We start from the raw sequence: 115343 nt of genomic DNA on the forward strand, positions 1-115343 counted from the left end.
ACACCGTACGGCCGTCGCGACGGCCGACCATGGCCGGAACCGCCGTTCCGTGGGTCCGATGGTAGAGCCCCAAGTTGCCGGGATGTGAAATCTCGCCACAGTCGCAGCGCAGGCACAAGCCGGGACCCGCGACCCCTGGACGCCACCGCGAGCCCGGAGTTATGTGGCATAGGTGGGAAGTGCGAGCGCACGGCACGGGGGCCACGGAATCGGTCAGTGCGTATCTCTCGGCGGATTGGGGCGCTTACCTATGACACCTACGCTCGTGCGGCAGCACCGGTCCCACGCGGATTCCACCCCCCGCGTGAACCTGTGCGCACGCGCGCGTGACTGGTCCGAGATCCAGGAGCGGATGCTGGTCCCGCTCTACGAGACCGTCCACGGGCGACTCGAAGTGGGTCCCGCCACCCGGCTGCTCGGCCTGCACTGCGGCTCCGGATTAGCCCTGCTGATGGCGGCGGCCAGAGGAGCCGCGGTGACCGGCGTCGACTCCTCCCCCGAACGACTCGCCCTCGCCCGTGAGCGTCTGCTGCCCGACCCGGCCCTCGGGGCACGCGCGCGTGGCCGTGCCGCCCGGGTCGTGGAGGGCTCGCCCGGGGACGCGGCGGACGCGCAGGCACCGGCATACAACCTGATCACCGCCTTCGACCCGATCGGCTGCCTGGCCGGCGACTCCGAAGGGCTCGGTGACCTGCTCGCGGAGGCGACGCCGCTGGCGGAGCACGGGGCGGCCGTGGTGCTGGCCGGCTGGGGTCCGCCGGAGCGCTGCGCGACCTCGTCCGTGCTGCGGGTGGCCGCGAAATTGGCCGATCCTTTGCGCAGTACGGGCAGTTGGCGCCCGGCTTGTCGCGATGATCTGGAGGAGGTCGCGCAGCGGGCCGGTCTGCGGATCGACGGTTCCGGGCGGGTCTCCTGCCCGTTCGGGTACGCCGACACGGACAGCGCGGTACGCGGGCTGCTGTCGACCGGGCTGTTCGACGCGGCGATCGCGGCGACCGACCAGGAGCAGGTCGGCAAGGAGCTGACCGAGGCGCTCCACCCGCACCAGCGCGCGGACGGCACGGTGTGGATGCCCAACGTCTTCCGCTACCTGATCGCCCGCGTGCCCTGAGGGACTCCCCCCAGCTGTCGCTGGGGGTGCCCCGCACAGGTGGGCTCAGCCCATGAACTTCTTGAACTCGTCCGGCAGCTCGAAGTCCTCGGCGCCCTGCTGGGGCACTCCGAAGGCGTTGCCGCCCTGAGCGGCGGCCTCGCGGCGCTGGGCGGCCTCCAGCTCCTGCTGCTTGCGCTTCATCGGGTTGCCGGAGCGCTGCTTGCCCTTGGCCTGCTTCTGCTGCTTCTTCTGCCGGCCGGGGCCGCCGCCCATGCCCGGGATCCCCGGCATGCCCGGCATACCGCCGCCCTGGGCCATGCGGGACATCATCTTGCGGGCCTCGAAGAACCGCTCGACGAGTCCCTTGACCGCGCTGACCTCGACACCGGAACCCTTGGCGATACGGGCGCGGCGCGAGCCGTTGATGATCGTCGGGTCCTGGCGCTCGCCCGGCGTCATCGACTTGATGATCGCGGCGGTGCGGTCCACGTCCCGCTCGTCGAGGTTGTTGATCTGGTCCTTGATCTGGCCCATGCCGGGCAGCATCCCGAGGAGCTTCGAGATGGAGCCCATCTTCCTGACCTGCTCCATCTGGGACAGGAAGTCGTCCAGGGTGAAGTCCTGGCCCTTCTTGGACGCCAGCTTGGAGGCCATCTTCTGGGCCTCTTCCTGGCTGAACGTCTTCTCCGCCTGCTCGATCAGGGTGAGCAGGTCACCCATGTCGAGGATGCGGGAGGCCATCCGGTCCGGGTGGAAGGCGTCGAAGTCGTCGAGCTTCTCGCCGTTCGACGCGAACATGATCGGCTTGCCGGTGACCTGGCGGATCGACAGCGCGGCACCACCGCGGGCGTCACCGTCGAGCTTGGAGAGGACGACACCGTCGAAGCCGACGCCGTCCCGGAAGGCCTCGGCGGTGGTGACGGCGTCCTGGCCGATCATGGCGTCGACGACGAACAGGATCTCGTCGGGCGAGACGGCGTCGCGGATGTCCGCGGCCTGTTGCATCAGCTCCTGGTCGATACCGAGGCGGCCGGCGGTGTCCACGATCACGATGTCGTGGACCTTGGCCTTCGCGAACTCGATGGAGTCCTTGGCGACCTTGACCGGGTCGCCGACGCCGTTGCCCGGCTCGGGCGCGTAGACCGCGGCACCGGCGCGCTCGGCGACGACGCTGAGCTGGTTGACGGCGTTGGGGCGCTGGAGGTCGGCGGCGACCAGCAGCGGGGAGTGGCCCTGCTCCTTGAGCCAGTGGGCCAGCTTGCCCGCGAGGGTGGTCTTACCGGCACCCTGGAGACCGGCGAGCATGATCACGGTGGGCGGCTGCTTGGCGAACCGCAGCCGCCGCGTCTCGCCACCGAGGATGGTGACGAGCTCGTCGTTGACGATCTTCAGGACCTGCTGGGCCGGGTTCAGCGCCTTGGAGACCTCGGAGCCGAGCGCCCGTTCCTTGACGTTCTTGATGAACGTACGGACGACCGGAAGGGCCACGTCCGCCTCGAGGAGCGCGATGCGGATCTCCCGCGCCGTGGCGTCGATGTCCGCTTCGCTCAGACGTCCCTTGCCGCGCAGATTCTTGAAGGTCGCTGAAAGGCGATCGGAGAGAGTGTCGAACACGGCGGCGTCGGTCCTCGGAGTCGGGGGCGGTGAGCGTCTTCCAGGGTATCCAACCGCGCAAGGAAGTCGTCCCGCCTTGCACGACCAGGTGATCAGGCCCTCAGTGTCTCCTCCAGTTTGCGCGCCACGGAGGTCGCCTCCTCGGCGGGCAGCGGCGAGTGGTCGGTGGCGGTCACGTAGAAGGCGTCGACGGCGTTGGACCCGAGCGTGCTGACATGCGCGCTGCGCACCCGCACCTCGGCGTCCTCCAGGGCCCGTCCGATCCGGAACAGCAGCCCGGGTGCGTCCTGGGCCCGTACCTCGATCACCGTGGCGTGCCGGGAGGCCGCCGAGGCCACCGTCACGCGCGGCGGCGGGGCCACCCGGCCGCGCCGCCTCGGGTAGGCCGCGTCCCGTTCCGCCAGGCGTCCGGCGATGTCCAGGGAGCCGTCCAGGGCCCGGACCAGGTCCGCCCGCAGCCGGGCGGCCTGGGGCAGCGAGCCGTACTCGGCGGCCACCCGCCAGTCGAGAAGCAGGACCGTGCCGTCGTCGACGTCGTCGGGGAGCTCGACGGTGCGCAGTTCGGCGGTGCGGACGGTGAGGCGGTGCATGGCCAGGATTCCGGAGACGGCCGGGAGGACGCCCGGCTGGTCCGGTACGGCGATGAGCAGTTCCACGCCGAGCGGCTCGGGTTCGCCGGCCGGCTCGTCCTCGGTGGCCGTCGGCTCGGTCTGGGCGCGCAGGGCCAGGACCGGTCCGCCGGTACGGAAGGCCTCGATGGCCAGCCGCTCCTGTTCGGCCGTGGGGGCGGCGGGCTCGGGCTCGTCGGCGGTGTCTCCGGCGAGCACCGCGGATACCCGCTTGACCAGGTCGGCGACGAGGGAGCCGCGCCAGGAGGACCAGGCGGCCGGGCCGGTGGCCAGCGCATCGGCCTCGGTGAGGGCGTGCAGCAGCTCCAGGGTGCCCTGGGTGCCGACCGCCTCGGCGACCAGCCGGACCGTGGCGGGGTCCTCCAGGTCGCGCCGGGTGGCCGTCTCGATGAGGAGGAGGTGGTGCCGTACCAGGGCCGCCAGGACCGCCACGTCGGAGCGGTCGAAGCCGATCCTGGCCGCCACGTCCTTGGCGATGATCTCGCCGGCCACCGAGTGGTCGCCGGGCCAGCCCTTGCCGATATCGTGCAGCAGGGCGGCGACCAGGAGCAGGTCGGGGCGGTGCACACGGCGGGCGAACTCGGAGGCGCGGACGGCGGTCTCGATGAGGTGGCGGTCGACGGTCCAGATGTGCACGGCGTTGCGCTGCGGCCGGCAGCGCACCCGCTCCCAGTCGGGAAGCAGCCGGGTGATCAGGCCCTCCGCCTCCAGCGCCTCCCAGACGTCGACCGTGGGGCGGCCGGAGCCGAGCAGCGTGACCAGTTGTTCGCGGGCCTCTGCGGGCCAGGGCGTGGCCAGGGGACGGGCGGTGGCGGCCATCCGCCGTACGGCGTGCAGGGAGAGCGGGAGGCCGGCCTGGGCGGCGGCGGCCGCGGCGCGCAGCGGGAGCACGGGGTCGCGTTCGGGGCGTGCGGTGCGGGCGAGCACCACCTCGCCGTCCTGCTCCACCACCCCTTCGGCCAGCGGGGAGCGCTCGGCGACCGGCTTGCCGCCGCCCAGCATGGCGCGCAGCCGCGGGCGGACGGCGCGTGAGCGCAGTACGCGGCCCACTTCGCGCCAGGTGACATCACTGGCGTACGAAATGACCCGCGCGGACTCGTAGACCTGGCGCAAGAGGGTGTCGGCGTCGAGGAGGTCCAGCTCGGCGGCGACCTGGTCCTGCTCCTGGAGCGCGAGGCGGTCGGTGGCGCGCCCGGTGGCGAGGTGCAGGGCGTCACGGACGTCCAGCAGGCGCCTGCGGGCGTCGGCGAGGCCCTCACGCGGGGCGTCGGCCAGCCAGGAGGCGGCGACGGCGCGCAGGGCGGTGGCGTCGCGGAGGCCGCCGCGGGCCTCCTTCAGGTCGGGCTCCAGAAGGTACTGGAGCTCGCCCTGGCGCTCGGCGCGCTCGACGCACAGCTCCTGGAGCTCGGGGAGGCGTTTGGGCGCCTGGTTGCGCCAGTCGGCGAGGATCGCGGTGCGCAGTCCGGAGGTCAGGCCCAGATCGCCGGCGATATGACGGGCGTCGAGGAGGCCGAGCTGGACCTTGAGGTCCTCGCCGGCGGTCTTGCGGGCCTCGGCGGAGGTGCGCACGGAGTGGTCGAGGGCCAGCCCCAGGTCCCAGACCGGGTACCAGAGCCGGTCGGCGACGGCGGCCACCGCGCCGGAGTCGCCGCCGTCGTGCAGCAGCAGGAGGTCGAGGTCACTGCGCGGGGAGAGCTCGCCGCGGCCGTAGCCGCCGACGGCGACCAGGGAGACGCCGCCCTTGATGCCTTCGGTGGCGGCCGCGAACAGGCCGGTCAGCCATTCGTCCGTGAGTTCCGCGAGGGCGGTACGGCGCGGCGGCCCGGACCGCGCCTCCTCGGTGAGGAGGCGCAGCCGGGCCGCCGCATAGCCGCTGGGTCCCGTGTCCTCTGTGTCGTTCCGAACATCCGTACCCGTCACCCAGCGACTCCTGCCTGTATTCAGGTGGTTCTGTTCTACAGCGCGTCCGGCCCGCGTTCGCCGGTGCGGACCCGTACGGCGGTCTCGACCGGGAGCGACCAGACCTTGCCGTCACCGATCTTGCCGGTGCGGGCGGCCTTGACGATGACGTCGATCAGCTGCTCGGCGTCCTCGTCCTCGGCCAGTACCTCGATACGGATCTTGGGCACCAGGTCGACCGTGTACTCCGCACCACGGTAGACCTCGGTGTGGCCGCGCTGCCGACCGTAGCCGCTGGCCTCGGTGACCGTGAGGCCGTGGACGCCGAAGGCCTGCAGGGCCTCCTTGATCTCGTCGAGCCGGTGGGGCTTCACGACGGCGGTGATGAGCTTCATGCGTCCACCTTCTTGCTCGAACCGGCCAGGGCCCCGCCGGAGATGGCGCTGCCGACACCGCCGCCCGCGCCGCTGAAGTCGTATGCAGTCTCGGCGTGCTCGGCCTGGTCGATGCCGGAGATCTCGTCGTCCTCGGAGACCCGCATACCGAGGGTCTTGTCGAGGAGGAAGGCGAGGACCGCCGAGACGACCAGCGAGTAGGCGAGGACGGCACCGACACCGGCGCACTGCTTCCACAGCTGGGTGAAGGAGTGGTCACCGTAGAAGACGCCGGTCGCGGTGGACTGGCCCTTGCCGGTGGCGAAGAAGCCGATGAGCAGGGAACCGATGATGCCGCCGACCATGTGGACGCCGACCACGTCGAGGGAGTCGTCGTAGCCGAACTTGAACTTCAGGCCGACGGCCGCGGCGCAGGCGACACCGGCGATGGCACCGACGGCGATCGCGCCGAGCGGGGAGACCGCACCACCGGACGGGGTGATCGCGACCAGACCGGCGACCGCGCCGGAGGCGGCGCCCAGCGTGGTGAACGCGCCGTGCCGGATCTTCTCGTAGGCGAGCCAGGCGAGCATGGCGGCGGCGGTGGCGACCTGGGTGTTGACGAACATCAGCGCGCCGACGCCGTCGTCGTTGCCGAGCCACGAGCCGGCGTTGAAGCCGAACCAGCCGAACCACAGCAGACCGGCGCCGAGCATGACCAGCGGGAGGCTGTGCGGGCGCATCGGGTCCTTCTTGAAGCCGACGCGCTTGCCGATGACCAGGATGACGCCGAGGGCGCCGGCACCGGCGTTGATGTGGACCGCGGTACCACCGGCGAAGTCGATCACACCGAGCTTGTAGGCCCAGCCGTCGGCGCCCCAGACCCAGTGGGCGACCGGGACGTAGACGACCGTGAGCCACAGGGCGACGAAGAGCGCCCAGGCCGAGAACTTCACACGGTCCGCGATGGCGCCGCTTATCAGGGCCGGTGTGATGACCGCGAACATCATCTGGAAGACCATGAAGACGAACACCGGGATGGTGTAGCCGGGCCAGAGCTCCGTCAGCCCGACGTTGCTCATGCCCAGCCAGTGGGAGTCGAAGCCGATGAAGCCGTTCTTGGTGCCGAAGGCAAAGGAGAAGCCGTAGAGCACCCACAGGATGGTGACGATCCCGATGCTGATGAAGCTCATCATCAGCATGTTCAGGGTGCTCTTGACGCGGACCATGCCGCCGTAGAAGAAGGCGAGGCCCGGCGTCATGAGCAGCACCAGGGCGGAACAGATGAGCATGAAGCCCGTGTTAGCGGCAGACAGCTTGGGTGCCTCCGCTGCCAGCGTGATGGCGGCTGGTGCCATCGGCGTCTCCTCGTCGGTTGGTACGGCCCCGTGCGGGTCGGAGCGTGTGAGCGGTCCGGTCAAGCGGGGGGTGGGCCGGTTATGCGCCATGAGATTGACGCAGCGCGGTTTCGGTCGTTGCCCCTCGTTGTTTCGCCGGAGTGACGAAGGCGCCCTGTGTGTTACGCGTAGATGAATTGCGAGATGTCCGACTGTGGGATCGTTATCGTGACGCAACCTTCCCGCGGGTGACCCGCGGACGAAAAAAGGCCGGCCGCGGTGGCCTTCCGATGACCTGGCGTGGGGGAGCCGAGTCGGGCAGTTCGGAAGGGCCGGCCGCGGCCGGGGTCCTGGGCCTGCCGGGGTTCAGACCGCCTCGGCGGTCTCCGGCAGGTCGGCGGCGAGCTGTTCGGTGAGGTCGACGACCGCCGCGAGCTCGCCGTACTCGCGGACGGCCGAGTCGACCGTCTTTCGAATACGAGTGTTGACGCGCTCGGAGCGCACCTTCTTGGCGATGCCCATGGCCTCCGAGGCCAGAACCGTGCTCTGCTCGGGCTCGCCGCGCAGCAGGTGCACGGTGGCCATGCCGATGAGGTTGAGCGCATACGACCGCTGGTGCTCGGTGTCCTTGGCGAACAGCTCCACGGCCTTCTGCATCAGGGGCTCGGCCAGGGAGGCGTAGGTGGGGCTGCGGCCGGCGACATAGGCGAGGTCGCGGAAGGAGTGACTGTTCTCGCCGTAGAGCTCGGCCTCGGAGAAGAAGCGGATCCAGTCGGGGTCCGGGTCGTCCCACTCGTCGGCCTCGGCGAAGGTGTCCTCGGCCATCCGGACGGCCCGCTTGCACTTGCCGGGCTGGCCCATGTTGGCGTAGGCGCGGGCCTCCATCGCATACAGCATCGACTGGGTGCGCGGGCTGGCGCAGTCCCGGCTGCCGTACTGGGCGAGATGGATGAGCTCCAGGGCGTCGTCGGGCCGGCCGAGGTGGATCATCTGGCGGCTCATGCTGGACAGGACGTACGAGCCGAGCGGCTTGTCGCCGGCCTCCTTCGCCGCGTGCAGGGCCAGCACGAAGTACTTCTGGGCGGTGGGCTGGAGTCCGACGTCGTAGGACATCCAGCCGGCCAGCTCGGCCAGTTCGGCGGCGACCTTGAAGAGCTTGCGCTCGGTGGCCTCGGGCTGGGGTTCCTGGAGGAGGTCGGTGACCTCGTGCAGCTGGCCGACGACCGCCTTGCGGCGCAGACCGCCGCCGCACTGGGCGTCCCACTGGCGGAACATCACCGTCGTGGACTCCAGGAGGTCCAGCTCGGGCTTGGAGAGGCGGCCGGGGCGGCGGGACTCGGCCGCCGGTTCCGGGGCCGCCTGCGGGGCGGTGGGCGAGGGTACGAGCCAGCGCTGCATGGGCTCGATGAGGGACGGGCCCGCCGACAGCACCAGCGAGGTTCCGAGGAAGCCGCGCCGCGCCAGCATCAGGTCGCTGCGCGAGAACTCGCTGAGCAGGGCCACTGTCTGCGGGCCCGTCCAGGGCAGGTCGACGCCGGTCGCCGAGGGTGACTGGCGGGCGGCCCGCAGCCCCAGGTCCTCGACCGAGACGACACAGCCGAACCGCTCGGAGAACAGCTCGGAGAGGATCCTGGGGATCGGCTCGCGCGGGTTCTCCCCGTCCAGCCAGCGACGCACCCTGGACGTGTCCGTCGAGATGTGATTGGCGCCCAACTGGCGTGCCCTGCGGTTCACTTGCCGTGCCAGCTCGCCCTTCGACCAGCCGCTGCGCACGAACCACGAGTTGAGCAGCTCGTTGGGGCGCTTGTCAGCGTTCGTCCCGCTACCGCTGTTGCCGCCCACTGGAACGCCCCCATCCCTGAGACCACTTGATGCCGATGCGCCAAGCCCTATCAGAATGCCGGTAAATACGGCCGCCCGTCCGGTAGTTCTCACCCTTCGAACGGGATGCCGAGTTGCCTCCGGCATACCCACGAGTGCATGTGCCCCCAGGCCTCGTGCACTCAAAGTAATCCTACGATCACTGCTCCAGCCATTGCGATCCCGGAAACGCCACCATTCGCCACCCCTTCGAATGAACTCACGATGGCCTTGGCGCGATTCACTTGACATAGGACGGCCGGGAGTAGGCGGAACGATGCACTCGGGGGCGCATGTCCCCACACGCACCCCCCGAGGCGCTTCGAAGCGCCGCCTTGACCTTGCGGGCCGGAGGGAAGGCGGAGCCGTAGCGTCACGTTCCGTTTCCGTCCCGTTCCGCGTCGTAACCACCGGCGCGCCGGACCCGTTGGAGGGGGCATGGGCTTCACGATCGGCGGCATTCGCGAGATCCGCTCCGGCACACGCCGGCGCGGTCGTTCATCGGACTGCACCGCCGTCGCCGAGTTCACCGGCCTGTGGGGCTGGGACGTGGCGCCGGGTGCCCGGGCGGCGGCCGGTGCGTGTTCCTGCGGACACGCCGACTGTCCCGCACCGGGGGCGCATCCGCTGGACTTCGCCCCCCAGGTGTCCGCCGGGGCCACGCTCGACGAGGTCACCAAGGCCTGGGGCGAGTTCCCGGGTGCGGCGGTGATGCTGCCCGTCGGCCGCGCCTTCGACGTCATCGAGGTCGCCGAGCCCGCCGGGCGGCGTGCCCTGGCCCGCCTGGAGCGCATGGGCCTCCCGCTCGGTCCGGTCGCCGCCACCCCGGAGGGCCGCACCCACTTCTTCGTCGCCCCCGGCGCCGCCGCCGAACTGCCCGAGCTGCTCTACCGCATGGGCTGGGACGACCCGACCTCGCTGGACCTGCGCGGCCTCGGCTCCGGTACGCACATCACCGCGCCGCCGTCCGACCGGGGCGGCCTGGGCCCGGTGCGCTGGCTGCGGCCGCCGGCGCTGGACTCGGCGACGAGGCCGCCCGCGGCACGCCTGCTGCTCGGGACGCTGGCCTACGTGGCGCACCGGTCGCGGGTGTAGGAGCCGTACACACCGAAGCGCCCGTCCCCGACTGCACCTCGGGAACGGGCGCTTCTCACGCCTGTGCGGAGTAAATTTACCCCTCTGCTACTCCCCGATAAGGGCGTCAACGAACGCCTCCGGCTCGAACGGCGCCAGGTCGTCCGCGCCCTCGCCGAGGCCGATGAGCTTGACCGGGACGCCCAGTTCACGCTGGACCGCGATCACGATGCCGCCCTTGGCGGTGCCGTCCAGCTTGGTGAGCACGATGCCGGTGATGTCCACGACCTCGGCGAAGACCCGGGCCTGGACCAGGCCGTTCTGCCCGGTGGTGGCGTCGAGGACGAGCAGCACCTCGTCCAGCGGGGCGTGCTTCTCGACGACCCGCTTGACCTTGCCGAGCTCGTCCATGAGGCCGGTCTTGGTGTGCAGACGGCCCGCGGTGTCGATGAGGACGACGTCGACCCCCATCTCCTTGCCCTCCTTCACCGCGTCGAAGGCGACGGAGGCGGGGTCACCGGCCTCCGGCCCGCGCACGGTGTGGGCGCCGACCCGCTCGCCCCAGGTCTGGAGCTGGTCCGCGGCGGCGGCCCGGAAGGTGTCGGCGGCGCCGAGGACGACGGTACGGCCGTCGGCGACGAGCACCCGGGCGAGCTTGCCGGTGGTGGTGGTCTTGCCGGTGCCGTTGACGCCGACGACCATCACGATGCCCGGCTTGCGGTCTTCGGGCTCGGTCTTCACGGTGCGGTCGGCTTCGGTGCCGACCAACTTGAGCAGCTCCTCGCGCAGCAGGCCGCGCAGCTCCGCCGGGGTGCGGGTGCCGAGCACCTTGACGCGCTCGCGCAGCTGGTCGACCAGCTCGGTGGTGGGCTGCACACCGACGTCGGCGGTGAGCAGGGTGTCCTCGATCTCCTCCCAGGTCTCGTCGTCGAGGTGCTCGCGCGAGAGCAGCGTGAGCAGCCCCTTGCCGAGGGCGTTCTGGGAGCGGGAGAGCCGGGCGCGCAGCCGGACCAGGCGGCCGGCGGTGGGCTCGGGGATCTCGATCTCGGGGGCGGCGGGCTCTTCTACGACGACGGGAGCCGAGCCGCCGGGAAGGTCGACCTCCTCTATCGTCCGGCGCGGTTCGTCGCGCGGCGTCTCGGCCTCGTCGCCGACGTGCGGCTCGGCCGGGGGCGCGGTGATGTCGGGCGCGGCGGGCGGCGGCGGAGGCAGCGACTTCTTGCGCCGGCTGCCGACGACCAGCCCGCCGAGCGCGCCGAGCACGACCACGGCGATGACTACAGCAAGGATGACGGTTTCCATAACCCGTCCAGTATCCATCCCTCCCTCGCGGCCGACTTTGTTCCCTCGCGAAGGAGTTTCCGGATGTTCCCTCGAATCCCGGTGTCCCTTTTGAGGGGATTCATATGACTAACGTACGATGATTGACCATGAGCACCACCGCCCATCACGACGGCCCGCTCGAACATCTCGAAGAGTCACTGGAGCACCACGGCCTCGAAACCCGGGGCATCGAACCGGTCCCGGACTCCGAGCGCACCGCGACAACCCGCGGACTGCTCCCCACCTGGATCGCCGCCAACATCACCGTCCTGCTGGTGACCATGGGGGCGAGCCTGGCGGTGTCGTTCCGGCTGAACTTCTGGCAGGCCCTGGTGGTCGCCGGCACGGCGCCGATCGTGTCGTACGGCCCGGTCGGGCTGATCGGCATCGCGGGAAAGCGCGGTGGCGCACCCGGTATGACCCTGTCCCGCGCGGTCTTCGGACAGCGCGGCAACCTGCTTCCCGGCGGGCTGATCTGGGTCGCGCGCTGGGGCTGGGAGACGATCAACGCGGTGACCGGCGCCTATGCGCTGCTGACCGTCCTGTACATCCTCTTCGGCATCAGGCACAACACCGCGTTGACCATCGCGACCCTGCTGTTCTTCGTGATCGCCACGTTCGCGATCTCGGGCATGGGCATCAAGGCGGTACGGCGGTGCAGCCGCTTGGCGGCCTGGCTGTTCGGCGCGTTCTCCCTGCTGGTCCTCGGCCGGCTGATCGTGAAGACGGACTGGCACAGGGTGTTCGGGCAGGACCCCGGGCCCACGGCCGCGATGATCACCGGGGTCGGGCTGATCGCGGCGGGCGGGATGAGCTGGGCGCCGGCCGCGCCGGACTTCACGCGGTATCTGCCGGGTACGGCGTCCTCGACGGCAATCGTGCGCAACACGGTCGGCGGCGCGGGGGTCGTCGTACTTCCCCTGGTCCTGATGGGCGCGGTGACGGCGTCGGCCATGCCCGACCTCGCCAGGGCGGCCGACCCGGTCTCCTTCCTGGGAGCGGTCCTCCCCCTCTGGCTCGCGGTGCCCTATCTCCTCATCACCCTGGTCGGGATGCTGCTGATCAACGCGATGTCGATGTACTCGGCGGGCTTCACCGCGCAGACGCTCGGCTTCCGCATCCACCGCCACTGGGCGGTCTCGGTCAACGCGGTGATCTCGCTGGCCCTCGGTGGCGTCCTGATGCTGGCCGCGGCCTCTTTCATGGGCTCCTTCATCGCCTTCCTGTCCCTGCTCGCGGTGGCGTTCTCGGCCTGGGTGGGCGTCTTCGGCGTCGACATGCTCCGCCGTCGGGAGTACGACGCCCAGGCCCTCCTCGACACGACCCCGGCCGGCGCCTACTGGTACCGGGCGGGCTTCTCCCCCGCCGCCGTGGCGGCCTGGGCGCTCGGCCTGGCGACCGGTCTTCTCTTCACCAGGTCCGACTGGTTCACCGGCCCGCTGGCACAGCACACCCCCGTCGGCCGGTACGGCCTCGGCTGGCTCGCGACGATCGTCGTCTCCGGCGCGCTGTACGCGGCGCTGCCGAAGCCGCCGGTGGTGCCGGCGCCGGCCGAGCGGTCCTCGGCCCTGGCCGTCTGACGCACCGTCAGCTACTGTCCCCGCACACCCGCCCGGCGAAGGTGAAGGGGAACTCCCATGCCCGTCTCGGTCGTCCGCTTCAACCTCGTCGAGCCCGGGGCCGACCCCGCGTCTCTGAGTGCCCGCTACCGGGCGGCCGTGGAGATGGCCGCGTACGCCGACGAGCACGGGATCACCACGGTCCAGACCGAGGAACACCACGGGGTCGACAACAACTGGCTGCCGTCGCCGTTCGCCTTCGCGGGCGCGGTGTTCGGGGCGACCCGGAACATCGCGGTGACCGTGTCGGCCGTGATCGGTCCGCTGCACGACCCGTTGCGGCTGGCCGAGGACATCGCGGTCCTCGACCTGCTCAGCGGGGGGCGGCTGGTGACGGTCGCCGGGATCGGCTACCGGCCGGAGGAGTACGCGCTGTTCGACGTGGAGTGGAAGCGACGCGGGCGGCTGCAGGACGAGGTGCTGGAGACTCTGCTGAAGGCGTGGACCGGCGAGGAGTTCGAGTACCGGGGCCGTACGGTACGGGTCACACCGCGCCCCTTCACCAGTCCGCATCCCCTGCTCCTGGTGGGCGGCTCCTCCGAGGCCGCCGCCCGTCGCGCCGCCCGTCTCGGTCTCCCCTTCTTCCCGAGCGCTCATCTGCCGGAGCTGGAGGCGTTCTACAAGGAGAGGCTCACCGAGTACGGCACGGAGGGCTGGACGATGATGCCCACCGCGGAGACTCCGCTGCTGCACATCGCGGAGGACCCGGACCGGGCGTGGGCGCAGTACGGACGGCACTTCCTGCACGAGGCCCGGACGTACGCGTCCTGGCAGTCCGGGGACATCCGCTCGGCGGTGCGGTCGGCTGCCACGACAGTGGAGGAGCTCCGCGCGGAGGGCGTCTACCGGATCCTCACACCCCAGGAGTGCGTGTCGGCGGGGCTGGACAACCTGGTGCTGCATCCGCTGGCCGGCGGGATGCCGGTGGAGGAGGGGTGGCGGAGTCTGCGGCTGTTCGGGGAGGCGGTGCTTCCGGCGCTGCCGGCGTAGCGGGACCGGTGTGCCGGCGGATGGGTGCGGGAGGGTTCGGCACCGCCGGGCAGCGCCGTCGCGGCTGATCGCCGTTGCGGCGGAGAGAAGTGGTGCGGCGGAGTTCAGGACCGCGAGTTCCGCGGCCGGTCGAGAAGCGGCTTGTTCTACGGCGACATGGACGGACCGCGGCGCGGCGCACACGAACCGCCGCCCCCGCCCGGGCAGTGACCGGGCGGGGGCGGCGGCGGATACGAGGAGAGGGGCAGCGGGGATGTGGCCCTTCTCCCCGAGTTCGGGGGCGGGTCAGCCCATCTCCTCCAGGGCCTTGCCCTTCGTCTCCTTGACGAACTTGAGGACGAACGGGATGGAGAGGGCCGCGAAGACCGTGTAGATCACGTAGGTCGCGGAGAGGTTCCAGTCGGCCAGCGACGGGAAGCTCGCGGTGATGGCCCAGTTGGCGATCCACTGTGCGGCGGCGGCCACGCCCAGCGCGGCGGCGCGGATCTTGTTCGGGAACATCTCGCCGAGGAAGACCCAGACGACCACACCCCAGGACAGGGCGAAGAAGAGGACGAAGATGTGCGCGGCGATCAGGGCGGTCCAGCCCTGCGCGGCCGGGAGCTTGCCGTCGACCAGGTGGTGGGAGAAGGCCCAGGCCTCGAGGCCGAGGCCGATCACCATGCCGACGGAGCCGATCAGGGCCAGCGGCTTGCGGCCGATGCGGTCCACGAAGATCATCGCGATCACGGTGCCGATGATGTTGATGATCGACGTCGTGAAGGAGTAGAAGAACGAGTCCGTCGGGTCGACACCCACCGACTGCCACAGGGTCGAGGAGTAGTAGAACGCGACGTTGATGCCGACGAACTGCTGGAAGACCGAGAGGCCGATGCCGACCCAGACGATCGGCTTGAAGAAGAAGGAGCCGCCGAGCAGGTCCTTGAACGTGGACTTGTGCTCGCTCTTCATCGCGTGCTCGATCTCGGTGACACGGGCGTCGAGGTCGGCGCTCTTGCCCTCGACCTCTTCGAGGATCTCGCGGGCGCGGTCGTGCTTGCCGACGGAGATCAGGAAGCGCGGGGACTCGGGGATGGCGAAGGAGAGCAGACCGTAGAGGACGGCCGGGACGACCATGACGCCGAGCATGACCTGCCAGGCCTCCAGGCCCATCAGGTGACCGCGCTGGTTGCCGCCGGCGGCGTTGAGCAGGCCCCAGTTGACCAGCTGCGAGATGGCGATGCCGATGACGATCGCGGCCTGCTGGAAGGAGCCGAGACGGCCGCGGTAGGCCGGTGGGGCGACCTCGGCGATGTAGGCGGGGCCGATGACGGAGGCCATGCCGATGGCGAAGCCGCCGATGATCCGCCAGAAGGCGAAGTCCCAGAGGGAGAAGGGCAGCGCCGAGCCGACGGCGCTGACCGTGAACAGCAGGGCGGCGATCTGCATGACGCGGATGCGGCCGATCCGGTCGGCTATCCGGCCGGCGGTCGCGGCGCCGATGGCGCAGCCGATCAGGGCGATGGCGATGACCTGTGCGAGGGCCGCGGACCCGATGTCGTAACGGCTCCGGATCGCCTCGACGGCGCCGTTGATGACAGAGCTGTCGTAGCCGAAGAGGAACCCGCCCATCGCGGCCGCCGCCGCGATGAAGATGACATGCCCGAGATGATCGGGGTGAGCCGTCCCGGCTCCTGACTGGGGTGCCTGCGCAGTGCTGGTCACAAGAAACTCCTCGGGCCACCGGCAACGCTGCCGGGGGTGGGGGGTGAGCCCTCTCAGGTCAAGTGGCGCACACCTGCACGCCGCTCACACCTGAAGGTAAAAGCAACGTTGCAGAGACTATGCCTTCAAGTTTCGAAGTCAATACCGCGGGTGATGTGACATTGAAGGCGCGGTGAAGGCGTTTGTGTTCAACACTTGAATAGTTGAAAGGGAAACGCAGGTCAGGACACGGATCGGTCGTGAAGGACCGGTGTAGAGCGCACGCAAACCTAACGGAGCCGCTGGCTGATGACCTTCGACACACCGTCGCCCTGCATGGACACGCCGTACAGCGCATCGGCGACCTCCATCGTGCGCTTCTGGTGCGTGATCACGATGAGCTGCGAGGACTCCTGGAGCTCCTGCATGATGCGGATCAGCCGCTGCAGGTTGGTGTCGTCCAGGGCCGCCTCGACCTCGTCCATGACGTAGAAGGGGCTGGGGCGCGCCTTGAAGATCGACACCAGCATCGCGACGGCGGTCAGCGAGCGTTCGCCGCCGGACAGCAGGGAGAGTCGCTTGACCTTCTTGCCGGGCGGGCGGGCCTCGACGTCCACGCCCGTGGTGAGCATGTTGTCGGGGTCGGTCAGGAACAGCCGCCCCTCACCACCGGGGAAGAGGCGGCTGAAAACACCCTCGAACTCCCTGGCCGTGTCCCGGAACGCCTCCGTGAAGACCTGCTCGACCCGCTCGTCGACCTCCTTCACGACTTGAAGCAGGTCGGCGCGGGTCTTCTTCAGGTCCTCCAGCTGCTCGCTGAGGAACTTGTGCCGTTCCTCGAGGGCCGCGAACTCCTCAAGCGCCAGCGGGTTGACCTTGCCCAGCTGCTGATAGGCGCGCTCGGCCGCCTTGAGCCGGCGCTCCTGCTCGGCCCGGTGGAAGGGCTTCGGCTGGTTGCGCGGGTGCTCGGGGTCGTCCGGCAGCACCTCGCCCTCGGCGGGGGGCGAGGGCGGCACGAGCTGTTGGGGGCCGTACTCGTCGACGAGCCCCGCCGGTTCGACGCCGAGCTCCTCCAGCGCCTTCGTCTCCAGCTGCTCTATGCGCAGCCGCTTCTCGGCGCCGAGTACCTCGCCCCGGTGAACTGAATCCGTGAGTTTGTCGAGTTCGGCCTTGAGGTCGCGGCCGGTGGTGCGGGCCGCGGTCAGCTCCCGCTCGCGCAGCGCCTTCGCGGCCTCGGCGGCGGCCCGCTCCTGCTCGGCGCGGCCGACGGAGACCTCGACATGCGCGAGCAGCTGCCGCGCGCCGGAGGCGACCGCCTCGGCGACGGCGGCCTCGTGGCGCAGCCGGGCCCGCCGTTGCTCGGCACGCGCGCGTGCGTCGCGCTCCGCGCGGGCGGCCCGGTCGAGGGAGTCGGCGCGTCCGGCGAGGCCCTTGACCCGCTCCTCGTGGGTACGGACCTGGAGGCGGGCCTCCATCTCGGTCTGGCGGGCGTTGGCGCCGTCGGCGGCGAGCCGGTCCCGGGCGGAGGTGTCCGGTTCCTCCTCGACGGGCATCTCCTCGGCCACGGCCAGCCGCTCGGCGAGGATCTCGACCTCTTCCAGGGCCTTGTCGAGGGCGTCCTGCGCGCGGGCGGCGGCCGCCGTGGAACGCTCCGCCTCGCCTGCCGCGCCGCGGGCCTGCCCGGCGAGCCGGCCGAGCTGCTGCGCCACCGCCGACTTCTCCCGGTCGGCGGCCCGGCGCCGCTCCCCCAGTTCCTCGACGAGCGCGGCGCACTCCCTGCGCCGTGCCTGGGCGGTCTGCTGTGCCTCGGACAGTTCCTCGCAGCGGACGGCCAGCTCCTCCAGTTCGGCGGCGGCTTCGTCGACCGAGGCTTGGACTTCGAGGAGGCTGGGCGCGCCGGCGGAGCCGCCGTGGGCGAAGTGGGCGCCGAGGAGGTCGCCCTCGGCGGTCACCACGGTGAGGTCGGGGCGGCGGTAGACGAGGTCCTCGGCGTCTTCGAGGGTCTCGGCCACGACGATGTTCCTGAGCAGTCGTCGCACGGCGGGCATGAGATCGGCGGGACCGCGGACCAGATCGGCGGCGAAGGGGTGTCCGTCGGGTGCGGGTGGGTGGGGGCTGGTCGCGCCCCTGCGGGGCGCTGACCCGTCCCCGGTGCTGTCCAGAGCTGTCGTCGGTCGTCGGTCTGCCGCCGCGCCGTCGTGGCTGGTCGCGCCGTTCCCCGCGCCCCCAAGGGGCGCTTCAGGCTGGGGGGCTTCGCCTCGGAGCGTCGGGGTGTCCGGGGCTCCCGCCAGCAGCAGGGCCGCCCGGCCTCCGTCCTGTTTGCGTAGCAGGCGGATCGCGTCCGCCGCCGCGGACGGGGTCGTCACCGCGATCGCGTCCGCCGCCGCGCCGAAGGCCGCTGCCAGGGCCACTTCGTGGCCCTGGGCCACCGTGAGGAGTTCCGCCGCCGGGCCCAGGAGGCCGGTGAGGCGGTCGCGGGCGCCCAGCAGTATGCCCGTGCCGTCCTTGCGGCGCAGGCCCAGCGCCAGCGCCTCGTGGCGGGCCTGGGTCGCGGCGCGCCTGCGTTCCGCCGCCGTGACCGCCTCGCGGGCCGCGGTCAGGGCCGTCTCCGCCTCGGCCAGCTGATGTCTGGCCTGCTCGTGCTGTTCGGCGAGTTCCTCGTCACCGGCGTCGAGGCCGTCGACCTCGGCCTTGAGCGCCTCGTACTCCTCCTGTGCGGCGACCGCCCGCTCCTGGGCCTCGTCGCGGGCGGCGGCCAGCCGGTCGATCTCCGCCTGGGCGGACGCGGCGCGCGAACGGGCCGCGTTGACCTGGCCGTTCAGCCGGGCCAGGCTCTCCCGGCGGTCGGCGATGGAGCGGGCCACGTCCTTCAGGCGCCGTTCCTCGACGGCCAGCTCGCGCTCCAGCTCGGCGCGGTGCGCGACGGTGTCGTCGAGGGCGCGCTCGGCCGCTTCCAGGGCGGCCTCCAGTTCGGCCTCCTGCTCCCGGATGCGGGCGGCCTCGCGCTCCATGTCCTCGGGGTCGCGGCCGCGCCGCTCCTCCGGGGGCGCGGAGGTGGCGCTCTTCACCCGGGCGTCGGCCAGCGAGATCGTGCCGCGGACGCGTTCGGCGAGCTGGGAGAGCTCGTGCCAGGTCTGCTGGGCGCGCTGCAGGCGCGGGGTGAGCCGCCGTACCTCGTCCTCCAGGAGCGCCTCCCGCTGGAGGGCCTTCTTCAGCTCCTGCTCGGCGGCTTCCTTGCGTTCCTTGAGGGCGGCCTCGTCGGCGATCTCGGTCTGGAGTGCGTTGCGGAGTCGTACGAGATCGTCGGCGAGCAGGCGCAGGCGGGCGTCACGGAGGTCCGCCTGGATGACGGCGGCCCGGCGGGCGACCGCCGCCTGGCGGCCGAGGGGCTTGAGCTGACGGCGGAGTTCGTCGGTGAGGTCCTGGACGCGGGCGAGGTTGGCCTGCATCGCGTCCAGTTTGCGGAGGGCCTTCTCCTTGCGCTTGCGGTGCTTGAGGACGCCGGCGGCCTCTTCGATGAAGGCGCGGCGGCCCATCGGGTCCGCGTGCAGGACGGAGTCGAGCTGGCCCTGGCCGACGATGACGTGCATCTCTCGGCCGATGCCGGAGTCGGAGAGCAGGTCCTGGATGTCGAGGAGGCGGCAGGTGTCGCCGTTGATCTGGTACTCGCTGCCGCCGTTGCGGAACATGATCCGCGTGATGGTGACCTCGGCGTACTCGATGGGCAGGGCGCCGTCGGAGTTGTCGATGGTCAGGGACACCTCGGCGCGGCCCAGCGGGGGGCGGCCGGTGGTGCCGGCGAAGATGACGTCCTCCATCTTGCCGCCGCGCAGCGACTTGGCGCTGTGCTCGCCCATGACCCAGGTGAGCGCGTCGACGACATTGGACTTGCCCGAGCCGTTCGGACCGACGACACACGTGATCCCCGGCTCGAACCGGAGCGTGGTCGCCGAGGCGAACGACTTGAACCCGCGGAGGGTCAGGGCCTTGAGGTGCACGCCGTCGGACTCTACCTGGCGCCGCTACCCCACTCCACGAAGCCTCGCAACCCCGCGGTTTCGCGCATGAACATGCAGGGCACACCAGACGTTAAAGAGGGTGAAAGGATGCGCGGGGCTACAAGCGGATCGGGGCACGGGGACAGCGGGGCCCGGGGCAGGAAAGCGAGAAAAGCAAGAAAGAAGGGACGCCGGGGCGTCCCTTGCAAATCTTGACAACTTAAGCGGTTGAAAGGGCTGCCCAACCGCCGCATGTGCTGTTGTGGAGCGATGCAGCGATCAGGTGAGCGCAGGCTCCGCCTGGTTTGCGTCGATGCTCTCCATGATCCTGTCGGGAGAAGCGGCAGCCGTCAGCGCGTCGTTCTCGGCCTGAATCCGCACGAGCTCGGATTCGAGGTCCTGGACACGCTGCTGGAGCCGTCGCATCTCGGCGAGGAGTCGCGGGTCGGAGCCGCCGACGTAACCGAGAAGCGCCTTTGCCATGATGGATGGTCCTCCACACTGAGTGACCGACCGAAGCGGTGTGGGTCGTGAGGGATTCGCACCCGCGGTGCTTGACACATCCGAGTGTTGCTCCATGCCAAACAGCTAAGGTGCGCGGGGCTTTCAGCGTCTCACCAAAAAGTTTGACGGTCAACACGATCACACCCTGTATTGGCGGGCGAACCCTGGCGCGGGCGGCCCTGGACGGGCGGCGCTGCGACTCCTGCGGGGCCCTCAGGGCGTGGCGATCATCTCTACCTGCGGAGCCTGCCACGACGAGCGGTTCTTGGCAACCACCAGGTAATTTCTGCTCGGGGCACATGCCGGTGGCAGATCACTCCGCTTCCACCTGCGCGGCTTTACAGAGCGGAGTCAGCGGATGGCGAAGCCGTCGTAGCCGCCGCGGGGTGTGTCCCAGATCTCGGTGACACCCTCCACACGCCCGGGCGTGTCATCGCCCTGGAGCCAGCCGAGCAGCCCTTCGCAGCCCTCCCGGGAGCCCTCCGCCACCACCTGGACGCGACCGTCGCCCAGATTGAGAGCAAAACCACTCAGCCCGCCGATCTCCAGCGCCTTGGCCCGCGTGAACCAGCGAAAACCCACACCTTGCACATAGCCGCGGACCCAGGCGACCAGTCGCACATCCTCGCTCATGAGTGCAACCTAACCGCCCAATGTCACTCGGAGCATCTCCCCCCTCCGCGGTATGGGGTACCGTCCCCACCCAACGAATCTCATATGAAACTCACTCGATCGGGTGAGCCAGGTTGACCAGAAGGAGTCATTGGCCACATCGGCCCCTGGTCGACCGCGACCGCGAGGACGAGGGAAGAAGGCAAGGACATGGGACGCCACCGACGCTCCGCCGCCGGCCGCGCCGCCACGGGCCACGCCACGGGGGTCACGGAGAACAACGGCTCGTACCCGGACGGCCACGACCCGCAGGACTCTTACGCGGCGCTCCGGTTCGGCACGGGCACCGCACCCTACCTGCGCCGGCAGGAGTACGCCGACACCAATGAGCGCAGCTCGGCCTACCTGTTCGCGACCGAGGACGACTACGCCCGCTTCATGGACACCTCCGCCTTCCCGGCCGAGGAGTTCGCCCCGGCCGGCGGCTCCCCCTCGGGCGGCGGGCGGCGGCGCCGGAAGAAGGGCGGGCGGCCGATGGCCACGGGGCTGCTCGGGGTCTCGGCGGCTGTCGCCATCGGCACGGTCGCGGTGGCCACCGGTCTGGTGCCGGGCCTGGAGAACTACAAGCTCGGCGGCACCACCGGCACCACGGGCGGCGAGACGGTGCAGGCCGACGGCACGCCCAGCAACACGGCCGCCGAGCAGGGCGGCACCTCCGGCAGCGCCGAGAGCCGGGACACCTCCGGTACCTCGACCAGCCGGGACTCCCGGCGCGCCGGTTCGCCGACGGCGTCCGCGCCCTCCTCCACCTCCACCTCTTCGTCGCCCGCCCCGGCGAAGACGGCGACCGAGAAGCCGACGCCCAGCGCCACGCCGTCCACGAAGACGCCGACGGCCTCTCCCTCCAAGACGGCCACCAAGGCGCCGGTGAAGACCGCCGCCCCGGCCACCGTGTCCGAGGCGGCCGCGGCCGAGGCCGAGGTGCTGAAGCTGGTGAACGAGGAGCGGGCCAAGGTCGGCTGCAGCGCGCTGTCGGCGGACTCCTCACTGACCGACCTGGCCGAGGGGTTCAGTGCGGACATGGCCGCGCGGAACTTCTTCGACCACACCGACCCGGACGGCAAGACGCCGTGGGACCGGGCCGCGGCCGCCGGCATATCGAATCTCGGCGGCGAGAACATAGCCCGCGGCCAGGCCACCGCCGCGGCCGTCATGGACGCCTGGATGAACAGCGAGGGCCACCGCGCCAACATCCTGAACTGCGACTTCAAGACCCTCGGTGTCGGCGTGCACTTCGGTGCGGGCGGGCCGTGGTGGACGCAGGACTTCGGGTACTGACCAACAAGAATGCACTAACCGGGGGTTAGCGCACCCTGTCGGTTAGCGCTGTGCTCCCGTAGGCTTGACGCATGACCATCACCCAGGACCGCGCGGAGGAGCTGCCCCCTCCGTACGACGCCTTCGCCCGGGCCTGTCCCTCGCGCACCACCCTCGAACATGTCATGGGCCGCTGGGGCGGACTCACCCTGAGCGCGCTGCACGAGGGGTCGTTCCGATTCAACGAGCTGCGGCGGCGTGTGGACGGCGTCAGCGAGAAGATGCTCTCCCAGACCCTCCAGGCGCTGGAGCGCGACGGCCTGGTGCACCGCGAGGCACAGCCGACCAACCCGCCCCGCGTCGACTACGAGCTCACCCCGCTCGGCCGCGAGGTCGCCGACCGTCTGCTGTCCGTCGTGCACTTCGTGGAGAGCCGGATGGACGAGGTGCTGGCCGCCCGCGAGCGTTACGACGACACCCGCGGCGCCCGCTGACACTTCGGGCAGAAGTAGCTGGACCGATTCATCCAGGGCCGCCTGCGCATCGGCGTACCGCACCGCCGGCAGGGCAGCCCCTCCCTGCCGTACGCGTCCAGCGAGCGGTCGAAGTACCCCGACTCGCCGTTGACGTTGACGTACAGGCTGTCGAAGCTGGTGCCGCCGACGGCCAGGGCCGCGTTCATCACGTCCCGGACATGGCCGAGGAGTTCGGCGGTGCGCGGGCGGGTGAAACCGGAGGTCGGACGTTCGTAGTGGAGACGGGCGCGCCAAAGGGCCTCGTCCGCGTAGATGTTGCCGACTCCGCTGATCAACGACTGGTCAAGGAGCGCCCTCTTGATCGTGGACCGCTTCCGACGCAGCGCCTGGTGGAAGGCCTCGTCGTCGAACAGCGGGTCGAGGGGGTCACGGGCGATGTGTGCGATGACGTCGGGCAGCCCGTCCGGGGTGTTGTCGTGCAGCGACAGCCCGCCGAAGGTGCGCTGGTCGACGAAGCGGAGCTCGGTGTCCACGTCGTCGGCGAACCGGACGCGGATCCGCAGGTGCTTCTCGTCCGGTGCCGCGGGCGGCTGGACCAGCAGCTGACCGCTCATGCCGAGGTGGGCGAGGATCGACTGATCCGTGTCCTCCAGCGGCAGCCACAGGTACTTGCCGCGCCGGCTCGGGGTGCCGATGCGGTGACCCTTGAGCCGGTGCGTGAAGTCGTCGGCGCCGGCCATGTGCCGTCGTACCGCACGCGGGTGCAGGACCTCGGCCTCGGCCACGACGCGATGGGCGACCCACCGCTCCAGGCCGCGTCGTACGACCTCCACCTCGGGCAATTCAGGCATCAGGACTCCCGTGCAGGACCGTGGAAGGTCCGAGCGCCCGCCTCCGTGGAACGGTGGCGGGCGCTCGGGCTGCGCTGTTCGTCAGGCGGAGGCGGCGGACGACGGACCGTCGTCCTCCTCGGCAGCAGCCTTGGCGGCCTGCTCGGCCGCCGCGGCCTTGGCTCGTTCGTCCGCGTCGGCGCGAATCGCGCGCCATGCGGACTCGGCGGCCTGCTGCTCCGCCTCCTTCTTGCTGCGGCCGGTGCCGGTGCCGTACGAGACGCCTCCGACGCGGGCGGCAGCAGTGAAGGTCTTCTCGTGGTCGGGGCCGGTCTCCGTGACCAGGTACTCGGGCACGCCGAGGCCCTCCGTCGCGGTGAGCTCCTGGAGACTGGTCTTCCAGTCCAGGCCGGCTCCGAGGTTCGAGGACTTCTCGATCAGCGGGTCGAAGAGCCGGTGCACCAGCTCGGACGCCGAATCGAGGCCCTGGTCGAGATAGACCGCGCCGATCACCGCTTCCAGGGTGTCGGCGAGGATGGACGCCTTGTCCCGGCCGCCCGTGCCCTCTTCACCGCGGCCGAGCCGGATGAAGGAGCCCAGGTCGAGACCGCGACCCACTTCCGCGAGCGCACGCGAGTTCACCACCGCCGCACGGAGCTTGGCCAGCTGGCCCTCCGGCAGGTCGGGGTGGGTGGTGTACAGCGTGTCCGTGACGACGAGGCCGAGGACGGAGTCACCGAGGAACTCCAGCCGCTCGTTCGTCGGCAGACCGCCGTTCTCGTACGCGTAGGAACGGTGGGTCAGCGCACGCACCAGAAGGGCGGACTCGAGCCTGTAGCCGAGCCGCCCTTCCAGAAGCGTGTGGGACGAGGCCGTGCTGTCCGCCTTCTTCTTGGCGGACGGGTCCGTCTTGGGCTCTTCGCCCTTCTTTGGACTGGACACAGTGCCTCTCACCTGGCCGCTCAGACTTCGAGGACCTGGCGCTTGTTGTAGGTGCCGCAAGACGGGCACGCGATGTGCTGCAGCTTGGGCTCGTGGCAGCGCTCGCACGCAACCAGGGTGGGGACCGCAGCCTTCCACTGCGACCGGCGGTGGCGCGTGTTGCTGCGCGACATCTTCCGCTTCGGAACAGCCACGGCTACTTCTCCTGCTTCTCGTCGACGCCCGCTTCCGCGTCAGCGCCGCTCATCTCGTCCTTCTCGCCGTCCTTGGTGGAACCGGCGAGTCCCTGCAAAGCCGCCCAACGGATGTCGACGGCGTCGTGGTGGTGGTCCGGGTCGTCTGTGAGACGGACTCCGCACTCGGAGCACAGTCCCGCACAGTCGTCCTGGCACACCGGCTGCATCGGCAGTGCGAGCACCACCGCATCGCGCAGCACGGGTTCGAGGTCGAACAAGCCGTCCTCGATGAAGTACCTGTCCTCGTCGTCCTCGGCGTCGTCGCCCGGTTCCGCGATCACGCGGCCCCGGTCGTCGGCGTCAGGGTACGAGAACAGTTCCTGGAAGTCCGCTTCGAGCTCCTGCTCGACCGGCTCCAGACACCTTACGCACTCCCCCTCGGCCTGTGCACGGGCGGTGCCTGTGACAAGCACACCCTCCATGACCGACTCCAGGCGGAGCTCCAGCTCCACCGGGGCGCCCTGCGGCACTCCGATGACTCCCGCGATACCGAGGTCCGCGGGAGCGTCGACCGTGCGGGTCAGGCGCTGCAGCGCACCGGGACGCCGCCCCAGCTCGTGTGTGTCGAACACGAACGGGTTGCGGTGGTCGAGGCGCGCGTGAGGAGCCATTCCTGCTTTCGATCTTCGAGCTCAGAGGGACGCGGTCCGGAGAAGTCCCCGGGCAGCGTTGATCGCGAACGTAGACGCGACCGAAGAGCCAGGATACTGGACCTTTCGCTGTCGGCCCAATCCGGTCGTTCTCTACAGGCCCCGACCCTGCTCGTAGGCCCTCAGCTGCTCCGGGGTGATCATGCCGGTGTCGAAGAGGCTGGTCTCGTCGAGGTCGTACGACTGGTGCGCCTGGTGCTGGACCGCCGGCTGCTGCTGGGGGTCGTAGACGGGCTGCTGGCCGGTGTCGTAGCCCTGGTAGGCGTAGGGGTCGGCCTGCTGGTAGCCGTAGGGGTCCTGCTGCTGGTAGCCGTACGCGTCCTGCTGGGCGTAGGCGGGCTGCTGCTGCGGATAGCCGTACGGATCCTGCTGCACCGGCTGCTGGTCGTACTGCGGCTGCTGCGGGATCTGGACGGCGGGCTGCTCGGCCTGGGCCGCCTGCGCCGCCCGTTCGTCCTGGTCGGCGAGGGCCGCGAGGTCGGCGAGGTAGTCGGCGTCGCTGGAGTGCTGGAAGGTCGTGTTGTCGTCGGCCAGGGCGCCCAGGTCGTCGGTGGCGATCCGGCCGTGCAGCTTGGCGCGGCCCTTGCCGACCGCCTCCAGGGTCTTGGCGAGGACCGCCTCGAAGGCGCCCAGCTTGGTGTCCACGTAGGCGTCGGCGTCCCGGCGCAGGGTCTCGGGGTCGTGGCTGCGCTCGGGAGCGTCCTCGTCCTCGTAGCCCTGCTCGTCGAGGCCCGGGCCGGTGCCGAGCAGCTTCTCGCGGCCGCGGCCGACCGAGCCGAGCGTCTTGGTGAGGACGACCTCGAAGTTGGCGAGCTTGGAGTCGACGTAGTCGTCGGCCTCGGCGCGGACCTCCTCGGCCTCTCTGCGGGCCTCGCCGAGGATCCGGTCGGCCTCCGACTGGGAACGGCGGGCCACCTCCGTGTCCGAGATCAGCGACCCGCGCTCGGCGTGCGCGGTCTCGATGATCCGCTCGGCCTCCATCCGGGCCTGCTCGACCATCTGATCGCGGTCGCCGATCAGCTCCTGGGCCTGCGCGAGGGAGCCGGGCAGCGCCTGGCGCAGCTCTTCGAGCATCGCGAGCAGGTCGGCGCGGTTGACCACGCACGACGCCGACATGGGCATGGCCCGGGCGCCGGACACCGTGGCCACGATGTCGTCGAGCTTCTTCTGTACGTCCACCCTGCGCTCGCCACTCTCTACAGCCGTGTTGGAGACGGACGGGACGACTGTAGCCCCATCAGTCCCTGTGAAGACGCTTGTTGAGGGCCTCCAGGACAGGGGCCGGAACCAGGTGGGAAATGTCGCCGCCCCACTGCGCGACCTCCTTGACCAGGGAGGAGGAGAGGAAGCTGTAGGTGGGGTTGGTCGGCACGAACAGCGTCTCGACGCCCGTCAGGCCGATGTTCATCTGCGCCATCTGCAGCTCGTAGTCGAAGTCGCTGACGGCCCGCAGGCCCTTCACGATGGCCGGGATCTCGCGCTGCTTGCAGAAGTCGACGAGGAGGCCGTGGAACGCCTCGACGCGGACGTTGGCGTAGTCGGCGGTGACCGTGCGGATCAGGTCGATCCGCTCGTCGATCTCGAACAGGCCCTTCTTGGACTTGTTGATCATCACCGCGACGTAGACCTCGTCGTAGAGACGGGACGCACGGGCAATGATGTCGAGGTGTCCGTTGGTGATCGGGTCGAACGACCCGGGACAGACGGCGCGGCGCACTTGTGATCCCTCGCTCTCCGGTCCGGTCATCGTGCGTCTTCGCACGTAGAGGCGGCGCGACCGTACCAAAACGTTCCCTCGCCGTAACGACGGGACCGGAGGGCCTCGAAGCCGTCCGGCCAGCCGAAGGTGCCGCCTCTGGTGCTGCGCTCCACGGTGACGAGGGCGTCGGGCGCGAGCCAGCCCCCGGAGTGGAGTGTGAGGAGAATCTCCCGAAGATCGTCGTCCGAGACGGCGTACGGGGGGTCGAGGAAGACGATGTCGTACGGCTCCGCCGGCGCCGGCGACTGGATGATCTGTTCCGCTTTGCCCGCCCTGACTTCGGCGCCGGGCAGGCCCAGATTCTTTACGTTTTCACGTACGACGCGGGCGGCTCTCGCGTCGGCCTCGACGAGAAGGGTGTGTCCCGCGCCCCGGGAGAGGGCCTCCAGGCCCACGGCGCCGGAGCCGGCGTAGAGGTCGAGGACGCGTTCGCCGTCCAGGGGGCCGCCGAGGAGGGACTGCCAGGTGGAGAAGAGGCCTTCGCGTGCGCGGTCGGAAGTGGGCCGGGTGCCTGTGCCTGGTGGCACCGTGAGCCGACGTCCGCCGGCTGCGCCTGCGATCACGCGGGTCATTTTGAATCCTCGGTCCGGGGTGGTTGCGGATTCAGTTTGGCAGCACGTGCGTCGTGGTTGCTCGCGCAGTTCCCCGCGCCCCTGAAGGGGCGCTTCCACTCACCCCTTCTCCAAGTACTGCTCCCTCTCCTCGTCCAAGAGGGCGTCCAAGGCCGTCCGCAGGCCCGGGAGGTCGGTCAGTTCGGGGTCCCTCGTCACCAGCGTCGTCGCCTCCTCCCTCGCCTCCGCGATGATCTCCTCGTCCTCGATCACCGCCAGGACGCGGAGGCTGGAGCGGGCGCCCGACTGGGCCTGGCCGAGCACGTCGCCCTCTCTGCGCTGCTCCAGGTCGATCCTCGACAGCTCGAAGCCGTCCAGGGTCGAGGCGACAGCCGTCAGGCGCTGGCGGGCCGCGCTGGCCTCCGGCATCTCCGTGACCAGGAGACAGAGGCCGGGCGCCGAGCCTCGGCCCACCCGGCCGCGCAGCTGGTGGAGCTGGGAGACGCCGAAGCGGTCGGCGTCCATGATCACCATGGCGGTGGCGTTGGGGACGTTGACACCGACCTCGATGACCGTGGTGGCGACCAGGACGTCCGTGTCGCCCGCGGCGAAGCGGCGCATGACCGCGTCCTTGTCGTCGGGATGCATCCTGCCGTGCAGGACCTCCACCCGGAGGCCGCTGAGCGGGCCCTTGGCCAGGTGGTCGGCCACGTCCAGGACGGCCAGCGGCGGGCGCTTCTCCGCCTCGTCCTCGGCCGACTTCTTCGCCTTCTTGGGGTCGTCCTCCTCGTCACCGATGCGGGGGCAGACGACGTACGCCTGATGGCCGTTGCCCACCTCTTCCCTGACCCGCTCCCAGGCGCGGGCCAGGAAGTGGGGCTTGTCGGCGGCGGGGACCACGTGCGTGGCGATCGGGGAGCGGCCCGCCGGGAGCTGGTCCAGGACCGAGGTCTCCAGGTCGCCGAAGACCGTCATCGCGACCGTGCGCGGAATGGGGGTCGCCGTCATGACGAGGAGGTGCGGCGGCTGCTTGCCCTTGCCGCGCAACGCGTCACGCTGCTCGACTCCGAAGCGGTGCTGTTCGTCCACGACCACCAGGCCGAGGTCGTGGAACTGGACCTTGTCCTCGATCAGCGCGTGGGTGCCGATGACGATCCCGGCATCGCCCGTGACCAGGTCCAGCATCGCCTGGCGGCGGGCCGCCGTGCCCATCGAGCCGGTGAGGAGGACGACCTTGGTCGCGTGGTCCGCGCCGCCGAGCATGCCGCCTTCCGCCAGCTCGCCCATCATCTCGGTGATCGAGCGGTGGTGCTGCTGGGCCAGGACCTCGGTGGGGGCGAGCATGGCCGCCTGGCCGCCCGCGTCGACCACGGCGAGCATCGCGCGGAGGGCCACCATGGTCTTGCCGGAACCGACTTCCCCCTGCAGCAGCCGGTGCATCGGGTGTTCCGTCGCCAGGTCGTCGAAGATCTCCTTCGAGACCTTCTGCTGGCCGTCCGTGAGGGTGAAGGGGAGGCGGTCGTCGAAGGCCGTGAGGAGGCCGTCGGGGGATGGTTTGCGGGACACCGCCGGGAGTTGGGCGTCGGCGTGGCGGCGGCGGGCCAGGGCCACCTGGAGGACGAAGGCCTCGTCCCACTTGAGGCGGTCGCGGGCCGCCGCGATGTCCGCCTTGGTGTGCGGGCGGTGGATCTTGAGGAGGGCCTCGGGGAGCGGAAGGAGTCCGCGGCCGTCGCGGAGCGTCGGCGGGAGGGGGTCCAGGGCCTCCTGGGCGCTGGGCAGGACCGTCTGGACCGCCTTGCCGATCTTCCAGGACTCCAGCTTGGCGGTGGCCGGATAGAGGGGGATCAGGGCCCCGGCCCAGCTCTCGACGGATTCGTCGGGGTCGTCGCCACGGAGCAACTCGTATGCTGGGTGTGCCAGTTGGAGGCGGCGGTTGAAGACCGACACCTTGCCGGCGAACATCGCGCGGGTGCCCGGCAGGAGTTCCTTGTGGGGTTTGTGCACGCCGTTGCCGAAGAAGACCAGTTGGAGCCGGCCGCTGCCGTCGGTGATCGTGACCTCCAGGCGCTGGCCCTTGCCGCGGGGCGCTTTGGAGGAGGCGAACGTGTGCAGGCGGGCGTCGGCGACCATGGCGACCACCGTGACGTGCTCGTCCATGGGCAGGTCGGCGAGGTGGGTGAGCTGGCCGCGCTCCTCGTATCTGCGGGGGTAGTGGTGCAGGAGGTCGCCGACGGAGTGCAGGCCGAGGTGCTCGGCCATCACCTTCGCGGTGGCTGGGCCGAGCACTGACTTCAGCGGTTGTTTCAGTGGTTCTTCCAGTGCGGGCACGAGATCCATTGCACACCACGCCACTGACAATCCCGGATACGGTTCGGGAAACACCTGGTCAGACGGTCGTTTTGAGTCATAGGATGGCGCGCTCCGGCCATCCTTCCGCGGTCACCGCCCCACCAGGGACCGCCCGACCCCGCGCCGACCACGTCTTCCCCCCTCCGGCGCAGCGACGATGGACTCCCAGACCTCACAGTCATCACAGGCATCACAGCCACCGCATACGTTCCAGGTCGACCTGCGTGGTCTGGTGGACCTGCTCTCCCATCACCTGTACTCCAGTCCCAAGGTCTATCTGCGCGAGCTGCTGCAGAACGCCGTGGACGCGATCACCGCGAGACGGGCCGAGCAGCCCGACGCCCCGGCGCGGGTGCGGCTGTACGCGGACGGCAGTTCGCTCCGGGTGGAGGACAGCGGCGTCGGGCTCACCGAGTCGGACGTGCACACTCTGCTCGCGACCATCGGGCGGAGTTCCAAACGCGGGGACGGGCTGCAGGAGGCCCGCTCCGACTTCCTGGGCCAGTTCGGCATCGGGCTGCTGGCCTGTTTCGTGGTCGCCGAGCGGATCCGGGTGGTCAGCCGCAGCGCCCGGACACCGGACGCGCCGCCCGTGGAGTGGACGGCACGCGACGACGGGTCGTACACCGTGCGGACGTTGCCGCCCGACGCCCGTCCCGAGCCCGGTACCACCGTGTATCTGGTGGCGCGCGCGGGCGCGGCGGAGTGGCTGGACGAGCGGCGGGTGCTGGCGCTGGCCCGGGACTTCGGTTCGCTGCTGCCGTACGACGTCCGGGTGGGCGACGAGGCGGTCACCGACCTGCCGGCGCCCTGGGACCGGCCGTACCCCTCCCCCGCGACCCGGCGGGTGGCGCTGGCCCGGCACTGTCACGAGCTGTTCGGGTTCACGCCGTTGGACTCGATCGCGCTGGACGTGCCGCTGGCCGGGATCCGGGGGGTGGCGTATGTGCTGCCGTCGGCGGTGAGTCCTGCCCAGCGGGCCTCGCACCGCGTGCACCTCAAGGGCATGTTGCTGACCGAGCGGGCCGAACAGCTGCTGCCGGACTGGGCGTTCTTCGTGCGCTGTGTGCTGGACACGGACAGTCTGCGGCCGACGGCCTCGCGCGAGTCGCTGTACGAGGACGAGACGCTGGCCGGCGTACGGGAGGCGCTCGGCGAAAGGATTCGGTCCTGGCTGACCGGGCTGGCGGCCGGTGATCCGGAACGGCTCTCCGCCTTCCTGTCGGTGCACCACCTGGGCGTGAAGTCGCTGGCCCGGCACGACGCGGAGATGCTGCGGACGATGCTGCCGTGGCTGCCGTTCGAGACCACCGACGGGCAGCTCTCGCTGGAGGAGTTCGCGCAGCGGCACCCGGTGGTGCACTTCACCCGGTCGGTCGAGGAGTACCGGCAGGTCGCGCCGATCGCCTCCGCGCAGGGCGTCGGGGTGGTCAACGGCGGTTACACGTACGACAGTGAGCTGGTCGAGGCGCTGCCGTCGGTGCGGCCCGGGACGGTGGTCGCGGAGCTGGACGCGGACACCGTGACCGCGCATCTGGACTCGGTGGACCCGGCGGAGGAGCTGGCGCTGGCGGGGTTCCTGGCGGTGGCGCGGGCCAAGCTCGACCCACTGCAATGTGACATAGTACTGCGCGCCTTCCACCCCCTCTCGGTCCCCGCCCTCCACCTCGACGACCGCGCCGCCCGTCATGAACAGGCCCGTGCGGAGGCCGAGGAGCAGGCCGACGACCTGTGGGCGGGCATCCTGGGCTCGCTGCGCGGCAGTACGCCCCGCGCGCGGCTGGTGCTCAACCACCTCAATCCGCTGATCCGGCGGATCAGTTCGCTCAAGGACCCGGAGCTGATCGGCACCGCGACCGAATCGCTCTACGGGCAGGCGCTGCTGATGGCGCAGCGTCCGCTGCGGCCGGCCGACTCGGCGTTGATCAACCGCTCGTTCATCGGCCTCCTGGAATGGGCCACTCTTGGGGAGGGTGATCGCTGATGACCGGAATCGACGGGATCACCGACTTCGACTCGCTGCGCCGGGCGATGGCGGAGAACTCCGAGGAGCCGGAGGGCCCGGCCCGCAACGCGCGCGCGGAGCAGCTGCTGTTGGCGGCCGAGAAGCTGAACATCCCGCTCGCCGTGATCGAGGCGCTCGGGCACCAGCTGAAGGTCTACAACTACAGCTCCGAGAAGGACCGGATGTTCGTCCCGTTCGCGCGGCTGCTGCGCATGTGGGACGAGCGGCCCGAGGACTTCGACGAGTACGAGACGCATTCGCTGCACTGGGTCTTCAAGTGGATGTCGGCCGGCATGCTGGACCAGCCGCACATCCCGCTCGCCTCGATCGAGAAGTGGCTGGGCGAGATGGAGCACCGCTACCGGCTCGCGGGGCACTCGGAACGGGCGGTGCGCAGTGCCGAGTTCAGTGTCGCCGGGCACATCGGTGACTTCCCGCGCGCGGAGCAGGCGTATGCGGCCTGGCTGGCGGCGGACCGGGACCGGATGGCCGACTGCCACGCGTGCGAGCTGCACGGGCAGGGCGGCTGGCAGCTGAGGAACGGGCGGGACGCCGAGGCCCTGGAGCTGTGGCGGCCGGTCCTGGAGGGCGAGTACAGCTGTGCCCACGAGCCGCACACGGTCCTCGCCTCCTCGCTGGCCCCGCTGCTGCGGCTGGGCCGGGTCGACGAGGCACGCGCCCATCACCTGCGTGGTTTCCGGCTGGTCCGCCCCATGGAGAGCATGCGGGGCGCCTACGCCGACCACGTGGAGTTCTGCGCGCTGACCGGCAACGAGGCGCGTGGTCTGGAGCTGCTGGCGGAGCGTCCCGCCTACTTCACGGACACCGGGCAGCCGCGCAGCCGGCTGGACTTCATGGCGGTGGTGACACTGCTGATGGAGCGGCTGACCGAGCTGGGGCTCGGGGAGCAGCGGGTGCCGGGACCCGCCGGGCGGGTGTGGACGGCCGAGGAGCTCGCCGTCCACGCGCGCGTGGAGACCGAGGAGCTGGCGGCGCGGTTCGACGCCCGCAACGGCACCTCCTATGTCGGTGACCAGGTGCGTGAGCGGATGGCCCAGCGGCCGCTGGTGGACCGGCTGCCGCTGGGTGTGCGGGCGGCACGGACGGCGCCCGCGGCACCGGTGGCACAGGTGCCGGTGCCGGAGCAGTCCGCGCAGCCGGAGCTGCCCGCGCTGCTCGCCGAGGCGCGGCGGCTGTCGGACACGCTGCAGCCGCATGCCCTGGAAGCGTGGGCGGCGGTCGCACGGGCCGCCGAGGACGCCGAGGTGGACACGTACGTCCGCGCGGAGATCGCCGACCACACGGCGATGGGGCGCGGCCCCGAGGGCGTCGAGCTGTTCGAGCGGGCGGCGGAGCTGTACGCGGAGTCGGGCGACGAGGGCGAGGCGATCGCGGCACGCGCGCGTGCGGCGTACGTACGGGCGCTGTCCGGGGAGCTGGACGAGGCGCTGGCCTCGGTCGACGAGCCGTACGACCGGATTCTCGCCCTGTACGCCGAGGACGCCACCGGGGTGCGGCAGACGGCGGCCGTGCTGATGAGCCGGGCGCGGATCCTGATGCGGCGGGTGCACGAGCGGTCGGCGGGCGCCGCCGACGCCGAGCAGGCCGTACGGGAGCTGCTGGCGCTCGTCGGCGGGCGCGGTGGGTCCGATGTCCGGCTGGTGTCCCGGGCGGCCGAGGGGCGGGCGATGCTCGCCGAACTGGCCGAGCTGGCCGGGGACGGGGAGCGGGCGGGCGAGCTGTTCCGGCAGGCGACGGCGCAGTTCGTGGGCGCCGAGCTGCCGTGGTTCGCGGTGGAGTACGAGGTGCGGGTGGCCGCGCTCGCCCATGCGCAGGGTGACATGGCCGAGGCGGAGCGGGCGCTGCGCGCGGCTCTGGAGCACGGCGGGCCGTATGTGGAGGCGGTCGGGCGGGCCCAGCTGCATCTCCAGCTCGCCGAGGTCCTCGGCGGCCGGGGCGCTGCCGCGGAGGCCGCCGAGCATGCCCTGGAGGCGGCGCACTGGGCCGACGAGGCCGGGGAGAGCTCCACCCTGGGCGCCTGGGCGCGGCACCAGCTGGGCGGCTTCCTGCTGCGTCAGGGGCGGTTCGCGGAGGCCGCCGAGGTGCTGGAGTCGGCGCTGGCCGACCTGAGTGCCGAGACGCACGGGGACGGCGCGGTCGTCCAGACGCAGTGGTGGCTCGGGGACTGTCTGAGCGAGCTCGGCGAGCATCATGCGGCGGCCGAACGGCGGCTGCAGGCGGCCGAGATCGCCCGGCACTGGCCCGAGCAGCACGACCACGCCACTTTGGCCCACCTCGCGGCCGAGTCGCTGGGCAACGCGGGCCTGCCCGTCGAGGCGGACCGGGCGTACACGCGCGCGGGCGAGCTGTGGCGGGCGATGGGCAATGTGCACTTCCTGGTGCGTTCGCTGCGCGCCCGTGCCTGGCTGGCGCTGCGCACGGAGGAGGGGCTGGAGGGCGCGCGGAAGCTGATGGCGGACGCGGTCCGCGAGTGCGAGTCGGCGCTGGAGGTCGTCGACGACCCGGCCGGGGCGGAGCGGCTCGCCGGTGAGCTCGGGCACACGCGCCGGCAGTTCGGTGATCTGCTGGCCCGTTCGGTGCCCGAGGAGGCCGAGGACGCGGCGATCCAGGAGGCGTTCGAGGCGGCTCTCGCGGAGATGGCGGCGGCGATCTCGGTGTTCGCCACGCTGGGCGAGGAGGGACTGCACAGCCGTACCGGCGCCGAACTGGCCGCCGGCTGGCTGGAGGCCGACCTGAGCCGTCCGGCGGACGCGGCGGCACGCGCGCGTGCGGTGCTGGACGCCTACGAGGGCGCCGACCCGGCCGACGAGACGGTCCGGTCCCGGCGGACGGAGGCCCGGCAGCTGCTGGAACCTACGGAAGAATGAGCAGAGGGGGCTCGTCCCGCGCCTGACCGGGGTCTACTCGACGCCTATGAGGAGCGGAGCCCCCTGCCGTCCGCCCCGGTGGACCACGGTGTCGACGGCGAGGTACGCCTCGCGCACGCGTACCTCCAGGCGGTCGGCGACGCCGTCGGGCGCCTCGTCGCCGAGGACGAGGGTGACCAGCTCGCCGCCGGCCTGGAGCATCCGGTCCAGGACGGTCTCGGCGGTGGCGGTGACGTCCGAGCCGATCACCGCCACGTCGCCGTCGATCAGGCCCAGGACGTCGCCGGCCTGGCAGATGCCGGCCATGGTCCAGGACTGCCGTTCCGCGATCACGACCTCGGCGTAGCGGGTGGCGCCCGCCGCCGAGGTCATCTGGACGACGTCCTCGTCGAAGCGGCGGTCCGGCTGGTGCACCGCGAGCGCGGCGATGCCCTGGACCGCCGAGCGGGTCGGGATGAGGGCGACCCGGATGCCCTCCGCCCGGGCCTGCTCGGCCGCCGCGGCCGCCGTGTGCCGCAGGTCGGCGTCGTTGGGCAGCAGCACCACCTCGCGCGCGTGGGCGCGCCGTACGGCATCCACCAGCTCCCCGCTGGCGGGCGGCTCCCCGGGGCGGGCGAGCACCGTGGTCGCGCCGGCCTCGCCGTACAGTCCGGCCAGCCCCTCCCCCGGTACGACGGCCACCACGGCCCGCTGCACCCGCTCGCGCGGCGGGCGGTCCCCGCCGCTGTGCACGTCCCCGGCGCCGAAGTGCGTGATCCTGATCCGGTACGGCCGCCCGGCCTCGACGCCCGCCTCCACGGCGGCGCCGGCGTCGTCGACGTGCACATGGACGTTCCACAGTCCGTCGCCGCCGACCACGACCAGGGAGTCCCCGAGGGCGTCCAGCCGGGCCTGCAGCCGGTCCACGGCGCTGTCCTCGGCCTCCAGGAGGTAGATGACCTCGAAGGCGGGCCCGGCGGAGGCCGCGGTGCGGGTCTCGGCCCGGGCGTCGGAAACGGCGTCCACGCGCGCGTGCACGACCGGGCCCGTCCCGGACGCGTGCGCGTACGCGTCGAAAGGCGTCGGGGTCTCCCCGGTGAACGCCTCCACCAGCGCCCCGAGCACCGCGACCAGACCCCGCCCGCCGGCGTCGACCACTCCGGCCCGCTCCAGGGCGGCCAGCTGGCCCGGGGTCGCCGCCAGCGCCTTGCAGGCGCCCTCGTAGGCGGCCCCCGCGACCGTCCCGCAGTCGCTCCCGGCCGCGTCGGCGGCGTCGGCCGCCGCCGACGCGACGGACAGCACCGTGCCCTCGACGGGGTGGGCCACGGCGCGGCGGGCGGAATCCGCCGCGTACCGCAGCGCGAGCCGCAGCCCCTCGCCGTCCATGTGAGTCGCCTCACCCTCGGTGAGGACATGGGCCATGCCGCGCAGCAGCTGCGCCAGGATCGTGCCGGAGTTGCCGCGCGCGCCTATGAGGGCCCCGTGGGCCATCGCGCCGACGGCGTCGGCCAGCGTGGGTACCTCTTCGCCCAGCTCGTAGCCCGCGAAGACGGCCTCCACGGCTCCCGTGGCCGACTCCACCGTCAGATACAGGTTGGTGCCCGTGTCGCCGTCGGCCACCGGGTAGACGTTGATCGCGTCGATCTCCTCGCGCGCCCGTCCGAGCGCCCCGAGCGCGAGACCGCACCAGGTGCGTACCGCGAGAGCATCGAAGAATGTCTGCGGCACCTGCGCCACCTGCGCCTCCTTGAGCTGGCTGGACGTGGACGCAGCGTAGACCTCACAGGGGTGTCCACCGGAAGTGGGCCGGGGGCGGGCCCCTGAGCTGCCATGCTAGTTTCGTCTAACCGTCGCAGCCGTTGTATGCTGCTCCGGTTGCCCGATCTGATCGGGCTATTCCCCTGGCAACGCCAATCAAGATCATCAGATCCACACGATCTCGATCCCGGCATGCCGGGATTCAACCGTAAGTGCATCTGAAGTCTTTGGAGTGACCCGTGGCTGCCAACTGCGACGTCTGCGGCAAGGGGCCGGGCTTCGGCAACAACATCTCGCACTCGCACCGCCGTACGTCCCGTCGCTGGAACCCGAACATCCAGCGTGTGCGTACCGTGGTCGGCGGGACGCCGAAGCGCGTCAATGCCTGCACCTCGTGCATCAAGGCCGGCAAGGTCTCGCGCTGACGCACTGTCGCTGAGCGCGCGGCCACCGCTGGTTCGCTGCACAGAGCCGGTCCACCTCAGGGTGGGCCGGCTTTTTGCCGTGCCTGAAATTCCGGACCCCGCGCGGCCGGGCCCTGACAGGCTGTACGGATGCGCTTCGGCATCCTGGGCCCTCTGGACGTACGCACCGACGACGGCACCCCTGTCGACCCCGGCGGCCCCCGCCCCCGCGCGCTCCTGACCCTGCTGCTCCTCGACGCGGGCCGCGCGGTCCCCACGCGGCGCCTCGTCGACGGCCTGTACGGGGCCGAGCCGCCCGCCGGGGCCGCCAACGCACTCCAGTCCCAGATCTCCCGGCTGCGCAGGCGACTGGCCCCGCACGCGGAGATCGAGGCCACACCCACCGGCTATCGCCTCGCCGTCGCCCCTGACACCGTGGACGTATATCAGTTCGAAAAACTGTCCGCGGCCGGGCGCACCGCTCTCGCCGCCGGTGACCATACGCAGGCGGCCGCCCGGCTCCGGGAGGCGCTCGCCCTGTGGCGCGGTCCCGCGCTGGCCGACCTCCCGGACGCGGACGCCGAGGCCACGCGGCTGGAGGAACTGCGGCCGGCCGTCGTACAGGACCGCATCGAGGCGGATCTGGCACTCGGCGGCGGCTCCGAGCTCGTACCGGAGCTACGGGCCCTGCTGTCCGCCCACCCGCTGGGCGAGCGGCTGTACGGGCAGCTGATGCGGGCCCTGCACGCGGGCGGGCGGCCCGCCGAGGCGCTGACCGTGTACGAGGAGGCCCGCCGCGCCCTCGCGGACGAGCTGGGCGCCGATCCCTCGCCCGAGCTCTCCGCGCTGCACTTGGAGCTGCTGCGGGGCGCACAGCCCGTGCGGCCCCGGCTGCCGGTCCAGCTCACCCGGTTCGTCGGCCGCGAACCCGAACTCGCCCGGATCGCCGCCCTCCTCGCCGACTCCCGGCTGGTCACGCTCACCGGTCCCGGCGGGGCGGGTAAGACACGGCTGGCGATCGAGGCGGCCCAGCACCGTCCCGGTGCCGCCTTCGTCGAACTCGCGCCCCTCACCGACGGCTCCCGGATCCCGTACGCTGTCCTGGCCGCCGTCGGTGTCCGCGAGGGCTTCCGCAGCCCCGCCGCCGACACCACGGACCGGCTACTGGCCGCCCTGGAGGACCGTGAGCTGCTGCTCGTCCTCGACAACTGCGAGCACCTGGTCGAGGAGGCCGCCAGGGTCGCCGCCCTGCTCCTCTCCGCCTGCCCGGGTGTGCGGATCCTGTCCACCAGCCGGGAGTCCCTGGCCATCACGGGCGAGATCCTGGTCCCGGTGCCCCCGCTGCCGCCGGAACCCGCGGTGCGGCTCTTCCTGGACCGGGCCCGTGCCGTACGCCCCGGTTTCGACGGCCACGCGCGCGTGGCCGGCATCTGCACCGCCCTCGACGGGCTGCCCCTGGCCATCGAGCTGGCGGCGGCCCGGCTGCGCACCCTCACCCCGGACGAACTCGCCGACCGCCTGGACGACCGGTTCCGGCTGCTCTCCCGCGGCGACCGTTCCAAGGCGCCCCGGCACCGCACCCTGCGCGCGGTCGTGGAGTGGAGCTGGGGCCTGCTGGACGAGGAGGAGCGGGAGCTGGCGCGGCGGCTGACGGTCTTCTCCGGGGGTGCGACCTCAGCGGCGGTCGAGGCGGTGTGCGGGCTGCCGTATCCGGAGGACGTGCTGGCCTCGCTGGTGGAGAAGTCGTTCCTGGAGGTGTCCGAGGGGCGCTACCGGATGCTGGAGACGATCCGGGCCTTCGCCGCCGAGGAGCGGGAGGAGGATCTCGCGGACGCCCACGCCGACTACTTCCTGCGGCTGGCCGAGGAGGCCGAGCCTCGGCTGCGCGGCGGCGGCCAGCTCCCCTGGCTGGCCCGGCTCGCCGCCGAGCAGGGCAATCTGGACGCGGCACTGCGCCACCTGGTGCGCCACGACACGGACCGGGCCCTGCGCCTCATGGGACCCCTCTCCTGGTTCTGGCGGCTGCGCGGAGTGCACGGCGAACGGATGAGGACGGCACGGGAGCTGCTGGCCGCCGTCGGGGACACGCCCCCGCCCGGTCTGGAGGAGGAGTACGTACTGTGCGCGATCAACGCGCTCTCCGGTGCCGGCGAGGAACCGGAGCTCATCGCGCGCGTGGACGCCGTTCTGGAGGCGTACGGGGGACCGTTGCGGCTGCCGTACGTCCTCGTGCTGTGGGCGGTGGCGGCCGGTCCGCGACCCGCCGCCGACGAGAAGGCCCTCGCTCTGGCCGGCGCGTCCCCCTGGGCGCATGCCCTGCTGGATGTGGGGCTGGGCTTCCGGGCGCAGTTCTCCGGCCGCCCCGGGGAGTCCGAGGAGTACTTCTCCCGGGCGCTGGCGGGCTACCGGGCCACCGGTGACCGCTGGGGCATGGCCAACTGCCTCGACCCGCTCGGTCTGCTCGCCCACACCCGCGGTGACTCCGGGCGCGCCTTGGAGCTGCTGGACGAGGGGCTGACGCACGTGCGGGAGCTGGCCGCCCCCGAGGAGACCGCCGACCTGCTGCGCAGCCGGGGCACCGTGCTGCTGCACCGGGGCGACACGGCCGCCGCCGGTGCCCATTTCGAGCAGGCGCTGACGCTCGCCCGCGGCGCCGGGCTCCCCGACAAGGTGGCGGCCGCCCGGCGCGGTCTCGGTGACGCGGCCCGGCTGGCCGGGGACCGTGCACACGCGCGCGTGCACTACGAGAACGCCCTCCAGGAGTGCGCCGCCAACTGGTTCAGCGTCGGCGAGACGGTCCGCATCCTGATCGGGCTCGGGCGGACGGCCGCCGCCGAGGGGCACACCGAGGAGGCCCGCGACTGGTTCCGGCAGGCCGCCGAACTGGCCGTCGAGGGACCGGGCGACCTGGAACTCGCCGACGCGGCGGAGGCGCTGGCGTCCGTGGCCGACTCGGCCGAGCGGGCCGCGGTGCTGCTGGGCGCGGGGACGGGCCTGCGGGGCGTCCGCAGCGGAGGCGACCCGGATGTCGTACGCGTCGAGGAGGAAGTCCGGGCGAAGCTGTCGCCCGAGGCCTACGAAGAGGCCTTTCAGCAGGGCCTGCGGCAACGGTCAGCGGCGGTCAGCGAACGGTAGGGGGACGGTCAGCGCCCCCGCCGAAGCTCCTCGTATGACGAAGCAGACGCGGCAGACACCGCAGACACCGCAGCAGAAGAACCTGGCCCACCTCAGCGTCCTGATCTCCGGCGCCAGTGTCGCCGGACCCGCCCTCGCCCTCAACCTCGCCCGGCTCGGCGCCCGCGTCACCGTCGTCGAGAAGGCCCCGGACCTGCGCGGCGGCGGCTTCGCCGTCGACTTCCGCGGCCATGTCCACCGCACCGTGCTGACCTCCATGGGCATCTGGGACGAGATCCACGCCCGCCAGACGCACATGGGCCGCCAGACGGTCGTCGACGCCGGCGGCAGCCCGCGCGTGGACCTGCCCGCCGAACTGATGAGCGGCGATGTGGAGATCTTCCGGGGCGACCTCGCGCAGATCATGTACGAGCGCACCAAGGGCGAGGTCGAGTACGTCTTCGGCGACTCGATCGCCACGCTCGGCGAGGACGCCGACGGTGTCGACGTCACCTTCGAGAAGGGCGCGCCCCGCCGCTTCGACCTGGTCGTCGGCGCCGACGGGCTGCATTCCGACACCCGTCGGCTGGTCTTCGGCGACGAGTCCCGCTACCTGCGCTTCTTCGACCACTACGTGGCCGCCTTCGACGTCCCCAACCACCTGGGCCTGGACCGCACCGGCCGGGTCTACAGCGAGCCCGGCCGCGCGGCCGTCGTCGGCAACTACGACGGCGACCCGGACCGCGCGGGCGCGCTGCTGGTCTTCCGGTCCGAGGAGCTGCCGTACGACCGCAGGGACGTCACGGCGGTCAAGCGGATCCTGGCCGAACGCTTCGCCGGGATGGGCTGGGAGCTCCCCGCCGTCCTCGAGGCCCTCGAAGAGGCCGACGACGTCTACTTCGACGCGATCGCCCAGATCCATGTCGACCGGCTGGTCAAGGGGCGGGTGGTCCTGCTCGGGGACGCCGGGTACGGGGCGACCATGGGCGGCATGGGGACCGGGGTGGCGATCGTCGGGGCGTACGTCCTCGCCGGTGAACTCGCGCTCGCGGACGGTGACTTCCGTGTCGCGTTCGCGGAGTACGAGTCCCGGATCCGGGACTTCGCCAAGGGCTGCCAGAAGATCTCGGGGAACGCGGGCCCGTTCTTCGCCCCGCCGACCGAGCGGCGCATCCGCAGCCGGGACCGGATGTACCGGCTGCTCGCCTCCCGTCCGCTGGCCCGCTTCTTCAAGCGGATGACCGAGAAGGCGGCGACCGGCATCAAGCTGCGGGAGTATCCCTTCTGAGCCCCGTCCCGAGGGCCCAGCCGTGGTCCACGGGCCCGATCCCGGCGCCGAGCGCGAACCCGGCCGCGATCGCCCCGGTGACGTACTCCTTGGCCGCCGCCACCGCCTCCGGCACGGATTGCCCCTTCGCGAGCTGCGACGCGATCGCCGACGCGAGGGTGCAGCCCGTGCCGTGCGTGTGCCGGTTGTCGTGCCGGGGAGCGCGCAGCAGGTGCTCGTCGGTGCCGTCCGTGAGCAGGTCGGCGGCTTCGCCGGGAAGATGACCGCCCTTGACCAGCACCCACTTCGGCCCGTACGACAGCACGGCCGCCGCGGCCCGTCGTAGATCCGCCTCCGACTCGACGTGCACGCCGGTGAGTTGGGCCACCTCGTCGAGGTTCGGGGTGGCGACGGTGGCGAACGGGAGGAGCCTGGTGCGGACCGAGTCCAGGGCGGAGGCGGCGAGCAGCGGGTCGCCGTGCTTGGAGACCCCGACCGGGTCGACGACCACCGGCGCGTCGGTCCCGGCGATCAAGTCCGCGACCGTCTCGACCAGTTCGGCCGAGGCGAGCATCCCGGTCTTCACTGCGTCGACGCCGATGTCGTCGACGACACTGCGGTACTGGGCTCGGACGGCCTCGACCGGAAGTTCCCAAGCGCCCTGCACGCCCACGGAGTTCTGCGCGGTGACCGCGGTGAGCACGCTCATGCCGTGCACGCCGAGCGCGAGCATGGTCTTCAGATCGGCCTGGATCCCGGCCCCGCCGCCGGAGTCGGAGCCCGCGACCGTCAGCACGCGCGGGACGCTCATGACTCGATGTCCCCGAAGTGGTCCCAGCCGCCCTTGCTGGTCCAGGGCGCGCCGTCGACGGTCACCTGGGGCAGCGCGGACGGGTTGAGGACCTCGCCGATGACCTTCCAGCGGGCGGGCAGCTTCACGTCCTGGGGGAAGGTCGCCACGATCGCGTGGTCCTCTCCCCCGGTCAGCACCCACTGGATGGGGTCGACGCCGACGGCCTGGCCGATGTCGTTCATCTGGGTCGGGATGTCGATCGCGCCGGAGCGGATGTCGATACGGACCTTGCTGGCCTCGGCGATGTGCCCGAGGTCGGCGATCAGCCCGTCGCTCACGTCGCACATCGCGGTCGCGCCGAGGGCGGCGGCGGCCGGGCCCGCGTGGTACGGCGGCTCGGGACGGCGGTGGGCCTCCACGAAGGCGCGCGGCGAGCGGAAGCCCCGGGAGAGCACCGCGTAGCCGGCCGCGGACCAGCCCAGCCAGCCCGTGACGGCCACCAGGTCGCCGGGCTGGGCGCCGGCCCGGGTGACCGGCTCCTGGTTGCGCAGATCGCCGAGCGCGGTGATCGACACCATGATCGTGTCGCCGCGGACCACGTCGCCGCCGACCACCGAGGCGCCGGCCACCTGGCACTCGTCGCGGATGCCGTCCATCAGCTCGCTGGGCCAGGTCACGGGCAGTTCGGCGGGCACGACCAGGCCGAGCAGCAGGGCGGTCGGCACGGCACCCATGGCGGCGATGTCGGCGAGGTTCTGCGCGGCGGCCTTGCGGCCCACGTCGTAGGCCGTGGACCAGTCGCGGCGGAAGTGCCGGCCCTCCAGCAGGATGTCGGTGCTCGCCACGACCCGGCGGTCGGGCGCGGCGACCACCGCGGCGTCGTCGCCCGGGCCGACCCGGACCGCCGGAGTGGTGGTCAGACGGGAGGTGAGCTCCCTGATGAGCCCGAACTCACCTAGCTCACCAACAGTGCCCTTCATTGTGCTTGCGCCCCTTCTGTGCCTTGCCGTGCCCGCTCGCGCGTCATCGTCGTCCTGGATACGGTCGAGGTGACCGTCAACTTCTGTCCTGCCTGCACCCTGGCGCGCAAGCCCCTGTCCGCGCAGGTCTCCCCGCGGTGAGCGACGACGCGATACCGTGGCGTTCCTTTTCCCCACATGATCCTCGTGGCCGCCCTGGAGGTTCCGTGGTACAGGCGTACATCCTGATCCAGACGGAGGTCGGCAAAGCGTCGACCGTCGCCGAGATCATCAGCAAGATCCCTGGAGTGATCCAGGCCGAGGATGTGACAGGACCGTACGACGTCATCGTGCGCGCGCAAGCGGAGACCGTCGACGAACTCGGCCGGCTCGTGGTCGCGAGGGTCCAGCAAGTGGACGGCATCACGCGTACCCTGACCTGCCCGGTCGTCCATCTGTAGCCCCCGTCTACGCTTGGCCGGTGAACATCTTCCGTCACCGGCCATTCGGTCTGCCCGCGCTCGCCCTGCTGACGATCGCGGCGGCGGGCTGCTCATCAGCAGACGACGGCCCGTCGGCGGCGGTTCCCCACCCGGGGGTGGCGGTTACGAAGCTGTGCCGGCACCTCGACGAGGTGCTGCCGACGAAGGTCGACAAGCTGAGCCGGCGTGATCCGGAACCGGCCTCTCCGCTGACCGCCGGCTGGGGTGGCGACCCGGCGATCATACTGCGGTGTGGTGTGGATCGGCCTGCGAAGATGTCCGATCCCGAGGCCGACGGGGTCGAGGTGAACGGGGTCGGGTGGCTGCTGGAACAGCGGGCCGACAAATCGTTCCGGTTCACGACGACGTTGCGCAGGGCGTATGTCGAGGTGACGATTCCGGCGGGGCGGACCGGGGATGGCATGGCGCCGTTGGTGAGTCTGGCGCCTGCCATCAAGAAGGCGATTCCGGAAGGGATCGCCGACTGATCGCCGTGAGTGGACCGGTTGCGTGTCGAGTGCCGGTACGTTGTGGCTGGTCGCGCAGTTCCTCCCCCAGCCTTCGGCCGGGGGGACCCCCAGCGCCCCTGACGGGGCGCTTCCGCTTGAGGCGTTTTCTAGCGCAGGCCCGTCGGACGGTTCAGGGCTGCCTGTACCAGGCGGTCGATCAGGTCCGGGTAGCTGATACCCGACGCCTGCCACATCTGGGGGTACATCGAGATCGGCGTGAAGCCCGGCATCGTGTTGATCTCGTTGATCACGAAGTCGCCGTCCTCCGTGAGGAAGAAGTCCGCGCGGACCAGGCCCTCGCAGGACGCGGCCTCGAAGGCGTCCACCGCGAGCTTCTGGACCTCGGCGGTCTCCTCCGGGGTGAGGGGGGCCGGGACGATGCCGGGGGTGGAGTCGATGTACTTGGCCTCGAAGTCGTAGTACGCGTGCTCGGAGGGCGGCGGGATCTCGGCGGGGACCGAGGAGCGCGGGCCTTCCTCGAACTCCAGGACGCCGACCTCGATCTCGCGGCCGCGGACGGCCGCTTCGACGAGGATCTTCGGGTCGTGGGACTGGGCCTCGGCGATCGCCTCGTCCAGGCCGGACAGGTCGTCGACCTTGGTGATGCCGATCGACGAACCCGCGCGGGCGGGCTTCACGAACAGCGGCCAGCCGTGCTCGCCGGCGAAGTCGACGATCCTCTTGCGGGCCGCGGACTCGTCCCGCCGCCACTCACGCGGGCGGATCACCAGGTAGGGGCCGACCTTGAGGCCGAACGAGGTGAACACCCGCTTCATGTACTCCTTGTCCTGGCCGACGGCCGAGGCGAGCACGCCCGCGCCGACGTAGGGGACGCCGGAGAGCTCCAGGAGGCCCTGCAGGGTGCCGTCCTCGCCGAACGGGCCGTGCAGCATCGGGAAGACCACGTCGACCTCGCCGAGGGCCTTGGGCACCGAGCCGGGCTCGCTGTAGACGACCTCGCGGTTGGCCGGGTCGACCGGGAGGACCACGCCGCCCTCGGTGGACTCGGCGAGGTCGCCGACCTCGGGCGTCCGGCGCTCGGTGATGGCCATGCGCTCGGGTTCGTCGGCCGTGAGCACCCAGCGGCCTTCCCGGGTGATGCCGATCGGCAGGACGTCGTACTTCGTCCGGTCGATGGCGTTCAGGACGGCTCCGGCGGTGACCGTGGAGATCCCGTGCTCGGAGCTGCGACCGCCGAACACGACGGCCACACGCGGCTTGCGAGCGGGCTGCTCAGGGCTCTGGGGGAGGTTCTCGGTGCTCATATCGGGTTGAGAGTACCCGGTGGTAGTGCCCCGAGACAGCGTCCGCCGCGTGCCGTGGCTCAGCGTCGCTCGGGCTTCGCGCTGCGCGACATCAGCTCCTTGAGGGCGACCACCGGCGGCTTGCCCTCGTGCACGATGTCCACGACCGTCTCGGTGATCGGCATCTCCACACCGTGCCTGCGGGCCAGATCGGCCACGGACTCGCAGGACTTGACGCCCTCCGCGGTCTGCTTGGTGACCGCGATGGTCTCCTCCAGGGTCATCCCCTTGCCGAGGTTGGTGCCGAAGGTGTGGTTGCGGGAGAGCGGCGAGGAGCAGGTGGCCACCAGGTCGCCGAGACCGGCGAGTCCGGAGAAGGTCAGCGGGTCGGCGCCGAGGGCCATGCCCAGGCGGGTGGTCTCGGCGAGGCCGCGCGTGATGAGGGAGCCCTTGGCGTTGTCGCCGAGGCCCATGCCGTCGGCGATGCCGACCGCGAGCCCGATGACGTTCTTGACCGCGCCGCCGAGTTCGCAGCCGATGACGTCGGTGTTGGTGTACGGCCGGAAGTACGGCGTGTGGCAGGCGGTCTGGAGGCGCTGGGCGACGGTCTCGTCGGTGCAGGCGACCACCGCGGCGGCCGGCATCCGGGCGGCGACCTCACGGGCGAGGTTGGGGCCGGTGACGACGGCGATGCGGTTCGGGTCGATCTTGGCGACGTCCGCGATGACCTGGCTCATCCGCATGGTGGTGCCGAGTTCGATGCCCTTCATGAGGGACACCAGGGTCGTGCGCGGCGCCAGCAGCGGCGCCCAGTCGGCCAGGTTGGCCCGCATGGTCTGGGACGGCACCGTCAGGACCGTGAAGTCGGCGCCGGCCGCGGCCTCGGCGGGGTCGGTCGTGGCCCGCAGGTTCTCGGGGAGTTCCACTCCGGGCAGGTAGTCGGGGTTGGTACGGCCGGAGTTGATGGCCTCCACCACCTCCGCGCGCCGCCCCCACAGGGTGACGTCGCACCCGGCGTCGGCCAGCACCATCCCGAAGGCCGTACCCCACGAACCCGCGCTGAAGACCGCCGCCTTGGCAGGCATGCTCACTTGCCGCTCTCCTCTTCCACACCGCTCTGCGACTCTTCCGGACCGCTGTGCGACGCACGCGTCCGGCGCCGCTGCTCGATCCGTACCTGGCGTGGATCGTAGGGGGTCTCAGGGGCCTTCTCGCCGCGGATCTCCTCCAGCTGGCGGGTGATGGCGGCCATGATGACCTCGGTCGCCTCCTTGAGGACGTCCTGGGTCATCTCCTTGTCGTAGAAGCGCGTGAGGTCGACCGGCGGGCCCGCGAGGACGTGGTGGGTCTTGCGGGGCAGCACGTTGAGCTTCTTCGCGTACGGCGGGAGGAGTTCGTTGGCGCCCCACTGGGCGACCGGGATCACCGGGCACTTGGTCTGCAGGGCGACGCGGGCGGCACCGGTCTTGCCTGTCATGGGCCACTGGTCCGGGTCGCGGGTGATCGTTCCCTCGGGGTAGAAGGCGACGCACTCGCCGCGTTCCACGGCGTCGATCGCGGCCCGGAAGGCGCTGAGCGCGTCGGTGGACTCGCGGTAGACGGGGATCTGCCCGGTGCCCCGCATGGCGGCGCCGACGAATCCCTTCTTGAAAAGCCCGCTCTTCGCCAGGAATCGCGGAACGCGGCCGGTGTTGTACTGATAGTGGGCGTAGGCGAAGGGGTCGACATGTGAATTGTGGTTCACCGCAGTGATAAATCCACCCTCGGCCGGAATGTTCTCCATTCCGCGCCAGTCCCGCTTGATCAGAACCACCAGCGGAGGTTTGCAGAGCACCGCAGCGAAGCGGTACCAGAAGCCGATTCTCCGGCGGGGCACGCGGACACCTTCCTCTAGGACTTCTTCCCGGGCTCCGGGACTTCCTCTCCCGGACCGGGGGCCGGGAGAAGTGTGGCCCCGGTCCGCCGGTCTGTCGAGGAACACCGTACGCCTCGCTGCCGCTCCTGCCTCGGGGCCCGGGTGACAATGAGGCAACAAGGGAGGGACGGTACGTCGGTGCAGTGGACCTTGGTCATACCCCTCAAGCCCTTGGCTCGCGCCAAGAGCAGGCTCGCGGACACCGCGGCGGGCAGTTTGCGTCCGGGACTGGCCCTGGCCTTCGCCCAGGACACGGTGGCCGCGGCCCTGGCCTGCCAGGCCGTGAAAGATGTGGCGGTCGTCACGGACGACACGCTGGCCGGACGGGAACTGTCGGCGCTGGGTGCGCGCATCGTGCCGGACACGCCGGGAAGCGGCCTGAACGCCGCGCTGCGGCACGGAACGGCGGCCGTGCGCGCATCGCGTCCGGAAAGCCCCGTGGCGGCCCTGAACGCCGATCTGCCGGCGCTGCGCCCGCTGGAATTGTCCCGGGTGCTCGACGCGGCCGCGGAATTCCCGCGCGCTTTTGTCCCGGACGCCGCGGCAATCGGCACCACCCTGCTGGCGGCGACCCCCGGCAATGAATTGGCGCCCGCATTCGGTCCCGATTCCCGCGCCCGCCATGCCGCCTCGGGCGCCGAGGAACTGCGGCTGATCGGCGTGGATTCGGTACGCCAGGACGTGGACACCGGTGCGGATCTGCGCACGGCCCTGGCCCTGGGCGTGGGCCCGCGCACCGCGGCGGTGGCGGCCCGCCTGCTGATCCCGGACCAGTAGGCTGCGCTCATGCAGGCGACCGCATACACGTACGACCCGGAAACCCACGCCGGCCAGGTACTCCTGGACGACGGAACTCCGGTCCCCTTCGACGGCAAGGCCTTCGAGGCGGGCGGCCTGCGGCTGCTCCGACCGGGGCAGCGGGTGCGGATCGAGACGGAGGGGACCGGCGAGGATTTTCGCGTCACCCTGGTCACCTTGCAAACGTTCTGAGGCGCAGGCGTCCCGCAAGGGGGGCGGGGAACTGCGCGACCAGCCCCCACCCGGCCGCACTCCGAACTCAACCATCTTCAATTCACACCAGGACACACCGCGGGCCGGACTCCCTGAGGGAGTCCGGCCCGTCGCGTGAGTGTCCCGACCCCGCCGTGCAGCGGGCCCCGCCCTAGCGCGCCGTCGCGGTCTTCTTGGCGGTGGCCTTCCGCGCCGTCGACTTCTTGGCCGGCGCCTTCTTCGCGGTGACCTTCTTGGCCGGTGCCTTCTTCGCGGCCGTCTTCTTCGCCGTCGCCGTGGCCTTCTTGGCGGTCGCCTTCTTCGCCGTGGTCTTCGCGGCGGCGGCCGTGGTCTTCTTGGCCGTCGTCTTCTTCGCGGTGACCTTCTTGGCCGCGGCGGTCGCCTTCTTGGCGGTCGTCTTCTTCGCCGCCGCCTTCTTGACCGTCGCCGAAGCGCCGCCGGTCAGGCTGCCCTTGGGCGCCTTCTTGACCGCGACCTCACCGCCGCGCGGGAGCTTCTTCGTTCCGCTGACCAGGTCCTTGAAGCCCTGGCCGGCGCGGAAGCGCGGCACAGAGGTCTTCTTGACCCGAACCCGCTCGCCCGTCTGGGGGTTACGGGCGTAACGGGCCGGACGGTCCACCTTCTCGAAGGACCCGAAGCCCGTGACCGAGACCCGGTCACCCGCGACGGTCGCACGGACGATGGCGTCCAGGACCGCGTCGACCGCGTCGGCGGCCTGCTGGCGGCCGCCCACCTTGTCGGCAATCGCTTCTACGAGCTGCGCCTTGTTCACGTCTTCCCCTTCGGAGACATCGCCAGAACGAATGTGTTCAAGCTTTTTCGCACGTTAGGCAGATATATACCGCAAATCAAACACGAAACGGGCTTATCACCCTTGTGCCGCAACGGATTCGGTCGTCACGGGCGGTCCAGTCAGCGTTCCTCTTCAGGGATTCGACCCTCGTCGAGGTCCGCGTTGAACCGCTCGAGACGCCTTGCCGCGTCGGCGAGGTCGTGCTTGGCCGCGGCCGTAATGACCAGCAGCTTCCGGGTCAGCGCCATCCGTACGCCCTCCGGGACTTGCAGTGCGCGCACTTTTGTGTGCGCTTCCTTGAGTTGGTCCGCGACCGCCGCATAGAGCTGGAGTTGGCCGTCGTGTTCCATGCACAGATTGTGCCATCTGGGGCGAGTTGTCGCCTGCGCAGGGGGCAACTGCCGCCTCAAATGGCCTTCCGGGCACTTGCGGAAGCCACGGACACAGCACTCACGTACCCCCACAACATCCTTCCTAACGTGGGAAGTTGGCAAGACCTGCGACGACGCGAGCGCCCGTTCGGGTGCAGACATGGCTGTACCCCCAATCGGGGCGATCGGGGGTACAGGCGGGGTGTTGCGGTGGCTGAAACCAGCCGTATTCAGATGTGGCGGATCACGCCCGAAGCGGGCTCGGGATCAGACCTGGAGCGTCCGCGGCTTGTACGACGGCCGCTTGGCCTCGTACGCGGCGATGTCGGCCTCGTTCTGGAGGGTGATGGAGATGTCGTCCAGCCCGTTCAGCAGCCGCCAGCGGGAGTTCTCGTCCAGCTCGAAGGAGGCGGTGATGCCCTCGGCGCGCACCTCGCGGGCCTCCAGGTCGACCGTGATCTCGGCCTGCGGGTCCTTCTCCGTGAGCTCCTGCAGCGCCTCCACGACCTTCTGGTCCAGGACCACCGTGAGCAGCCCGTTCTTCAGCGAGTTACCCCGGAAGATGTCGGCGAAGCGGGAGGAGAGCACGGTCTTGAAGCCGTAGTTCTGCAGCGCCCAGACGGCGTGCTCACGGGAGGAGCCGGTGCCGAAGTCGGGACCGGCGACCAGGACGGTCGCACCCTGCCGCTCGGGGCGGTTGAGGATGAAGTTCTCGTCCTTGCGCCAGGCCTCGAACAGACCGTCCTCGAAACCGTCCCGGGTCACCTTCTTGAGCCAGTGAGCAGGGATGATCTGGTCGGTGTCGACGTTGGAGCGGCGCAGCGGGACGGCCCGGCCGGTGTGCGTGGTGAATGCTTCCATGGCTGATCAGACTCCAGCGGGCGTACGAGCGTCGGACAGGTCGGCCGGGGAGGCCAGGTGGCCCAGGACGGCCGTGGCGGCCGCGACCTGCGGGGACACCAGGTGGGTACGGCCACCCTTGCCCTGCCGGCCCTCGAAGTTGCGGTTCGAGGTGGACGCGGAGCGCTCACCCGGAGCCAGCTGGTCGGGGTTCATACCGAGGCACATCGAGCAGCCCGCGTGCCGCCATTCGGCGCCGGCCTCCTTGAAGACGACGTCCAGACCCTCGGAGACGGCCTGCAGACCGACCCGCGCGGAGCCGGGGACGACCAGCATCCGTACGCCGTCGGCGACTTTGCGGTCCTTGAGGATCTCGGCGGCGGCGCGCAGGTCCTCGATACGGCCGTTGGTGCAGGAGCCTACGAAGACGGTGTCCACGTCGATGGACCGCAGCGGCTGACCGGCCTCCAACCCCATGTACTCCAGGGCCTTTTCGGCGGCGAGGCGCTCCGAAGCGTCTTCGTACGAAGCCGGGTCGGGGACGTCGGCCGAAAGCGGCGCGCCCTGGCCGGGGTTGGTGCCCCAGGTGACGAACGGCGAGAGGGCGGCGGCGTCGATGTGGACCTCGGCGTCGAAGACCGCGTCCTCGTCCGTCTTCAGGGTCTTCCAGTACGCGACCGCGGCGTCCCAGTCCTCGCCCTCGGGGGCGTGGGCACGGCCCTTGATGTACGCGAAGGTGGTCTCGTCGGGGGCGATCATGCCCGCGCGGGCGCCGGCCTCGATCGACATGTTGCAGATGGTCATGCGGGCCTCCATCGAGAGCTTCTCGATGGCGGAGCCGCGGTACTCCAGGATGTAGCCCTGGCCGCCGCCGGTACCGATCTTGGCGATGATCGCCAGGATCAGGTCCTTGGCGGTGACGCCGTCGGGCAGCTCGCCGTCGACCGTGATGGCCATGGTCTTCGGGCGGGCCAGCGGCAGCGTCTGGGTGGCCAGCACATGCTCCACCTGGGAGGTGCCGATGCCGAACGCGAGGGCGCCGAAGGCGCCGTGCGTGGAGGTGTGGGAGTCGCCGCAGACGACGGTCGTACCGGGCTGCGTCAGACCCAGCTGGGGGCCGACGACGTGCACGACACCCTGCTCGACGTCGCCCAGCGGGTGCAGCCGGACGCCGAACTCGGCGCAGTTCTTGCGCAGCGTCTCCAGCTGGGCCCGGGAGACCGGGTCCGCGATGGGCTTGTCGATGTCGAGGGTGGGGGTGTTGTGGTCCTCGGTCGCGATGGTGAGGTCGAGGCGCCGCACCGGGCGGCCGTTCTGCCGCAGACCGTCGAAGGCCTGCGGGCTGGTCACCTCGTGCAGCAGGTGCAGATCGATGAAGAGGAGGTCGGGCTCGCCCTCGGCGCGCCGGACGACGTGGTCGTCCCAGACCTTCTCCGCGAGTGTCCTACCCATCGCTTTCCCTCCGGCCGGCAAACGTCCACCGGCCCAACTAGAGATCTTGAGGAAGCGGCGGCTGCCCTTCAACCAAGGGCCCCTGAAGTCGTGATTCCGGGCGTCCGCCGCCGGGCCCGTTGGTCCGCGGGCCACTGTGTCTCTCCAGGGTGGCGCGTTCCACGGAAAATTGAACTTGCGTTTCACAGAGTGAGACGTGAGTATCGTTGCATGGACAACAGTAGCGGCGTCGGCGTTCTGGACAAGGCGGCCCTTGTCCTCAGCGCTCTGGAGTCCGGTCCGGCCACCCTCGCGGGTCTGGTCGGGGCCACCGGACTGGCACGACCCACGGCCCATCGGCTGGCCGTGGCTCTGGAACACCACCGCATGGTGGCACGCGACATGCAGGGCCGTTTCATTCTCGGCCCGCGACTCGCGGAACTGGCCGCGGCCGCCGGCGAGGACCGCCTGCTCGCGACGGCGGGCCCGGTGCTCACGCATCTCCGTGACATCACCGGTGAGAGCGCGCAGCTCTATCGCCGTCAGGGCGACATGCGTATCTGCGTCGCCGCCGCGGAACGCCTGTCCGGCCTTCGGGACACGGTCCCGGTCGGCTCGACGCTCACGATGAAGGCCGGGTCCTCCGCGCAGATCCTGATGGCCTGGGAGGAGCCGGAGCGGCTGCACCGCGGCCTCCAGGGCGCCCGCTTCACGGCGACGGCCCTCTCGGGTGTCCGCCGCCGCGGCTGGGCCCAGTCCATCGGAGAGCGGGAGCCGGGCGTGGCGTCGGTGTCGGCGCCGGTGCGGGGGCCTTCCAACCGGGTGGTGGCGGCCGTCTCCGTCTCCGGCCCGATCGAGCGCCTCACGCGCCACCCCGGCCGTATGCACGCACAGGCCGTGATCGACGCGGCGGCCCGCCTGTCGGAGGCTCTGCGCCGCACGGGCTGACGCCCCAGGGATGTTCTTGCCGGAAAGGGCCGGCCTCAACGCCGCGGCAGGCCCTTTCCGAGGAGAGCTGAACCTTTTGGGCACGGGAACTGGTCCCACCCAGGGGCGCTGGGGGTACCCCCGGCCGGAGGCTGGGGGAGGAACTGCGCGACCAGCCCGATGCGGCCCGCACCCGCCCAGTGGCCGAAGCCCCCACGGCGCCGCGTCTGCCCCCCACCCGCCGTCGCCCGGCCGCCGCACCGTCGTGGCTTGTCGCGCAGTTCCCCGCGCCCCTGACGGGGCGCTCCACTCACGCGGATCGATAAGCGAACCGGTCCTTCCCGTACCGGCCGCGCTGTTCCACCGGCACCACCCCGTTCGCCGCGCCCAGGCCGAACTCCGGCATGTCGAAGTAGATCGACTCGTACGAGCCCTCGGGTGCCACATACGTCTCGTGCCACAGGCCCACGTGCCGGCGCAGCTTGCCCGCCCGCTCCTTGCGGTTCAGGACGGCCCACATCCCGTGGTGGAGCATGTCCGGCGAGCTCGCGTACTTGTACAGCTTCTCCTTCGACTCCCAGTACTGGACGACGTAGTACGTACGCGGCGAGGCGGTGAGCAGGACGTGCCCCCGCAGCCCCCGGCCGGGGTCCCGCCCGAGCTCCCGCAGCATGCGGATCATCGACCGCATGACCGGGAACCACTGGTGCGCCGCCCAGAAGTGGTTGATCCGCATGCCGATGAGCAGCACGACCACATCTCCCTCAGCAGCCGCGGTCGTACGGCCCGGCACCGGTTTCGCGAACATGACGGTCCCCCTCATCAGATAGCGCCACTATCCTTCCGACATGCTTGGATAGTGACACTTACCAAGGAAGGGTGCAAGAGATGCGGCTTGCCCAGTTGAGCGCGCGCAGCGGGGTGTCCGCCGCGACGATCAAGTACTACCTGCGCGAAGGGCTGTTGCCGCCGGGCCGCCAGGTGAACGCCACGACGGCCGAGTACGACGAGGAGCATCTGCGCCGGCTGCGGCTGGTGCGGGCGATGATCCAGGTCGGCCGGGTGCCGGTGGCGAAGGTGCGCGAGGTGCTCGGGCACGTGGACGACGAGTCCCTGGGCCGGACGATCCGCCTGGGCGCGGCGCTGTGGGCGCTGCCGCAGGTGCCGGAGCCGGACGAGGACGACGAGTACGTCCGGGCCGCGCACGACGAGGTCGGCACGCTGCTCGACCGGCTCGGCTGGGAGAACGCCAAGCAGCTCACGACCATCTCCCCCGCGTACCGCTCGCTGGTGGTGGCGGTGGCCGCGTTCCGCCGGCTCGGCTATGACTGGGGGGCCGAAGTGCTCGCGCCCTACGCCGAGTTGATGCACCGGACGGCGGTCCTCGACCTGGACCTCCTGGAGACGCAGCCGTCGGAGCCGGAGCGGATCGAGTTCGCGGTCCTGGGGGCGATTCTCAACGAGCCGGTGTTGCAGGCGCTGCACCGGCTGGCCCAGGAGGAGGAGTCGTCGCGGCGGTACGGCTTCCAGTAGCCGGCGCCGACGGGTACGACGAAGGCCCTCCGCCGAAGCGAAGGGCCTTCTCCTGTACCCCCGACCGGATTCGAACCGGCGCTACCGCCTTGAGAGGGCGGCGTGCTAGGCCGCTACACAACGGGGGCGTGGATCTTACAAGCGTTTGATGTACAACGCCGCAGATCCGAGCTGGTCTACCTGGACTCGAACCAAGACTAACTGAACCAGAATCAGTCGTGCTGCCAATTACACCATAGACCAATGTGGTTTAGACCAGTTCGTACCCCCGACCGGATTCGAACCGGCGCTACCGCCTTGAGAGGGCGGCGTGCTAGGCCGCTACACAACGGGGGCCCTAGCGATCATCCACAGATGATTACCGTACCCCCGACCGGATTCGAACCGGCGCTACTGCCTTGAGAGGGCAGCGTGCTAGGCCGCTACACAACGGGGGCTTGCGGATGTGATCCGCACGTGCAGATGAGCTCTGCGAGCTGGCCTACCTGGACTCGAACCAAGACTAACTGAACCAGAATCAGTCGTGCTGCCAATTACACCATAGGCCACTGGAACGCAAGCCCCTGAGGGGTTCTTGTTCTAGTTTTGCTCCTCCGGTTCCGGCCTTTCGGCCCGCTCCCCGGCGGCGCAGGAAGAACATTACCTGAAGGTGGACGGGGCTCCAAAACGGGTATCGGCGCGGAGGATCGCGGGCAGTTCGGCGAGGGACGCGATCCGGTGCGGCCCGACGGGTGCGTCGGCCCCGGCGGACGGCCCGCGACGGTCGATCCACACCGACAGCAGCCCGGCGTCGGCGGCTCCGCGTCCGTCGATCTCCGGGTGGTCGCCGACGTACGCGACCTCGTGCGGGGCGAGTTCCAGCGCCTTGCAGGCCGCCAGGAAGGCACCGGCCGCGGGCTTGGAGACGCCCAGTTCGGCGGCGCACAGGATGGCCTCGAAGCGGTCGTGCACACCGAGCGTGCGCAGCTTGTGGTCCTGGACGTGCAGGCTGGAGTTGGACAGCACGGCATGCCGGTGGCTGGCCGCGAGCGCGTCCAGGGCCGGCAGGACGTCCGGGAAGAGGGCCCAGGCGTCCTCGTAGTGGATCCGGTAGCGGCGGAACCAGTCGTCGGCCTCGGCGTCGCTCAGTGTCACGCCCAGGAACACCCGCACCCGGTCCCGCCGCTGCCCCTCGAAGCTCACCTCGCCCGCCGAGAACCGCGCCCACTGCTGATCGGTGATCTCCCGCCACCGCACCAGGGCGGCCTCCGCGCTCTCCCACCCCGCGAGCAGCTCCTCCGCCGCCAGATGCGCCCGCATGCCCTCGCGGTCGGCGGTCGTGTAGTCGAAGAGAGTGTCGTCCACGTCCCAGACCACGGCCCTGATCGTCATGACACCGACCGTACTCTCCGCGCGCCCTCAGCCCAGGGTGATCGTGCCGGTCAGGGTCAGGTTCCGGCCCTGGCCGTCGCGGGGGCGGGCGGTGAGCTTCCAGGTGTACCTGCCGGTCGCGGCGCCGCCGCCGCTGTCGGTCCTGCCGTCCCAGGCCGGGCGTACGGCCGCGCCCGTGGAGGTGCCGGTCAGGGTGCGCCGGACCGTGCCGGAGGGGGTGGCGAGCGTCAGGGTCCAGGAGGACGGCTTGCTGAGCTGCCACACCGGTGCCCAGGGGCCCGACCTGGTGATGACGGACGGCGAGTAGACCTGCGCCTCCAGCTGGGCCAGCGGCGAGGTGGGGACGCGGCTGGGGACGATCCACACCTTCCCGTCGTACCCGAGGTAGGCGATCGGGCCGCCGAACCGGTCCACGGCCCAACGGCCGTTGCTGCCGCCGGTGTTCTGGTCGGTCGTGGGCAGCACGGCCAGGACGCTCGTCTTCGCGGTACCGGTGTGGACGTCGGTGAGCAGCAGTTGGTGCGTGGTCCGGTTCTCCCGTACCAGGAAGCCGTCGCCGAGGCGGGCCGGAGCGGAACCGGCGGGTACGGGGATGTTCCGCTTGGCCGCCCGGTCGTAGACGCCGGCCGGGCCCGAGGCGCCGCAGCTCCAGTAGAGACGGCTGTCGACGGCCTGGATGTCGGTGGGCCTGCACCGGAAGCCGGTGACGACGGCCGTGGTCCTGCCGGTCTTCAGATCGCGGCCGGTGATCGATCCCTTGGTGCTGCCGGGCGTCCACAGGACCTGGCCCCACAGGGCGGCCGCGGTCCGGTTGCGGCTGAGAGCGACCTTGCCGGTCGTGGCGCCGCGCGGGAAGTCGACGATCTTCTGCACGCCGGGCGTACCGCCGTTGTAGAGCACGTAGCGGCCGGTGCCGCCGGCGATGCGGCCGCGGGAGTCGCCGACCGGCACACTCTGCAGGGAGGCGGTGTCGACGCCGAGGCCGGTCCGGACCACGTACTCCTGGCCGGAGGAGTCGGTGAAGAGGGAGGCGACGTGTCCGTCACCGAGGGCCTCCAGCTGCGGGCAGGCGGTGTCGCCGGGGAGGCAGGTGGCGTCCGCCAGGATGGGGCTGCGCCCGGTCTGGGGTCCGACCGGCGCGCCGGCGGCGTTGAGCGCGAAGCCGGAGATCCGGTGACCGATGCCCTGCCTGCCGTCCAGGAACAGCTCGCCCCCGGCCATCGCCAGCCCCTCGACCGGTACCCGGTCGGCCGGGACCCGGGCCACCTTCGTGGTGGCGGTGGAGCCGTCCGCGGTGGGGGTGATGCGGTGGACGTTCCAGTCGAAGCTGGAGGGCCCGGCGGTGGCGAGCGCGCCGCCGTCCGGGGTCGGGACCATTCCTCCGTAGGAGTTCGCAAGGACGGTGCCGGTCTCGCCGGTGGTGAGCGACAGGGCGGTCAGCGCGGGCTTGGTGCCGGGCAGGACGAAGGTCGGGTTGCCGATGAGGAGCTGGTCACCGACGACGGCCACCAGCTCGGCGGGCGAGCGGGGAAGTCGGCCGGGCTCGGTACCGGGGGCGGCGTCGACGCGGATGTGCCTCCAGTCGGCGACCAGCCAGCGGTCGTTGAAGCGGACCGCCGGATCGGCGGCCACCCCCGTGACGTAGGTGCGGAAGGTAGCGTCGCTCAGGTCCACGAGACCCACGGAGGTCGTGCCGTCCAAGGTGTAGACGAGCGCGGCGCGGCGGACCGAGCCCCCCGCGAGGTAGCCGGTGGGCCGGGCGCCCGCGGGGAGCCCGGTCACCGGGAGATCGGTGGTGGAGCCGTCGGCCGCGGCGCGCAGGACGTGCGGGGTGCCGGAGGCGTCCTGGGTGAGTACGCTCCAGCCGGACGTGGTCCGGTAGGTCTGGCCCGCCGGGATGGTGACGGTGGCGGTCACGCCGGTGGAGTGGTGCTGTTGGGTGACCTCGGCACCGTCCCAGGTGCTGACCACGTCGGTGCCGGTGGCCAGGTCGTCCGGGCCGGCGTGCGCGGGCGGGACGAAGCCCGGGTAGTCCACCCAGGTGCCGGGGCCGGCGGAGGACCGGGGTTCCCACTGGAACCCGGACGCCCCCGCCCACATGTAGTGGACAACGGTCGGCTGCTCCGACCTGAGCGTGACGAAGCCGACCGGCGGCGGCAGGAGCACGGGCCCGGCCTGCGCGGGCGAGGCCGCCGCTGCGCAGCTCAGAGCCACTGCTCCGGCGGCGACGGCCGTGGCCAGTCTTCGCGAACGGATCGCCTTGTTCCGTGAACGGGTCACGTCGTCCCCCACCCCTGTACCGGCCGCGCATGCACATCATGCACACAGGGAACATCCAACGTCCGCACAGGAAGCCGGGCTTGGCCGTAGAGGTTAACTCTCGGAGACGGATCGGGAACGCGCGAGGGGCGGCCCCCGGTGATCCGGTTGCCGCCCCTCCTGCGCGTATGCGTTACGCGGTCAGCTTCGCCATCGCCGCGTCGATGCGGGCCAGCGTCTTCTCCTTGCCCAGGACCTCCAGGGACTCGAAGAGCGGCAGGCCGACCGTGCGGCCGGTGACGGCCACCCGGACCGGGGCCTGGGCCTTGCCGAGCTTGAGGCCGTGGGCCTCGCCGGCGGCCAGGACAGCCTCCTTCAGGGACTCCGGGGAGGTCCAGTCGGCGGACTCCAGCTTCTCGCGGGCCGTGGCCAGGAGGGCGTCGCTGCCCTCCTTCATCGCCTTGGTCCAGGACGCCTCGTCGACGACCGGCTCCGCGAGGAAGAGGAAGTCGACGTTGTCGGTGATCTCCGAGAGGACCTTCAGGCGGGTCTGGGCGTGCGGGGCGATCGCCTGCCACTTCGACTCGTCGAAGTCCTCCGGGGCCCAGGGGGCGAAGGGCGCCTTGAGCCAGGGGGCGCAGCGCTCCGTGAAGTCCTTCACATCCAGCATCCGGATGTGGTCGGCGTTGATCGCCTCGCACTTCTTCAGGTCGAAGCGGGCCGGGTTGGGCTGGACGTCCGCGATGTCGAAGGCCGCGACCATCTCGTCGATCGAGAAGATGTCCTGGTCCGCGGAGAGCGACCAGCCCAGCAGGGAGAGGTAGTTGAGCAGGCCCTCGGGGAGGAACCCACGCTCGCGGTAGAGGTTGAGGGACGACTCCGGGTCACGCTTCGACAGCTTCTTGTTGCCCTCGCCCATGACGTAGGGGAGGTGGCCGAAGGCGGGGGTCTGCTTGGCGATGCCCAGCTCGGTCAGCGCCTTGTACAGGGCGATCTGGCGGGGGGTGGAGGAGAGCAGGTCCTCGCCGCGCAGGACGTGGGTGATCTCCATCAGGGCGTCGTCGACCGGGTTGACCAGCGTGTACAGCGGGGCACCGTTGGCGCGGACGATGCCGTAGTCCGGGACGTTCTCCGCGGTGAAGGTCAGCTCGCCGCGGACCAGGTCCGTGAAGGTGATCGTCTCGTCGGGCATCCGGAAGCGGACGATCGGGGTACGGCCCTGGGCCTTGTACTCCTCGACCTGCTCGGCGCTCAGGTCACGGCAGTGGCCGTCGTAGCCGGACGGCTTGCCGGCGGCGCGGGCGGCCTCTCGGCGGCTGTCCAGCTCCTCCTGGGAGCAGTAGCAGTGGTAGGCGTGACCGGCGTCCAGGAGCTTGGCGGCGACGTCCTGGTAGATGTCCATCCGCTGCGACTGGCGGTACGGCGCGTGCGGGCCGCCGACCTCGGGGCCCTCGTCCCAGTCGAAGCCCAGCCAGCGCATCGCGTCGAGCAGCTGGTTGTACGACTCCTCGGAGTCGCGGGCCGCGTCGGTGTCCTCGATGCGGAAGACCAGGGTGCCCTTGTGGTGCCGGGCGAACGCCCAGTTGAACAGGGCGGTGCGGACCAGGCCCACATGGGGGTTACCGGTGGGCGAGGGGCAGAAACGTACGCGTGGGGGTACCCCCAGCGCGAGCGAAGTCGAGGGCCTGGGGGAGGGTGCGCTAGCCACGCTTGACAACCTTGTTGGTGAGAGTGCCGATGCCTTCGATGGTGACGGCGACCTCGTCGCCGACGTTCAGGGGGCCGACCCCTGCCGGGGTGCCCGTGAGGATCACGTCGCCGGGGAGCAGCGTCATGGCCTCGGAGATGTTGACGATCAGGTCCTCGATGGAGTGGATCATCTCGCTCGTGCGGCCGAGCTGGCGCTGTTCGCCGTTGACCGTGAGCTGGACCGTCAGGTCGGACGCGGTGGCGAGGTCCAGGTCCGTCTCCACCCAGGGGCCGAGCGGGCAGGAGGTGTCGAAGCCCTTGGCCCGGGCCCACTGCTTCTCGCGCTTCTGGACGTCGCGGGCGGTGACGTCGTTGGCGCAGGTGTAGCCGAAGATGACGTCCGCCACGCGTTCGCGCGGGACCTCGCGGCACAGCCGCCCGATGACCACGGCCAGTTCGGCCTCGTGGTGGAGGTCCTGGGAGAACGGGGGGTACTGGATGGCGTCGCCGGGGCCGATCACCGAGGTGGACGGCTTGAAGAAGGCGAAGGGGACGTCCGGGACCTCGTTGCCCAGCTCCTTCGCGTGCTCCGCGTAGTTGCGGCCGTAGGCGACGACCTTGTTCGGGAGTACCGGCGGGAGCAGCCGGACCTTGCTCAGCGGGACCTTGGTCCCGGAGAGCTCGAAGTCCGTGAACGGAATGCCCTTGATGATGTCGAGGACGAGTTCGTCCTGCTTGTCGCCCTCGACGGCGCCGAAGGCGACGTTCCCGTCGATGGAGAACCTGGCGATGCGCACGGGATCCTTGCGCCCCTCACTGAGCCGGCTGGAGTCTGACGCTCCAGGCTAACGCGGTAAGGGGCGGCCGCCGTGGAATAACCCGGTGACCGGGTGAGTGAGTGAACGGCGACCCTGCCTCGTACTACTCGCCGACCGAGGTCCCGGCCGGGATCTCCATGAGAACGGTGCGCCGGGGGTTGGCGGTCTGGGCGGGGAGGTCGAGGGAGTGCTCGGGGAGCTCCGGGGTCTGCAGTTCCTCGGCGTCCTTGAGGTGGGCGAGGGTGGTGCGCCGGGGGTTGGCTATGTTGCGGAACATCATCGTCGTCTTCACGGTTGTCGTAGACCCCGTCGTGTCGTGTGGGTTGGCAGAGACTTCCCTCTTGTAAAGCGCCAGGCTAAACATCGAATTCCCGACGGAAGCCGCCAAGTGGCCTTGATCCGCGTGTGAGTTTGCTCACGAAGGCGAGGGCAAAGCGGTCATTTCGGACCGGCAACTCGACGCTACGAAACGGACATTGGCGAACTGAACCAGTCATTCCGCTCCTGATCATGGCGACTGGGACACACCCCGCGCGCTCGCGACTGGCAGGGATACGTCCGTTATGTACGCGATCGGCTTCGACATCTCGTAACGTGTCACTCACACGCTGTCACGGAGGTCACAGCTCGGTCCACGGCCCTTGTTGGAGATCCGGCACTGTGCTGGAATTCCACGGACCGCCGCGGGATCGAGCCGGCGCGCAGGGGGCGCAACGCAGCGCCGAGTGGCGGCGAGACAGGGGGAGCCAGCGCCGGTCACACTGACGACCAACTGGGGGCGTATTCAGGGCGCTCCCCCCTACAACGCCGACACCGTGTCCCTCCGTTCAGCGGAGGGGTGCCTGGTCCAGAGGTTGCGACGCTAGTGCAGGGACGATTCAAGAGGGATGGCAGCGCTTCGGCAGAGCCGGAGGCGCACGGCGGGACCGACCGCGGTTCCTCGCCCCAGCACGCCCAGAACCAGGGCCCGGCTCCGGCCGGTGGTGGTGACGGCGGTGAGCGCCCAGGGCGCCCCGCCGTGTCGGCGTCTTCGGGGTCCTCGGGCCCCCAGCCGACCGCCGCACCGACGCCGACGGTCAAGCCCGCCAAGGGCATCTCGAACCCGGGCTCGCGCATAGCCCTGCGCAACTGGCGTATCTCCACGCGCCTGGTGTCGCTGCTCGCGCTCCCCGTGGTGGCGGCGACGACGCTGGGCGCGGTCCGCATCAACCAGTCGCTCGACGACATCCAGCAGCTCGACAACATGAAGCTGCTGACGGACATGACCGCGCAGGCCACCGAGCTGGCCGCCGCGCTCCAGGAGGAGCGCGACCAGTCTGCGGGTCCGCTGGCACACGGTGCGTCCCCCAACGACGTGACGGTCAAGGGCCTTGAGCAGAGGACCGACCGGGCCCGCGAGAACTTCATCAATGCCTCCGAGGAAATCGACAACGCGAGCAAGAACGGTCAGCTCCAGGGCGTCCGCGACAGCCTCGTCGGTCTGGCCGGCCAGCTGGACGACCTGGCGAAGATCCGCAAGGACGCCTTCCAGCAGAAGGAGAACTCGACCCAGACGGTCGAGTCCTACCACCGGCTGATCACCCAGCTGATCGACCTCTCGCAGGACATGGCGCAGGCCTCCAGCAACTCGGAGATGATCCAGCGCACCCGCGCCCTGGCGGCGTTCTCCACCGCCAAGGAGTACGCGTCGGTGCAGCGAGCCGTCATCGCCGCGGCCCTGCCCGCCAACAACACCTCCTCCGGCGACCTCTCCGAGAACGACCGGCTGTACGCCGAGTCGGCCCAGGAGAGCGAGACCTCCGAGCTGACGATCTTCCGCAAGATCTACGTGGGCAACGCGTCCTCGCTGCTCAGCCCGATCGACGGCAACAACCCGACGATCGAGTCCGCGGACACCTACGCCAAGCGTGCGCTCGGCGCCACGAACGGTCTGAACGAGCTCGCCAAGCGGTCGTACCGCGACTGGGTGGACGACAGCTCGACCAAGATCGAGCAGATGAAGAAGATCGAGCACACACTGCTCGAGGACATGGAGCAGAAGGCCCGCGAGCTGCGCGCCTCCTCCGAGCAGGAAGCGATCATCTCCGGTGCGCTGATCCTGCTCGTCCTCGGTGTGTCGCTGGTCGGCGCCTTCGTCGTGGCCCGCTCCATGATCCGCTCGCTGCGCCGCCTCCAGGAGACCGCCACCAAGGTCGCCCAGGACCGCCTGCCCGAGCTGGTCAAGCAGCTCTCCGAGTCCGACCCGCAGGACGTCGACACGTCCGTGGAGTCGGTCGGTGTGCACTCCCGGGACGAGATCGGCCAGGTGGCCGCGGCCTTCGACGACGTGCACCGCGAGGCGGTCCGCCTCGCCGCCGAGCAGGCCCTCCTCCGGGGCAACGTCAACGCGATGTTCACCAACCTCTCGCGCCGCTCCCAGGGCCTCATCCAGCGTCAGCTCTCGCTCATCTCCGAACTGGAGTCCCGCGAGGCCGACCCGGACCAGCTGTCCTCCCTCTTCAAGCTCGACCACCTCGCGACGCGTATGCGCCGTAACGGTGAAAACCTCCTGGTCCTCGCCGGTGAAGAGCCCGGCCGCCGCTGGACCCGCCCGGTCCCGCTGGTCGACGTGCTCCGCGCCGCCGCGTCCGAGGTGGAGCAGTACGAGCGCATCGAGCTGGCCTCCGTGCCGACCACCGAAGTGGCCGGCCGCGTGGTCAACGACCTCGTGCACCTGCTCGCCGAGCTGCTCGAGAACGCCACCTCGTTCTCCTCGCCGCAGACCAAGGTCAAGGTCACCGGTCACGCCCTGCCCGACGGCCGGGTGCTGATCGAGATCCACGACACCGGTATCGGCCTCTCCCCCGAGGACCTCGCGGCGATCAACGAGCGGCTCGCCTCGCCGCCCACCGTGGACGTCTCGGTCTCCCGCCGCATGGGTCTGTTCGTGGTCGGTCGTCTGTCGCAGCGGCACGGCATCCGTATCCAGCTGCGTCCGTCCGACTCCGGTGGTACGACCGCGCTGGTCATGCTCCCGGTCGATGTCGCCCAGGGCGGCAAGAAGCCCGGTCCCGGCAAGTCCGGCGCCCCGGCTCCGACCGGCGGTCCGGCCGCCGCGCAGGCCGCGGCCGGTGCGTCCGCGGCCCGGCGGGGCAACGGCCAGGGCGGTTCGCTCGGTGCGGGTGCCCCGGCCCCGGCTCTCGGCGGTGGTGCCGCCGCGGGCGGCGGGCGCGGTGGTGCCCTCGGTTCCGGCGGGCCCTCCGGTGGCGGACTGCTCGGTGCCGGTGCCGGTCCGCGCGGCCAGGTCGGTGCGGGCCAGGGTCCCCGGGCCGCACTGCCCGGTGCCGGTCCGAACGGCGGTCGTCCCGGTGCGCCGGGCGGCGCGCGGGGTCCGCAGGGTCCGGCGGCTCCGCCGCAGGGCCGGCCGACCGCGGGCGCCGGTGCCTTCGGCGGCCAGGACGCGTTCGGCAACAGGCAGGACTCCTTCGGCGGTCAGGACGCGTTCGGCAACCGTGGTCCGGTCCCGCCGCAGCGCTCCGCGAGCTCCGCCGACCAGGGCCATCAGCCCCAGCTGCCGCCGCGCGGTGGCCCGCGGGCCGAGCTGCCCGGCGGCAACCCGCCGGCGGGCCGGCCCAGCTGGAGCGACGAGAACGCCCAGCCGCCGCTCTCCCGCGCCTCGCTGGACACCCCGCGCGGCCATGACGAGCAGGACCCGACCCACACCGCGCCGATGCCCCGCATCGACGACCGGCAGGACCTGGGCGCGACCTCGCAGATGCCGGCGATCCCGCAGAACCCGTCGTCCACCGGCGAGTTCCCGCGCCCGGACTTCAACACGGGCTCCCAGAACACCGGCTCGTACCCCCGCCCGGGCATGAACGGCCAGCAGGACACCGGCTCCTTCCCGCGCCCCGGCATGAACGGCCAGCAGGACACCGGCTCGTTCGTCCGCTCCGACGTCTTCGGTACGCCGGCCGCGCCGCAGAACGGCTCCCAGAACACCGGGCAGTTCGCCGCTCCGCAGGCCTACGACAACGGCTCCACCGGCCAGTTCGGCACGCCGTCCTTCGACGGCAGCTCCACCGGGCAGCACTCCCTGCCCGGCCGCCAGAACGGCTACGCGAACAACGGCCAGAACGGCAACGGCCAGCACAACACGGGTCAGTTCGAGCGTCCGCAGACCAACGGCCGCGGCATCGACTACGGCGCGGCCCAGCGTCCGCCGGCTCCGACCCTGCCGCCCGCCCGTCAGGAGCCCGAGGCACTGCCGCCGGCCAGCGGTCCCGGTGACGGTCGTACCCCGCTGTACGACACGCTGGAGACCAACTGGTTCCACGGCGGCCCGCAGGAGCAGCAGCAGCGCCCGCAGAGCAACGGCAACGTCAACGGCGCGCAGGGCAACGTCAACGGCAACGTCAACGGCAACAGCCCGGCGCCGCTCCCGCCCGTCCCCCAGCAGCCGTCGGCCCCCGTGGCCGCGGCCCCCCAGCGTCCCGCGACCAGCTCCTGGCGCCCTTCGCCCAACGACGAACTCGTCCGTCAGGCGGAGCGCGTACGGCAGCCGGCCGCGGGCGGTGTCACCACCTCCGGGCTGCCGCGGCGAGTGCCCCGGGCGAACCTCGTACCGGGTACCGCACAGCAGCAGCAACAGCACCAAGCAGGTCCGCAGGTCTCGCGTTCGCCTGATGACGTCCGTGGCCGGCTGACCAATCTCCGTCGGGGTATCGCGCAGGGCAGGCAGGCCGCACCCGGCCAGCAGACCGGCAGCTTCCCGAACCCCACTCACCAGCAGGAGCGTTAGTTGAGTCCGATGAGCCAGGCGGCACAGAACCTCAACTGGTTGATCACCAACTTCGTGGACAACACCCCGGGTGTGTCCCACACCGTCGTCGTGTCCGCCGACGGTCTCCTTCTGGCGATGTCCGAAGGCTTCCCGCGTGACCGTGCCGACCAGCTGGCGGCCGTCGCGTCCGGGCTCACCTCACTGACCGCCGGGGCCTCCCGGATCTTCGAGGGCGGCAACGTGGCGCAGACGGTCGTCGAGATGGAACGCGGCTTCCTCTTCCTGATGTCCGTCTCCGACGGCTCGTCCCTCGCCGTGCTGGCCCACCCGGAGTGCGACATCGGCCTCGTCGGCTACGAGATGGCACTGCTGGTCGACCGCGCGGGCGCGGTGCTCACGCCCGACCTGCGCGCCGAACTGCAAGGCAGTCTGCTCCACTGACAGCCTGGATCCAACCCACCTCACCAAATCACCGTCCGGCCGCCACAATCCCCCCACCGGCCACGTCCGACGGCACGACTGACCGACTTGCTGTCCCGCCCGGAGGAACGATGACCCCGCCCACCGCCTCTCATGATCCGTACGCGGAGCCGTACGGGGACGAGGGCGACCAGCCGCTGGTACGTCCTTACGCGATGACCGGCGGCCGGACCCGGCCGCGCTACCAGCTCGCCATCGAGGCGCTGATCAGCACCACGGCCGACCCGGCAGCGCTCATGGGGCTGCTCCCGGAGCATCAGCGCATCTGCCACCTGTGCCGTGAGGTGAAGTCGGTGGCCGAGGTGTCGGCGCTGCTCGCCATGCCGCTGGGTGTGGCCCGGATCCTGGTGGCCGACCTCGCCGAGGCCGGCCTGGTCGCCATCCACCAGCCGGGTGGCGACGAGAACAACGGTGGCGCTCCTGACGTGACGCTGCTCGAAAGGGTGCTCAGTGGACTTCGCAAGCTCTGACGGAGGCCGGGCCACCACCTCCGCGAAGATCGTGGTGGCGGGCGGCTTCGGCGTCGGCAAGACCACGTTCGTGGGAGCGGTCTCCGAGATCAACCCGCTGCGCACGGAGGCCGTCATGACGTCCGCCTCGGCGGGCATCGACGACCTGACCCACACCGGGGACAAGACCACCACCACGGTGGCCATGGACTTCGGCCGTATCACGCTCGACCAGGACCTGATCCTGTACCTGTTCGGTACGCCGGGCCAGGACCGCTTCTGGTTCATGTGGGACGACCTGGTGCGCGGTGCGATCGGCGCGGTCGTCCTGGTGGACACCCGCCGGCTCGCGGACTGCTTCCCCGCGGTCGACTACTTCGAGAACAGCGGTCTGCCGTTCGTCATCGCGCTCAACGGCTTCGACGGGCACCAGCCCTACACGCCCGAAGAGGTACGCGAGGCGCTGCAGATCGGACCGGACGCACCGATCATCACGACGGACGCCCGGCACCGTGCCGATGCGAAGTCGGCGCTGATCACTCTCGTGGAGCACGCTCTCATGGCCCGCCTGCGGTAGCAGCCGGACCGCGGACAAGTTCGTCGTCGTGTACGGCAGTTGTCGTAAGGAAACCGGAGCCGACTGTGGCCTTTGACACGGTCGGCTCCGGTGTTCATAACGTTTCGGCAGAGGAATCCGGTGGTATCGCCACGCGTCGCGGTCGCGCGGTACCGCTGCGCTCACAACAGCCCCGCCTTTTGGCGGGGCTCGCTCTTTATGACCGTTTTATCTGGGCCTTACATCCGTGCGCTCTGCCCTAATGGACTGTTTGGTAGTGCGCAGGGCCCCATGCTGGAATGCCTGAACTGCCCAATAGTCAAAGACGTACTCCCTAGTGGTCTGTGACACACCGGGCTCTGAGAGACTGCGGCACGACGATAGGTGCCCGCCGCCGAGAGGTTGTTGGTCGAGTGAGGCGAAGCAAGAACGGTCCCGAGCCGTCGGCACGGGGCAACTTCACCCCGCCGCCGCGCGCTGCGGCGCCCACCCCTGTGCCAGCCGCGGAACCACCGGCCGCGCCCGCGAAGAGCGGCGGCCGTTTCTCCCCGCGGAACTGGCGAGTACCGACCAGGCTGAACGCGATCCTGCTCATACCCGTGGTCGTCGGCCTGGTCATGGGCGGCTTCCAGGTGAAGAGCTCCATCGACACCTGGCAGGAAGCCCAGGACGCGGAGAACACCGCGCGTCTGGTGCGCGCCGCCCTGAGCTACGGGGACGCTCTCTACAACGAGCGTGACATCACCGCGGCACCGCTGCTCCTGAACAAGAACAAGCAGACGGTCACCGACGCACGCGCGCTGACCGACAAGGCCGCCGACGCCTTCGACGCCGCCGCACAGAACATGCCCAAGAAAGCCGGCCTCGAACGCCGGCTGAAGCTGTTCCGCGAGGCCGAGCCCCAGCTCACGAACCTCCGCGCCGCGGCGTACACCACCAAGCTCACCGGTGTGCAGACCGAGGAGGGCTACACCCAGATAGCCCACCCGCTCATGGAGTTCGCCAACGAACTCGGTCTGGGCACCGGAAACATCACCTCCTACGGCCGTACCGTCTACGCCATCTCGCTCACCAAGGCGGCCCTGTCGCTGGAGCGGTCGATCGGCATGCACCTGCTGATCAAGCCCGGCCCCGACGCCGGCAACCTGGCCTCGCAGCGTGTCGCCCTCTCCTCGTACGCCTACCTCGAAGGCATCGCCGTCGAGGAGTACATCGGCGGTGGCACCGAGGCCGACGCGCAGAAGCTCACCGATCTCGAGAAGAAGATCAAGACCGACGGCGCGGCGATGGTCCAGCAGGCCAAGGCCAAGGACCCGAACTACGTGGCTCCGCCGTCCAGCACCACCACGATGGTCTCGGCGCTGGCGACGCTCCAGAACACCGACACCACCACCCGGCAGCTGCTGGCCGCCAAGGGCATCACCGCCGAGAACTGGTGGGCGGTCAACACACTCAAGTACAACGCCTACCGCACGATCGAGTCGGACATGGCCGACAAGGCGGTGAGCGAGGCGTCCAGCATCGCCGACGACGCCAAGACCTCGGCGTTCATCACCGGTGCCGCGGTCGTGGTCGCGCTGCTCGCCGCGTTCATCCTGGCCGGCATGGTGGCCCGCCAGATGTCCCGCTCGATGCGCCAGCTGCGCAACGCCGCCTTCGGCATCGCCGAGCAGCGCCTGCCGATGCTGGTCGACCAGCTCTCCCGCACCGACCCCGGCCGGGTCGACACCCGGGTGGCGCCGATCCCGATCACCTCGACCGACGAGATCGGCGAAGTCGCCCGCGCGTTCGACCAGGTCCACCGCGAGGCCGTGCGGCTCGCCGCCGAGCAGGCCCTGCTGCGGGGCAACATCAACGCGATCTTCACCAACCTGTCGCGCCGCAACCAGTCGCTGATCGAGGGCCAGCTGACCCTGATCACCGACCTCGAGAACAACGAGGCCGACCCGGACCAGCTGGAGAACCTCTTCCGGCTGGACCACCTCGCGACCCGTATGCGCCGCAACGGCGAGAACCTCCTGGTCCTCGCCGGCGAGGAGCCCGGCCGCCGCTGGGACCAGCCGGTCCCGCTGGTCGACGTGCTGCGCGCCGCCTCCTCCGAGGTGGAGCAGTACGAGCGCGTCGAGCTCTCCGGCGTCCCGGAGGCCGAGATCCACGGCCGTGCCGTGACCGACCTCGTGCACCTGCTGGCCGAGCTCCTGGAGAACGCGACGACGTTCTCCTCCCCGCAGACCAAGGTCCGGGTCACCGCGACCCGTCTCCCCGACGGCCGCGTCATGATCGAGATCCACGACAAGGGCATCGGTCTCACCGCCGAGGACTTCGCGGACATCAACCACAAGCTGGCCAACCCGCCGACCGTGGACGCCGCGATCTCCCAGCGCATGGGCCTCTTCGTGGTCGGCCGGCTGTCCGACCGGCACGGCATCCGGGTCCAGCTGCGCCCCTCCGGCGAGCAGGCCGGCACCACCTCGCTGGTCATGCTGCCGGACGCGATCACGCACGGCGGTGGCGGCGAGCAGCCCATGGACCGCGACGAGTTCACCGTCTCGCAGATCATCCCGGAGCAGCAGTTCCAGGGTGAGAGCTTCCAGCAGCCGCAGCTCCAGCCGATGCGCACCGCCGCCGAACTCGGTTTCGACGACAGCCGCTACATCGAGGTCCCCGACGACATCCGCGACCTCGACCCCGTGGGCCGCTCCCTGATGCGCGAGGAGCGCCGGGCGGCCCTGGAGGCCCAGACACACGGCCCGGAGGCCGTACAGGGCCTGCAGACGCCTCAGGCGCCGCAGGAGACCGCCGAGATCCCGGCGTACGTCGACGAGTTCGACAGCGGCCGGCAGGGCTACGACACCGGCGGTACGGGCTTCCAGGAGCAGCCGGCGGCCTTCGACGCGCAGCCGTCGTACCAGGAGCAGTCGCAGAGCACGTACGACGAGCAGTTCTACGCGCCCAACGGCGGCCTGCCGCAGAACGACCCGTTCTCCACCGGTGGCGGCTACCCCGAGCCCGCTTATCCGGAGCCGCTCCAGGAGGAGCCCGCGGCCGCGCAGGCCGCCGCCCCGGACTCGTTCCCGGCCTTCGGGGAGCAGGCCTACCAGGACGACTGGCCGCAGCAGGACAGTTACCGGAACGGTTACCCGGCCCAGTACGCTCCGGAAGCGGAGTCGGCGCAGGCCGGTGACGTGGACGAGCGGAACCACGTAGGCTTCGACCGTCCGGGAGCGGCCCCCTCCGCCGGTCACCAGCTGACCAACGCCGGGCTGCCCCGCCGGGGCTCCACCGGTGGCACGGGCGGCTCGAACGGCACGGGTCCCGCGCGGCACGCACCGGCACCGGCGGCTCCGGCCGCGGAACCGAGTGGCGACGACAGCTGGCGTTCCCAGAACGACGAGCGCTGGCAGCAGGCCGCGCAGCTGCGCAAGCCCAAGGCGGGCGGGGTCACCTCCTCCGGTCTGCCGAGGCGGGTACCCAAGGCCAACCTGGTCGAGGGAGCCGCCGAGAGCACCCCTCAGGGAGGCCCACAGGTCTCCCGCGCCCCGGAGGACATCCGGGGCAGGCTGAGCAACCTGCGTCGTGGCGTCGAACGCGGACGCAGCGCAGGCAGTGAAACGAACGGCCAGGGCTTCGGCCCTGACAGCACCTACAACCAGGAGCGTTAGTGTGAGCCCGATGAGCCAGGCGGCACAGAACCTGAACTGGTTGATCACCAACTTCGTGGACAACACCCCGGGGGTGTCCCACACGGTGGTGGTCTCCGCCGACGGACTCCTTCTGGCGATGTCCGAAGGCTTCCCCCGCGACCGCGCCGACCAGCTCGCGGCCGTCGCCTCCGGTCTGACGTCTCTGACGGCAGGCGCCTCCCGGATCTTCGAGGGCGGCCACGTGAATCAGACGGTTGTGGAGATGGAGCGGGGATTCCTCTTCATCATGTCCGTTTCTGATGGTTCCTCGCTGGCGGTCCTCGCCCACCCGGAGGCCGACATCGGCCTCATTGGGTACGAGATGGCCCTTTTGGTGGACCGCGCAGGCACGGTTCTTACCCCGGATCTGCGCCAGGAACTCCAAGGAAGCCTTCTCAACTAATAGTCAGACGGTGCGTTTTGGCGTCCCGGGGCCGTAAGGTTTCGGGACGCGGCTCCACAAGGATGGGTGCCCGGCACGGTCGGAGGAGGAGAGAAAGTGGCAACACCCCCAGGCGGTTCGAATAACGGCAACTGGTCGTACGGTCCTGCGCAGGGCCCGGGCGACGGTTCCGCGAACCGGTACAACTTCCCCTCCACGCCCAGCCACCGGCAGCCGTACGCGCCGCAGGGCCCCGGTCCGTCGCCGTACGACCAGCCTCCGGCGCCGCGCATCCAGCCGGTGCAGCCGCACCGCCGCCCCGAGCCGGCGCCCGCCGGGGCGTCGAACAACCCGCTGGTGCGTCCGTACGCCATGACCGGCGGCCGGACCCGCCCGCGGTACCAGCTCGCCATCGAGGCGCTGGTGCACACCACCGCACAGCCGCACCAGATGCAGGGCCAGCTGCCCGAGCATCAGCGGATCTGCAATCTCTGCCGGGAGATCAAGTCGGTGGCCGAAGTCTCGGCCCTCCTGTCGATCCCCCTCGGCGTGGCCAGGATCCTCGTCGCCGACTTGGCGGAGGCGGGCCTGGTCGCCATCCATCAGCCCGGCGGCGACGAGAACGCCGGCGGCCAGCCAGACGTGACACTGCTCGAAAGGGTGCTCAGTGGACTTCGCAAGCTCTAGCGGCGGTCCTTCCCGCTCCACCACCTCAGCGAAGATTGTGGTGGCGGGCGGCTTCGGCGTGGGCAAGACCACGTTCGTCGGCGCTGTCTCGGAGATCAACCCGCTGCGCACAGAGGCCGTGATGACGTCCGCGTCGGCCGGTATCGACGACCTCACCCACACCGGGGACAAGACGACCACCACGGTCGCCATGGACTTCGGTCGTATCACCCTGGACCAGGACCTGATCCTGTACCTGTTCGGCACGCCCGGCCAGGACCGCTTCTGGTTCATGTGGGACGACCTGGTGCGCGGCGCGATCGGCGCGATCGTCCTGGTCGACACCCGCCGGCTCGCCGACTGCTTCCCCGCGGTCGACTACTTCGAGAACAGCGGTCTGCCGTTCGTCGTCGCCCTCAACGGCTTCGACGGCAGCCAGCCGTACAACCCCGAAGAGGTCCGCGAGGCGCTCCAGATCGGCCCCGACACCCCGATCATCACGACGGACGCCCGGCACCGTGCCGATGCGAAGTCGGCGCTGATCACTCTCGTGGAGCACGCGCTGATGGCCCGCCTGCGCTAGCGGCTGTTTCTCCGAGGGGCCCTTTCCGTCCGGAACGGGCCCCTTTGTCATACGGACCGCCCTCGGCTTCCCCGGTGTCACCGTCGGCATCACCTGAAGACGCACCACGGCCCCGCCCTCCCGAAGGAGTGGCGGGGCCGTGGTGCACGTCGCCCGGAGGGGTCAGTGCCAGCTGTGGGGGGCGCGGAAGCCGTTTTCGCGGTCCAGGCGGCGCCAGCCGGCCTTGGCGCGGCCTCGGTGGGTCTGCTCGGTGTCGGCGGTCGGCCGGGCGGCCGCGCGGGCCAGGAGGACCGCCGTTATGGCGGCGACTTCCTCCGGGTCGGCGTTGCCCTTCTCGACGCGGATGTCAGGCACGTTCATGGGTGTCAGTCTCCGTGAGAGAGGTTTCCGCAGGATTACTGCGGGGGGTTGCCGTGCTTACGGGACGGCAGGTCGGCGTGCTTGGTCTGCAGCATCGCCAGCGACTTGGCGAGCACCTCGCGGGTCTCGGCCGGGTCGATGACGTCGTCGACCAGGCCGCGCTCGGCCGCGTAGTAGGGGTGCATGAGCTCGGACTTGTACTCCTTGACCATGCGGGCCCGCATGGCCTCGGGGTCCTCGGCGGAGGCGATCTGCCGACGGAAGATCACGTTGGCCGCACCCTCGGCGCCCATGACCGCGATCTCGTTGGTCGGCCAGGCGTACGTGAGGTCGGCGCCGATCGACTGGGAGTCCATCACGATGTAGGCACCTCCGTACGCCTTGCGCAGGATCAGCGAGATCCTCGGCACGGTCGCGTTGCAGTAGGCGTAGAGGAGCTTCGCGCCGTGACGGATGATCCCGCCGTGTTCCTGGTCGACACCGGGGAGGAAGCCCGGTACGTCCAGGAAGGTGACGATCGGAACATTGAAAGCGTCACACATCTGGACAAAGCGCGCAGCTTTTTCACTCGCCTCGATGTCCAGTACGCCCGCGAGGACCTGCGGTTGGTTGGCGATGATGCCGACCACCTGGCCGTCGATCCGGGCCAGCGCGCAGATGATGTTCCGCGCCCAGCGCTCGTGGACCTCCAGGTACTCGCCGTCGTCGACGATCTCCTCGATGACCTTGGTCATGTCGTACGGCCGGTTGCCGTCCGCCGGGACCAGGTCCAGGAGGACGTCGGAGCGGCGGTCGACGGGGTCGGTGGACTCGGCGCGGGGCGGGTTCTCGCGGTTGTTCTGCGGGAGGAGGGAGAGGAGGTAGCGGACCTCCGCGATGCAGGTCTCCTCGTCGTCGTACGCGAAGTGGCAGACGCCGGAGGTCTCCGCGTGGACGTCGGCGCCGCCGAGGCCGTTCTGGGTGATCTCCTCGCCGGTGACCGCCTTGACGACGTCCGGTCCGGTGATGAACATCTGCGAGGTCTCGCGGACCATGAAGACGAAGTCGGTGAGGGCGGGCGAGTAGGCCGCGCCGCCGGCGCACGGGCCGAGCATCACGGAGATCTGCGGGATGACACCGCTCGCCTTGGTGTTGCGCTGGAAGATGCCGCCGTAGCCGGCGAGGGCGGAGACGCCCTCCTGGATACGGGCGCCCGCGCCGTCGTTGAGGGAGACCAGGGGCGCGCCGGCCGCGATGGCCATGTCCATGATCTTGTGGATCTTGGTGGCATGGGCCTCGCCCAGCGCACCGCCGAAGATCCGGAAGTCATGGGCGTAGACGAAGACGGTACGGCCGTCGACCGTGCCCCAGCCGGTGATGACACCGTCGCTGTACGGCTTCTTGGCCTCCAGGCCGAAGCCGACGGCACGGTGCCGGCGCAGCTGCTCGACCTCCTGGAAGGAACCCGGGTCCAGGAGCAGCTCGATGCGCTCCCGGGCCGTCAGCTTGCCCTTGGCGTGCTGCGCCTCGGTCGCCTTCTCGCTGGGTCCCGCCACGGCGGCCGCACGGATCTCGTGCAGCTCGGCGACCCGCCCGCGCGCGTCCGTCGGTTCGCCGGTGGGCTCGCCCGTCGTCTCTTCCAAAACGGTCATGTAGTGACCTTACGAAGGACACCAAGGAATGCGAGACGTCGACTCCGTACAGTCTCCGACGCGTTTTCCTGGAAGCACTGAACAGAACCAGAACAGCATGCAGTCGTTCCAACTGTTCAGAGGGCTTCGGTGTTGTAGGGGTGCCACAAAGACACCACCTGAGACGCGGCTCACATCAACCGGCGGGCCGTACCGCCCCCGGAGTGACAGGGGCCCCCGGACGGCCCCCAGGCCCCCCGCGCCCCATACCCGCAGAGCCTAGTCGCACCCCTCCACCGCACAGCGAGACAGGTAACCTGAAGTGACGCTGAGTAATGACCGCGACACACCGACGGATGATGTTGAATATTGAACGGAATAGGTCTACGGTGGCTTTCGTTAAGTTCGTTGAACGTTAAACATCAACGGCGCGTCTTCGGTGTCCACCGCTTCGAAGCCGCGACCCGTCCCCCAAGGAGCAGACGTCATGGGCATCTTCGGCCGCAAGAACGACGAGACGACCGCCGCCGGCGCCACCGCCGACACGGCCGCGCTGACCGGCGACTACACGATCGACCCCGCGCACACGACGCTGGGCTTCGTGGCCCGCCACGCGATGGTCACCAACGTCAAGGGCAGCTTCCAGGAGTTCGAGGGCACCCTGCACCTGGACGGCAAGGACCCCTCGCAGTCCACCGCCTCGCTCGACATCACGATGGCGAGCATCACCACGGGCAGCCCCGACCGTGACGGTCACCTCAAGTCGGCGGACTTCTTCAAGACCGACGAGTTCCCGACGATGACCTTCCGCTCCACCAAGGCGGAGGCCCTCGGCGGCGAGGACTACCGCATCACCGGCGACCTCACGATCCTCGGTGTCTCCAAGCCGGTCACCATCGACCTGGAGTTCAACGGTGCCGCCAAGGACCCGTTCGGCAACGAGCGCGTCGGCTTCGAGGGCAAGGCCGAGATCAAGCGCTCCGACTGGGGCGTCACCTGGAACGCGGCGCTGGAGACCGGTGGCGTCCTCGTCTCCGACAAGATCAAGCTGAACTTCGACATCTCGGCGATCAAGAACGCGTGACCCGACGGCGGGAACCGCCGGAAGCGGCGCGGCTTCCGGACACCCCCGTCCCCTGCTTGTCACTGCCCGTAGCGCCCGCCACTCTGTTTTCCTGCACGGAGGCCGGGCGCTCGGTCATGTCCGCGTGCGGGAGGACAGCCCGGCCAGGGCGGCCGCCAGCCGGTTCGCCCGGCCCCGCGGGGTGCGGGCCGTGAGCAGCCCGAAGATCACCTGGTATCTGTCCGTCCGCCCGAGGGCGTCGAAGGCCGTCCCGGCTTCGGGGTTCCGCTCCAGCGCCGCCGCCAGGTCCTCGGGGACACCGGCTTCGCTCTGCGGCTCGTACGCCGCGTCCCACCGCCCGTCCGCCCGGGCGGCGGCCACCTCCGCGAGCCCCGCGGGACGCATCCGGCCGGCGGCGGTCAGCTCCGCCACCCGGCGCACATTGACCATGGACCAGAGGCTGCCCGGCCTGCGCGGGGTGATCTTCTGCAGGAAGTACGTCGCGTCCAGCGCCTTGCGCTGCCCGGTGATCCAGCCGTGGCAGAGGGCTACGTCGTTGACCTCGGCCCAGGTGACGGAGGCCAGGCCCGAGCCCTTCTTGGCGACCTTCACCCAGAGGCCGGGATGCGGGGCGGGGTGGGCGGCGAGCCAGGCATCCAGGCCGGAGGTGGCGGCGAAGGCCAGGGCGGGGGGTGTCTCGACGGTGTCGTCGCTCGCGGTCATGACGACACCGTAGGGAGGGAGTAGGTCGGTATCCGTCCTAATAGTCAGTGGTCGGGTACCAGTCCCCGCGTCCCCGCGGGGTCAGGTCGAGCAGGTGCCAGACGGGCGCCAGCAGGTCGATGCCGCGTTCTTTGATGTCGTCGGCCATGCGCGGATGGGCGGAGTAGGTGTGCCGGACCGTGCCGTCGCCCTCCCGGGTGAAGACGGAGACCGTGGAGTCCTGCTCGCCGTCCTCGTCCTCGCTGCCCAGGTCGTACTTGAACGTACTGTCACCGCAGCTGAGCAGCCGCAGCCGGTGCCAGCCGCGATCGCGGGCGTACTTCCGGAGGGTGGGCGGGTCGGCGGCCGCGGCGATGACGAAGTCCGCGTTGCGGGCCACGTGGTGGGCGATGCCGTTGTAGCCGTCGATCCACAGGGTGCACATCGGGCAGGCGCTGGTCTGGAGCTTGCCGTACATGAAGTGGTAGACGATCAGCGGGCGTTCGGGCCCGGAGAACAGCTCGCTCAACGCGACCTCGCGGACCGGGGTGTCACCGGCGTCGAGGTCGCCGGGCCCTTCGAGAAAGACATAGTCGTCCACCACCGGCCCCGCCGGCAGCGCCCGCCGCAGCGCCGCGACCTCCTCGCGATGCCGCATGAGCGCGATCTCGGCCAGCCGCAGCTCCTCACGGGCGGCGAGATAATCCTCGGACTCCCCGGCCAGCCTGGTGTGCCGCACCATCACGTCCTCCTGGGGTGGGGTCCCCTCCCAGACCCTCAAGTCTAGGACGGCATCCGGGGCCGTGCCCTGATGCCTCGTGTCGGTCGGCCGGGTGTGGTTCGCTGCTGGGATGGCTCAGGACTTGGAGATCGTCGCATTCGCATCCGCCGAGGCGTTCGAGGCATGGCTCGGTGAGAACCACGCCGTCTCGCCCGGTATCTGGCTCAAGCTTCGCAAGAAGGGCCCCGGAATCGTCGCGCTGGACTACGCCCAGGCGCTCGACGTGGCACTCTGCTACGGCTGGATCGACGGCCAGAAGGCCACGTTCGACGACCAGTGGTGGACCCAGCGGTTCACCCCGCGGGGGCCGCGCAGCAAGTGGTCCAAGATCAACCGGGACAAGGTGGCCGCTCTGGTCGAGCAGGGCCGGATGCGTCCGCCGGGGCAGGCCGAGGTCGACCGCGCCAAGGCGGACGGCCGCTGGGAGGCGGCCTACGCCGGTGCGAAGGCCGCCACGGTGCCGGACGACCTCGCGGCGGCCCTGACCGCCGACCCGGCCGCGGCGCAGTTCTTCGAGACACTGGACCGGCAGAACCGCTACGCGATCCTGTACCGGATCCAGGACGCCAAGAAGGCCGAGACCCGGGCGCGCCGGATCGAGAAGTACGTGGCGATGCTGGCGAAGGGCGAGAAGCTGCACCCGTAGTCACGGAGAGGGGCCGTGGCCGTGTGGTGCGGAACGCCCGGATGGAGCGGCAGTTGACCCCCGACAGACCCGTCCTCACCGTCTCCCCCTCCCCCTCCACCTGGAGTGAGTTTCCTGACCGCGTCACGCGCGACTGAGCAGATCGACTGGGTCTACGTCCTGTCGTTCGAGAACGTGCCGGGGCGTCCGCACGGCGTCACCGTCCTCTGCGCCTGACTGCGAGAACGCGGTATCGACTGGCTGCCGTTCGCGGGAGAAGAGCTCCGCTGGGACCTCGCGTGTCGGCGGGAGGACGACGGGCACCGGCGCGGGTGGATCAGTCTGTCGGTCGACGCCCGCGCGCTGTGGCGGCTCGGTCTGCACCCGGATCAACCCACCTCCGTCGTCAACGGACCTTCGCCGCCCGGCTGGTGGCATGCCGCCGGACTGCGTTATGCCACCGCGCGTCCCGGTTCGGTCTGATGCTGTCGCGCTGCGCCCCGGCGTTTCACCACCGGCAGCAGCCACCACGCCGACGCCACCGACAGGACCGCGCCCACCGCGATGCCCTCCAGGCGGGTCGGCAGGACGGTTGCCGCGTCCTGGCCGAAGTAGCCGAGCAGGAGGGAGAGGGCGCAGGTCATGCCGGCGGCCCAGTAGGCGTAGTTGAGGGGGCGCAGCCAGAGGGCGATCGCGAGGACCGTGAACATCAGGGCCACTGCGGTGTGGCCCGTGATGCCGGCTACCGCCAGGCCCGTCGCCAGGAGCGTGCCCACGCAGGCGCCGGCCAGGCGCTCGATTCCCTTGCGCAGTACGTCCGTTCGGCCGCGGTTGCCGCTCGCGGCGACGTACGCCGTCAGGACGACCCAGGGCCAGTGGTCGTCGAAGAGCAGGCGGCCGAGGGTGAAGGCGGCGGCGATTCCGGCCGCCATCTGCAGGGCCATGCGGGTGCTGGGGCGGGGGTGGAGGCGAGAGGGGCGTGCGGGGGGCGTGGGGGCCGGGGCGGGGCGCCAGGGGCCGAAGCGGTCCGCCAGCCCCTGCACCAGCCACACCACGGCGCACGCCAGCGCCCCGATCAGCGCCGACCAGCTCCAGGTCACCAGCCCGCTCTGCGCCTCGGGCGGCAGCGCCGGGCCGGGGACGATGAGCAGGGCGACCAGGGGAAGGGCGATCAGGGTGCCGGCCTTGGTGGCGGCGGGGCCGTAGCGGCGGATCCAGATGGCGAGGGCCATGCCGGCCGTGTAGACGGCGGCGCCGATCGCGTAGTGGGACGCGATCAGGCGGCCGAGGAAGATCGACGCGCCCACCGTCACCGGGAGCAGCACCAGCGCGGTCAGGCGGCGCCGGGTGTCGGCGGTGCGCTGGCTTGCGGCGAGGGTCAGGGGCAGAGCGACCGCGAGGACCAGCACGTCGGTGTGCAGCCCGGCGGCTCCCTCCAGCACCAGCGCGGATCCCCAGCAGACCAGCACAGCCGCCATCGTCAGCCCGGCTTCGTACGCGTTGCGTATGAGTTTGACGGTCATGGCACAGAGAATACGGCGCTTATTCGCTGATGGTAGTAAGTAATCGCGTAGGATATCCTCCATGGAGCACCTTGCCGAAGCCGCCCGTGTACGCCGTGCCGTCCTCCTGTTCAACCGTCGACTGCGGCAGGAGCGCGGGGACGGGAGCCTCAGCCCCAATCAGCTGTCGGTGCTCGGGCATCTGTACCGGCACGGGTCGGCCACGCCCGGCGAGGTCGCGGCCGCCGAGCGGCAGCGGCCGCAGTCGCTGACCCGGGTCTTCGCGGAGCTGGAGGCGGAGGGGCTGGTCGAGCGGGCGGCGGACCCGGCCGACCGGCGGCAGGCGGTGCTGAGTCTCACCGCGGCGGGGCGGCGCGCGCTGGAGGCCGACATGGCCCAGCGGGACGCCTGGCTCGCCGAGGCGTTCGGGGCGTTGAGCGAGACCGAACGCGGGGTGCTGTCGCTCGCCGCCTCCGTGCTGGAGCGGCTGGGGAATGCCCCGTAGGTCAGAAACCTCCGCCGAAGTCCCCGCCGCCCCCTCCCCCGTCTCCCCCGCCACCGAAGTCCCCGCCCCCGCCGAAGTCCCCGAAGTCCCCCGGGTCGAAGTCCGCGCCCGACACATCGCCGCCCTGGTAGCCGCCGGTGTCGAAGTCGCCGTAACCGGTGCCGTAGTCGGCCGCGTAGGCCGGGGCCGACATCCAGCCGCCCAGGGCCGTGCCGAGGAGGAGGCCGGGGAGGATGCCGCCGCCGAAGTAGCCGCCCGCCCAGGGGCCGTAGGCCGGGCCCGCGTCCCAGTAGGGGCGGCGGCCGTAGTCGGTGTCGACCTCGCGGACGACCGGGTCGCGGCCGTCGGCGAGCCGGGTCGCGTCGGCCGCGCAGACCGGGACCTCGCGGGATGAACCACCGGGCGGGGTCCAGGTGGCGTCCGTGACGGAGGGGCCGTGCCGGGGGTCGAAGAAGCACGGGGGCCGGCGTTCGGGGAGCGGGCGGCCCTCGCGGCGGGCGGCGAGCTGGGCGAGCGAGAAGCGGCCGTCCTCCAGCGCCTGGGTGACCGTGCGGACGTCCTCCGGTCTGCGGGCGTCCGCCATGGCGGCCTTCGCCTGGTCGTAGGCGTTGAGCGCGCGCTCGTAGTCGGCGCGCATCGCGTCGTCGGCGCCCGGTTCGGCCGGGTGGAAGTCGAGGCGGTCCAGTTCCTCGCCGAAGGCGGTGATGTCCTCGTCCACGACCACCCGGAGCCGGTCGAGGGCGGCCCGCTGTTCCGCCTCGTGGCGCCTGCGATTACGGCGGACCAGCGCGTACGCGCCCGCCCCGCCCGCCACCACCACGGCTCCGATCGCGATCAGCGCCGTACTGGAGGCCCCGGTCCCCGTGCTGCCGCCACCCCATGCCGCGGGGGCCCTGCCGCCCATGTTGGCGAGGGCGCGGTCGGTGAAGTCGGTCAGCTGGGCCTTGATGCTCTCGCCCTGGACGCTGGTGACCAGGTTCTGCACGGCCGTGCGGGGCAGCACCGCGGAGTCGGCGCGGGCGTCGAAACGATCGCCGAGCCGGACGGCGTACAGGCCGGTGATCCCGGTGGCCGTGCGCAGGTTCGTGAAGAGGTTCTTGGTGGGGTAGCCGGCCGGCAGGACGGCGATGAACAGGGGTTTGTCCGCGTCCTTGATCTGCCGGGCCAGGACGGAGGCGTCGGCCGTGGACAGCTGGGCCGCGGCCGCCGGGTCGACGTACACCGGGCTCTTGCGCAGGGCCTCGGCGATCGTCGAGACGCCGGTGTCCGCCGTGGCCGCCGTGGCCGCCGTGGTCCGCGGGGCGAACGCGGTCAGGGCGACCAGCGCCAGCGCCAGAAGCAGCAGCCCCGGGAGGCTTCGGGTCCGTCGCACGGCCTTCATGCTTCGAAATTACCCGAAGCCTCCCAAAAGCAGTCATTCCTTACGCTGCCTCGTAGGCCTCCGTCAGCTGCTGCACCGCCGCTCCGTACCTGCCGGTCAGCAGTAGATGGTCCGCGTCGGCGAAGGGCTTCGAGACGGCCGCCGTGATCGACTGGCCGACCTTCGCCTGGACCAGCAGCCGGGCCTCGCCGACCAGTTTCCGGCCCGTCAAGGAGGCACCCGCCCGCTCCGCGGCCCGTGCGGCGGCGCCGAGCGCCCGCAGCGTCGCCTCGCCGCCCTTCGGGGCCTTGGTCAGGGTCGTCAGACCCCAGCCGTAGGGGTACTGCGGGTCGTACGAGGCGTCGCCCACGTTGATCGGCAGCTGCGCCTCGGACTTCGGCCAGGTGACCGGGAGCTGTCCGGTGAAGGCCCGCTTGCCGTAGAGCACGTCGGCCACGCCGTCGCCCTCGGTGCCGGGCAGCCAGGACGCCACCAGGGCGTCGATCTCGCCGAGCCGGTCGCCGATCAGCTGCGGGCGGCCGGAGACGATCAGCACCGCGCACTTCATGGCCGCGCACACCTTGTCCACGGCCGCCTGGTCGGCGGCGGTCAGCACCAGGTCGTTGCCGTTGCCGACGTCCCCGACGCCCTCGGCGTACGGGGTCTCGCCGACGACGACCACGCCCACGTCGTACCCGCTCGTCGGCGCCGAGGCGTCCTTGGAGTAGGTGACGTCTCCCCCGGCGTTCTTCATGCCCTGGAGGATGGTGGTGCCGGTGGTGTGGGTGCCGGACTGGCCCTGCCAGGTGAGGGTCCAGCCGCCGGTCTGGTTGCCGAGGTCGTCGGCGTTGGACCCGGCGACGTACACCTTCTCCGACTTCATCAGCGGCAGCACGTTCCCCGAGTTCTTCAGCAGCACCTGCGACTCGGCGGCCGCCTGCCGGGCGACGGCCCGGTGCGCCGTGGAGCCGATCTTCGAGGCGCCCGACGTGTCGGCGTACGGGTGCTCGAAGAGGCCCAGCCTGAACTTCTGGGTGAGGATCCGGGAGACCGCGTCGTCTACGCGCTGCTCACTGACGCGGCCCGCCTTGACCTCGGCGATCAGGGTCGAGGTGAAGTCCTTGTAGCCGTACGGGACCATCATCATGTCGACGCCCGCGTTGACGGCCGTGCGGACATGGGCCGGGTAGTCGCCGGGGAGCTGGTCCATGGCGTTCCAGTCGCTGATCACGAAGCCCTTGAAGCCCATCCGGCCCTTCAGCACCCCGTCGATCATGTCGGCGCGGGCGTGCATCTTCACCGGACCCAGGCCGTCGCCGACGATGTCGAGCGAGGAGTACGACGGCATGACCGTGCCGATGCCCCGGTCCACGGCGGTCTGGAACGGCGCCAGATGGATCGCCTCCAGCTGCTGCCGGGTGACCGTGGTGACACCCTGGTCGATGGTGTACGACCCGGTGGTGGACGAGCCGTAGGCGGTACCGCCGTCGCCGACGAAGTGCTTGGCGGTGGCCAGGACCTTGTCGTCGCGGCTCAGGTCGCTTCCGTCCGCGCGTCCTTGCAGACCCTGGATGATCGTCTCCATGGACTTCACCAGGGCGGGGTCCTCGCCGAAGGACTCGTAGGAGCGGCCCCAGCGTTCGTCACGGCTGACGCAGAGGCAGGGGGCGAAGTCCCAGGGGATGCCGGTGGCACGCACCTCGGACGCCGTCACCGCGCCCGCCTTCTCGGCCAGTCGGGGATCGCGGGTCGCGCCGATGCCGATGTTGTGCGGCATGATCGTGGCGCCGGCCAGGTTGTTGTGGCCGTGCACCGCGTCGACGCCGTAGATCAGCGGGATCTGGAACCGGGTCGCCTGCGCCCGGAGCTGGAAGGAGTCGATCATCTGCGCCCAGGCCGCGGCCGTGTTGGGCGTGGGGGTCGAGCCGCCGCCGGAGAGCAGTGAGCCGAGGTCGTAGGCCGCGATGTCACCGCCGGTCCCCACGGCGCCGCGCTCGGCCTGGGTCATCTGCCCGGCCTTCTCCTCCAGGGACATCCGGGAGAGCAGGTCGGCGACCCGCTTCTTCACGGGCAGCCTGCTGTCCAGGTACGGCAGTCCGTGCGCGTCGACGACGACCTGCGGGGTCTCCGCGGGGGCCTTGGCGCCGGTGACCGTGAGCTTCAGCGGGATGGTCTCGGCCGATTCGGCCGACCGGTCCTTCAGCGTCGGCACCTGGATGGTCTGCGTGGCCCCGGAGGCGGTGCCCGCCGGGAAGGTGAGGGTGCCGGAGACCGCCTTGTAGTCCTTGCCGGCCTCGGCGGTGCCGCCCGTCGTCTCGTATGCGACGGTCACCGGGTCGTCGATCGGCGCGGAACCGGTGGTGGCGACGGTGACCTTCACCGACGCCGTACCGCCCTCCTTCACCGGGTAGACGGCCGCGTCCGTGGTAACGGAGGCCCGCAGCGCCTGGTCCGCCCTGCCGTACAACTCCACGTCGTCCATGGCGAACTGGCCCTTGAGGCCGACGGGGAGCGTGACCGCGTACCCCCACATCCGGGTCAGACCGAGGACGTGGTCGATACCGCCGACCGGCTGGTAGTCGGTGCGGTAGACGAAGTCGGTGAAGGGGATCTCGATCTGCTTCCAGCCGGTGAAGTCGTCGGTGAAGGACGTCGTCCAGAGCTCCGAGGCCTCGCCGTTGGTGCCGCCGTCCTTGATCTCGAAGGCGATCTTCCTGCCGTTGTCCTGGCCGTCCCACCAGAAGCGGATGCCCTTGTGGGTGGACCAGTCGTGGGCGGGTTCGGCCGCCGCGAAGTCGTGGGTGAAGCCGCCGTAGCCGCTGATGTCGTACGTCCCCGAGAGGACCTTGGCGCCCTCGGGGGCGTCGGCGCGGTCGGCGAGCTGAAGGGTGGGCGGGTCGTCGCTGTCGCTTCCCCAGGTGAAGATGCCGTCGGCCGGCTGGGAGGCGAAGGGCACCTCGCCCTCGAAGCGGTCCACGGGGGTCGGCGCCGGGTCATCGGCGGCGCGGGCCACCGACAGGGGTACCAGCGCGGCGATCAGGGCGGTGGAGACGAGCAGGGCGGTTCTTGGCATAGACCTTCCCTCGACTCTCTGGTTCACTCAACACTCTCGGAGTTCACTCATGGCTTAGATCACGACGTGAGTTAACTAACGGCTCGCACCCCCGTCAAGACGTCCCGTCAGGAAGGGCGATGTGTCGATGAGAAGCACCCCCCACGTGCCGACGAGCCACGTGCCGACGAGCAGAACCCCCCGCACGGTCCGCCTGCTGCTGGCCGGGCTGCTCACCGCGGCCGGTGTCGGCGCGGTCGTACCGCCGGCGCACGCGGCCGGCGAGCAGGTCACCGCGTACCTCACCACCACCGACGACTCCGCCGGACGCCATGTCACACGCGGGCTCCAGGCGCAGACGCCGTTCGCCTTCTCCGCCGGGACCGGTGGCAGCGGCGAGAACATCACCGTCGACGAGAACACCCGCTACCAGACCTTCACCGGCGGCGGCGCGTCCTTCACGGACACCGCGGCCTGGCTGATGAACAGCAGCGGGGCGCTGTCCGCGTCGACCCGGGACGCGACCATGAAGAAGCTGTTCTCGCCGACGGACGGCATCGGACTGTCGTTCCTGCGCAATCCGATGGGCGCCTCGGACCTGGCCCGGTACGGGTACACGTACGACGACGTGGCCTCCGGGCAGACCGACCCGAACCTGAACAGCTTCTCCATCGCGCACGACCTGGCGGACGTCGTCCCGCTCACCAAGCAGGCGCTCCAGCTGAACCCCTCTCTGACTGTCATGGCCTCGCCATGGACGGCACCGGCGTGGATGAAGGACAGCGGTTCGCTCAACGGCGGCTGGCTCAAGTCCGAGGACTACGCGGCGTACGCCGCCTACTTCGTGAAGTACCTCCAGGCATACCAGAACCAGGGCGTCAACGTCTCGTACGTGACCCCGCAGAACGAGCCCACCTGCTGCTCCGGCTACCCGTCGATGAGCTGGAACGCCTCGGGCCTGCAGTACTTCCTCAAGAACGACCTGCTGCCGCAGCTCCAGTCGGCGGGCCTGTCCACCAAGGTCCTCGCCCACGACTGGAACTGGGACGTCTACGACTCCTACGCGTCCGCGCTCGTGAACGACGCCACGATCCGCAACCACCCGAACTTCGGCGGGATCGCCTGGCACGGCTACGGCGGTGACGTCTCCGAACAGACCACCGTGCACAACCAGTACCCGACGCTGGACGCCTTCGGCACCGAGCACTCCGGCGGCACCTGGATCTCGAACCAGCAGAACGAGGACATGGCCGACATCATCGACTACACCCGCAACTGGGCGAAGTCGGTGACCAAGTGGTCGCTGGCCGTGGACCAGAACATGGGCCCGCACAACGGCGGTTGCGGCACCTGCACCGGCCTGGTCACCGTGCACAACGGGGACGGTGCGAGCGGGACCGTGGACTACACGGTGGAGTACTACGACACGGGCCACCTGACCAAGTTCGTACGACCCGGCGCCCAGCGGATCGCCTCCACGGCGTCCACCGCCGTGCCGAACGTGGCCTGGCGCAACCCGGACGGCTCCAAGGCCCTGATCGCCTACAACAGCTCGTCCTCCACCAAGACGGTCACCATCGACTGGGGCTCCCAGCACGCCACTTACTCGCTCCCCGGCAAGACCTCGGCGACCTTCACCTGGTCCGGCACCCAGTCGGGCGGCGGCAGCCGGACGGGCGCGTTCGTGGGCCTGGCGAGCAAGTGCCTGGACGTGGCGGGCGGTTCGAGCACCAACGGCACCGCCGTCCAGCTGTACGACTGCAACGGCTCCACCGCCCAACAGTGGACCGTGGGGTCCGACGGGACGGTCCAGGCGCTCGGCAAGTGCCTGGACGTGACGTCCGCGTCGACGGCGGACGGGGCGAAGGTGCAGTTGTACGACTGCAACGGCACCGGGGCGCAGCAGTGGTCGTACAACTCCTCGACGGGTGACGTGGTGAACACGGCGGCCAACAAGTGCCTGGACGTCACGGACAACTCGTCGGCGAACGGTGCCCGGGCGCAGATCTGGTCCTGCACGGGGGCCGCCAACCAGAAGTGGCATGTGCAGTAAGGCCCTCGCCCACCCACCACCCGACTCGGTAGGGAGAGAGGTGAGGCCTGCCCGGCGCCGGTCGAGCCGGCGCCGGGAGCAGGAGGCCGGCTATTCCGCCGGCTCGACCCCGGCGCGCAGCAGGCCGTACGTGTACGCGTCCTCCAGGGCCTGCCAGGACGCGGCGATGACGTTCTCGGCGACGCCGACCGTGGACCACTCGGCGCTGCCGTCGGCCGTGGAGATCAGTACCCGGGTGGTGGACTCGGTGCCGTGCTTGCCCTCCAGGATGCGGACCTTGTAGTCGACCAGGTCGAACTTGGCGAGCTGGGGGTAGATCTTCTCCAGGGCGACGCGCAGGGCGCGGTCGAGCGCGTTGACCGGGCCGTTGCCCTCGGCCGTGGCGACGATCCGCTCGCTCTTGGCCCAGAGCTTGACCGTGGCCTCGTTGGCGTGGGTGCCATCGGGGCGGTCCTCGACGATGGCCCGCCAGGACTCGACGCGGAAGTAGGAGCGGGGCTTGCCCTCGACCTCGGCGCGCAGGAGGAGTTCGAAGGAGGCGTCGGCCGCTTCGTAGGTGTATCCCCGGAGCTCGCGTTCCTTGACGCGTTCCACCACCCGGCCGACCACCTCGCGGTCGTCGCCGAGGTCGACGCCGAGTTCCTTGCCCTTGAGCTCCACCGAGGCCCGGCCGGCCATGTCGGAGACCAGCATGCGCATGGTGTTGCCGACGAGGGCGGGGTCGGTGTGCTGGTAGAGGTCGGGGTCGACCTTGATCGCGGAGGCGTGCAGGCCGGCCTTGTGGGCGAAGGCCGAGACACCCACGTAGGGCTGGTGCGTCGACGGCGTCAGGTTGACGACCTCGGCGATGGCGTGGGAGATGCGGGTCATCTCGCGGAGGCGGCCGTCCGGCAGCACCTTCTTGCCGTACTTCAGCTCCAGGGCCGCGACCACCGGGAACAGGTTGGCGTTGCCGACGCGCTCGCCGTAGCCGTTGGCCGTGCACTGGACGTGGGTCGCGCCCGCGTCGACGGCGGCGAGGGTGTTGGCGACCGCGCAGCCCGTGTCGTCCTGGGCGTGGATGCCGAGCCTGGCGCCCGTGTCCGCGAGGACGGTCGAGACCACGGCCTGGACCTGGGCCGGCAGCATGCCGCCGTTGGTGTCGCAGAGGATGACGACGTCGGCGCCGGCCTCGGAGGCGGCGCGGACGACCGCCTTCGCGTACTCGGGGTTGGCCCGGTAGCCGTCGAAGAAGTGCTCGCAGTCGACGAAGACCCGGCGGCCCTGGTCCTTCAGGAAGGACACCGTGTCGCGGACCATCTCCAGGTTCTCGTCGAGGGTGGTGCGCAGCGCCAGCTCGACATGCCGGTCGTGGGACTTGGCGACCAGGGTGATCACCGGGGCGCCGGAGTCCAGCAGCGCCTTGACCTGCGGGTCGTCCGCCGCCTTGGCGTTCGCCCGGCGGGTGGCGCCGAAGGCGACCAGCTGGGCGTGCTTGAAGTCGATCTCCTGCTGGGCGCGGGCGAAGAACTCGGTGTCCCGGGGGTTGGCGCCCGGCCAGCCGCCCTCGATGAAGCCCACGCCGAAGTCGTCCAGGTGCCGGGCGATGGCCAGCTTGTCCGCGACGGTGAGGTTGATGCCCTCGCGCTGCGCGCCGTCGCGCAGCGTGGTGTCGAAGACGTGGAACGAGTCGTCCAGCTCGTTGGTTTCCGTCTCGGTCATGGTCTCAAGGCTCCTGATGTCGAATCTCGGTCGTACCGGAATGACCGGCTCCACCGTCCCTCCATGGTCCCTCGCGCCTCGCTGTCCGACTGAAGGTGGGCCGGAAAACGAAAAAACCCCTCGCGGGTGCGAGAGGTCTGCGCGCGGGTCGAGGACGACGATGGCCACCCGTACCTGGTCGTACGTGGTGGTCACTGCGGACCGGCGCGCCTGCTGCCAATAATCATGGCGAACGAGAGCACGGAGGCAGTCTGGCACAGACCGCCCCCGTGATCACCGTCTGTCTCAGGATGCGAACAGTGTGCAGTTCAGCCCAGGTGCCGTACGAAGATGTCGTCGACGCCGTTCGTGTCGCCGGGGACCAGGTTGCCGGCGGCCGAGGCGAAGGCCACGTGGCGGCCGTCGGCCCTGGGGGCGGGAGCGGCGGCGGCCGGGACCGCGGTCCCCGTGAGCGCGAGCGGCAAGGCGCCGCCGAGCGCGGCGCCGCCCGAGTGCACGCGTACCGCACTGGACATGATGACCCCCGTGGTCGCGTGGCCCCCCGGCCCTGCGCCGAGGGCTGGACAGGATGCAACCGCACCACGAAAACCGGGCCAATCGGACTTACTCCACATAACTCGGTTGGATGGTCACGCGTCCGCGAGGAGATCCGCTTCCAGGAACTCCCGTACATGGCCGAGAACCCGGGTCCGGTCCGTGCCGCGCAGCCCGATCGCCACATGGATGGAGAAGCCGTCGAGCAGGGCACGGAGACGGGCGGCGAAGCGGTCGGGGTCGACGGACCGGAACTCGCCCCGCGAGATGCCCTCGGCGACGAGGGCCACGAGGTCGCGGTGCCAGGCGCCCTCGATCGCGGCCTGCCGGTCCCGGGCCGTCTCGTCCGCGTTCTGCGAGCGGTTCCAGACCTCCAGCCAGAGGGTCCAGTGGGGGTCGCTGTGCCCCTCGGGGACGTACAGGTCGACATACGCGTCGAGGCGCTCGCGGGCGCTGCCGCGGCGGGTGAGCAGCCGGCCGCGCTCGCCGCCCAGCCGGCCCTCGCTCCACTCCAGGGTCTGGAGCAGCAGCTCGTCCTTGGAGTGGAAGTAGTAGAGGAGATGGCCGCTGCTCATACCGACCTCGCGGCCGAGGGCAGCCATGGTGAGCTTCTCCAGACCGCGGTCGGCGATCATGGCCATGGCGGCGGCGAGCACGTCCTCGCGGGGCGGGGCGTTCCTGCGCGCACCGGCCATCTTCGGCTCCTAGCTCCTCTAGCCCCTCGGCTGCTGTTGCGTGATGCAGTGGATACCGCCACCGCCCGCGAAGATCGTACGGGCGTCCACCAGTGTCACCGTCCGCTCGGGGAACAGGCGGCGGAAGATCCCGGCGGCGCTCTCGTCGCGCGGGTCGTCGAAGCCGCAGAGCACGACCCCGCCGTTGCAGAGGTAGTGGTTGATGTAGGAGTAGTCGGCCCAGTGGCCGTCGGCCTCCAGGACGGTGGGGGCGGGGACCTCGACGACCTCCAGGGCGCGGCCGTGTGCGTCGGTCTGGGACCGCAGCAGGCCGATGACCTCCCGGGTCACCTCGTGGTCGGGGTGCGCCGGGTCCGGCTGGTGGTGGGCGACGACCACGCCCGGGCGGGCGAAGGCGGCGACGATGTCGACATGGCCGAGGGTGCCGAAGCCGTCGGGGGTCCCCCCACGCCTTTCGGGCAGTGGGGGAGGGTAGTCGCCGGTGAGGCCGCGGGGCAGCCAGATCGCCTTGCGGGTGCCGAGCATGCCGTGGATCTCCGCCTCGACCTCCTCGCGGGTCCAGCCGGGGTTGCGCTCGGGGCCGAGCTGCACGGTCTCCGTGAGCAGGACGGTCCCCTCGCCGTCGACATGAATGGCCCCGCCCTCGTTCACCAGCTTCGAGGCGTACGTCCTCGCGCCCGCGAGGTCCGAGACCTCCGCGGCGATCCTGGCGTCGTGCTCCCAGCGGGCCCAGTGCTGGGCGCCCCAGCCGTTGAACGTCCAGTCCACGGCGGCGAGTCCGCCCTTGCCGTCGGTCAGGAACGTGGGGCCGATGTCCCGCATCCAGGCGTCGTCGAGCTCCCGCTCGACGGTGTCGACACCCGGGCCGAGCAGCGCCTGCGCGGCCGCCGACTGACCGGGGCCGCACACGACGGTCACCGGTTCGAAGCGGAGGACCGCGCGGGCGACCTGGGCCCAGGCCACCCGGGAGCGGGCCAGGTCGTCCGGGTCGTCGAAGGTGGGGTTGGGGCCCGGCCACGCCATCCAGGTGCGCTCGTGCGGGGTCCACTCGGCGGGCATCCGGAAGCCGTCGGAGGCGGGAGTGCTCATGTGGGGGTCCTTCACAGGCTGTGTCGTTCAGAGGAAGTACAGGCGGTTGAGGGGGACGGAGTCGGCGGGCTCCGAGCGGATCGGCTCCCCGTCGAGGGTGACCAGTCCCGTGCGCTGGTCGACGTCGACCGCTCCGGTACGGGAGTTGAGCCGCAGGTCGGCGGGGCCGATGCCACGGGTGCCGCGGACGGCGACCCGGCGGCGCCGGGTGGGCATCGTGTCGTTGCCCTGGTCGAGGGCGGCCTGCGCGACGAACGCCACCGAGATGTCGGCGGGGGTCGCCCCGTGCGCCCCGAACTGCGGTCCCAGGACGAGGGGTTCGCAGGTGTCGGTGGCCGCGTTCGGGTCGCCGGTCACGCCGTACGCCGGGAAGCCGGACTTCAGGACGAGCTGCGGCTTGGCCCCGAAGTACTCGGGCGACCACAGCACGATGTCCGCGAGCTTGCCGACCTCGATCGAGCCGACCTCGTGCGAAAGCCCGTGGGCGATCGCGGGGTTGATGGTCAGTTTGGCGATGTAGCGCAGCACGCGCTCGTTGTCGTGGCCGGCGTCCGGGGCGCCCAGCTCGGCCTTCATCTTCCCGGCCATGGCGAAGGTACGGCGGACGGTCTCCCCCGCCCGGCCCATGCCCTGCGCGTCGGACGAGGTGATGCCGATGGCGCCCAGGTCGTGCAGCACGTCCTCGGCGCCCATGGTCCCGGCGCGGATGCGGTCGCGGGCCATGGCGGCGTCGCCGGGCAGGTCGGTCTTCAGGTCGTGGACGGAGACGATCATCCCGTAGTGCTCGGCGACCGCGTCCCGGCCGAAGGGCAGGGTGGGGTTGGTGGAGGAGCCGATGACGTTGGGGACGCCGGCCATCTTCAGGACGTTCGGGACATGTCCGCCGCCGCAGCCCTCGATGTGGAAGGCGTGGATGGTGCGGCCTTCGAGCACGCGGAGGGTGTCCTCCACCGACAGGCACTCGTTCAGCCCGTCGCTGTGCAGGGCGACCTGGACGTCGTGTTCCTCGGCGACCCGCAGCGCCGTGTCCAGGGCCCTGCTGTGGGCGCCCATGTCCTCGTGCACCTTGAAGCCGCTGGCCCCGCCCTCGGCGAGGGCCTCGATCAGCGGGGCCCGGTGCGAGGACGAACCCCGGCCCAGGAAGCCGATGTTGACCGGCCAGGCGTCGAAGGCGCCGAAGGCGTGCTTCAGCGCCCACGGCGAGTTGACGCCCACGCCCCACACCGGCCCGAACTCCTGCCCGATGATCGTGGTCACGCCGGAGGCCAGCGAGGCCTCCATGATGCGCGGCGACAGCAGGTGCACATGCGTGTCGACGGCCCCGGCGGTGGCGATGAGCCCCTCGCCGGACACGATCGAGGTGCCGGTGCCGACGACGACGTCCACCCCGTCGAGGGTGTCGGGGTTCCCGGCCCGCCCGATGCCGCAGATCCGCCCCTCGCGGATGCCGATGGACACCTTGCGGATCCCCAGCACGGCGTCGATCACGACCACGTTGCTGACGACGACGTCACATGTCTCCCGGACGGCGGCGGCCTTCAGGTGCAGTCCGTCGCGGGCGGTCTTGCCGAAGCCGGCGAGGAACTCGTCGCCGTAGCGCTGGGAGTCGGACTCGACGCGGATCACGAGCCCCGAGTCGCCGAGGCGGACGCGGTCGCCGGCGCGGGGGCCGTGGGTGGCCGCGTACTCGTGCGGGGTGAGGCGGCGGGCCTCGGCCGGGTGGCCTCCGGGACGGCTCATCGCCCGGCCTCCTCGTCGTCGCGGATTCCCAGGTAGCCGCAGGCGGCCGCCCTGCGCAGCGCCTCCTCGCGGGCGCCGGGCGCGTCCAGCGGCCCGTCGACGAGTCCGGCGAAGCCGATCGCGACCCGGGCGCCGCCGATCGGCACCAGACCGACCTCAAGCGACTCCCCCGGCCCGAAGCGCACGGAGGAACCGGCGGGTACGGCCAGCCGCATGCCGTAGGCCTCGGCGCGGTGGAAGTCGAGGCGCGGGTTGGCCTCGAAGAAGTGGAAGTGCGAGGTGACGGAGACGGGGACGGTCGCGGTGTTGGTGACGGTCAGCCGTACGACCGCCTCCGGGTCGGTGTGCTCGGGCCCCGGGAGCAGGGCGCCCGGCGCCGGTCCGTCCAACCCCCCGCCGCCGATCGGGTCGGTGACGACCGCGAGCCGTGAGCCGTCGTCGAAGACGGCCTCGACATGCACCTCGGTGACGATGTCGGCGACGCCCGGCAGCACGTCGGCCGGGCCGAGGACGGAGCGGGCCGCCTCGACGGCCTCGGCGAGCCGTCTGCCGTCGCGGGCCGCCTCGCAGACCGTGTCCGCGATCAGCGCGGTGGCCTCCGGCACGTTGAGCCTGAGGCCCCGTGCACGGCGGGCGCGGGCCAGCTCGGCGGCTCCGAAGAGCAGCAGCCGGTCACGTTCCGTGGGGGTCAGTCGCACGTTCCGGCACCTCCTTCGCTTCCTCTTGGCTTCCTCGACTTAGAACATCACTCTAAACGGCGGATTGCGGGAAGGGAACCATTGACACAGCCCAGCCGGTCACCCACATTGAACGTCGCTCTAACTCTCTCAACCGCATGTCCCTGATGGCCGTCAAGGAGACCAGCCATGCCGATAGAACAGCGCGGAGTCGACACCATCCCGGACGGGATGGGGGTACCTCCCGCGCTCGAACGCAGTTGAGAGCGTGGGGGAGCACCAGCGGGCCGAAGGACCTGGTGTCGATCCTGCTCGGGTCCAACCTCTGCCTCGGCGTGATCATCTTCGGCTGGCTGCCGCCGTCCTTCGGACTCGGCTGGTGGTCGTCGGTGAGCGCGATCGTGGCGGGCACGGTGATCGGCACGGTCTTCACGGCACCGCTCGCGCTGGTCTCCCTGCGCACCGCCACGAACCTGTCCACGTCCTCCGGCGCGCAGTTCGGGGTGCGCGGCCGGCTGGTCGGCTCGGTGGTGGGCCTGCTGCTGGCCCTCGGCTACACCGCGCTGACCGTGTGGATCGGCGGCGATGTGATGGTGGGCGTGCTGGGGCGGCTGTTCGGGCTGCCGGCGGGCGGGGCGGCGTACGCCGTGGTCTACACGGTGCTCGCGGCGGCGACGGTGGCGGGCGCGGTCTACGGCTACCGGGTGCTGCTGGCCATGTCCAAGGTGCTCGCCGTCGGTATGACGGCGCTCCTGATCCTCGGGATCTTCGCCTACGCCCCGCACTTCAGCACCTCCGCGCTGCCGGAGGCGGGCGGCTATCTGCTGGGCGGCTACTGGCCGACGTGGTGCCTGGCGGCGGTCGCGGCGGGCCTGTCAGGGCCGGTCGCCTTCATCACGCTCCTCGGCGACTACACCCGCTACATCTCCCCCGTCCGCCACTCCTCCCGCCGGGTCCTGCACGGCACCTGGCTGGGCCTGATCCTGGGCCTCCTGGTCCCGCAGCTGTTCGGCACGTTCACGGCGTACGGGGCACGGGCGGCGACGGACTACGCGGGCCCGCTGGTGTCGGCCTCGCCCGTCTGGTACCTGGTCCCGCTCCTGCTCTCCGCCTCGGCCGGCTCGGTCGGCAACGCGGGTCTGATGCTGTACTCGATGGGCCTCGACCTGGACGCGATCCTGCCCCGGGCGTCCCGGGCCCGCGCCACCTACACCGTCGCGATCGTCGCCACGGCCTGCGTCTTCGCCGGCCTCCCCCAAACGCTCGGCTTCGCTCGCGCCCGGGGGGACCCCCATCGCCTGGAACGCCCAGTCCGCGATGACGTCCTTCGTCCTCCTGCTCACCGCCATCGGCACCCCGTGGGCGGTCATCACCCTCATCGGCTTCGTCCGCTGCCGGGGCGTGTACGACGCGGACGCGCTCCAGGTCTTCAACCGGCGCTCGCGGGGCGGGATCTACTGGTACCGGGCAGGCTGGAACATCCGGGCGACGGCGTCCTGGGCGCTGGGCGCCGGGGTCGGCCTGCTGGCGGTCTCCCTGCCGTCGTACCAGGGCCCGCTGCTGTCGCTGACGGGCGGGGTGGACTGCAGCTTCCTGCTGTCGGGGGCGGTGGGCGGTGTCGCGTATCTGGCGCTCTCCGCCAAGCAGCCGTCCCGCCCGGTCCTGGACGGGACCGGGGCCGGGACCGGAGCCGGGCAGGAACCGGCTCGCGCCGAGGGGAGCCTGTAGGGCCGGGGGAAGGCTGTGGCGCCGGGGGGACGGCTGCAGGGCGCCGGCCGCACGCCTAGTTGACGAGCAGTACGACCAGCATCGCCAGCCAGCACAGGGAGACGAAGACCGGAAGCAGCACCATCACGAGTCCGGTCGGAGACGCGTGCAGCCACGCCGACCCCGGATCAATCACCTCCCGCCCCACGATCCGGTGTCCGCCGTGCCAGGCCAGGCGCTCCTCTGCCGCGCCGCATCACGGGCCACGCACACCTGCTTGATCACCAGAAAGCTGCCGAGGGTGATCTTGATGCGGCGGTTGAGCCATTCGTCCGGTTCGATCCGCTCGTCGCTGTACGCCAGCAGGAACGCCAGGACGTCGCCGCCTTTCACCGCCACATAGAAATGCCCGGCACGCACCGCCTGCGCCCGGTACACCTCCTCGGTGTACTCCGAGACCAGGAACCCGTCCCGGCTCGCGATATCCGGATCGACTGCCTCCAGGCTCCTGGACCGCGCCAGTTCGAGGATCTTCGGAACATGTTCCTGGGGCGCCCGCACGATCTCGATCCGCTCCGCGGCAGGCACACTCACACGCTCCCCCAAGACGACTGCAGACGCTGAATCACCGTCAGTAGCGCGCCTTTGACGGTCCGTCGGATGCAAGCGCCATGCATCGCCGAAGCCCCGGGCCCCGCACTCCGGCTGAGGAGGCGGGGGCCCGGGGCTCGGGACGGCTGGGTGCCGGTGGTTCAGGGCCGACGGGGGCGAGGGCCGGCCTCAGCCGAGCTGGTGCATCCAGCCGTGCTTGTCCTCCGCCGTGCCGCGCTGGATGTCGAGGAGGGCCTCGCGGAGCTTGAGGGTGACCTCGCCGGGCTCGCCGTTCGACTGCCGCCACTCGGCGTTCGCGCGCTTGACCGTGCCGACCGGGGTGATCACGGCCGCGGTGCCGCAGGCGAAGACCTCGGTGAGGGTGCCGTTCTCCGAGTCACGCTGCCACTGCTCGATGGAGACCCGGGCCTCCTCGGACTCGTAGCCGAGGTCGCGGGCGACGGTGAGGAGGGAGTCACGGGTGACGCCCTCCAGGATGGAACCGGTGAGGGTGGGGGTGACGATCTTGTCGCCGTACACGAAGTACAGGTTCATGCCGCCGAGCTCCTCGACCCACTTGTGCTCGACCGCGTCGAGGTAGCAGACCTGGTCGCAGCCCTGCGCGGCGGCCTCGGCCTGGGCGAGCAGGGAGGCCGCGTAGTTGCCGCCGGTCTTGGCGTCGCCCATGCCGCCGGGGACGGCGCGGACGCGGTCCTCGGAGGCCCAGATGGAGACCGGCCGGACCCCGCCGGGGAAGTAGGCGCCGGCCGGGGAGGCGATGACCAGGAAGAGGTACTCGTTGGCCGGCTTGACGCCCAGGCCGACCTCGGTGGCGATCATGAAGGGGCGCAGGTAGAGGGACTCCTCGCCGCCGTGCGCCGGGACCCAGTCCTTGTCCTGCTGGACCAGGGCGTCACAGGCCTCGATGAAGGTCTCCACCGGCAGCTCGGGCATGGCGAGCCGGCGGGCGGAACGCTGGAAGCGCTTGGCGTTCTGGTCGGGGCGGAAGGTGGCCACCGAGCCGTCGGGGCGGCGGTAGGCCTTCAGGCCCTCGAAGATCTCCTGGGCGTAGTGCAGCACGTTGGTGGCCGGGTCCAGCGGGATCGGCGCGTACGGAACGAGCTGGCCGTCGTGCCAGCCGCGGCCCTCGGTCCACTTGATCGTCACCATGTGGTCGGTGAAGTGGCGGCCGAATCCGGGGCTGGCCAGGATCGCCTCGCGCTCGGCGGCGGCGGTCGGGTGCGCGGACGGCTTGAGCTCGATCGTGGGCGTCGTCATGAGTGGTAGTCCTTCACCGGTTGTAGTGATGGGCCGCGCTCACACCCGTACGGTCGGCGTCCGGTCGTAGGACGTCCGAGCATTCCCTCATGCCGCGGCTCTGCGTTCGATTATCGCGCGGGGGCCTGGGTGGAAGGAATCGGGGTGAAAACGGACCCGGGGTCGATGGTGGCACCCGGTGGCAGACATGGGGAAGCCGCCGGGTGCGTGTGCGACCCGGCGGCTTCGAAAGTCTTCGTGAGGCTTTTGAGAAGCGTGGGGGTCCCCCCAGGCGCTTCGAGCTCTGGGGGAGGGTCAGCCGGCTACTCGTACGGCGAGCGCGTCGCCGATCTCCGAGGTGGAGCGGGCGGGCTTGCCCTGGCGCTCGGTGAGGTCGGCGGTGACGGCCTCCTCGACGCGGGCGGCCTCGGCCTCGTAGCCGAGGTGGCGCAGCAGCAGGGCGACGGACAGGACCGTGGCCGTGGGGTCGGCCTTGCCCTGGCCGGCGATGTCGGGCGCGGAACCGTGGACCGGCTCGAACATCGAGGGGAACTCGCGGGAGGGGTTGATGTTGCCGCTCGCCGCGACACCGATGCCGCCGGAGACGGCCGCGGCGAGGTCGGTGATGATGTCGCCGAAGAGGTTGTCGGTGACGATCACGTCGAAGCGACCGGGGTCGGTGACCAGGTAGATGGTCGCCGCGTCGACATGGATGTAGTCCGTGGTGACCTCGGGGAACTCCACGGCCACCTTGTTGAAGATGTTCGTCCACAGGTGACCGGCGAAGGCCAGCACGTTGTTCTTGTGGACCAGCGTGAGCTTCTTGCGCGGGCGGGCCTGGGCGCGGGCGAAGGCGTCCCGGACGACACGCTCGACACCGAAGGCCGTGTTGACGGAGACCTCGGTGGCGACCTCGTGCTCGGTGCCCTTGCGGATGGTGCCGCCGTTGCCGGTGTACGGACCCTCGGTGCCCTCGCGGACCACGATGAAGTCGATCTCCGGCTCGCCGGCCAGCGGGGTCGCGACACCGGGGAGGAGCTTCGACGGACGCAGGTTGACGTGGTGGTCGAAGGCGAAGCGGAGCTTCAGCAGGAAGCCGCGCTCCAGGACACCGGAGGGGACGCTCGGGTCGCCGATCGCGCCCAGCAGGATGACGTCGTGCTGCTTCAGCGCGTCGAGGTCGGCGTCGGTGAGGGTCTCACCGGTGGCGTGGTAACGCCTGGCGCCGAAGTCGTACTCCTTCGTCTCCAGCTTCACATCCTGCGGGAGGACGGCGGAGAGGACCTTGAGGCCTTCGGCCACGACTTCCTGCCCGATGCCGTCACCGGGGATCACTGCGAGATCGATGCTGCGAGACATGCCCGGCACCCTACTCCTCGTCCCATGGAATGACATGCACTGTCCGCCATATGGACGCGTCGGGGTGTCCCGTCGACCGGCGTTCACCCGTACGTATGGCTGGTGTTGGCCTGCGCTGGGCACCGTCCTGGACATGGACATCCCCGACTTCGGTATCCCGCCGCAGCTCGCCGCCCGGATGAGCATGGCCGAGCAGTACGAGTATCTGCGCACCCGGCTGGTGAACCGCCGCACGCTGGTGACGGCGGGCGCGGTGGCGGGCGGCGCGCTGGTGACCGGTTGCGCGGGGAAGCCGGCGCGTCCGTCGGCGGCGAGTCCGACGCCGGCCACGTCGACGGTCCACGGCGCGGCCGTCACACCGTTCGGACGTCATCTCGCCTTCGGCGCCGACCCGAGGACGCGGATGCGGATCTCCTGGCAGGTGCCGGCCGCGGTGCGGAAGCCGTTCGTGCGGATCGGATCACGGCCGGACGCCCTGGGCCCGCGGGTCGCCGCGGAGATCCGGCATCTGCACACGCCGGGGGTGCAGGGTGTGCGCCCGGTGGTCGAGCAGTACTACGTCCACGCGGCCCTGGACGACCTCACCCCCGGTACGACGTACTACTACGGCGTCGGCCACGACGGCTGGGACCCGGCCGCCGCCGGCCACCGTGCCTCCATCGCCTCGTTCCGCACCGCGCCCGCGAGTCCGGAGAGGTTCGTGTTCACGGCCTTCGGCGACCAGGGGGTCGGTCAGGCCGGGAAGGCGAGCGACAACGCGCTGCTGAAGCAGCAGCCGGCCTTCCATCTGCACGCGGGCGACATCTGCTAAGCGGACGGCAACGGCACCGGGAAGACCTCGGACGGCTACGACGCCCGGGAGTGGGACCGCTTCCTGCAGCAGAACGAGCCGGTGGCCCGCTCCGTCCCGTGGATGGTCACGACCGGCAACCACGACATGGAGGCCTGGTACTCCCCCGACGGCTACGGCGGCCAGTACGCCCGCTTCGCCCTCCCCGACAACGGCTTCGACCCGCACGGGGCGCCGGGCGTGTACGCGTTCACCTACGGCAACGTGGCCTTCGTGGCGCTGGACGCGAACGACGTGTCGTACGAGATCCCCGCCAACTTCGGCTACAGCGGCGGCCGGCAGACGGCATGGCTGGAGAAGAAGCTGAAGGAGCTGCGGGCGGCGAAGGGGGTGGACTTCGTGGTCGTCTTCTTCCACCACTGCGCGTACTCGACGTCCTCGCACGCCTCCGACGGCGGGATCCGGGCGGCCTGGCTGCCGCTGTTCGCCAAGTACCAGGTGGACCTGGTGATCAACGGGCACAACCACGTCTACGAGCGCACGGACGCGGTGAAGGACGGCCGGGTCGGCCGCGCGGTCCCGGTCGGCGGTTCGACCGACCCGACGCGGGACGGGATCGTCCATGTGACGGCGGGCGGCGGCGGACGGAACCTGTATTCGTTCCCGTCCGGGGTCAAGGACAGCTACGAGGGGCACATCACCCGGCACGACGCGGTGGACAGCTTCCACTGGGTCAAGGGGCAGCACAACGTGGCGGAGACGGTGGAGTGGTCACGGGTGCGGTACACCGGCTACTCCTTCCTCAGGGTCGAGGCGGAGGCGGGTACGAGCCCGAGGCTGAAGGTGTCGGCGCTGACGCAGAGCGGGGCGCGGATCGACCACTTCGAGATACGGCGCAACGGCTGACCCCGGAGTACGGCGCGGCTGTCCCGGCCGCGCCGCACCCCGTGCGGGTGCGGCTCCCGATCAGAGGACCGGCGCTGCTCAGTGGCCGGTCTCGCCGCCGTTGTCGCGGCGGTCGAGGGCGCGCTGAAGGGCGGCGGCGGCGTTCTTGCGCTCGGACTCGCTCGTGCGGGACACGTGGCGGACTCGGCGGCGGACGGTCGTCTCGGCCATGGGAATCGACTCCTTCGGGCATAAGTGGAGTACGGCAGGGGGGTTGCGAGACGCCGGAAGGGGCGGGGAGCGGTGCCGCAGGGGTTGCCTGCACGGGGCCCGGCTCACGACCGCCGTTCGCTTGATCGAGCGAGACGTTCGGCTCCTACAAAAGTAAGGGAGCGGCCCGCTTCTGTCTGCACAATTACTCGGACTTCCTACTATCTGAGACGGTGGAGTGGGTCACACGGCTGTGAGCTGGGGCTTTGACAGGTGGGGCGGATGATTCCGAACAGGCGAACGGGTTACATGACGTCTCCGTCGCGCCAGTCGAAGACGAGTTCGTGGGCGGGGTCGAGGACGTCCCCGGCGAGGCCGGGCCACAGGTACACATCCCCCTCCTCGTCCGCCAGGCGCACGATCCCGTCCTCGGGCGACAGCGCGCAGACCCGGCCGGCCCAACGCCGCCAGCCCCGGGCGGTGTAGAGCCGGGCCCCGTCCTCGCTCGCGGACAGCGCGCCGAGGTCGTACGCCCGCTCGGCGATCCCCTCCAGCGCCGCCATCACCTGCCCGCCGAGGCCCCGGCGGCGGGCGCCGGGCCGCACGCCGACGGCCTCGACATAGCCGACGCGCAGCCAGCGGTCCCGGTGCCGGGCCCTGCGCTGCACGACCGAGCCGTGCGCGGCGAGCCCGGCCCCGTCATGGACGAGCGCGTGCATGCCGCCGAGGCCGTGCTCCCAGTCGCTGTCGGCGAAGTCCCCGCCGAACGCCTCGTGGAGGAGGGCGCGGGCGGCGCGGAGATCGGCCGGGGCGAGGTCGGCGGTGTGCGCGATGCGGAGCGGCATGACCCCAGTGTCGTACGGGACTACCAGGCGACGGGGCCGTCCCGGTCGATGAAGCGGCCCGTTCCGGCGCCGGACGGCTCGGTGGCCAGCCGGACGATCGCGTCGGTGCCCTCGGTGACGGTCTGCGGGCCGCTGTTGGCGTTCAGGTCGGTCGCCGTGTAGCCGGGGTCGGCGGCGTTGACACGGATGTCCTTGAAGGCCTTGGCGTACTGGGTGGTGAGCATGACGAGGGCCGCCTTGGAGGAGTTGTAGAGCGGCGCCACGACGGTGGACTCGACGCGGGCCGGGTCGTGGGTGAGGGCGACCGACCCCAGTCCGCTGCTGACGTTGACGACGACGGGATCCGCCGACCGGCGCAGCAGGGGCAGGAACGCGGTGGTGGTGCGGATGACGCCGAACAGGTTGACGTCGAAGACGGCGAGGGCGTCGGCCGCGGTGAGCTCGTCCGGGTCGACGTGCGGGCCGGAGACGCCGGCGTTGTTGATCAGTACGTCGATCCTGCCCTCGTGGGCGGCGACGTCGGCGGCCGCGGCGGCGACCGAGGCGTCGTCGGTGACGTCGATCCGGACGAACCGCGCGCCGAGCGCGTCGGCCGCCGCCGCGCCCTGCTCCGGGTCGCGGGCGCCGACGAGGACGGTGTGGCCGAGTCCGACGAGGCGGCGGGCGGTCTCGCGGCCGAGGCCCTTGTTGGCCCCGGTGATGAAGGTGATGGTCATGCGTCGATCGTCCGCCCGGCGCGGATCCCCTGCCAGGGACGCCCCGACCGTAGGAACGGCAGTACCAGGACCACCGGATTGGGGCACGATGGAGGGCATGGCGAGGAAAGAGGCTGCCGGTCTGGGCCCGACGATCCGTGCCTGGCGGGAGCGGCTGTCGCCGACGGCCGTGGGGGTGCCCGCGACCGGCCGCGCCCGCCGGGCGACCGGGCTGCGCCGTGAGGAACTGGCCGAGCTGGCCGGGGTGTCGGTCGACTACGTCGTACGGCTGGAGCAGGGCCGGGCCACGGCGCCGTCCGGGCAGGTGGTCGCCGCCCTGTGCCGTGCCCTGCGGCTGACGGCCGCCGAGCGCGAGCACCTCTACCGGATGGCCGGGCTGGTCCCGCCGGACGGCGGCCCGGTCCCCGATCACCTCCCGCCGGGTGTGCTCCGCGTGCTGGACCGGCTCGGCGGGGTGGCGGTCGGCGTGTTCACCGCGCACTGGCAGCTGCTGTGGTGGAACCCCGGCTGGGCCGCGCTGCTCGGCGCCCCGGCGGCCGTCCCGCCCGGGCTGCGCAACCTCGCCCGCGAGCGGTTCCCGGTCGGCACCGAGGAGGCCCGGCTCTCCGCCTGGCCGGTACGCGAGGCGAACGCCGACGACTCCGACCTCGCGATCGTGGCCGACCTGCGCCGAGCCACCGGCCGCTTCCCGGACGACGCCCGGCTGGCCGGGCTGGTGCGCGAACTGACCGAGGGCAACGAGCGGTTCGCCCGGCTCTGGGCGGGCGGCACGGTCGCCGCCCACCGCACGGACCGCAAGACGGTCGAGCATCCGGGGGTGGGGCCGGTGGAGGTGGACTGCGACGTCCTGACGGACGGCGACTCCGAGCTGAAGATCGTGATCCTGTCGGCGGCGCCGGACACCGAGGGGGCGGCCCGGCTGCGCACACTGCTGTAGCCGGATCCGCGCATGGGAACGGGCCGGGAAGCCTGCTCGTGGGTCAGGCTTCCCGGCCCGTGCTCGGGGGGCTGAGGATCAGCCCATGTGCGGGTACGTGTAGTCGGTCGGCGCGACCAGGGTCTCCTTGATGGCCCGGGTCAGCGTCCAGCGCAGCAGGTTCTGCGGGGCGCCGGCCTTGTCGTTGGTGCCGGAGGCACGGCCGCCGCCGAAGGGCTGCTGGCCGACGACGGCACCGGTCGACTTGTCGTTGATGTAGAAGTTGCCGGCCGCGTAGCGCAGCTTCTCCATCGTGTAGGCCGCGGCGGCGCGGTCGTTGGAGATGACCGAACCCGTCAGCGCGTAGTCCGACACCGACTCCATCTGGGTCAGCATCGCGTCGTACTCGTCGTCCTCGTAGACGTGCACGGCGAGGAACGGGCCGAAGTACTCGGTGCGGAAGACCTCGTTCTCCGGGTCGCTGCACACGACGACCGTCGGGCGGACGAAGTAGCCGACCGAGTCGTCGTAGGAGCCGCCCGCGACGATCTCGCAGGACGGGTCGGTCTTCGCGCGGTCGATCGCGGCCTTGTTCTTGGCGAACGCGCGGTCGTCGATGACGGCGCCGATGAAGTTGGCGAGGTCGGTGACGTCACCCATGGTCAGGTAGTCGACCTCGGCGGCGAACTCCTCACGGAAGCCGTCGTTCCAGATCGACGCCGGGATGTAGGCGCGGGAGGTGGCGGAGCACTTCTGGCCCTGGTACTCGAAGGCACCGCGGGTGAGGGCCGTCTTGAGGACGGCACGGTCGGCGCTCGGGTGGGCGACCAGGAAGTCCTTGCCGCCGGTCTCACCGACCAGACGCGGGTAGGAGCGGTACTTCTCGATGTTGTTGCCGACCGTCTTCCACAGGTACTGGAAGGTCTTGGTCGAGCCGGTGAAGTGGATGCCCGCCAGGTCCCGGTGCTCCAGGGCGACCTGGGAGACCTCGATGCCGTCGCCGGTGACGAGGTTGATGACGCCCTTGGGCAGACCGGCCTCCTCCAGCAGCTGCATGAGCAGCACGGCGGCGTGGGTCTGGGTCGGGGACGGCTTCCAGACGACGACGTTGCCCATGAGGGCGGGGGCGGTCGGCAGGTTGCCCGCGATCGCGCTGAAGTTGAACGGCGTGATCGCGTAGACGAAGCCCTCCAGCGGGCGGTGGTCCATGCGGTTCCAGACGCCCGGGGAGTTGGCCGGGGGCTGCTCGGCCAGGATCTGGCGGGCGTAGTGGACGTTGAACCGCCAGAAGTCGATCAGCTCGCAGGGCGAGTCGATCTCGGCCTGCTGGGCGGTCTTGGACTGGCCGAGCATGGTGGAGGCGGCGATGGTCTCGCGCCAGGGGCCGGAGAGCAGTTCGGCGGCGCGCAGGATGATCGCCGCGCGGTCGTCGAAGGCCATCGCGCGCCAGGCGGGCGCGGCGGCGAGGGCCGCGTCGATCGCGTCCTGGGCGTCCTGCCGGGTGGCGTGGTGCCCGGTGCCGATGACGGCCTTGTGGTTGTGCGGCTGCACGACCTGGAAGGGCTCGCCACCGCCGAGCCGCTTTGCGCCGCCGATGGTCATCGGCAGCTCGATCGGGTTCTCGGCCAGCTCCTTGAGCTTGGCCTCCAGCCGGGCGCGCTCGGGAGAGCCGGGGGCGTAGCCGTGCACCGGCTCGTTGACGGGCGTGGGGACCTGGGTCACAGCGTCCATGGGTTCCGTAACTCCTTGTACGTGAGCGGGTGTTGAGGCTTGTCTCGGCTTGCCGGGGCTTGCTGGGGCTCAGCCCTTGCCGACCATCGAGCGGAGGAAGAAGCGCAGGTTCGCCGGCTTCTCCGCGAGCCTCCGCATGAAGTAGCCGTACCAGTCGGTGCCGTAGGCGGTGTAGACGCGCATCCGGTGGCCCTCGGCGGCGAGCCGCAGGTGCTCGTCGCTCCGGATGCCGTACAGCATCTGGAACTCGTACTCGTCGGGCTTGCGCCCGGCGCGCCGGGCGAGTTCCTGGGCGATGGAGATGAGGCGCGGGTCGTGGGACCCGACCATCGGGTACCCCTCGCCGTCCATCAGAGTCCGCAGGATCCGCACATACGCCTTGTCGATCTCGCTCTTCTGCTGGTAGGCGACCTCGGCGGGCTCCTTGTAGGCGCCCTTGACCAGGCGGACCCGGCTGCCGGCGGCGGCGAGGCGGCGGGCGTCGGCCTCGGTGCGGAAGAGGTAGGCCTGGATGACGCAGCCGGTCTGCGGGAAGTCCGTCCGCAGCTCCTCGTGGATGGCGAACATCGAGTCGAGGGTGGTGTGGTCCTCGGCGTCGAGGGTGACGGTCGTACCGATGGCGGCGGCGGCCTCGACGACCGGGCGCACGTTGGCGAGGGCCAGTTCGTGGCCGCCTTCCAGCGCCTGCCCGAACATCGACAGCTTGACGGACATCTCGACGCGCTCGCCGAGGCCCAGCTCGCGCAGCCGGTCGATCAGCGCCAGGTAGGCGTCCCGGGCGGCGGCGGCCTGCCCGGGGGTGGTGATGTCCTCGCCGACGACGTCCATCGTCAGCTCCAGACCGCGGCCCGTGAGCTGTTCGATGATCGGGACGATGTCGCCGACGGTCTCACCGGGGATGAAGCGGTCCACGACCTGCTTCGTCACCGGGGCCGCCGAGATCAGACGTCGCATCCGGTCGCTGCGCGACGCGGCGAGAATCACGGGACCCAGCACGGGGCACCTCCACAACACATGCCGTAACGGCCGCGATCCGACGATTTGGATACGGCACGGGGAACCACCGTGAAAGTTAAGGATCCCTCCGATCGTGGGCCATCGACAGCTGTCACGCATCCGTGCCACGGATCTCAGACAGATGTATGAAGGCATCCGTGAATTGCGGGAGAATGCCCGGGTGACGTCGGAATTCAAGGGTGACTACCAGGAGCTGGTCGACGAGATCTCGGAGCTCCTGGGCGTCCCGGCGACCCTGGAGAACCGCGACTTCGAGCTGATCGCCTTCGGGGCGTACGACAGTGAGGGCGACCTCGATCCGTCGGCGCTGGACCCGGTCCGCACCCGTTCGATCCTGACCCGACGCTCCACGACGGCGGTCCGCACCTGGTTCGAGGGTTTCGGCATCACCCGGGCGACCGGCCCGGTCCGGATCCCGCCGACCCCGGAGGCGGGGGTGTACCGGGGGCGGATCTGTCTGCCGGTACGCCATCGGGGTGTCGTTCTCGGCTACGTCTGGCTCCTCGACAGCGACCCCGGCCCGACGGACGCCCAGCTGACCGCGGCCATGGGCGTGGCCGGGCGGATCGGCGCGCTGCTCGCGGACGAGGCGCAGGCGGGGGCGGGGCTGGGCCGGGAGCTGCGGGCGGTGCTGGTCGCGGAGAGCGGCTGGCAGCGGGACATGGCGGTGGCCGAGCTGCGGACCGCCCTGGGTGTGCGCGCGGACGCCCCGCACACCCTGGTCTGCGTCGCCCCCTGGCCGTCCGCCGACCCGGACGACGCCCCGTCGCCGCGTACGGTCCCGCACGCCACCGCGCTGTGCACGCTGCCGTGGGGGCCGACCGGCCACAGCCTGGCCGTGCTGGTGCGGCTGCGCAGCACGGACGTGGCCACCCCCGCCCTGACGGCCGCCGCGCGGCTGCTCAAGGAGGCCGAGGAGGCCCGGGCGGCTGCGGCACGCGGTGCCGGGGCACGGACGGCGGCGGCCGTGGCGGCGGGGTTCGCCGGAGCGGCCGCGGCGGCACAGGGCTGCGCGGCGGGGGTGGGCGAGGCCCGCACCGGGCTGGCGGAGCTGGGCACGGTCTGGCAGGAGGCCACCGCGGCGGCCCGGGCCGCGCTGGCGGAGCCCCGGTTCGGGCCGGTGGCGGAGTGGGCGCGCATCGGTCCGTACCGGCTGCTGACCACGCTGCCGCCGGAGGCGTCCCACGACCCGGCCGTGGCCCCGCTGCTCACCCCGGCCCACCGCGAACTGGCCCGGACCGCCGAGGTCTACCTGGACTGCGCTGGGCAGGCGGGCCGCACGGCCGCGGCCCTCGGCATCCACCGGCAGACCCTGTACTACCGCCTGTCCCGCGTCGAACAGCTCACCGGCCTCGACCTGGACGACGGCGAGGACCGGCTGCTGCTGCACATGGCGCTGAAGGGGGCACGGCTGTAGCAGCCCGTACGGCCCCGGTCTCCGCCGCCCGTCACACACCCGGCGGACGGAGGAGGTCCGCCACGGCCGCGATGCCCTCCGTGATCCGGTGTTCCGTCACGGTGCCGAATCCCAGGACCAGTTGGGGCGGGTGCGCGGCGCCGGAAGCGCGGAACGCGCTCATGCCGTACAGCCCCACCCCGCGGGTGCGAGCCTGCGCCACCACGCTCGCCTCGTCGGCGCCGGCCGGCAGATGGGCCACGGCGTGGAAGCCCGCCGCCAGCCCCGACAGCCGTACGGCGGGGGCGTGCCGGGCCAGCGCTTGGACGAGGGCGGAGCGGCGGGCGGCATAGGTCGCGCGCATACGGCGCAACTGGCGGTCGTAGCGGCCGGATTCGATCAGCCGGGCCAGGGCCAGCTGGTCGAGGGTGGGCGAGCCGCGGTCCGCGATCCGTTTGAGGTCGGTGAGCGGTCCGGTGAGCGCGGGCGGGCAGAGCAGCCAGCCCAGACGCAGGGCGGGGGCGAGGGACTTGCTGACGGTCCCGATGGAGATCACCCGATCGCAGGCCAGCCCCTGCAGGGCGCCCACCGGTTCGCCGTCGTAGCGGAACTCGGCGTCGTAGTCGTCCTCGATGACATACGCGTCCCGGCGCGCCGCCCAGTCGATCAGGGCGTGCCGGCGCTCGGGCGTCAGCACGACACCCGTCGGCCACTGGTGTGCCGGGGTGACGATCACCGCGCGGGCCCCGGTGGCGTCCAGCGCCCGTACGTCGACCCCGGCCTCGTCGACCGGAACGGGTACCGCCCGCAGGCCCGCCGCGTCCGCGGCCGCCCGCGCGATGCCGGGGCCGCCCGGGTCCTCGTACGCCACGGTCTCGGCTCCGCGCCGCGCGAGTACGCCCAGGGCGAGACTCAGCCCCTGGGCGTAGCCGGAGCAGACGACGGTGCGGGCGGGGTCGGCGGCAGCGCCGCGGACCCGGCGCAGGTACCCGGCGACGATCTCGCGCAGGGCCGGACTCCCGCGCGGGTCACCGTAGTCGAGGTCCGCGGTGGGCATGCACCGGGCGGCCTCCCTGGTCGCCCAGAGCCAGTCGGCGACCGGGAAGGAGGTGAGGTCCGGGACGCCGTGCCGGAAGTCGGCGACTGGGCGGGGGCCGGTGTCGGGCGGGGCCGGCGCGGGGGCCTCGGGCACCTGAGCACAGGGCGCGACGCGGGTGGCCGAGCCGACCCGGGTGACGAGATAGCCCTCGGCCTGGAGCTGGGCGTAGCAGTCCTGGACGAGCCCGCGGGACACCCCCAGCAGCCGGGCGAGCTCACGCGAGGACGGCAGCCGCTCGCCGGCCTGGAGCCGGCCCGAGCGGATCGCGTCCCGCAGCTGGCCCTCCAACTGCGCGCACAGCCGCACCCCGCTCTCCCGCTCGACGGTCAGGAGGAGTCCGGGCGACAGACCGGCCCACTGCACAGGCATGGAATTGGAGCTTAGCCGGGAGCCGGTCGACTCATAGCGTCGAGGACATGACGACTTCGGCGAACCGCCCGGTCCTGGCCCCTTCCCCGCGCCCGCGCCCGCGCCTGCTCAGCCGGGCGCTGCTGCTCCGCTTCGTGAGCATGATCGGCGCGATGGTCAGCTTCTTCCTGCTGCTGTCGGTCGTGCCCGCGTTCGCGGCCGAGGCGGGCGGGGGTGGTGCGGCGGGCATCGCCACCGGCTCCCTGATGCTCGCCACGGTCCTCGGTGAACTCGCCACTCCCCGGCTCGTCGACCGGTACGGCTACCGGGTGACGCTGATGGCGGGCCTGTTCCTGATGGGCGCCCCGGCCCTGGTGCTGACGGTCTCGTCGCACGTGGCGTGGATTGCGGCCGTCTGTCTGCTGCGCGGCCTCGGCTTCGCCCTCACGATCGTCGCGGGCGGCGCCCTGACCGCGACGCTGATCCCGCCGGAGCGCCGCGGCGAGGGCCTGGCGGTGGTGGGCCTGGTCTCCGGCGTTCCGTCGCTGATCGCCCTGCCCCTGGGCCTGTGGCTGGCCGGACACGCGGGGTACGGGGTGACGGCCGTGACCGGGGGCGTGGCGGCACTCGTGACGACGGTGTCGGTCCTCGGGCTGCCGGACCACGAGAGGCCGACGACACCGGCCGGCGGTGCCGGTCGGGACGCGCCGTCGGGGAGCGGTACCGGTGCCGGGCGGCCGGTCCGGGACGAGCGTCCCCTCGGTGTCGTGCGCGGGCTGGGGACCGGTGCTCTGCTGCGTCCCGTGCTGGTGTTCGGGGCCACCGCGACCGCCGCCGGGATCCTGGTCACCTTCCTGCCGCTGGCGGTCGGGCGGGCGTCCTCCGGGGTGGTCCCGGTGGCGCTGTTCGTGCAGCCGGCCGCCGCGACCGTCACCCGCTGGCTGGCGGGGCGCCTCGGCGACCGGCACGGCAGTGCCCGGCTCGTGCTGCCCGGCCTGCTGCTGTCGGCCGCGGGCGTCCTGGTCACCGCGGCGACGGGCGTCCCGGCCGCCGTGATCGGGGGAACCGCCCTGTTCGGCGCCGGTTTCGGCGTCGCGCAGAATGCCACCCTGGCCCTGATGTACGCCCGGGTCCCCGCCTCCTCGTACGGCACGGTCAGCGCGCTGTGGAACCTCGCGTACGACGGCGGGATGGGCGTCGGCGCCGCGGGCTTCGGCGTCCTCGCGGGGCTGACCGGCTACCCGTGGGCGTTCGCGGCGACGGCGGGGCTGATGCTGGGCGCGCTGGTCCCGGCCCTGCGCGACCGCCGCCGCTGAGCTCCCGGGCGGGTCAGGCCCGGGTGGCGGCCTCCACGATCTGCCGCAGGCCCTCGGTGAGGGCGTCGCCGTCGGGCGCGGTCTTCGGGTCGAAGGTCCACTGCGAGATCAGGCCGGACATCAGGGTCATGTAGAAACCGCCGAGGGTGTCGGCGGTCTCGTCGGAGACCTCCTCCTCCGGTACGCCCATCATCAGCGAGACCAGCCCGCGGCCGCCCTCGCGCTGGGCGCGGGACAAGCGATCCCGCACCTCAGGCATCTGGTCGCCCATCGCCGTGATCTCCACACCGAGCCGCCACATCGTGCCGGGCCCGCGCACGCTGTCGACGATGTTCGACCACACCTCACGGAACCGTTCAAGGGAGCCGGGCGCGCCGGCGAGCCCCCCGTCGCCGCCCTCGAAGGACATCTCCTCCACCAGCGCGATGTAGGCCTGCGCGAGCAGCGCGTCCTTGGAGCCGTAGTGGTAGCCGATCGAGGCGAGGTTGGTCCCCGACTCCTTGACGATGTCGCGCGCCGTCGTCCGCGCGAACCCCTTCTCCAGCAGGCAGCGCTTGGCGCCTTCCAGCAGATCCTCACGGTGTCCCATGCGGGCCAGCCTACCCCAGGATCCATACAACCGTCCTAGACGCATGACTTATACATGCGTTCTAGACAAGCGTTTAATACGCCCGTACATTCCTTGGCATGACGAACCCGACGAGCACGAACACCACCCCACGTGAGACCAACTCCCTTGCGGGCCGCCGCGAATGGACCGCGCTCGGCGTGCTGATGCTTCCGCTGCTCCTGGTCTCGATGGACGTCTCGGTCCTCTACTTCACCCTCCCGGCGATCGGCGCGGACCTGCGGCCGAGCGGCACCCAGCAGCTGTGGATCCTGGACGTCTACGGCTTCGTACTGGCCGGCCTGCTGATGACGATGGGCGCCCTCGGCGACCGCATCGGCCGCCGGCGCCTGCTGCTCTTCGGCGCCGCGGCCTTCGGCGGCGCCTCGCTGCTCGCCGCCTACGCGGACAGCGCCGGGACCCTGATCGCGGCGCGCGCGGTCCTCGGCATCGGCGGCGCGACCCTGATGCCGTCGACGATGGCCCTGCTGCGCACGATGTTCACCGACCCCGGCCAGCGCGCGAAGGCGATCGGTCTGTGGTCCGGGGTGATGACGGGCGGGATCGCGCTCGGCTCGGTGATGAGCGGGATCCTCGTCGAGCACTTCTGGTGGGGCTCGGTCTTCCTGGTCAACCTGCCCGCGATGGCGCTGCTGCTGGTGCTCGGCCCGGTCCTGCTCCCGGAGTCCAGGAACCCCTCCCCCGGCCGCTTCGACTGGCTGAGCGTCCCGCTCTCGATGGCCGCCGTGCTCCCCGTGGTCTACGGCCTGAAGGAGATCCCCTCCGAGGGCTGGCACCCGCTGTACGTCGTCTCGGTCACCGTCGGCCTGCTCTTCGCGGCCCTCTTCGTCCACCGCCAGCGCACCACCGGCTCCCCGCTGATCCCCCCGGCCCTGCTGAAGGGCCGCGGCTTCACCCCGGCGCTGGTCCTGAACCTCGTCGCCTCGCTCGCCATGATGGGCTCGGCCATCTTCACCACGCAGTACCTGCAGTCGGTGCTCGGGATGAGCCCGCTCGCGGCGGCGCTGTGGAGCCTGCTGCCCTCGGTGTTCATCGGGGTCGCCGGACCGGTCACGGCACAGCTGGTGCAGCGGGGCGCGGACCGGGGTTACGTCGTCGCGGGCGGCTTCACGGCCATGGCGGCCGGGTTCGTGCTGCTCGCCCTCGTCGGCACCGACTCCCTGTGGCTGGTGCTGACCGGGGCCGGCGTCCTCGCCTGCGGAATGGTCGCGATCATGTCCCAGCTGACCGACCTCGCGATGGGCGGCGCGCCCGTGGAACGGGCGGGCACGGCCTCCTCACTGCTGGAGACCAGCGCGGAGTTCGGCGGTGCGCTCGGGATGGCGGTGCTGGGGTCGATCGGTACGGCGGTCTACCGTCACGAGATGCCGGCCACTGCTCCGGCACAGGCCCGGGAGACGCTGGGCGGTGCGCTGGCCACGGCTGGCCGGCTGCCGGGGCACACGGGAGAGGCCCTGGTACGGACTGCTCGGGAGGCGTTCACCAGCGGGATGCAGGGGGCGGCGATCGCGGGGGCGGTGCTGCTGGTGCTGGCGGCGGTGGGGGCGGGGGTGACGCTGCGGAGGAGGTGACCACACAGCCGCGCAGGAGGTGACCAGTCAAACGCCGGACGGGCTGATCTACTCAGCCCGTCCGGCGTTTGAGGACATGACGCGAGCCTTCCAGCCCACCGAGTCGGGTGGGCGGGCAAAGAACTCAGACCAGGTTCACCGATCGAGCCGACGTGGCTCCGATCTCCGCCTCGACCTCGGCCAGCACGCCGGGGGCCACCGTGTCGTCGACGGTGAGGACGGCCAGCGCCTCGCCGCCGACCGCCGCACGGGCGACCTGCATACCGGCGATGTTGATGCCCGCCTCGCCGAGGATGCGGCCGACGGTGCCGACGACACCCGGCCGGTCCTCGTAGCTCAGCACCAGCAGGTGGTCGGCGATCGCGAGGTCGACGTCGTAGTCGCCGACCGCGACGATCTTCTGGAGGTGCTTCGGGCCGGCCAGCGTGCCGGAGACCGACACCTCCTCGCCGTCCGCGAGCGTGCCGCGCACGGTCACCACGTTGCGGTGGTCGGTGGCCTCGGAGCTGGTGGTGAGGCGGACCTCGACACCGCGCTCCTGGGCGAACAGCGGGGCGTTGACGTAGGAGACGGTCTCGTCGACGACGTCCTCGAAGACACCCTTGAGCGCGGACAGCTCCAGCACCTTCACATCGTGCTGGGTGATCTCGCCGTAGACCTCGACGTCGAGACGGACCGCGACCTCGCCCGCGAGCGCGGTGAAGATACGGCCGAGGCGCTCCGCGAGGGGCAGGCCCGGCTTCACGTCCTCGGCGATGACACCGCCCTGGACGTTGACCGCGTCCGGGACCAGCTCACCGGCGAGGGCGAGCCGCACGGACTTGGCGACCGCGATGCCGGCCTTCTCCTGGGCCTCGTCGGTGGAGGCGCCGAGGTGCGGGGTGCAGACGACCTCGTCCAGCTCGAAGAGCGGGGAGTCGGTGCAGGGCTCCTTGGCGTACACGTCGAGGCCGGCGCCGGCGACCCGGCCCTCCTTGAGCGCCGCGTACAGCGCCTCCTCGTCGACGATGCCACCGCGCGCGGCGTTGACGATGCGTACGGACGGCTTGACCTTGCGCAGCGCCTCCTCGCCGATCAGGCCCACCGTCTCGGGGGTCTTCGGAAGGTGGACCGTGATGAAGTCGGCGACCTCGAGGAGCTCGTCCAGCGACAGCACCTTCACGCCCATCTGGGCGGCGCGGGCGGGCTGGATGTAGGGGTCGTAGGCGACGACCTTCATCCCGAAGGCGGACATGCGCTGCGCGACCAGGGCGCCGATGCGGCCGAGGCCGACGACACCGAGGGTCTTCTCGGCGAGCTCGACACCCGTGTACTTGCTGCGCTTCCACTCGCCGTTCTTCAGCGCGGCGTTGGCCTGCGGGATGTGGCGGGCGGTGGCGACGAGAAGACCGCAGGCGAGCTCGGCGGCGGTCACGATGTTGGAGGTCGGGGCGTTCACGACCATCACGCCGGCCTTGGTGGCGGCGGAGACATCGACGTTGTCCAGGCCGACGCCGGCTCGTGCGACGACCTTCAGCTTCTTGGCCGCGGCGATGGCCTCGGCGTCCACCTTGGTGGCGGAGCGGATCAGGATCGCGTCCACGTCGGCGATCGCGGGGAGCAGCTCGGCTCGGTCTGCTCCGTTGGTGTGCCGGATCTCGAAGTCCGGGCCCAGCGCGTCGACGGTGGCGGGCGACAGCTCTTCAGCGATGAGTACGACAGGTTTCGAGCTCACGTGAGTCCTCACAGGTCCAATGCGGACGGCCGTCCCGACGGCCGCAGGCGGTGGAGGTTGGCTAGCCGCGTGGAGACGCACGACGCTGTGGGCCTGACGCGTATGTAGTACGGCAGTGTAGTGGCGTGGCGGAGGTCGTCCTGCGCCTCTGCGGAAGGATCACCCGTCCGAGATTCGACGGGGTGGACAACGGGGCCGGAGCACAGCGCTCCGGCCCCGTCGGCTGAGGCTTACGCCTCCTCGTTCACCCAGCTCATCAGCTTGCGCAGCTTCTTGCCGGTGGTCTCCAGCAGGTGCTCGGAGTCCGCGGTCTTGTACTCGTTGTACTTCTTCAGACCGCCGTGGTACTCGGCCATCCAGTTGTTGGCGAAGGTGCCGTCCTGGATCTCGGCGAGGACCTGCTTCATCTCGGCCTTGGTGGCGTCGGTGATGATCCGCGGGCCGGTGACGTAGTCGCCCCACTCGGCGGTCTCGGAGACCGACCAGCGCATCTTCTCCAGGCCGCCCTCGTACATGAGGTCGACGATCAGCTTCAGCTCGTGGAGGCACTCGAAGTAGGCGATCTCCGGCTGGTAGCCCGCCTCGACCAGGGTCTCGAAGCCGGCCTTCACCAGGGCGGCGGTGCCACCGCAGAGGACGGCCTGCTCACCGAACAGGTCGGTCTCGGTCTCCTCGGTGAAGGTGGTCTTGATGACGCCGGCGCGGGTGCCGCCGATGCCCTTGGCGTACGACAGGGCCAGCGCGAAGCCGTTGCCGGTGGCGTCCTGCTCGACGGCCACGATGCAGGGAACGCCGCGGCCCTCCTCGTACTGACGGCGCACCAGGTGGCCCGGGCCCTTCGGGGCGACCATGCAGACGTCCACGCCGGCCGGGGGCTTGATGAAGCCGAAGCGGATGTTCAGGCCGTGGCCGAAGAACAGGGCGTCGCCGTCGTTCAGGTTCGGGGCGATGGACTCCTCGTAGACCTGGGCCTGGATCGGGTCCGGGACGAGGATCATGATGACGTCGGCCTCGGCGGCGGCCTCGGCGGGGGTCACCACGCGCAGGCCCTGCTCCTCGGCCTTCGCCTTGGACTTGGAGCCCTCGTGCAGACCGACACGCACGTCGACACCGGAGTCACGCAGCGACAGCGCGTGGGCGTGGCCCTGGCTGCCGTAGCCGATGACCGCGACCTTGCGGCCCTGGATGATGGACAGGTCGGCGTCAGCGTCGTAGAACAGCTCGGCCACTTTGGGTTCTCTCCTTGGTGTGCAGATGTTGCGTCCCACCGTATGACGGCGGGTGGAAGGGAAGTCTCGGGGTCTCGGCATACGGGCGGCCGACGGTCGTCGGGCCGCCCGTTTCCAGCCTTACGCAGATCGGTCGAGTGCGCGCAGCGACCGGTCGGTGATCGAACGGGCGCCGCGGCCGATCGCGATCGTCCCGGACTGGACCAGCTCCTTGATGCCGAACGGCTCCAGCATCTTCAGCATGGCGGTCAGCTTCTCGCTGCTCCCGGTGGCCTCGACGGTGACGGCCTCCGGGGAGACGTCGACGGTCTTGGCGCGGAACAGCTGGACGATCTCGACGATCTGGGAGCGCGTCTCGTTGTCGGCGCGCACCTTCACCAGAACGAGTTCGCGCTGAACGGCCGAACCCGGCTCCAGCTCGACGATCTTCAGCACCTCGACGAGCTTGTTGAGCTGCTTGGTGACCTGCTCAAGGGGCAGGGCTTCGACGCTCACCACGATCGTGATGCGGGAGATGTCGGGGTGCTCGGTGACACCGACGGCCAGCGAGTCGATGTTGAAGCCGCGGCGGGAGAACAGCGCGGCGATCCGGGCCAGGATGCCCGGCTTGTTCTCCACCAGGACGGAGAGCGTGTGCTTGGACATTTTCTTCTACGTCTCTCTCGCTCAGTCGTCTTCGTTGTCGCCGAAGTCGGGGCGGACGTCCCGGGCGGCCAGGATCTCGTCGTTGGAGGTGCCGGCGGCGACCATCGGCCACACCATGGCGTCCTCGTGGACGATGAAGTCGATGACGACCGGGCGGTCGTTGACGGAGTTCGCCTCTTCGATGACCTTGTCGAGGTCGTCCGGGGACTCGCACCGGATGGAGTGGCAGCCCATCGCCTCCGACAGCTTGACGAAGTCGGGGACCCGGGTGCCGCGGGCGTCCGGGTTGACGTCGTCGGGGCCGGAGTGCAGCACCGTGTTGGAGTACCGCTGGTTGTAGAAGAGGGTCTGCCACTGGCGGACCATCCCGAGGGCGCCGTTGTTGATGATGGCGACCTTGATCGGGATGTTGTTCAGGGCGCAGGTGGTGAGTTCCTGGTTGGTCATCTGGAAGCAGCCGTCGCCGTCGATCGCCCAGACGGTCCGGCCAGGCTGCCCCGCCTTGGCACCCATGGCGGCCGGGACCGCGTAGCCCATGGTTCCGGCGCCGCCGGAGTTCAGCCAGGTGGCGGGCTTCTCGTACTGCACGTAGTGCGCGGCCCACATCTGGTGCTGGCCGACGCCCGCCGCGAAGATCGTGTCCTCGGGGGCGAGCTGCCCGATGCGCTCGATGACCTGCTGCGGCGAGAGCGAGCCGTTGTCGGGCAGGTCGTAGCCCAGCGGGTAGGTCTCGCGCCAGCGGCTCAGGTCCTTCCACCAGGCGGTGTAGTCGCCCTGGTGGCCCTCGCTGTGCTCCTTCTGCACCGCCTGGATCAGGTCGGCGATGACCTCGCGGGCGTCACCGACGATCGGCACGTCGGCGGCGCGGTTCTTGCCGATCTCCGCGGGGTCGATATCGGCGTGGACGATCTTCGCGTACGGGGCGAAGCTGTCCAGCTTGCCGGTGACGCGGTCGTCGAAACGGGCTCCGAGGGCGACGATCAGGTCGGCCTTCTGCAGCGCGGTGACGGCGGTGACCGCACCGTGCATGCCCGGCATTCCCACGTGCAGCGGGTGGCTGTCGGGGAACGCGCCGAGCGCCATCAGGGTGGTGGTGACGGGCGCTCCGGTGAGCTCGGCGAGAACCTTGAGCTCGGCGGTGGCGTGCGACTTGATGACGCCGCCGCCGACGTAGAGGACCGGCCGCTTCGCGGAAGTGATCAGCTTGGCGGCCTCGCGGATCTGCTTGGCGTGCGGCTTGGTCACCGGGCGGTAGCCGGGCAGGTCCAGGACCGGCGGCCAGGAGAAGGTGGTCTTCGCCTGGAGGGCGTCCTTGGCGATGTCGACCAGGACCGGGCCGGGGCGGCCGGTGGAGGCGATGTGGAACGCCTGCGCGATCACCCGGGGGATGTCCTCGGCCTTCGTGACCAGGAAGTTGTGCTTGGTGATCGGCATGGTGATGCCGACGATGTCCGCCTCCTGGAAGGCGTCCGTACCGATCGAGGAGGACGCGACCTGCCCGGTGATCGCCACGAGCGGCACCGAGTCCATGTGCGCGTCGGCGATCGGCGTCACCAGGTTGGTGGCGCCCGGCCCCGAGGTCGCCATACAGACGCCGACCTTGCCGGTGGCCTGCGCGTAGCCGGTGGCCGCGTGCCCGGCGCCCTGCTCGTGCCGACACAGGACGTGGCGCACCCGGGTGGAG

At 70.9% G+C, this 115343-nt stretch carries 94 protein-coding genes, 5 tRNA genes and 2 pseudogenes (1 of these 101 only partly in view); 35 read left to right on the forward strand and 66 right to left on the reverse strand.

Going from position 1 to position 115343, the window contains the following annotated elements; all coding sequences use genetic code 11:
* Positions 1-250: 250 nt before the first annotated feature.
* On the forward strand, positions 251-1111 hold the full coding sequence (locus tag ACIRR9_RS22560) for an SAM-dependent methyltransferase (RefSeq protein WP_403754570.1): 861 nt from the start codon (positions 251-253) through the stop codon (positions 1109-1111).
* 45 nt (positions 1112-1156) lie between these two features.
* Here the strand turns inward: ACIRR9_RS22560 and ffh are convergent, their stop codons facing one another.
* The 5 genes from ffh to ACIRR9_RS22585 all read right to left on the reverse strand — a co-directional run bounded on the left by ffh (position 1157) and on the right by ACIRR9_RS22585 (position 8788).
* Complete coding sequence (gene ffh / locus ACIRR9_RS22565; protein WP_403754573.1) at positions 1157-2707, reverse strand: signal recognition particle protein; 1551 nt, start codon at positions 2705-2707, stop codon at positions 1157-1159.
* A gap of 92 nt (positions 2708-2799) precedes the next feature.
* A complete protein-coding gene (locus tag ACIRR9_RS22570) occupies positions 2800-5256 on the reverse strand; it encodes a [protein-PII] uridylyltransferase (RefSeq protein ID WP_403754576.1) in 2457 nt (818 codons plus the stop codon).
* Between the two features lie 35 nt (positions 5257-5291).
* The gene (locus ACIRR9_RS22575; protein ID WP_093498850.1) at positions 5292-5630 is read right to left on the reverse strand and encodes a P-II family nitrogen regulator; all 339 of its coding nucleotides are present in this window, start codon (positions 5628-5630) and stop codon (positions 5292-5294) included.
* Entirely contained in the window at positions 5627-6967 is a 1341-nt protein-coding gene (locus tag ACIRR9_RS22580; RefSeq protein WP_403754580.1) for an ammonium transporter, read from the reverse strand. The genes ACIRR9_RS22575 and ACIRR9_RS22580 overlap by 4 nt, the downstream gene beginning before the upstream one ends.
* A gap of 345 nt (positions 6968-7312) precedes the next feature.
* Entirely contained in the window at positions 7313-8788 is a 1476-nt protein-coding gene (locus tag ACIRR9_RS22585) for a hypothetical protein (protein ID WP_403754583.1), read from the reverse strand.
* Between the two features lie 456 nt (positions 8789-9244).
* Between ACIRR9_RS22585 and ACIRR9_RS22590 the strand changes: the two genes are divergently transcribed.
* The gene (locus ACIRR9_RS22590) at positions 9245-9901 is read left to right on the forward strand and encodes a bifunctional DNA primase/polymerase (RefSeq protein ID WP_403754586.1); all 657 of its coding nucleotides are present in this window, start codon (positions 9245-9247) and stop codon (positions 9899-9901) included.
* A gap of 87 nt (positions 9902-9988) precedes the next feature.
* On the opposite strand, the gene ftsY is transcribed toward ACIRR9_RS22590, so the two are convergent.
* Positions 9989-11182, reverse strand: a complete 1194-nt coding sequence (gene ftsY / locus ACIRR9_RS22595; RefSeq protein WP_403754589.1) for a signal recognition particle-docking protein FtsY — start codon at positions 11180-11182, stop codon at positions 9989-9991.
* Positions 11183-11310: 128 nt separating this feature from the next.
* Between ftsY and ACIRR9_RS22600 the strand changes: the two genes are divergently transcribed.
* Both ACIRR9_RS22600 and ACIRR9_RS22605 read left to right on the forward strand, forming a co-directional pair.
* Positions 11311-12783 (forward strand): cytosine permease, encoded by a 1473-nt coding sequence (locus tag ACIRR9_RS22600; protein WP_403754592.1) that lies wholly within the window; start codon positions 11311-11313, stop codon positions 12781-12783.
* Between the two features lie 57 nt (positions 12784-12840).
* Complete coding sequence (locus ACIRR9_RS22605) at positions 12841-13812, forward strand: LLM class flavin-dependent oxidoreductase (RefSeq protein WP_403754595.1); 972 nt, start codon at positions 12841-12843, stop codon at positions 13810-13812.
* A 285-nt stretch (positions 13813-14097) separates the two neighbouring features.
* Here the strand turns inward: ACIRR9_RS22605 and ACIRR9_RS22610 are convergent, their stop codons facing one another.
* From ACIRR9_RS22610 to ACIRR9_RS22625, 4 genes are all read right to left on the reverse strand, one after another.
* Complete coding sequence (locus ACIRR9_RS22610; RefSeq protein WP_403253853.1) at positions 14098-15516, reverse strand: sugar porter family MFS transporter; 1419 nt, start codon at positions 15514-15516, stop codon at positions 14098-14100.
* Positions 15517-15785: 269 nt separating this feature from the next.
* The gene (locus tag ACIRR9_RS22615; RefSeq protein ID WP_403754599.1) at positions 15786-19493 is read right to left on the reverse strand and encodes an AAA family ATPase; all 3708 of its coding nucleotides are present in this window, start codon (positions 19491-19493) and stop codon (positions 15786-15788) included.
* Between the two features lie 279 nt (positions 19494-19772).
* The gene (locus ACIRR9_RS22620; protein ID WP_093498859.1) at positions 19773-19976 is read right to left on the reverse strand and encodes a hypothetical protein; all 204 of its coding nucleotides are present in this window, start codon (positions 19974-19976) and stop codon (positions 19773-19775) included.
* A 372-nt stretch (positions 19977-20348) separates the two neighbouring features.
* Positions 20349-20630, reverse strand: coding sequence for an acylphosphatase (locus ACIRR9_RS22625; RefSeq protein WP_316775109.1), 282 nt, complete (start codon positions 20628-20630; stop codon positions 20349-20351).
* 189 nt (positions 20631-20819) lie between these two features.
* Between ACIRR9_RS22625 and ACIRR9_RS22630 the strand changes: the two genes are divergently transcribed.
* Both ACIRR9_RS22630 and ACIRR9_RS22635 read left to right on the forward strand, forming a co-directional pair.
* Positions 20820-21947 carry a CAP domain-containing protein gene (locus tag ACIRR9_RS22630; RefSeq protein ID WP_403754603.1) on the forward strand — a complete coding sequence of 376 codons (1128 nt, stop codon included), beginning with the start codon at positions 20820-20822 and terminating at the stop codon, positions 21945-21947.
* Between the two features lie 71 nt (positions 21948-22018).
* Positions 22019-22420, forward strand: coding sequence for a helix-turn-helix domain-containing protein (locus tag ACIRR9_RS22635; protein ID WP_365338381.1), 402 nt, complete (start codon positions 22019-22021; stop codon positions 22418-22420).
* Here the strand turns inward: ACIRR9_RS22635 and mutM are convergent.
* From mutM to recG, 8 genes are all read right to left on the reverse strand, one after another.
* The gene (gene mutM, locus ACIRR9_RS22640; protein WP_403754607.1) at positions 22393-23253 is read right to left on the reverse strand and encodes a bifunctional DNA-formamidopyrimidine glycosylase/DNA-(apurinic or apyrimidinic site) lyase; all 861 of its coding nucleotides are present in this window, start codon (positions 23251-23253) and stop codon (positions 22393-22395) included. The genes ACIRR9_RS22635 and mutM overlap by 28 nt on opposite strands.
* 81 nt (positions 23254-23334) lie before the next feature.
* Positions 23335-24186: a ribonuclease III gene (gene rnc, locus ACIRR9_RS22645; RefSeq protein ID WP_403754610.1), complete on the reverse strand. Its 852-nt coding sequence runs from the start codon at positions 24184-24186 to the stop codon at positions 23335-23337.
* Between the two features lie 8 nt (positions 24187-24194).
* Positions 24195-24368 (reverse strand): 50S ribosomal protein L32, encoded by a 174-nt coding sequence (gene rpmF / locus ACIRR9_RS22650; protein WP_007493396.1) that lies wholly within the window; start codon positions 24366-24368, stop codon positions 24195-24197.
* 2 nt (positions 24369-24370) lie between these two features.
* Complete coding sequence (locus ACIRR9_RS22655) at positions 24371-25021, reverse strand: YceD family protein (protein WP_384567486.1); 651 nt, start codon at positions 25019-25021, stop codon at positions 24371-24373.
* A gap of 132 nt (positions 25022-25153) precedes the next feature.
* Complete coding sequence (locus ACIRR9_RS22660) at positions 25154-26239, reverse strand: ATP synthase F0 subunit B (RefSeq protein WP_403754613.1); 1086 nt, start codon at positions 26237-26239, stop codon at positions 25154-25156.
* Positions 26240-26297: 58 nt separating this feature from the next.
* A complete protein-coding gene (gene coaD, locus ACIRR9_RS22665) occupies positions 26298-26777 on the reverse strand; it encodes a pantetheine-phosphate adenylyltransferase (RefSeq protein ID WP_365344699.1) in 480 nt (159 codons plus the stop codon).
* A gap of 26 nt (positions 26778-26803) precedes the next feature.
* Complete coding sequence (gene rsmD / locus ACIRR9_RS22670) at positions 26804-27391, reverse strand: 16S rRNA (guanine(966)-N(2))-methyltransferase RsmD (protein ID WP_384567476.1); 588 nt, start codon at positions 27389-27391, stop codon at positions 26804-26806.
* Between the two features lie 99 nt (positions 27392-27490).
* Positions 27491-29707 carry an ATP-dependent DNA helicase RecG gene (recG, locus tag ACIRR9_RS22675; protein WP_403754617.1) on the reverse strand — a complete coding sequence of 739 codons (2217 nt, stop codon included), beginning with the start codon at positions 29705-29707 and terminating at the stop codon, positions 27491-27493.
* A gap of 169 nt (positions 29708-29876) precedes the next feature.
* Between recG and ACIRR9_RS22680 the strand changes: the two genes are divergently transcribed.
* Both ACIRR9_RS22680 and ACIRR9_RS22685 read left to right on the forward strand, forming a co-directional pair.
* The gene (locus tag ACIRR9_RS22680) at positions 29877-31703 is read left to right on the forward strand and encodes an HSP90 family protein (RefSeq protein WP_403754620.1); all 1827 of its coding nucleotides are present in this window, start codon (positions 29877-29879) and stop codon (positions 31701-31703) included.
* The gene (locus ACIRR9_RS22685; RefSeq protein WP_403754623.1) at positions 31703-34612 is read left to right on the forward strand and encodes a tetratricopeptide repeat protein; all 2910 of its coding nucleotides are present in this window, start codon (positions 31703-31705) and stop codon (positions 34610-34612) included. Before ACIRR9_RS22680 ends, ACIRR9_RS22685 begins: the two co-directional genes overlap by 1 nt.
* Before the next feature lie 33 nt (positions 34613-34645).
* On the opposite strand, the gene ACIRR9_RS22690 is transcribed toward ACIRR9_RS22685, so the two are convergent.
* On the reverse strand, positions 34646-36328 hold the full coding sequence (locus tag ACIRR9_RS22690; protein ID WP_403754626.1) for a DAK2 domain-containing protein: 1683 nt from the start codon (positions 36326-36328) through the stop codon (positions 34646-34648).
* A gap of 260 nt (positions 36329-36588) precedes the next feature.
* Here ACIRR9_RS22690 and rpmB point away from each other — a divergent pair, with 260 nt between their 5' ends.
* The 3 genes from rpmB to ACIRR9_RS22705 all read left to right on the forward strand — a co-directional run bounded on the left by rpmB (position 36589) and on the right by ACIRR9_RS22705 (position 41155).
* The gene (gene rpmB, locus ACIRR9_RS22695) at positions 36589-36774 is read left to right on the forward strand and encodes a 50S ribosomal protein L28 (RefSeq protein WP_003993230.1); all 186 of its coding nucleotides are present in this window, start codon (positions 36589-36591) and stop codon (positions 36772-36774) included.
* A 129-nt stretch (positions 36775-36903) separates the two neighbouring features.
* Complete coding sequence (locus ACIRR9_RS22700; RefSeq protein ID WP_403754629.1) at positions 36904-39888, forward strand: BTAD domain-containing putative transcriptional regulator; 2985 nt, start codon at positions 36904-36906, stop codon at positions 39886-39888.
* 34 nt (positions 39889-39922) lie between these two features.
* Positions 39923-41155 carry an FAD-dependent monooxygenase gene (locus tag ACIRR9_RS22705; RefSeq protein ID WP_403754632.1) on the forward strand — a complete coding sequence of 411 codons (1233 nt, stop codon included), beginning with the start codon at positions 39923-39925 and terminating at the stop codon, positions 41153-41155.
* Here the strand turns inward: ACIRR9_RS22705 and thiD are convergent.
* Positions 41130-41945, reverse strand: a complete 816-nt coding sequence (thiD, locus tag ACIRR9_RS22710; RefSeq protein WP_403754635.1) for a bifunctional hydroxymethylpyrimidine kinase/phosphomethylpyrimidine kinase — start codon at positions 41943-41945, stop codon at positions 41130-41132. The genes ACIRR9_RS22705 and thiD overlap by 26 nt on opposite strands.
* Entirely contained in the window at positions 41942-42907 is a 966-nt protein-coding gene (locus tag ACIRR9_RS22715; RefSeq protein WP_123973889.1) for a thiamine-phosphate kinase, read from the reverse strand. Before ACIRR9_RS22715 ends, thiD begins: the two co-directional genes overlap by 4 nt.
* A gap of 206 nt (positions 42908-43113) precedes the next feature.
* Between ACIRR9_RS22715 and ACIRR9_RS22720 the strand changes: the two genes are divergently transcribed.
* A complete protein-coding gene (locus ACIRR9_RS22720) occupies positions 43114-43347 on the forward strand; it encodes an Lrp/AsnC family transcriptional regulator (protein ID WP_093498875.1) in 234 nt (77 codons plus the stop codon).
* Between the two features lie 20 nt (positions 43348-43367).
* Positions 43368-43856 carry a DUF3515 domain-containing protein gene (locus tag ACIRR9_RS22725; RefSeq protein ID WP_403754638.1) on the forward strand — a complete coding sequence of 163 codons (489 nt, stop codon included), beginning with the start codon at positions 43368-43370 and terminating at the stop codon, positions 43854-43856.
* A gap of 128 nt (positions 43857-43984) precedes the next feature.
* Here the strand turns inward: ACIRR9_RS22725 and ACIRR9_RS22730 are convergent, their stop codons facing one another.
* Genes ACIRR9_RS22730 through ACIRR9_RS22740 form a run of 3 tightly spaced genes read right to left on the reverse strand, consistent with a single transcriptional unit; the run spans position 43985 to position 46997 of the window.
* Positions 43985-45142, reverse strand: coding sequence for a D-alanine--D-alanine ligase family protein (locus ACIRR9_RS22730; protein ID WP_403754641.1), 1158 nt, complete (start codon positions 45140-45142; stop codon positions 43985-43987).
* Positions 45143-45201: 59 nt separating this feature from the next.
* The gene (locus ACIRR9_RS22735) at positions 45202-46212 is read right to left on the reverse strand and encodes an NAD(P)H-dependent glycerol-3-phosphate dehydrogenase (protein ID WP_365344579.1); all 1011 of its coding nucleotides are present in this window, start codon (positions 46210-46212) and stop codon (positions 45202-45204) included.
* A complete protein-coding gene (locus tag ACIRR9_RS22740; RefSeq protein WP_403754644.1) occupies positions 46209-46997 on the reverse strand; it encodes a lysophospholipid acyltransferase family protein in 789 nt (262 codons plus the stop codon). Before ACIRR9_RS22740 ends, ACIRR9_RS22735 begins: the two co-directional genes overlap by 4 nt.
* Positions 46998-47174: 177 nt before the next feature.
* Here ACIRR9_RS22740 and cofC point away from each other — a divergent pair, with 177 nt between their 5' ends.
* Entirely contained in the window at positions 47175-47813 is a 639-nt protein-coding gene (gene cofC / locus ACIRR9_RS22745; protein WP_384567412.1) for a 2-phospho-L-lactate guanylyltransferase, read from the forward strand.
* A 9-nt stretch (positions 47814-47822) separates the two neighbouring features.
* On the forward strand, positions 47823-48026 hold the full coding sequence (locus ACIRR9_RS22750; protein WP_403754648.1) for a hypothetical protein: 204 nt from the start codon (positions 47823-47825) through the stop codon (positions 48024-48026).
* A 172-nt stretch (positions 48027-48198) separates the two neighbouring features.
* On the opposite strand, the gene ACIRR9_RS22755 is transcribed toward ACIRR9_RS22750, so the two are convergent.
* The 4 genes from ACIRR9_RS22755 to leuC all read right to left on the reverse strand — a co-directional run bounded on the left by ACIRR9_RS22755 (position 48199) and on the right by leuC (position 51503).
* Positions 48199-48819 carry an HU family DNA-binding protein gene (locus tag ACIRR9_RS22755; RefSeq protein WP_365344587.1) on the reverse strand — a complete coding sequence of 207 codons (621 nt, stop codon included), beginning with the start codon at positions 48817-48819 and terminating at the stop codon, positions 48199-48201.
* Between the two features lie 140 nt (positions 48820-48959).
* Positions 48960-49190 carry a hypothetical protein gene (locus ACIRR9_RS22760; RefSeq protein ID WP_362325503.1) on the reverse strand — a complete coding sequence of 77 codons (231 nt, stop codon included), beginning with the start codon at positions 49188-49190 and terminating at the stop codon, positions 48960-48962.
* Between the two features lie 288 nt (positions 49191-49478).
* Positions 49479-50072 carry a 3-isopropylmalate dehydratase small subunit gene (gene leuD, locus ACIRR9_RS22765; protein ID WP_403754653.1) on the reverse strand — a complete coding sequence of 198 codons (594 nt, stop codon included), beginning with the start codon at positions 50070-50072 and terminating at the stop codon, positions 49479-49481.
* A 6-nt stretch (positions 50073-50078) separates the two neighbouring features.
* Complete coding sequence (gene leuC / locus ACIRR9_RS22770; protein WP_403754656.1) at positions 50079-51503, reverse strand: 3-isopropylmalate dehydratase large subunit; 1425 nt, start codon at positions 51501-51503, stop codon at positions 50079-50081.
* Positions 51504-51713: 210 nt separating this feature from the next.
* Here leuC and ndgR point away from each other — a divergent pair, with 210 nt between their 5' ends.
* Positions 51714-52430 carry an IclR family transcriptional regulator NdgR gene (ndgR, locus tag ACIRR9_RS22775; RefSeq protein ID WP_089098541.1) on the forward strand — a complete coding sequence of 239 codons (717 nt, stop codon included), beginning with the start codon at positions 51714-51716 and terminating at the stop codon, positions 52428-52430.
* A 289-nt stretch (positions 52431-52719) separates the two neighbouring features.
* Here ndgR and ACIRR9_RS22780 read toward each other — a convergent pair whose 3' ends face one another.
* Complete coding sequence (locus tag ACIRR9_RS22780; RefSeq protein WP_403754660.1) at positions 52720-53217, reverse strand: DUF4188 domain-containing protein; 498 nt, start codon at positions 53215-53217, stop codon at positions 52720-52722.
* A gap of 80 nt (positions 53218-53297) precedes the next feature.
* On the opposite strand from ACIRR9_RS22780, the gene ACIRR9_RS22785 reads away from it, so the two are divergent.
* Positions 53298-53942 (forward strand): MerR family transcriptional regulator, encoded by a 645-nt coding sequence (locus tag ACIRR9_RS22785; protein ID WP_403754663.1) that lies wholly within the window; start codon positions 53298-53300, stop codon positions 53940-53942.
* 55 nt (positions 53943-53997) lie between these two features.
* Here ACIRR9_RS22785 and ACIRR9_RS22790 read toward each other — a convergent pair.
* The 10 genes from ACIRR9_RS22790 to ACIRR9_RS22835 all read right to left on the reverse strand — a co-directional run bounded on the left by ACIRR9_RS22790 (position 53998) and on the right by ACIRR9_RS22835 (position 60371).
* Positions 53998-54070, reverse strand: a tRNA-Glu gene (locus tag ACIRR9_RS22790).
* A gap of 43 nt (positions 54071-54113) precedes the next feature.
* Positions 54114-54185 (reverse strand) — tRNA-Gln (locus ACIRR9_RS22795).
* A gap of 20 nt (positions 54186-54205) precedes the next feature.
* A tRNA-Glu gene (locus ACIRR9_RS22800) sits at positions 54206-54278 on the reverse strand.
* A gap of 28 nt (positions 54279-54306) precedes the next feature.
* A tRNA-Glu gene (locus tag ACIRR9_RS22805) sits at positions 54307-54379 on the reverse strand.
* Between the two features lie 39 nt (positions 54380-54418).
* Positions 54419-54490 (reverse strand) — tRNA-Gln (locus ACIRR9_RS22810).
* A gap of 91 nt (positions 54491-54581) precedes the next feature.
* On the reverse strand, positions 54582-55313 hold the full coding sequence (locus ACIRR9_RS22815; RefSeq protein WP_403754666.1) for an HAD family hydrolase: 732 nt from the start codon (positions 55311-55313) through the stop codon (positions 54582-54584).
* Between the two features lie 27 nt (positions 55314-55340).
* Complete coding sequence (locus tag ACIRR9_RS22820; protein WP_403754669.1) at positions 55341-57593, reverse strand: hypothetical protein; 2253 nt, start codon at positions 57591-57593, stop codon at positions 55341-55343.
* A 172-nt stretch (positions 57594-57765) separates the two neighbouring features.
* Complete coding sequence (gene gltX, locus ACIRR9_RS22825) at positions 57766-59280, reverse strand: glutamate--tRNA ligase (protein WP_403754672.1); 1515 nt, start codon at positions 59278-59280, stop codon at positions 57766-57768.
* Positions 59273-60058 (reverse strand): fumarylacetoacetate hydrolase family protein, encoded by a 786-nt coding sequence (locus tag ACIRR9_RS22830; RefSeq protein WP_403754675.1) that lies wholly within the window; start codon positions 60056-60058, stop codon positions 59273-59275. The genes gltX and ACIRR9_RS22830 overlap by 8 nt, the downstream gene beginning before the upstream one ends.
* 124 nt (positions 60059-60182) lie before the next feature.
* Positions 60183-60371: a hypothetical protein gene (locus tag ACIRR9_RS22835; protein WP_123973907.1), complete on the reverse strand. Its 189-nt coding sequence runs from the start codon at positions 60369-60371 to the stop codon at positions 60183-60185.
* Between the two features lie 573 nt (positions 60372-60944).
* On the opposite strand from ACIRR9_RS22835, the gene ACIRR9_RS22840 reads away from it, so the two are divergent.
* From ACIRR9_RS22840 to ACIRR9_RS22875, 8 genes are all read left to right on the forward strand, one after another.
* On the forward strand, positions 60945-64859 hold the full coding sequence (locus ACIRR9_RS22840) for a nitrate- and nitrite sensing domain-containing protein (RefSeq protein WP_403754678.1): 3915 nt from the start codon (positions 60945-60947) through the stop codon (positions 64857-64859).
* A gap of 9 nt (positions 64860-64868) precedes the next feature.
* On the forward strand, positions 64869-65282 hold the full coding sequence (locus tag ACIRR9_RS22845) for a roadblock/LC7 domain-containing protein (RefSeq protein WP_003973453.1): 414 nt from the start codon (positions 64869-64871) through the stop codon (positions 65280-65282).
* A gap of 110 nt (positions 65283-65392) precedes the next feature.
* Complete coding sequence (locus ACIRR9_RS22850; RefSeq protein ID WP_019058642.1) at positions 65393-65791, forward strand: DUF742 domain-containing protein; 399 nt, start codon at positions 65393-65395, stop codon at positions 65789-65791.
* Positions 65772-66347: an ATP/GTP-binding protein gene (locus ACIRR9_RS22855; RefSeq protein WP_046729249.1), complete on the forward strand. Its 576-nt coding sequence runs from the start codon at positions 65772-65774 to the stop codon at positions 66345-66347. The genes ACIRR9_RS22850 and ACIRR9_RS22855 overlap by 20 nt, the downstream gene beginning before the upstream one ends.
* A gap of 392 nt (positions 66348-66739) precedes the next feature.
* Positions 66740-69988, forward strand: coding sequence for a nitrate- and nitrite sensing domain-containing protein (locus tag ACIRR9_RS22860; protein ID WP_403754682.1), 3249 nt, complete (start codon positions 66740-66742; stop codon positions 69986-69988).
* Positions 69989-69998: 10 nt separating this feature from the next.
* On the forward strand, positions 69999-70412 hold the full coding sequence (locus tag ACIRR9_RS22865) for a roadblock/LC7 domain-containing protein (RefSeq protein ID WP_123973910.1): 414 nt from the start codon (positions 69999-70001) through the stop codon (positions 70410-70412).
* A gap of 96 nt (positions 70413-70508) precedes the next feature.
* Positions 70509-71078 (forward strand): DUF742 domain-containing protein, encoded by a 570-nt coding sequence (locus tag ACIRR9_RS22870; RefSeq protein WP_365344613.1) that lies wholly within the window; start codon positions 70509-70511, stop codon positions 71076-71078.
* A complete protein-coding gene (locus ACIRR9_RS22875; RefSeq protein ID WP_123973912.1) occupies positions 71059-71640 on the forward strand; it encodes an ATP/GTP-binding protein in 582 nt (193 codons plus the stop codon). The genes ACIRR9_RS22870 and ACIRR9_RS22875 overlap by 20 nt, the downstream gene beginning before the upstream one ends.
* 162 nt (positions 71641-71802) lie before the next feature.
* Here the strand turns inward: ACIRR9_RS22875 and ACIRR9_RS22880 are convergent, their stop codons facing one another.
* Positions 71803-72000 (reverse strand): acyl-CoA carboxylase subunit epsilon, encoded by a 198-nt coding sequence (locus tag ACIRR9_RS22880; RefSeq protein WP_123973913.1) that lies wholly within the window; start codon positions 71998-72000, stop codon positions 71803-71805.
* A gap of 35 nt (positions 72001-72035) precedes the next feature.
* Positions 72036-73631, reverse strand: a complete 1596-nt coding sequence (locus tag ACIRR9_RS22885) for an acyl-CoA carboxylase subunit beta (RefSeq protein WP_123973914.1) — start codon at positions 73629-73631, stop codon at positions 72036-72038.
* Between the two features lie 466 nt (positions 73632-74097).
* On the opposite strand from ACIRR9_RS22885, the gene ACIRR9_RS22890 reads away from it, so the two are divergent.
* The gene (locus ACIRR9_RS22890; RefSeq protein ID WP_403754688.1) at positions 74098-74694 is read left to right on the forward strand and encodes a YceI family protein; all 597 of its coding nucleotides are present in this window, start codon (positions 74098-74100) and stop codon (positions 74692-74694) included.
* A gap of 114 nt (positions 74695-74808) precedes the next feature.
* On the opposite strand, the gene ACIRR9_RS22895 is transcribed toward ACIRR9_RS22890, so the two are convergent.
* The gene (locus ACIRR9_RS22895; protein ID WP_384567340.1) at positions 74809-75396 is read right to left on the reverse strand and encodes a YdeI family protein; all 588 of its coding nucleotides are present in this window, start codon (positions 75394-75396) and stop codon (positions 74809-74811) included.
* A gap of 37 nt (positions 75397-75433) precedes the next feature.
* The gene (locus ACIRR9_RS22900) at positions 75434-76117 is read right to left on the reverse strand and encodes a DUF899 family protein (RefSeq protein WP_403754692.1); all 684 of its coding nucleotides are present in this window, start codon (positions 76115-76117) and stop codon (positions 75434-75436) included.
* Positions 76118-76226: 109 nt separating this feature from the next.
* Between ACIRR9_RS22900 and ACIRR9_RS22905 the strand changes: the two genes are divergently transcribed.
* Positions 76227-76802, forward strand: a complete 576-nt coding sequence (locus tag ACIRR9_RS22905; RefSeq protein WP_403754695.1) for a YdeI family protein — start codon at positions 76227-76229, stop codon at positions 76800-76802.
* 431 nt (positions 76803-77233) lie between these two features.
* Here ACIRR9_RS22905 and ACIRR9_RS22910 read toward each other — a convergent pair whose 3' ends face one another.
* Entirely contained in the window at positions 77234-78304 is a 1071-nt protein-coding gene (locus ACIRR9_RS22910; protein ID WP_403754698.1) for an FUSC family protein, read from the reverse strand.
* Positions 78305-78365: 61 nt separating this feature from the next.
* Here ACIRR9_RS22910 and ACIRR9_RS22915 point away from each other — a divergent pair, with 61 nt between their 5' ends.
* The gene (locus tag ACIRR9_RS22915; protein ID WP_403754701.1) at positions 78366-78788 is read left to right on the forward strand and encodes a MarR family winged helix-turn-helix transcriptional regulator; all 423 of its coding nucleotides are present in this window, start codon (positions 78366-78368) and stop codon (positions 78786-78788) included.
* Between the two features lies 1 nt (position 78789).
* On the opposite strand, the gene ACIRR9_RS22920 is transcribed toward ACIRR9_RS22915, so the two are convergent.
* Both ACIRR9_RS22920 and ACIRR9_RS22925 read right to left on the reverse strand, forming a co-directional pair.
* Positions 78790-80169, reverse strand: a complete 1380-nt coding sequence (locus ACIRR9_RS22920; protein ID WP_403754704.1) for a hypothetical protein — start codon at positions 80167-80169, stop codon at positions 78790-78792.
* Positions 80170-80209: 40 nt separating this feature from the next.
* A complete protein-coding gene (locus ACIRR9_RS22925; RefSeq protein WP_403754707.1) occupies positions 80210-83221 on the reverse strand; it encodes a glycoside hydrolase family 3 protein in 3012 nt (1003 codons plus the stop codon).
* A gap of 127 nt (positions 83222-83348) precedes the next feature.
* Here ACIRR9_RS22925 and ACIRR9_RS22930 point away from each other — a divergent pair, with 127 nt between their 5' ends.
* On the forward strand, positions 83349-85253 hold the full coding sequence (locus tag ACIRR9_RS22930; RefSeq protein WP_403754710.1) for a ricin-type beta-trefoil lectin domain protein: 1905 nt from the start codon (positions 83349-83351) through the stop codon (positions 85251-85253).
* A 90-nt stretch (positions 85254-85343) separates the two neighbouring features.
* Here the strand turns inward: ACIRR9_RS22930 and cimA are convergent, their stop codons facing one another.
* The 6 genes from cimA to ureA all read right to left on the reverse strand — a co-directional run bounded on the left by cimA (position 85344) and on the right by ureA (position 91710).
* Positions 85344-86954: a citramalate synthase gene (gene cimA, locus ACIRR9_RS22935; RefSeq protein ID WP_403754713.1), complete on the reverse strand. Its 1611-nt coding sequence runs from the start codon at positions 86952-86954 to the stop codon at positions 85344-85346.
* Positions 86955-87262: 308 nt separating this feature from the next.
* On the reverse strand, positions 87263-87469 hold the full coding sequence (locus ACIRR9_RS22940; RefSeq protein ID WP_403754716.1) for a hypothetical protein: 207 nt from the start codon (positions 87467-87469) through the stop codon (positions 87263-87265).
* 114 nt (positions 87470-87583) lie between these two features.
* Entirely contained in the window at positions 87584-88183 is a 600-nt protein-coding gene (locus ACIRR9_RS22945; protein ID WP_403754719.1) for a TetR/AcrR family transcriptional regulator, read from the reverse strand.
* 18 nt (positions 88184-88201) lie between these two features.
* On the reverse strand, positions 88202-89272 hold the full coding sequence (locus tag ACIRR9_RS22950; protein WP_403754722.1) for an agmatine/peptidylarginine deiminase: 1071 nt from the start codon (positions 89270-89272) through the stop codon (positions 88202-88204).
* 27 nt (positions 89273-89299) lie between these two features.
* Positions 89300-91012, reverse strand: a complete 1713-nt coding sequence (locus ACIRR9_RS22955) for an urease subunit alpha (RefSeq protein ID WP_403754725.1) — start codon at positions 91010-91012, stop codon at positions 89300-89302.
* Positions 91009-91710: an urease subunit gamma gene (gene ureA, locus ACIRR9_RS22960; RefSeq protein WP_365344652.1), complete on the reverse strand. Its 702-nt coding sequence runs from the start codon at positions 91708-91710 to the stop codon at positions 91009-91011. The genes ACIRR9_RS22955 and ureA overlap by 4 nt, the downstream gene beginning before the upstream one ends.
* Before the next feature lie 168 nt (positions 91711-91878).
* Here ureA and ACIRR9_RS22965 point away from each other — a divergent pair.
* Positions 91879-93417 (forward strand): annotated as a pseudogene (locus ACIRR9_RS22965) (cytosine permease).
* Positions 93418-93588: 171 nt separating this feature from the next.
* Here ACIRR9_RS22965 and ACIRR9_RS22970 read toward each other — a convergent pair.
* The 3 genes from ACIRR9_RS22970 to ACIRR9_RS22980 all read right to left on the reverse strand — a co-directional run bounded on the left by ACIRR9_RS22970 (position 93589) and on the right by ACIRR9_RS22980 (position 96603).
* Positions 93589-93990, reverse strand: coding sequence for a hypothetical protein (locus ACIRR9_RS22970; protein WP_403754728.1), 402 nt, complete (start codon positions 93988-93990; stop codon positions 93589-93591).
* Between the two features lie 186 nt (positions 93991-94176).
* Complete coding sequence (locus tag ACIRR9_RS22975; protein ID WP_403754731.1) at positions 94177-95265, reverse strand: branched-chain amino acid aminotransferase; 1089 nt, start codon at positions 95263-95265, stop codon at positions 94177-94179.
* Between the two features lie 294 nt (positions 95266-95559).
* On the reverse strand, positions 95560-96603 hold the full coding sequence (locus tag ACIRR9_RS22980; protein ID WP_365344664.1) for a 3-isopropylmalate dehydrogenase: 1044 nt from the start codon (positions 96601-96603) through the stop codon (positions 95560-95562).
* Positions 96604-96736: 133 nt separating this feature from the next.
* On the opposite strand from ACIRR9_RS22980, the pseudogene ACIRR9_RS22985 reads away from it, so the two are divergent.
* A pseudogene (locus tag ACIRR9_RS22985) lies at positions 96737-98299 on the forward strand (purple acid phosphatase family protein).
* A gap of 78 nt (positions 98300-98377) precedes the next feature.
* Here the strand turns inward: ACIRR9_RS22985 and ACIRR9_RS22990 are convergent.
* From ACIRR9_RS22990 to ACIRR9_RS23000, 3 genes are all read right to left on the reverse strand, one after another.
* A complete protein-coding gene (locus ACIRR9_RS22990) occupies positions 98378-98509 on the reverse strand; it encodes a hypothetical protein (RefSeq protein WP_089098576.1) in 132 nt (43 codons plus the stop codon).
* Positions 98510-98793: 284 nt separating this feature from the next.
* Positions 98794-99333 carry a GNAT family N-acetyltransferase gene (locus ACIRR9_RS22995; RefSeq protein WP_403754736.1) on the reverse strand — a complete coding sequence of 180 codons (540 nt, stop codon included), beginning with the start codon at positions 99331-99333 and terminating at the stop codon, positions 98794-98796.
* Positions 99334-99353: 20 nt separating this feature from the next.
* A complete protein-coding gene (locus tag ACIRR9_RS23000) occupies positions 99354-100049 on the reverse strand; it encodes an SDR family NAD(P)-dependent oxidoreductase (RefSeq protein WP_403253812.1) in 696 nt (231 codons plus the stop codon).
* 88 nt (positions 100050-100137) lie between these two features.
* Between ACIRR9_RS23000 and ACIRR9_RS23005 the strand changes: the two genes are divergently transcribed.
* Positions 100138-100986: a helix-turn-helix transcriptional regulator gene (locus tag ACIRR9_RS23005; protein WP_403754740.1), complete on the forward strand. Its 849-nt coding sequence runs from the start codon at positions 100138-100140 to the stop codon at positions 100984-100986.
* Positions 100987-101064: 78 nt separating this feature from the next.
* Here ACIRR9_RS23005 and pruA read toward each other — a convergent pair whose 3' ends face one another.
* Together pruA and ACIRR9_RS23015 are read right to left on the reverse strand one after the other, a co-directional pair.
* The gene (pruA, locus tag ACIRR9_RS23010) at positions 101065-102696 is read right to left on the reverse strand and encodes an L-glutamate gamma-semialdehyde dehydrogenase (protein ID WP_403754743.1); all 1632 of its coding nucleotides are present in this window, start codon (positions 102694-102696) and stop codon (positions 101065-101067) included.
* 69 nt (positions 102697-102765) lie between these two features.
* The gene (locus ACIRR9_RS23015; RefSeq protein WP_403754746.1) at positions 102766-103692 is read right to left on the reverse strand and encodes a proline dehydrogenase family protein; all 927 of its coding nucleotides are present in this window, start codon (positions 103690-103692) and stop codon (positions 102766-102768) included.
* 181 nt (positions 103693-103873) lie between these two features.
* Between ACIRR9_RS23015 and ACIRR9_RS23020 the strand changes: the two genes are divergently transcribed.
* Positions 103874-105130 carry a PucR family transcriptional regulator gene (locus ACIRR9_RS23020; protein ID WP_403754749.1) on the forward strand — a complete coding sequence of 419 codons (1257 nt, stop codon included), beginning with the start codon at positions 103874-103876 and terminating at the stop codon, positions 105128-105130.
* Between the two features lie 31 nt (positions 105131-105161).
* On the opposite strand, the gene ACIRR9_RS23025 is transcribed toward ACIRR9_RS23020, so the two are convergent.
* On the reverse strand, positions 105162-106577 hold the full coding sequence (locus ACIRR9_RS23025; RefSeq protein WP_403754752.1) for a PLP-dependent aminotransferase family protein: 1416 nt from the start codon (positions 106575-106577) through the stop codon (positions 105162-105164).
* A 47-nt stretch (positions 106578-106624) separates the two neighbouring features.
* On the opposite strand from ACIRR9_RS23025, the gene ACIRR9_RS23030 reads away from it, so the two are divergent.
* Complete coding sequence (locus ACIRR9_RS23030) at positions 106625-107872, forward strand: MFS transporter (RefSeq protein WP_403754755.1); 1248 nt, start codon at positions 106625-106627, stop codon at positions 107870-107872.
* A 13-nt stretch (positions 107873-107885) separates the two neighbouring features.
* On the opposite strand, the gene ACIRR9_RS23035 is transcribed toward ACIRR9_RS23030, so the two are convergent.
* Positions 107886-108461: a TetR/AcrR family transcriptional regulator gene (locus ACIRR9_RS23035; RefSeq protein ID WP_403754758.1), complete on the reverse strand. Its 576-nt coding sequence runs from the start codon at positions 108459-108461 to the stop codon at positions 107886-107888.
* Positions 108462-108559: 98 nt separating this feature from the next.
* Between ACIRR9_RS23035 and ACIRR9_RS23040 the strand changes: the two genes are divergently transcribed.
* The gene (locus ACIRR9_RS23040; protein WP_403754761.1) at positions 108560-110071 is read left to right on the forward strand and encodes an MFS transporter; all 1512 of its coding nucleotides are present in this window, start codon (positions 108560-108562) and stop codon (positions 110069-110071) included.
* Positions 110072-110195: 124 nt separating this feature from the next.
* Here the strand turns inward: ACIRR9_RS23040 and serA are convergent, their stop codons facing one another.
* The 4 genes from serA to ACIRR9_RS23060 all read right to left on the reverse strand — a co-directional run.
* A complete protein-coding gene (serA, locus tag ACIRR9_RS23045; RefSeq protein WP_403754764.1) occupies positions 110196-111785 on the reverse strand; it encodes a phosphoglycerate dehydrogenase in 1590 nt (529 codons plus the stop codon).
* A 230-nt stretch (positions 111786-112015) separates the two neighbouring features.
* Positions 112016-113014 carry a ketol-acid reductoisomerase gene (gene ilvC / locus ACIRR9_RS23050; RefSeq protein ID WP_365344690.1) on the reverse strand — a complete coding sequence of 333 codons (999 nt, stop codon included), beginning with the start codon at positions 113012-113014 and terminating at the stop codon, positions 112016-112018.
* A 120-nt stretch (positions 113015-113134) separates the two neighbouring features.
* Positions 113135-113659 (reverse strand): acetolactate synthase small subunit, encoded by a 525-nt coding sequence (gene ilvN / locus ACIRR9_RS23055; RefSeq protein WP_123973946.1) that lies wholly within the window; start codon positions 113657-113659, stop codon positions 113135-113137.
* A 21-nt stretch (positions 113660-113680) separates the two neighbouring features.
* Positions 113681-115343, reverse strand: the 3' portion of a protein-coding gene (locus ACIRR9_RS23060) for an acetolactate synthase large subunit (protein WP_403754768.1). It continues 188 nt past the right edge of the window; the window shows 1663 of its 1851 coding nt (coding positions 189-1851); its start codon lies off the right edge, out of view — the gene reads right to left on this strand; it ends in the stop codon at positions 113681-113683.

The sequence above is a fragment of the Streptomyces sp. NPDC101234 genome (assembly GCF_044767525.1).
Taxonomy (GTDB): Bacteria; Actinomycetota; Actinomycetes; order Streptomycetales; family Streptomycetaceae; genus Streptomyces; species Streptomyces sasae.

Bases quoted from the DNA above. Each gene is read 5' to 3' on its own strand.
- ACIRR9_RS22560 (WP_403754570.1), top strand. From the start codon at position 251: ATGACACCTACGCTCGTGCGGCAGCACCGGTCCCACGCGGATTCCACC.
- ACIRR9_RS22575 (WP_093498850.1), bottom strand. From the start codon at position 5,630: ATGAAGCTCATCACCGCCGTCGTGAAGCCCCACCGGCTCGACGAGATC.
- ACIRR9_RS22580 (WP_403754580.1), bottom strand. From the start codon at position 6,967: ATGGCACCAGCCGCCATCACGCTGGCAGCGGAGGCACCCAAGCTGTCT.
- ACIRR9_RS22590 (WP_403754586.1), top strand. From the start codon at position 9,245: ATGGGCTTCACGATCGGCGGCATTCGCGAGATCCGCTCCGGCACACGC.
- ftsY (WP_403754589.1), bottom strand. From the start codon at position 11,182: ATGGAAACCGTCATCCTTGCTGTAGTCATCGCCGTGGTCGTGCTCGGC.
- ACIRR9_RS22600 (WP_403754592.1), top strand. From the start codon at position 11,311: ATGAGCACCACCGCCCATCACGACGGCCCGCTCGAACATCTCGAAGAG.
- ACIRR9_RS22605 (WP_403754595.1), top strand. From the start codon at position 12,841: ATGCCCGTCTCGGTCGTCCGCTTCAACCTCGTCGAGCCCGGGGCCGAC.
- ACIRR9_RS22620 (WP_093498859.1), bottom strand. From the start codon at position 19,976: ATGGCAAAGGCGCTTCTCGGTTACGTCGGCGGCTCCGACCCGCGACTC.
- ACIRR9_RS22625 (WP_316775109.1), bottom strand. From the start codon at position 20,630: ATGAGCGAGGATGTGCGACTGGTCGCCTGGGTCCGCGGCTATGTGCAA.
- ACIRR9_RS22630 (WP_403754603.1), top strand. From the start codon at position 20,820: ATGGGACGCCACCGACGCTCCGCCGCCGGCCGCGCCGCCACGGGCCAC.
- ACIRR9_RS22635 (WP_365338381.1), top strand. From the start codon at position 22,019: ATGACCATCACCCAGGACCGCGCGGAGGAGCTGCCCCCTCCGTACGAC.
- mutM (WP_403754607.1), bottom strand. From the start codon at position 23,253: ATGCCTGAATTGCCCGAGGTGGAGGTCGTACGACGCGGCCTGGAGCGG.
- ACIRR9_RS22655 (WP_384567486.1), bottom strand. From the start codon at position 25,021: ATGGCTCCTCACGCGCGCCTCGACCACCGCAACCCGTTCGTGTTCGAC.
- rsmD (WP_384567476.1), bottom strand. From the start codon at position 27,391: ATGACCCGCGTGATCGCAGGCGCAGCCGGCGGACGTCGGCTCACGGTG.
- recG (WP_403754617.1), bottom strand. From the start codon at position 29,707: ATGGATCTCGTGCCCGCACTGGAAGAACCACTGAAACAACCGCTGAAG.
- ACIRR9_RS22680 (WP_403754620.1), top strand. From the start codon at position 29,877: ATGGACTCCCAGACCTCACAGTCATCACAGGCATCACAGCCACCGCAT.
- ACIRR9_RS22685 (WP_403754623.1), top strand. From the start codon at position 31,703: ATGACCGGAATCGACGGGATCACCGACTTCGACTCGCTGCGCCGGGCG.
- ACIRR9_RS22700 (WP_403754629.1), top strand. From the start codon at position 36,904: ATGCGCTTCGGCATCCTGGGCCCTCTGGACGTACGCACCGACGACGGC.
- ACIRR9_RS22705 (WP_403754632.1), top strand. From the start codon at position 39,923: ATGACGAAGCAGACGCGGCAGACACCGCAGACACCGCAGCAGAAGAAC.
- thiD (WP_403754635.1), bottom strand. From the start codon at position 41,945: ATGAGCGTCCCGCGCGTGCTGACGGTCGCGGGCTCCGACTCCGGCGGC.
- ACIRR9_RS22715 (WP_123973889.1), bottom strand. From the start codon at position 42,907: ATGAAGGGCACTGTTGGTGAGCTAGGTGAGTTCGGGCTCATCAGGGAG.
- ACIRR9_RS22730 (WP_403754641.1), bottom strand. From the start codon at position 45,142: ATGAGCACCGAGAACCTCCCCCAGAGCCCTGAGCAGCCCGCTCGCAAG.
- ACIRR9_RS22750 (WP_403754648.1), top strand. From the start codon at position 47,823: ATGCAGGCGACCGCATACACGTACGACCCGGAAACCCACGCCGGCCAG.
- ACIRR9_RS22760 (WP_362325503.1), bottom strand. From the start codon at position 49,190: ATGGAACACGACGGCCAACTCCAGCTCTATGCGGCGGTCGCGGACCAA.
- leuD (WP_403754653.1), bottom strand. From the start codon at position 50,072: ATGGAAGCATTCACCACGCACACCGGCCGGGCCGTCCCGCTGCGCCGC.
- leuC (WP_403754656.1), bottom strand. From the start codon at position 51,503: ATGGGTAGGACACTCGCGGAGAAGGTCTGGGACGACCACGTCGTCCGG.
- ndgR (WP_089098541.1), top strand. From the start codon at position 51,714: ATGGACAACAGTAGCGGCGTCGGCGTTCTGGACAAGGCGGCCCTTGTC.
- ACIRR9_RS22780 (WP_403754660.1), bottom strand. From the start codon at position 53,217: ATGTTCGCGAAACCGGTGCCGGGCCGTACGACCGCGGCTGCTGAGGGA.
- ACIRR9_RS22785 (WP_403754663.1), top strand. From the start codon at position 53,298: ATGCGGCTTGCCCAGTTGAGCGCGCGCAGCGGGGTGTCCGCCGCGACG.
- ACIRR9_RS22815 (WP_403754666.1), bottom strand. From the start codon at position 55,313: ATGACGATCAGGGCCGTGGTCTGGGACGTGGACGACACTCTCTTCGAC.
- ACIRR9_RS22845 (WP_003973453.1), top strand. From the start codon at position 64,869: ATGAGCCAGGCGGCACAGAACCTCAACTGGTTGATCACCAACTTCGTG.
- ACIRR9_RS22850 (WP_019058642.1), top strand. From the start codon at position 65,393: ATGACCCCGCCCACCGCCTCTCATGATCCGTACGCGGAGCCGTACGGG.
- ACIRR9_RS22865 (WP_123973910.1), top strand. From the start codon at position 69,999: ATGAGCCAGGCGGCACAGAACCTGAACTGGTTGATCACCAACTTCGTG.
- ACIRR9_RS22880 (WP_123973913.1), bottom strand. From the start codon at position 72,000: ATGAACGTGCCTGACATCCGCGTCGAGAAGGGCAACGCCGACCCGGAG.
- ACIRR9_RS22885 (WP_123973914.1), bottom strand. From the start codon at position 73,631: ATGACCGTTTTGGAAGAGACGACGGGCGAGCCCACCGGCGAACCGACG.
- ACIRR9_RS22890 (WP_403754688.1), top strand. From the start codon at position 74,098: ATGGGCATCTTCGGCCGCAAGAACGACGAGACGACCGCCGCCGGCGCC.
- ACIRR9_RS22895 (WP_384567340.1), bottom strand. From the start codon at position 75,396: ATGACCGCGAGCGACGACACCGTCGAGACACCCCCCGCCCTGGCCTTC.
- ACIRR9_RS22900 (WP_403754692.1), bottom strand. From the start codon at position 76,117: ATGGTGCGGCACACCAGGCTGGCCGGGGAGTCCGAGGATTATCTCGCC.
- ACIRR9_RS22905 (WP_403754695.1), top strand. From the start codon at position 76,227: ATGGCTCAGGACTTGGAGATCGTCGCATTCGCATCCGCCGAGGCGTTC.
- ACIRR9_RS22910 (WP_403754698.1), bottom strand. From the start codon at position 78,304: ATGACCGTCAAACTCATACGCAACGCGTACGAAGCCGGGCTGACGATG.
- ACIRR9_RS22915 (WP_403754701.1), top strand. From the start codon at position 78,366: ATGGAGCACCTTGCCGAAGCCGCCCGTGTACGCCGTGCCGTCCTCCTG.
- ACIRR9_RS22920 (WP_403754704.1), bottom strand. From the start codon at position 80,169: ATGAAGGCCGTGCGACGGACCCGAAGCCTCCCGGGGCTGCTGCTTCTG.
- ACIRR9_RS22925 (WP_403754707.1), bottom strand. From the start codon at position 83,221: ATGCCAAGAACCGCCCTGCTCGTCTCCACCGCCCTGATCGCCGCGCTG.
- ACIRR9_RS22930 (WP_403754710.1), top strand. From the start codon at position 83,349: ATGAGAAGCACCCCCCACGTGCCGACGAGCCACGTGCCGACGAGCAGA.
- cimA (WP_403754713.1), bottom strand. From the start codon at position 86,954: ATGACCGAGACGGAAACCAACGAGCTGGACGACTCGTTCCACGTCTTC.
- ACIRR9_RS22940 (WP_403754716.1), bottom strand. From the start codon at position 87,469: ATGTCCAGTGCGGTACGCGTGCACTCGGGCGGCGCCGCGCTCGGCGGC.
- ACIRR9_RS22945 (WP_403754719.1), bottom strand. From the start codon at position 88,183: ATGGCCGGTGCGCGCAGGAACGCCCCGCCCCGCGAGGACGTGCTCGCC.
- ACIRR9_RS22950 (WP_403754722.1), bottom strand. From the start codon at position 89,272: ATGAGCACTCCCGCCTCCGACGGCTTCCGGATGCCCGCCGAGTGGACC.
- ACIRR9_RS22955 (WP_403754725.1), bottom strand. From the start codon at position 91,012: ATGAGCCGTCCCGGAGGCCACCCGGCCGAGGCCCGCCGCCTCACCCCG.
- ACIRR9_RS22975 (WP_403754731.1), bottom strand. From the start codon at position 95,265: ATGACGACGCCCACGATCGAGCTCAAGCCGTCCGCGCACCCGACCGCC.
- ACIRR9_RS22980 (WP_365344664.1), bottom strand. From the start codon at position 96,603: ATGTCTCGCAGCATCGATCTCGCAGTGATCCCCGGTGACGGCATCGGG.
- ACIRR9_RS22990 (WP_089098576.1), bottom strand. From the start codon at position 98,509: ATGGCCGAGACGACCGTCCGCCGCCGAGTCCGCCACGTGTCCCGCACG.
- ACIRR9_RS22995 (WP_403754736.1), bottom strand. From the start codon at position 99,333: ATGCCGCTCCGCATCGCGCACACCGCCGACCTCGCCCCGGCCGATCTC.
- ACIRR9_RS23000 (WP_403253812.1), bottom strand. From the start codon at position 100,049: ATGACCATCACCTTCATCACCGGGGCCAACAAGGGCCTCGGCCGCGAG.
- ACIRR9_RS23005 (WP_403754740.1), top strand. From the start codon at position 100,138: ATGGAGGGCATGGCGAGGAAAGAGGCTGCCGGTCTGGGCCCGACGATC.
- pruA (WP_403754743.1), bottom strand. From the start codon at position 102,696: ATGGACGCTGTGACCCAGGTCCCCACGCCCGTCAACGAGCCGGTGCAC.
- ACIRR9_RS23025 (WP_403754752.1), bottom strand. From the start codon at position 106,577: ATGCCTGTGCAGTGGGCCGGTCTGTCGCCCGGACTCCTCCTGACCGTC.
- ACIRR9_RS23030 (WP_403754755.1), top strand. From the start codon at position 106,625: ATGACGACTTCGGCGAACCGCCCGGTCCTGGCCCCTTCCCCGCGCCCG.
- ACIRR9_RS23035 (WP_403754758.1), bottom strand. From the start codon at position 108,461: ATGGGACACCGTGAGGATCTGCTGGAAGGCGCCAAGCGCTGCCTGCTG.
- ACIRR9_RS23040 (WP_403754761.1), top strand. From the start codon at position 108,560: ATGACGAACCCGACGAGCACGAACACCACCCCACGTGAGACCAACTCC.
- ilvN (WP_123973946.1), bottom strand. From the start codon at position 113,659: ATGTCCAAGCACACGCTCTCCGTCCTGGTGGAGAACAAGCCGGGCATC.